Raw genomic sequence first — 112,216 nt, forward strand, 5'->3', positions numbered from 1 at the left:
GATCAGCCGCGCGGCGCGCGGGCGCAGGGGCGCGGCGGCGTTCGCGGCCTGCGGCGTGGCGGCGGCTTCGGGCGTGGGCCGCCGCGGCTGGACGCTGCGCTCCAGGGTCACGTCGATGGCGTCTTCGTCGTTGGACCGGTCCACGAACCGCGTCGCCAAGGGCCAGCCCAGGGCCGCCAGGATCACGGCGTGCAGCAGCAGCGACCCGGCCAGGACGGCGCCGTTTCGCATGCGGGTTTTGCGCGCCGTGGCGTGGGACCGGGATGGGGACCGGGAGGGGGGCAAGAACAAGCTCGACTGCGACAGGGCGGCCAGCCTCTCCACTGGACGTGGCGAAACGGTGACCGCCGAACCCTAGATGGGAGCCGCGGAGGCCTGTGCCAGTAGGGTTTGGCGCTAGTAGGGTTTGCGGATGTCGCCCTCCGGGGTCAGCGACCCCGTCGGCGCCTGCAGGAAGCAGGGTCCGGCCCGCAGGGCGTTGGGCGGGCCCTTGGGCGCCTTGTCGGCGTTGGGGCCGAACTTCACCGAGCAGCCGACGCGCGGGCCGTGGCCGGAATGCACGCTGCGTTCCTCGGAGAAGATCCCGTTCGCGCCCCGCGCCGTCAGCGGGACCATCGGGCCGGGATCGGCATAGGCCTGGGCGACGGCGTCGTAATAGGCCCGCTTGGCCGGATCGATGGGGGCGGGCAGGGACGGGGCCTTCTTGGCCAGGGCGCCGGCCTTCTCCTGGCACCGCGCCCGCTCCTCGGGGGTGAGCATGGTGTTGCGGACCCCGGCGCAGGCGAAGCCGCCCGCTCGCAGCGCCGCGCCCAGGTCGAAGTCCGGCTTGGCGGTCGACGGCGGTCCCGATGCGGCCGGGGCGGTCGCCAGAGGCAGGGGCTCGACCGGGGCGCGGCCCTGGTTCGCCGCCGGGCGAGGCGCCGGCGTCGCCGCGCCGGACCGTGTTCCCACCCGTGCCGGGCGGCGGTCGCGCTCCAGGGTCACGTCGATAGCGTCCTCGTCGTTGGAGCGGTCGGCGAACCGCACGGTCAGGGGCCAACCCAGGGCGGCCAGGATCGCCGCGTGCAGCAGCAGCGACCCGGCCACGACGGCGCCGTTTCTGGACCGGTTTGCGCCTGGCTTTGGCAAGGGGAACTCGAGGCTGACGGAATAGTCGAGCCTTTCGGTCGCGCATGGCGAAAGCGTGGCTGTGGCGCGGCGCCAGTAGGACCGTCGCTAGTAGGATCGGCGCGGATCGGGCTCGGCCGTCGACGCGGCGGCCATCGGCTGCAGGAAGCAGCGACCCCCGTCGGTGTCGGGGCCGAACCGGACCGCGCAGCCCACGCGCGGCCGGCGGCGGGCGCGGTCGTCGAAGGCGAACGGATTGCCCGCGCCTCGGGCCGACAGCGGCACCGGCGCGCGGCGCGGCGCCTGGCTGCGGGCGACGGCGTCGTAGTCGGCCCGCTCGGCCTCGGTCATCGGCGCGGGCAGGGACGGGGCGCCGCCCGCCGAAGCGCCCAGTTTCTCGCGGCACAGCTCGCGCTCGGCCGACGACAGCAGGCGCTCGCGTCCGCCCAGGCACGCCAGGCCGCTGGCGCGCAGCACCCCGGCCAGGGCTCCCACGCGGGGCGGCGGAGGCGCGATCTCGTCCGCAGGGGCGGCCATGGGGACAGGGGCGACGGCGGGCGCGGTCTCGACGCGCGGGATCGAGGGCGCGATCCAGGTCCGGACGGTGGGAGGGGCGAACCGAGACGGCGACGGCCCGACCGCGCGCGGCAAGGAGATCGCGACAGGGGCGTCGGCTTCTTCCGACGTGTCGCGCGCGGGCAGCCGGACCTCGGCGGAGCTCGTGAACGGGCGCGAGGGCAGGGAGATCGTGATCGGCCGCGCCAGGGTCAACAGGGTCGCCCCGGCCAGCCCCAGCCCCCCGGCCAGCGCCAGACCCCAATGATCGCGAAGGGATTTCGACGAATCCAAGAGGCGACCCCGTTCCGAAGCGGATAGCCTAGGATCGCCCCTGCAGGTGACGCGAGCGTGACCGTTAGGCGACTGTTAACCGACGCAAAATGCCCGGATTGACGGAAGGGGCGTTCAAGAGTAAAAACCGCGCTCTTTTCGAGGCGGACCCTGTCCGTCCTGATGAGCGCCCGTCCCATACCGACGGATAAGCCCGCCGGAACGCTACCCGCGTCCCGGCGAGTTTCGTGTTTATCAGGTCCCCTTTCTGGGGCCGAGACAAGCCGGAACAAAAACGACAAGGACCCCGAAGCGCCTCGGCCGACAGGCACACGCTTCCATCAGAGCAGAGACTTAATGCCTACCGTCAACCAGCTCATCCGCAAGCCGCGCTCTCCGAAGCCGGTCCGGAACAAGGTGCCCGCCCTGAAGGGCTGCCCCCAACGTCGCGGCGTTTGCACGCGCGTCTACACGACGACCCCGAAGAAGCCGAACTCGGCTCTGCGTAAGGTCGCCAAGGTCCGTCTGACCACCGGCATCGAAGCCGTTTGCTACATCCCGGGCGAAGGCCACAATCTGCAGGAGCACTCGGTGGTGCTCATCCGCGGCGGCCGCGTCAAGGACTTGCCCGGCGTCCGCTATCACATCCTGCGCGGCGTCCTCGACACCCAAGGTGTCAAGGATCGTAAGCAGCGTCGTTCGCTCTACGGCGCCAAGCGTCCGAAGTAAGGAAAAAGAAGAATGTCCCGTCGCCGTCGCGCCGAGAAGCGTCAAGTCCTGCCGGATCCCAAGTTTGGAGATCTGATCGTCACGAAGTTCATGAACTACGTGATGTATGAGGGCAAAAAAGCCGTCGCCGAAAACATCATCTATGGTGCTTTCGACATCCTGGAAGCCAAGCGCAAGGACCAAGGTCCGCTTGAAACCTTCCACTCCGCCCTGGACAACGTCGCCCCGGCGATCGAAGTCCGGTCGCGCCGCGTCGGCGGCGCCACCTATCAGGTGCCGGTCGAGGTCCGTCCGGACCGTCGTCGCGCCCTGGCCATCCGTTGGCTGGTGACCGCCGCCCGCAAGCGCGGCGAGAACACCATGACCGAAAAGCTGGCCGGCGAGCTGCTCGACGCTTCGAACAACCGCGGCACCGCGGTGAAGAAGCGCGAAGATACCCACAAGATGGCTGAAGCCAACCGGGCGTTCTCGCACTACCGCTGGTAACCTTTCTTACCAGCACTCTTTCAGGCGCGGGCGGTTTGAGATAAACCGCCCGCGCCGCACGTTTAAATGTCCCTGCCCCAGCTTGGGGTCGGGCTGTCACGCAGAGCTAGATCCATGGCCCGCCAGCATAAAATCGAAGACTACCGTAACTTCGGCATCATGGCGCACATCGACGCCGGAAAGACGACGACGACCGAGCGGATCCTGTATTACACGGGTAAGTCGCACAAGATCGGCGAAGTCCACGACGGCGCCGCGACCATGGACTGGATGGACCAGGAACAAGAGCGCGGCATCACGATCACGTCGGCCGCGACGACCGCTTTCTGGAAAGACAAGCGCCTCAACATCATCGACACCCCAGGCCACGTCGACTTCACCATCGAAGTCGAACGCAGCTTGCGCGTCCTCGACGGCGCCGTGACCGTTCTGGACGGCAACGCCGGTGTCGAGCCGCAGACCGAAACCGTCTGGCGCCAGGCCGACAAGTATCGCGTTCCGCGCATCGTGTTCGTCAACAAGATGGACAAGATCGGCGCCGACTTCGACAAGTCGGTCGAGTCGATCCGCGACCGCCTGGGCGCCAAGGCCGTGCCGATCCAATTCCCGATCGGTTCGGAAAGCGCCCTGAAGGGCCTGGTCGACCTGGTCCGCATGAAGGCCGTGGTCTGGGACAACGACGCCCTGGGCGCGAACTATCGCGACGAGGAAATCCCCGCCGACCTGCTGGACAAGGCCGTGGAAGCCCGCGCCTATCTGGTCGAGAACGCCGTCGAGCTGGATGACGACGCGATGGAAGCCTATCTGGGCGGCGAAGAGCCCTCGGAAGAAACCATCAAGAAGTGCATCCGCAAGGCCGTGCTGACCGGCGCCTTCTATCCGATCCTCTGCGGCTCGGCGTTCAAGAACAAGGGCGTGCAGCCCCTGCTCGACGCCGTCGTCGACTACCTGCCGTCGCCGGTGGACATCCCCGCGACCAAGGGCATCGACTTCAAGACCGAAGAAGAAGTCACCCGCAAGGCCTCGGACGAAGAGCCCCTGTCGGTTCTGGCGTTCAAGATCATGGACGACCCCTTCGTCGGCTCGCTGACCTTCTGCCGCATCTATTCGGGCAAGATGGAAACGGGCATGAGCCTGCTGAACTCGACGCGCGACAAGCGCGAGCGGGTCGGCCGCATGCTGCTCATGCACTCCAACAACCGCGAAGACATCAAGGAAGCCTATGCCGGCGACATCGTCGCCCTGGCCGGCCTGAAGGAAACCCGCACCGGTGACACCCTGTGCGATCCCCTGAAGTCGCCGGTGATCCTGGAGCGCATGGAATTCCCGGCCCCGGTCATCGAGATCGCCGTCGAGCCCAAGTCGAAGGCCGACCAGGAGAAGCTGGGCGTCGCCCTGCAGAAGCTGGCCGCCGAAGACCCGTCCTTCACCGTCTCGACCGACCACGAGTCGGGCCAGACGATCCTGAAGGGCATGGGCGAGCTGCACCTGGACATCAAGATCGACATCCTGAAGCGCACCTACAAGGTGGAAGCCAACATCGGCGCGCCGCAGGTGGCCTATCGCGAGTCCCTGGGTCGCAAGGCCGAGATCGACTACACCCACAAGAAGCAGACCGGTGGTACGGGCCAGTTCGCCCGCGTCATCATCACCTTCGAGCCGGGCGAGCCGGGTTCGGGCTTCGTGTTCGAGAACGCCATCGTCGGCGGCGCCGTGCCGAAGGAATACATCCCCGGCGTCCAGAAGGGCCTGGAATCGGTCAAGGACAACGGCCTGCTGGCCGGCTTCCCGCTGATCGACTTCAAGGCGACCCTGACGGACGGCAAGTACCACGACGTCGACTCGTCGGTCCTGGCCTTCGAAATCGCCTCGCGCGCCGCCTTCAAGGAACTGCGCGAGAAGGGCGCCCCGAAGCTGCTCGAGCCGATCATGGCCGTCGAGGTCGTGACCCCGGAAGAGTATCTGGGTTCGGTCATCGGCGACCTGAACGGTCGTCGTGGCATGATCCAGGGCCAGGACATGCGCGGCAACGCCACGGTGGTGAACGCCTTCGTGCCGCTGGCCAACATGTTCGGCTACGTGAACACCCTGCGCGGCATGTCTCAGGGCCGCGCCCAGTTCACCATGCAATACGACCACTACGAGCCGGTGCCGCAGCACGTCGCCGACGAAGTGATCAAGAAGTACGCGTAAGCTTTTTCCTTTCGGAAAAGCCTACCAGGGATTAGGACGGGCTCCTTCGGAGCTCGTCCGTCTACCACCCCAGAAGTCCAACCATTGAAGGCCCCCCTGGGGTCCTGGAGCTAAGAAAATGGCCAAGGAAAAGTTCGAACGTAATAAGCCGCACTGCAACATCGGCACGATCGGTCACGTTGACCACGGCAAGACGACGTTGACGGCCGCGATCACCATCATCCTGGCCAAGTCGGGTGGTGCGACGGCGAAGAACTACGCCGACATCGACGCCGCGCCGGAAGAAAAGGCCCGCGGCATCACGATCAACACCGCGCACGTGGAATACGAGACGGCCAACCGTCACTACGCCCACGTCGACTGCCCCGGCCACGCCGACTACGTGAAGAACATGATCACGGGCGCGGCCCAGATGGACGGCGCGATCCTGGTCGTGTCGGCCGCCGACGGCCCGATGCCCCAGACCCGCGAGCACATCCTGCTGGCCCGTCAGGTCGGCGTGCCGGCCCTGGTCGTCTACATGAACAAGGTCGACCTGGTCGACGACGCCGAGCTGCTCGAGCTGGTCGAGATGGAAGTGCGCGAACTGCTGAGCTCGTACGAGTTCCCGGGCGACGACATTCCGATCACCAAGGGTTCGGCCAAGGTGGCCATCGACGGCGGCGACCCGGTCATCGGCGAGCAGTCGATCCTGGAACTGATGACCACGGTCGACGCCTACATCCCGCAGCCGGCCCGTCCGGTCGACCAACCCTTCCTGATGCCGGTCGAAGACGTGTTCTCGATCTCGGGCCGCGGCACCGTGGTGACCGGCCGGATCGAAAAGGGCATCGTCAAGGTCGGCGAGGAAGTCGAGATCGTCGGCATCCGCGCCCCGCAGAAGACCACCTGCACCGGCGTTGAAATGTTCCGCAAGCTGCTGGACCAAGGTCAAGCCGGCGACAACGTGGGCGTGCTGCTGCGCGGCACCAAGCGCGAAGACGTCGAGCGCGGCCAAGTGCTGTGCAAGCCGGGTTCGATCACCCCGCACACCAAGTTCGCCGCCGAGGCTTACATCCTGACCAAGGAAGAAGGCGGTCGTCACACCCCGTTCTTCACCAACTATCGCCCGCAGTTCTACTTCCGCACCACGGACGTGACCGGGATCATCAAGCTGCGCGAAGGCGTGGAAATGATCATGCCGGGCGACAACGCCGAGCTGGACATCGAGCTGATCACCCCGATCGCCATGGACCAAGGCCTGCGCTTCGCCATCCGCGAAGGCGGCCGGACCGTCGGTTCGGGCGTCGTGTCCAAGATCATCGAGTAGTCGATCGATCCCAGCGACAGCTGACCTAGGCGAAGGCCCCGAGGGATACCTCGGGGCCTTTTGCTTTGGGGGCGCCCACTTGCCCCCACCTGACCGCTTCGCGGTCTGTCCGCCCCGTAGGGGGCGGAGGACGGAAGCTCGGCGCGCTTCTTCCCCCTATGGGGGAAGACGACCGCGAAGCGGTCCGTAGGGGGCAAGTGGCGCGGGAACTCTCGACAGGCTATCCTCCGACCCGAACCTCGGGGTGAGCTCTTGATCCGCAAACGCCATATGCTGCTGGCCCTGGCCGTCCTCGCGGCCGGTTGCCAGAAGACGCCGGACCCGCCGTCCAGCCTGACCCTGCCGCCCGGCCTGGGCGACCGGGTGCGGGTGCTGAGCGCCGACGCCATGGTCATCGACGGCCGCCACGTGCGCCTGGCCAACGCCTATGCGCCCCAGGGCGTGCCCGACGCCCGCTGCTGGGCGGAAGCCAGCGCGGCGCTGCAGGCGCTGGACGTGGTGCGCGGCAAGTTCAGGGACGCCCGCACGGTCACCGTCGGCCCGGCCACGGGCTTCGACGAGTTCCACCGCGAGCTGACCGTCGTCGAACTGGACGGCGTGGACCTGGGCCAGGAGCTCTACGAGCACGGCCTGGCGGCGCGGCGAACCGACGCCCCCAACGGCCGCTTCTCGTGGTGCGAGCCGCTCAGCGGCAAGGCGACCGGCGCCCCGGCGGTCAATTCCCTGCTGGACGGCGGCGTGTCCCGCTAGGACCCGCCGCCGCCGTTCCTAGCGTTCGACCGTCGAGGCCGTCGGCGTCACCGCCTCGCGCGGGGTGGTCCAGCGCGAGAGCTTGGGCGTCAGCCAGTGCTCGAAGTCGTCGACGATCTCGTAGACCACCGGCACCAGCACCAGCGACAGCACCGTCGAGGTGATCAGGCCGCCGATCACGGCCACGGCCATCGGTTGGCGGAATTCCGACCCCGTGCCCAGGCCCATGGCGGTGGGCAGCATGCCCGCCATCATGGCCAGGGTGGTCATGATGATCGGCCGGGCCCGCTCGTGACAGGCGTCCAGGATCGCGTCGCGCTGGCTCATGCCCGACCGCTCCTGCTCGATGGCGTATTCGACCAGCAGGATCGAGTTCTTGGCCGCCAGGCCCATCAGCATCAGGAAGCCGATCAGCGAGGGCAGCGACAGCGCCTGGCCCGAGACCAGCAGCGCCAGGAAGGCGCCGCCGATGGCCAGGGGCAGGGCCGACAGAATGGTGATCGGCTTGAAGAAGCTGCGGAACAGCAGCACCAGAACCCCGAACACCAGGCCGATGGCGGTCAGCAGGGCGATGGCGAAGCCGGTGAACAGCTCCACGAACGCCTCCTGGTCGCCGGCCGAGGCGGGACCGACGCCCGGCGGCAGGTTCTTCATGGTCGGCAGCGCGTTGATCTCGGCCATGGCCTGGCCCAGTTGGGCGCCGTGGTCGAGGTCGGCCTCGATGGTCACCTGCCGCTTGCGGGCGAAGCGGTCGATCTTGGCCGGACCGGCCTGGAACGACAGGTCGGCCACGGTGTCCAGGCGCGTCGTGCCGCCGCTGGCCGTGGGGATGCGCAGGGCGCCCAGGGCGTCGAGGTCGGCGCGGGTGTCGGCCGGCAGGCGCACGCGGATCGGGATCCGGCGCTCGCCCTCGGTCATCTTGGCGACGTTGGCGTCGATGTCGCCCACCGTGGCCACGCGGGCGATGGAGGCGATGTCGGCGGCGCTGACGCCCAGGCGGGCGGCCTCGTCGGGCTTGGGCCGGATCACGATCTCCGGACCGCTGGGCGGGCTGGAGGGACGCGGATCGGCCACGGTCTTCAGCCCCTGCATCTCGCGCTCGATCTTGGCGGCCGTGCGCTCCAGCAGGGGACCGTCGTCGGAGACCAGGATGTTGGAGACCTCCGACGTGCCCCAGTCGCCCAGCAGGTTCACCCGGGCGTCGGGGATGTCGTGCAGGCCGGCGCGGACATCCTGCTTCAGCTGCGTCACCGTCATGTCGCGCTTGGCGTTCAGCACGATGGTGACCGTCGCGTCGCGGACGTCGGCGCTGCTCTGGCCGTTGGGGCCGCCGGTGCCGGCGTTGGAGCCGACCTGGGCGAAGACGTGGGTCACCTCGGGCCGCTTGCGGAACATGGTGGTCACCGCCTGGATGGTACGGTCCATGTCGGCCGGCGTGGCACCGGGCGGGCCCTGAACCTTGATGTAGTAGAAGTTGGCGTTGTTGGCCGGCTGGAAGCCGGTGGGCAGCTGGGTGGCCAGGGCGATCGAGCCGGCGAAGATCAGGCCGCCGATGATGCAGCTGAGGATGCGGTGATCCAGCGACCAGTCCAGGGCGTTGCGATAGGCGCCCTTGAACTCGCGGCGCGGGTGGGGATGGCTGGCGGGCTTGAGAAAGTAGGCGGCCAGCAGCGGCGTCAGCAGGCGGGCGACCACCAGCGAGAACAGCACGGCCACGGCGACGGTCAGGCCGAATTCCTTGAAGAACTGGCCGGGCATGCCGGGCATGTAGGACACCGGCACGAACACCGCCACGATGGTGAAGGTGGTGGCCACGACCGCCAGGCCGATGGCGTCCGCCCCCTCCATCGCCGCCAGATAGGGTCTTTGACCCCGGGCGACGCGCTTTTCGATGTTCTCGATCTCGACCACGGCGTCGTCGACCAGGATGCCGATGACCAGAGTCAGGGCCAGCAGGGTCACCACGTTCAGCGAGAAGCCCATGATCGCCATGAAGGCGAAGGTGGGGATCAGCGACACGGGCATGGCGATGGCGGTGATCAGGGTGGCCCGCCATTCGCGCAGGAACAGGAACACCACCAGCGAGGCCAGCAGCATGCCTTCCAGCAGGGTGTGCTCGGTGGCCGCGAAGCTGGCGCGGGTCTCGTCCACGGTCGAGAAGATCTTCACGAACTGGATGCCCGGCTGCTTGGCCGTCAGCTCTTCGATGGCGCGCTTGACGTTGTCCTCGACGGCCACGTCGCTGGAGTCGCGGGTCTTCATCACCTGGAAGGCGACGACGGGCTTGCCGTCCAGGCGCGCGAAGCCGCGCTCCTCCTCCGAGCCCTGGCCGACCTGGGCCACGTCGGTCAGCTTCACATAGCGTCCGCCGCCGATCGGGATGGTGATGGCGCGCAGTTGCTCGACCGTGGTGGCCGCGCCCAGCACGCGCAGGGTCTGCTCGCGGCCGCCGATATTGGCCCGGCCGCCGGGGGCGTCGACGCTGAAGCTGGCCAGGGCCTGGTTCAGCTGCGGGGCGGTGACGCCGAACGAGGCCATGCGGTCGGGATCGATGATGACGTTGATCTCGCGGTCCACCCCGCCCACCCGGGCCACCTGGGCCACGCCCTTCTCGCCCTGCAGGGCGCGGGTGACGGTGTCGTCGATGTACCAAGACAGCTCGGGCGAGCTCATGCCCGGCGCCGAGACGGCGTAGGTGATGATCGGGGCGCTGGTGATCTCCAGTCGCTGGACGATGGGCTCGTCGACCTCCCGGGGCAGGATGGCCCGGGTCTGGTCGATCTTGGAGCGCACCTCGTCGGTGACCTTCTGCAGGTCCTCGCCGATGTTGAACTCGATGGTGGTGGTCGAGGCGCCCTGGACCACCGACGAGCGGATGGTCTTGACCCCGGCGATGCCGGCCACCGCGTCCTCGACGGGGCGGGTGACCTGGGTCTCCATCTCGCCGGGCGCGGCCCCGCTCTGGGTGACCGACACCACCACGGCCGGGAACTCGACATTGGGGAACTGCTTGACCGGCAGCACCATGTAGCAGCCGATGCCGGCCACGATCAGGGCGATGAACAGGATCGCGACGGGGATCGGGTTCTTGATCGCCCAGGCGGAGACGCGAAGCTCGGCCATCAGCGAGCGCCCTGCTGCGGGGCCGCCGGGCGGATCACGTCACCGTCGGTGACGAACGAGGCGCCGCCCAGGACCACGCGGGTTCCGGCCGGCGGACCCTGGACCAGCTGGGCCCAGCCGCCGCCCTTCTGGCCGATCTTCACGGCCACCTGGTGGGCGCGGTTGTTGCTGTCGACCGTCATCACCGACAGGCCGTCGGCCTCGTAGCGGATCGCCGATTCCGGCACGGCCACCACCGCCGCGCCCGAGGCGCCGAACACCGCGCGGCCGAAACCGCCGGGGCGCAGGTCGGGACGGACGGGCAGGCGCACGCGCACCTTGCCCAGGCGGGTTTCGCTGTCGACGCGCGGGCTGACCAGGCGCACCACGCCCGAGATCAGCTGGCCGCCGGGCAAGGACACCTGGGCCGACTGGCCGGGGCGCACGCCCGCCAGATCGGCTTCATTGACCTCGGCGTCCAGCTCGACCAGGCCGTCGCGGGCGATGGTGAACCACGGGGTGGTCCCGCCGCCGGCGATCTGGCCCGGCTGCACGCCGCGCTGCAGGACCCGGCCGCTGACCGGCGAAGTGATGGTCATGCGCGAGACGCGGGTGCGGATTTCCTTGAGGGCCGCTTCCTGGGCCTTGGCCTGATAGCGGCGGGTCTCGATCTGCTCCTGGCTGAGCACGCCCTGGCCGTCCAGGCCCGAGACGCGGGCCGCTTCGGCCTGGGCCTGGGCGGTGACGGCCGCCTGCTGGTCGACCTGGGCGCGCAGCAGGGTGTCGTCCAGCTGGACCAGCGGCTGGCCGGCGCGGACCCAGTCGCCCTCGTCGGCATAGAGGCGCGCGACGCGGTAGCCGGAAAGCTCCGAGCCGACGGCGGCCTCCTCGCGCGAGACCAGCAGGCCCGAGGCCTCGACCCCGCCGCCCAGGGGCCGGGTCTCGACGCTGCCGACGCTGACCGTGCGGGGGGCAGCGGTCTTGGTGTCGGCCTTGTCCTTCTTGTCGCCGCAGGCGGTCAGGCCCACCGATACGATCAGAAGCATGGCGGCGAGCGAGGTGCGGGTCGTCATGGGGGAGGGTCTCATTTCGAGGAAACTTGCGTCTTGGTGCGGTCCTGGCCGGACACGGCTTCGGGCGACCAGCCCCCGCCCAGGGCCTTGTAGGCCTGGACGGCGTGCTGGAGGGCCTGGGTCTTGGCGCCGGTCAGGGCCGTGCGGCTGGCGCGCCAGGCCGTCTCGGACTGCAGGGCGGTCGTCTGGTCGGTCAGGCCCAGGGTGTAGCCCTTGCGGCCGGCGGCGTAGGCGCGCTGGGCGCGGGCCTCGCCCTCGGTCAGCAGGGTCACGCGGCGGCGGTCGGCGGCCAGCTGGACCATGGCGTTCTCGGCCTCGCCATAGGCGGTCTGCACGGCCTTTTCGTAGGCCACGGCCGCCTGACGGGTGCGGGCGTTCTGGGCGTCGATCTCGGTCAGCAGATAGGGGATGTTCAGCACCGGGATCGAGATGTTGGCGCCCAGGGTCCAGCTGGAGCTGGTGGTCGAGGTCGTGCCGCTGGCGCCCGCGATCGGGAAGGCCGGAGACACGCTCTTGGACCAGCCCAGGCCCGGCGTCAGGTTCAGGGTCGGCAGCAGGGCCAGCTCGTTGATCTTCAGATTGCCGGCCGCCGAGGCCAGCTTGGCCTGGGCTTCGCGGATGTCGGGGCGGCGGGCCAGCAGGGCGTCGGGCAGGGTGGCGGGGATCTCCGGCGCGGCGTTCAGCGTGGCCTCGACCGGCAGGCTGGCCACCGGATCGATCCCGCGCCCGACCAGGATCAGCAGGCTGCGCTGGGCGGCCGTCAGTTGGGCCCGCAGGTTCTCGACCTGGGCCAGGCTCTGGGCCTCGTCGGCGGCGGCGCGGTCGGCTTCCGAGCCGGCGATCAGCCCGGCCTTGGCCTTCTTGGTCGAGAACTCGCGCAGCTCGCCGTTGATGCGGGCGGTCTCGCGGGCGTCTTCCAGCTGCACGGCCAGGCCGCGCGCGTCGAAATAGGACTGGGCGACGCTGGCGGCCAGGGCCGCGCGCGTGCCCTCGTAGTTGAAGCGGGCGGCGGCCAGGTCGTTGTCGACCACCTGGCGGGCGGCGCGGCGGCGGCCCCACAGGTCCAGTTCCCAGGAGACGTCGAAATTGGCGCCGTAGCTTTCGCTGTCGCCGCCCTGGGTGAAGCCGGCCGCGCCGCTGCTGTCCAGGATCTCGGTGTGGGTCCTGCTGGCGTTGCCGGTCAGGGGCGTCGACGGGATGTAGAGCTGGCGGACCTGGCCCTTGCGCAGGGCGCGGGCCTCGTCGAGCACGGCGGCGGCGCTGCGGGCGTCGGGGCTGCGCTCCAGGGCGGTCTCGATCAGCTGGGTCAGCTGCGGGTCGTTGAAGCTGGTCCACCAGCGGTCCAGCGTCGCCTGGGGCAGGGCGGCGCCGGCCGGGGCCTCGTAGGCGGAGGGCAGGCGCGTGTCCGGCGTCGGGCGGGGCGTGTGGACGCAGCCGGCCACGGCCAGTCCCGCCAGGCCCAAGGCCAGCAGGGAGGCTCCGGATCGGAATGGCCGAGGGCGCTCGCGCTCTCCGGTCATGATTTCACTCATCAACAAGCACCTGCAGTCGCGACCGAAGGGGGAGGACGGTCGCCGGTTTGTCAGTGTGGCCCGGGAGCCGACGGCGGGAGGTTGGCGACGCCGTGATAGACGTCGGCCACCTGGTCCAGAAAACGTTCGATGACCTGGCGGTCGGCCGGAGACAGACCGCCGAGGACGCGGTCCAGCCCTTCCAGCATCGGGGCCAGCTGCATGAAGGCGCGGTCGATCGACGCCTCCAGCGGCGCCACGCAGATCTTGCGCCGGTCATCGGCCTGGCGCTCGCGCGAGACGTGGCCGGCCCGCTCCAGGCGGTCGACGATCTGGGTGGCCGCGGCGGTCGTCACCTTCAGGTGCTCGGCCAACTGGCTGGGCGTCATCGGGCCGTCGCTGAGCAGTTGTTCAAGGGCGGCCATGTCGGTGACGTTCACGCCCAGGCTCTCGCCGATCCTGCGGCTGACCTGGCGGGTGAGCACGGAAATGGCCTTCAGGCGCTGACCGATGGGGTCGCGCGACACCGGCGAGGTTCGCCACGGGCCTGGTCCTGACTCGGGATCGTCCGTCATGGCGCGATCTATATTGTTAAGTGATTTAATAGTCAAAAGACTTAACGATAAGGTTGCAGGCCTGCCGGCGCGCGCCGCGCGATCGATCGTCTGGCCATTCATCGCCGTGTCCCCAAGGTCGGCGGTCGGGCGACTAACGCGGCCGACCGCCGTTCGTTCAATTGGGGGCGCGAGCGACGGGATGGAAGGGCGGGGCGTCGCATTGTCTTCCGTCCTCGCTTGGCGGCTTCACCCCTAATGACGAACGACGTCGCGGCGATGCGACATCGGCCGGCGACGATTTCGCAATGGCGGGCGTGCGCGGTCTTCGAAGGCTCGGCGTCGATGGCCGGTTGACGCCGCGTCAAAACATACCGCATCATCGAAACAGGTGTTCGACTCTTCGAGGTCGAGCGCTCGCCCGCGCGGAGAAGCGGGCATTTTACAAGCGTTTCAAAGTATCCGGCTCAAGGGGATCCTTCGGTTGTCGGCTTACGAACACGCATCTTAGGTTTTCGAAACGCGCCCTTGGCGCGGCGTGGCGCGATCTGTCGACCAAGGCCCCCGACGCCCAAAAGCCTGCGTTCAAAAAAGCAGCTCGGGAGGGAAGACAGTGAAGCAAGCGATGTTCCTGCGCGGGGCCTCGGCCCTGGCGCTCGTCTCGGCCATGGCGGCGGCGTCCGCCGTCCAGGCCCAGACCCGGCCTTCAGGCGACAACGGACCCACGGCGGTCGAGGAGATCATCGTCACCGGCTCGTTCATCCGAGGCACGCCCGAGGACGCCTCGCTGCCGGTCGACGTGATCGGGGTGGAGGACCTGCAGAAGCAGGGCTCGCCCTCGACGGTGGAGATGCTGAAAGCCCTGCCGGTCTCGAACGGCGTGCTGGGCGACACCAACCAGTTCGACAGCCGGGCCCAGGGCTCGGAAGGCTCGGGCTCGGTGAACCTGCGAGGCCTGGGCGCGCCGCGCACCCTGGTGCTGCTGAACGGCCGGCGCCTGGCCATCAACCCGCTGGGCGCGGCCGGGGCGGGCATCGTCGACACCAACATCATCCCCACCGCCGCCATCGGCCGGATCGAGGTGCTGAAGGACGGGGCCGCGGCGACCTATGGCTCTGACGCCATCGCCGGCGTCGTCAACTTCATCACCCGCAAGAACTTCAACGGGCTGGAGGCCGGCGCCGACTACCGGTTCATCGACGGCTCCAAGGGCGACTACGGCCTGAACGTCACCTACGGCAAGGTCTGGGACAACGCCAACCTCCTGGCCAGCATCGGCTGGCAGCACCGCTCCAAGCTGGGCGTGGCCGATCGCGACTGGGCCAACCAGCCCTATCTGAGCAACCCCGAGGCGGGCTGGTCGGCGGCGGGCAATCCCTCGACCTTCATCCCGGCGGCGGCCTCGACCACGGGCTTCCGCGATCCCAGCTGCTCCAGCCTGGGCGGCTATGCCGGGTTCAGCGGCCTGACGCCGGTCTGCTACTGGCACTACACGCCGTTCGACAATCTGGTCGAGAAGCAGGACGCCATCCAGCTGTACGGCGAGATCAACGCCGACCTGTCGGCCAAGACCAAGTTCCACATGGAGGCGCTCTACAGCCACACCGACGTGCCCGACTGGAACACCTCGCCGTCCTACGCCGCCCTGGCCGTGCCGACCGCCGAGGTCGCCCTCGCGCCCAGCCTGGTCGGCCGCTACTACGTGCCGGCCAACAACCCCGGCCTGATCGCCTTCATGGCCGCCAACCCCACCATCGTCACCACCAGCCTGGTGACCGGCGCTCAGACCACCGTGCCGTCGACCGTCCTGGCCGGCGGGGCGATTAACGCCGCCAACCGGCCCTACGGCCTGGGCGGCAACCCCGCCTTCGGCTACGGCCCCTCGATCGGGGCGCGGGCCTACGAGGCCTATCGGGTGTCGGGCGACCTGTCGGGCGAGTTCGACAACGGCATCGGCTGGGACCTGGCCCTGACCTATTCCCAGGAGATCGGGATCCGCACGGGCTACGACACCCTGGTCAACCGCTACCAGCTGGCTCTGCGGGGCCTGGGCGGTCCGCGCTGCGACACCGACGCGGCCACGCCCGGCGTCCAGGGCGTGCCCGGCCTCAACGGCTGCCTGTTCTATAACCCCTTCGCCAACGCCATCCCCAGCAACGCCATCACCGGCGAGCCCAATCCCGGCTATAACGCCGCCCTGGCCAACAGCGAGGAGGTGACGCGCTGGTTCTTCCAGAAGCTGACCACCAAGCAGGCCTCGCGCCTGTTCGTCGGCGAGGCGGTGCTGAACGGCAAGACCAACATCACCCTGCCGGGCGGCGACATCGCCTGGGCCGCCGGGGTGCAGTACCGCCGCACCTACTTCAAGGCCGAGTACAACGACATCTCCAACGCCCTGATCAATCCGTGCGTCAACACGCCGGACTACGGGGTGACCAACTGCACCGGCTCTGTCCGCAACGGGCCGTTCATGTTCCTGGGCGTCAACACGCCGGCCGACAAGCAGAGCGACATCATGGCCGGCTTCGCCGAGTTGTCGGTGCCGATCACCGAGGCCGTCCAGATGCAGCTGGCCGCCCGCTACGAGGACTATGGCGGAGCCACCGGCTCGACCTTCAACCCCAAGGCCGCGATCCGCTGGCAGGCCCTGCCGTGGCTGGCCTTCCGCGCCTCGGCCGGCTCGACCTTCCGGGGGCCGCCCGACCCGCAGCTGGTGACCTCGTCGGTCACCTCGCTGCAGAGCATCCTGGGCGTGTTCCGCGCCGTCGACATCTACGGCAATCCCGACCTCGCGCCGGAAAAGGCCGACGCCTACAACGCCGGGGTGCTGTTCAAGGCCGGCAACTTCCGGGGCAGCATCGACTACTTCCGCTTCGACTTCGACAAGCCGATCGTCGCCGAGCCGGTGGGCGGCATGGTCGCGGCCCTCTATCCGAACGGGGCGACCGGGGCCAACAACTGCGGCAATCCCACCTACGCGGCCCTGCAGGCGCGGTTCACCTTCACCACCAGCTGCAGCACGATCTCGTCGCTGGCGCGGCTGAAGACCTACTATGTGAACGGCCCGTCGATCCGCAATTCGGGCTTCGATTTCTCGGCCGACTATCGGTTCGAGGGCGTGCTGGGCGGCGACCTCACCATCGGCGGCAACGCCACCTACATCCAGGAATACAAGGTCGCGGCCCAGACTGTCGAAGGGATCGTGGTCACCCCGGCCTTCGACGCGGTGGGCCTGCTGAACTACCAGACCATCGCCGTGCCCATCCCGCAGTGGAAGGGCGACGCCTATGCCGAATGGACCGTGGGGCCGCACAACGTGCGCCTGACGGTGCACTATATCGACAGCTACACCGACCAGCGCACCGCGCCGTTCGCGGCCGGGGCCTACAAGGACTCCACCGGCGCGCCGGTGCAGGTCAGCGCCGGCAAGACGATCGGCAAGCAGGTGCTGACCGACCTGGCCTACCGCGTGTTCCTGCCCTGGGACGCCACCCTGACGGCGGCGGTCACCAACCTCTTCGACGAGGACCCGTCCTATGCGCGACTGGACCTTGGGTACGACCCGTTCACGGGGGATCCCCTGGGGCGGACGTACAAGGTGGGGGTGAAGAAGAAGTTCTAAGGGTTCTGGGGGCGAACACTTGCCCCCTACGGGCCTACGGCCCTCCTTCCCCCGTAGGGGGAAGAGGACTGCAACGCGCGTCCTCCGCCCCCTATGGGGGCGGACAGACCGCGAAGCGGTCAGGTGGGGGCAAGTGGGCGCCCACCGGCCTACTTCGAAAACAACCCCGTCAGCAGCGGCCGGGCGAACAGCCTGGCCGCGTCGTCGCGTTCCAGGCCCGGCAGCCAGGTGCCCAGCGAGGCGGCGGCGTTGAGCATGGAGTTGATCATGTGGGCGGCGATCATCGGGTCGACCGCCCGCACCGAGCCCTCGGCGATGCCGTCGGAGATGATCGCGGCGAAGCGCTCGGACCCGCGGCCGTAGCCTTGCGACATCTCGTGGCGCAGCTCGATCGGCAGGGCGCCCAGGGACGAAGCGCGCAGCAGCGGGCCGTGGTCCGACAGCTGGTAGGCCACCAGGGCCGCCGTCGCCGACGACAGCTGGGCCCAGCTGTCCACGCCCAGGGCGCGGGCGTCGGCCTGGGCCTTGCGGGTGACGGCGAAGGTGCGCTCGAAGCACTCCACCACCAGGGCGTCCTTGTCCTCGTGGTGGTGGTAGAACGAGCCCTTGGTGACGTTCAATTGGGCTGAGATGTCCTCGACCGAGGCCCCGCGATAGCCGCGCTGGTTGATCAGGCGGGTGGCGGCCACCAGGAAGGTCTCGCGCCACTCCTGGCCGTCGGGCGACGAAGGCGTGGGGTCGGGCAGGGCCAGCGGCTCCCAGCTCCTGCCCGCCGGGGCCAGGCCGTTGACCAGGATGTCGTACATCTTGTCGCGCACGCGGCCGTAGTCGTCGGTGTCGTAGCGGCGCAGCCACGAGCTGGACCAGAACACCTGCTCGAGCAGCAGGTGTGTGCGGGCGTTGCGGTCGATCTTCTCCAGATGGTCGAAGGCCTGGCCCTCGAAGAAGCGGCGCACCCGGCGGAAGAGATCGTTGAACGCGCCCTGGACCGAGCCGCGCAGGGGCTCCTTCAGGGCTCGCATCTCGGTGAAGCTGGTCAGGGGCGTCTCCTCGCCCAGCCGCACCCGGCGGTTCAGGTCGAGATAGAGATCCAGGAACTTCAACAGCTGGCTGGGCGCGTCGGGCGCCTTGCCGGCCTCGGTGACCAGGGCGTCGAACCGCTCCAGGCCGCGCATGAAGCAGGCGGCCGCCAGGTCGTCCTTCTTGCGGTAGTAGTAGGTGACGCTGGTGGTGATCAGCCCGACCTTGGCCGCCACGTCGGCCAGGGTCATGCCCTTGACGCCCTGGCGATTCAGGATGGCGGTGGCGGCGGCGAGGATCGCCTCCTTCTTCTTCGCGTACCGCTCGGTGGCGGGGCTCGCGATCCGGCCGTCGTCCATGTCTCGCCCCCAGTTACGCGGCCCACGCGCGGGTCTTTGGACCCGTTGGTCCAATTTAGGAAGCCCTGGTTTGGCGACAAGGCGCGCGACCAGCTTCGGCGCCGCTTTCGTGGGCGCGGAATCTTGCAGGCGTGTTGCAGGATAAAGGCGCGGACGCGACCGTTCGAACCGGCGTTACGTCGTCAGGCCTGCTTACGGGCCGGCTTCTGGGGCGGTTCGGCCAGGGCCGCGACGATCGCCTGGATCAGGGCGCTGGGCGACAGGGGCTTGGCCACCGCGCCGTTCATGCCCGCCGCCAGGTACGAGGCCTGCTGGTGGGCCAGGGCGTTGGCGGTCATGGCCAGGATCGGCGTGCGGGCCGCCTCGCCGCCCAGCTCGCGGATGCGCCGGGTGGCCTCGACGCCGTCCATGCCGGGCATCTGGATGTCCATCAGGATCAGGTCGAAGCCCGCGCCGCCGCGCTCGACGGCCTCCAGCCCCTGGGCGCCGTCGTCGGCGGTCTCGACGTCCGCCCCCATCGCCTGCAGCAGCCGGCCGGCGATCAGGCGGTTGGTGGCGTTGTCCTCGACGACCAGCACGCGCAGACCCGACAGCAGCGCCTCGTCCTCGGCCTCGTCGCCGGCCACGGCCTCGGCCGCCGGCGGGGCGGCGATCTCCAGCCAGAAGATCGAGCCGCCGCCCGGGCGCGGCCGGAAACCGACGTCGCCGCCCATCAGCGTGGCCAGCCGCCGGGTGATCGACAGGCCCAGCCCCGCCCCGCCGAAGCGGCGGGTGGTCGAGCCGTCGGCCTGGCTGAAGCGCTCGAACAGGCCGTCGGCGGCGGCCTGGTCGATGCCCACCCCGGTGTCCTCGATCTCGAAGCGCAGGCGCGGCGCGCCCGGATCGCCCGCCGCCGTCAGGCGCGCCTGGACCTCGCCCTCCAGGGTGAACTTCACGGCGTTGCCCAGGAGGTTGAACAGCCCCTGGCGCAGCCGCAGCGGGTCGGCCTCGATCCAGCCCAGGTCCGGATCGGCGGTGACCGTCAGGGCCAGGCCCTTCTGTCCGGCCTGGGGCCGCAGCAGGTCGGCGACGCTGCGCAGCAGGGCGGCCGGGTCGATCGGCTCGGGATCCAGCTCCAGCTTGCCGGCCTCGATCTTGGAGAAGTCGATGATGTCGTTGAGCAGCTCCGACAGCATGGCCCCGCAGCCCAGGGCCTCGGTCAGCAGGCGCCGGCCGTCGGCCGACAGCGTCTCGCGCTTGAGCAGGTGCATCACGCCCAGCACCCCGTTCATCGGGGTGCGGATCTCGTGGGACATGTTGGCCAGGAACTGGGCCTTGGCTTCGGCGGCGTCCAGGGCCGCGTCGCGGGCGGCGACCAGCTCGGTGACGTCCTGGCTGATGCCGATCACGTCCCAGGCCTTGGCGCTGGCCCCGCGCGCCCCGCGCCAGGCGGCCCGCATCCACACCCAGCTGTCGTGGGCCGGGTCCAGGTAGCGATAGGTCAGCAGGCTGTAGTCGCCGGTCGCCAGGGTGCGGCTGAAGGCGCCCCAGACCATCTCGCGATCCTCGGGATGGATCGAGGCGGTCATCTCCTCGACGGTCATGGTGCGCACCCCGCCCTGAGGCGCGGACGGGGTGGGGATGTCCTGCTCGAAGACGTAGATCCCCTTGCGCGGATCGAACCGCCAGACATAGACGCCGGCCGAGCTGCGCAGCAGCTCGTTGGCGCGCTCGGCCTGCTGGCGCTCGATGCGGCGGGCGCGGTCCTCGGTGAAGTCCTGGAAGACGATCAGCAGGGCCTCGCCGCCTCGCGTGCCGGGCAGCATCTTGGTCTGGGAGCGCACCCACAGCCAGCCGCCGCCCTTGCGGGCCAGACGGTGCTCGGACCGGGCCTCGCCCTCGGCGCGCAGGGTGACGCCGATGCCGCGGATGGTGTCGGTGTCGTGCAGGTGGAAGAAGTCGCGGATCGGCCGGCCCAGGGTCTCTTCCAGCGTCCAGCCGGTCAGGCGCAGCCAGGCGGGATTGACCCGCACGATGGCGTCGTCCTCCAGCACCACGAACATGTCGAGGCTGCTTTCGAAGAACCAGTCGGCGGCGGCCTGCTCGATGCCGGATCCCATGACGTCCCCCGGCGGTTCATGGGGCCCTTGTCGCGCAAGCGCTTGCCCATCCCCGCTCCCTAGTTTTCAATCGATATGCGCACGAGGGGGTAAAGGTAGGGTTGCGACGTACCGCCCCTTCGATCGTCGCGCGTGAAAACAGTAAGCCGCCTGCGTTAAGGACGGCCGCAGGAGGAACATCGTCTTGAGCACACCTGAAGCCGTGGGTCTGTCGTCCGACCGACTGAAGCGCATCGACGCCTTCCTGCAGGAGCACTATGTCGGCCCCGGAAAGCTGCCCTGCGCCTTGGTTCAGGTGTGGCGTCGCGGCCAATTGGCGCACACGACGATTCTGGGCTCGGCGGACAAGGAACGCGAGCTTCCGCTGAAGGCCGACAGCCTGTTCCGCATCTATTCGATGACCAAGCCGGTCACCTCGATCGCCTTCATGATGCTGGTCGAGGAGGGCAAGGTGGCGCTGGACGATCCGGTGCATCGCTACATCCCGGCGTGGAAAAATCTCGGCGTGTTCCAGGCGGGCGTGCAGGGCGCCTTCCAGACCAAGCCGGTCGACCAGCCGATGCGGATCATCGACCTGCTGCGCCATACCGCCGGTTTGACCTACGGCTTCCAGCAGCGCTCCAACGTCGACGCGGCCTATCGCAAGCTGAAGCTGGACGGGGTGGACAGCGAGGGCGGACTGCTCGACTTCGTCGGCGCCCTGGGCACCCTGCCGCTGGAGTTCTCGCCCGGCGAGGCCTGGAACTATTCGGTGGCCACCGACGTGCTGGGCTATCTGGTCCAGCTGATCTCGGGCCAGCCCTTCGACGTCTTCCTGAAGGAGCGGATCTTCGAGCCGCTGAAGATGGTCGACACCGGCTTCTTCGTGCCGGAGGACCAGCGCCACCGCTTCACCGCCTGCTACGCCCTGAACCCCAAGGGGCAGGTGGTGCTGCAGGACGACCCGGAGACCAGCGCCTATCTCTCCGATCCGGCGGTGAAGTCGGGCGGCGGCGGACTGGTCTCGACCGCCGACGACTACATGCGCTTCTGCCGGATGCTGCTGAACGGCGGCGAGCTGGACGGGGCGCGGATCGTCAGCCCCAAGACCATCAAGCTGATGGCCATGAACCACCTGCCCGGCGGCAAGGAGCTGACCGAGATGTCGCGCTCGCTGTTCAGCGAGGCGGTGTTCGAAGGCCTCGGCTTCGGCCTCGGCTTCGCCATGACCATAGACCAGGCGCGGACCAAGAACATCGGCTCGCTGGGCGAATACTTCTGGGGCGGCATGGCCTCGACCGCCTTCTGGGTCGACCCGGTCGAGGACCTGGCGGTGGTGTTCATGACCCAGCTGATCCCCTCGGCCGCCTATCCGATCCGGCGCGAGCTGCGGACCCTGGTCTATGCGGCGATGACGGAGAGCAACGGCTGACGACCGCAAGAAAGCGGCGCGGGAGAGGGCTCCCGCGCCGAGTGCGCTTCACCTAGTCGACACGCCGGAACGGCGCGCCGCGTGCGCGCGAGGCGGCGGCTTCGAAGACATGGAACGCGTGCAAGCAGCGTCCGGAAGCCCAATCCCCACGCGTACGCTCATGACAGTCGGAATCCGTAAACGGTGAAGCCTCGCGTCCTGGCGAGGATCCAGATCCTGGCGGCTTCCCCCCGCCCGCACGGATTGGCTCCGGCTGAAACTCTTGTTTCGAATTTCGAGTATGAATGCGGCGGCGTCAATGGCCGGGCGCCTAAATTCCCGGCGCCGTTACGGACCTCTGGACTTCGCCGCCGGGTCGTGCAGGGTTTGTGTCAAACAACCGTTCAAAAGAACGCAACCAAACCGAGGGTGGACACGCCATGGCCGCGATCAACAACGTCACCGATCTGACCGTCGAAGGCGACATCGGGATCGTCACGCTGGACTCGCCGCCGGTCAACGCCCTGGGGGCGGCCGTGCGCCAGGGGCTGAAGGACGCCTTCGAGGCGGCCATCGCCGACAGCGCCGTCCAGGCCATCGTGCTGATCTGCGCGGGCAAGACCTTCATCGCCGGCGCCGACATCTCCGAGTTCGGCAAGCCGATGGTCGGTCCCACCCTGCAGGAGGTGCAGGCGGTGATCGAGGGCTCGCCCAAGCCGGTGGTGGCGGCGATCCACGGCACGGTGCTGGGCGGCGGCCTGGAGGTGGCCCTGGTCGCCCACTACCGCGTGGCCGTGCCCTCGGCCAAGGCGGGCCTGCCGGAAGTGAACATCGGCCTCTTGCCCGGCGCCGGCGGCACTCAGCGTCTGCCGCGCGTGGTGGGTCCCGAAAAGGCCCTGGAGATGGTCACCACCGGCCAGCACATCCCGGCCAAGGCGGCGCTGGCCATGGGCCTGTTCGACAGCCTGGTCGACGAGGGCGCCCTGCGCGACGGGGCCGTCGCCTTCGCTCGCGTGGTGCTGGCCGAGGGCAAGCCCCTGACCCGCATTCGCGACCAGAACGACAAGGTCGAGGCCGCGCGCGGCAAGCCCGAGATCTTCAGCGAGTACCGCAAGGCCAACGCCCGCAAGTTCCGCGGCTTCAAGGCCCCGGAATACAACATCCAGTGCATCGAGGCGGCGGTGAACCTGCCGTTCGACGAGGGCATCGCGGTCGAGCGCAAGCTGTTCCTGGAACTGCTGACCGGCAGCCAGTCGGCCGCACAGCGCCATGTGTTCTTCGCCGAGCGCCAGGCCGCTAAGATCCCCGACGTGCCGGACGACACCGCCATCATCCCGGTCAAGAAGGTGGGCGTGATCGGCGCCGGCACCATGGGCGGCGGCATCTCGATGAACTTCCTCAACGCCGGCATCCCGGTCACCATCATCGAGGCCAAGCAGGAGAACCTGGATCGCGGCGTGGGCGTGATCCGCAAGAACTACGAGAACACCGCCAAGAAGGGCCGTCTCACCCAGGACGACGTCGAAAAGCGCATGGGCCTGCTGACGCCCTCCATGCACCTGGAGGACCTGGCCGACTGCGACCTGATCATCGAGGCCGTGTTCGAGCTGATGGAGATCAAGCAGGAAGTGTTCGGCAAGCTGGACAAGATCGCCAAGCCCGGCGCGATCCTGGCCTCCAACACCAGCTATCTCGACATCGACGTGATCGCGGCCTCGACCTCGCGCCCCGAGAGCGTGATCGGCCTGCACTTCTTCTCGCCGGCCAACGTCATGCGCCTCCTGGAAATCGTGCGCGGGGCCAAGACCGACAAGTCGGTGATCGCCACCTCCATGCAGATCGGCAAGAAGATCGGCAAGGTGGCGGTGCTGGTCGGCAACTGCCACGGCTTTGTCGGCAACCGCATGCTGGCCCAGCGCCAGCGCGAGGCCCAGAAGCTGATCCTGGAAGGCGCCATGCCCTGGGACGTCGACCGCGTGCTGTACGACTTCGGCCTGCCGATGGGGCCGTTCGCCATGAGCGACCTGGCCGGTCTCGACATCGGCTGGGACCCGGCCAAGACCTCCTCGTCCACCGTGCGCGAGGTGCTCTGCGAGATGGACCGCCGCGGCCAGAAGAACGGCAAGGGCTTCTACGACTACGACGAGAACCGCGTCGCCAAGCCGTCGAAGGAGGTCGAGCAGGTGATCCTCGACTTCGCCGAGAAGCGCCAGATCCAGCGCCGCGAGATCAGCGACCAGGAGATCCTGGAGCGGTGCCTCTATCCGATGGTCAACGAGGGGGCCAAGATCCTCGAAGAGGGCAAGGCCATCCGAGCTTCGGACATCGATACCGTCTGGATCAACGGCTACGGCTGGCCCGTCTATACCGGCGGCCCGATGTTCTGGGGCGAGCTGGAAGGCCTGCCCAAGATCCTGGCCAAGATGCAGGAGTTCCAGGCCAAGCTCGGCGACGACTTCAAGCCGTCGGCCCTGCTGGAGCGGCTGGTGGCCGAGGGCAAGGGGTTCAAGGACGCTTAGCGGCCTTCTCACTTACAATCGGCAGAAGATGTGAGGGAGGTCACTACATGGTTGCTATCTATGATGGACTTAAGTTCAACACGCCTTTGGAAGCTCAGTGGGCTGCATTTTTCGATCTCGCGCGGTGGGATTGGAAGGTAAATCCAGCATCCGTCGGCAATTGGTCGCCAGATTTTCGTGTGAAGTTTCCCTGCGGCCACTCGGAGTGCGGCGGATCGCACACTTTGTTGGTAGCTGTGCTGCCGGTGTCCAAAGTGGAAGATTTTGGAGCGCATCCCTCACTTTCCCATCGCTATGGGATTAGCGACGACGAAGTGCGCGCTCACGCAGCAGTAGATGCAGGCGCGGCATTTGGAACTTCACCCAAAGTATCGACATGGGAAATGTCACACGGCGCGGGCGGAGGCGTTGAGGCCGTCGATCGCTGGGTCGAAAATGCCCAAGCCTTGTGGGAACAGGCTGCGAGCCGGGTATCCAAAAGGTAGCAGCCTCCGACGCCAACGCCCAACTCCGTCCCTTCTCCAGATAGGCGAAGGGAGAAGAGGACGAAGCCTCATGACCTCCATCGCCGAAATGATCACCGCCGACTACGGCGTCATGGGCGACATCCTGCGCGAGCGGGCGGCCGAAAGCCCCGACCGTCCCGCCGTGATCATGGAAACCGGCGAGACGGTCACCTACGAAGAGTTCGACGCCCTGGTCGACCGCGTCGCCGCCGCCCTGCAGCGCGACGGCATCGCCCGCAACGAGGCCGTGGCCGTCTGCGCCCTGTCGTCGATCCCGTATGCGGCCCTGTTCCTGGGCGCCCTGCGAGCCGGCGTCGCCGTCGCGCCCTTGGCCCCGTCCTCCACGCCGGAAGCCATCGCCGGCATGGTCGCCGACTGCGGGGCGCGTCTGTTCTTCGTCGACGCCGGGGTCGCCGAGGCCCAGAAGCCCAGCCCCATCGCCGTGCGCCAGATCGCCCTGGACGGCTCGGACCACGGCGAGGCCTTCGACGCCTGGCTGGCCCCCGAAGGCGCCTGGCCCGCGCCGGTGACCATCACGGCCGACGACCCGTTCAACATCATCTATTCCAGCGGCACCACCGGCGCGCCCAAGGGCATCGTCCAGTCGCACGGCATGCGCTGGAAGCATGTGTTCCGGGGCGACGCGGTCGGCTACGGCCCCACCGCCGTCACCGTGCTGTCCACTCCGCTCTATTCCAACACCACGCTCGTCTGCTTCTTCCCCACCCTGGCGGGCGGCGGCACGGTGGTGCTGATGAAGAAGTTCGACGCGGGCCGCTATCTGGAGTTGGCCCAGGCCCACCGCATGACCCACACCATGCTGGTGCCGGTGCAGTACCGCCGCCTGATGGACCGGCCCGACTTCGGCGAGTTTGACCTGTCGTCCACTCACCTGAAGTTCTGCACCAGCGCCCCGTTCGGCGCCGAGCTGAAGCAGCAGGTCCTGGCCCGCTGGCCCGGCGGCCTGGTCGAATATTTCGGCATGACCGAGGGGGGCGGCACCTGCATCCTGATGGCCCACGAGCACCCGGACAAGCTGCACACGGTGGGCCAGCCCGCGCCCGGCCACGACATCCGCCTGATCGACGAGGACGGCGTTCAGGTGGGTCCCGGCGTGGTCGGCGAGATCGTCGGCCGCTCGGCCGGCATGATGAACGGCTATCACGGCCAGCCGGGCAAGACCGCCGAGGCGACCTGGACCTCGCCCGAGGGCTGGCGGTTCATTCGAACAGGGGATGTGGGCCGGTTCGACGAGGACGGCTTTCTCACCCTGATGGATCGCAAGAAGGACATGATCATCAGCGGCGGCTTCAACATCTATCCCAGCGACATCGAGGCCGAGATCGTCAAACACCCCGAGGTGGTCGAGGCGGCGGTGGTCGGGGTGCCGTCCGACGCCTGGGGCGAATCGCCCGTGGCCTTCGTGGCCGTTAAGGCCGATGCGCGAATTGACGCGGACGAGTTGAGAACGTGGGTCAATGCTCGCCTGGGCAAGACCCAGCGGCTGGTCGACCTCAAGCTCGTGGAATCCTTGCCCCGCAGCCATATCGGCAAGGTGCTGAAGCGCGAACTGCGCGACGGTTGGACAGCTTCTGCCTAGGGCGAAGATTCCGGACACATTTTTGCCGCGACGGCGCGCCGCATCGGGACCCCGCGAGTCACTCGATACGTTTGCTTAACCATAAAGGCGTTGTCGTGTGACAGCGCCGGATTGTTCGGAAGACGCGTCTGATGCAACCGCTCCCCAAGGCCGCCCTGTCGCCGGAAGACCGCAAGCAAGCCAAGGCCGCCGCCGCCCTGGCCGCCGCGGGCGTCCCGCTGGATTTCGCGGCCGTGGAGAAGGTGCTCCGACAAGGCCTGACCCCGGGCCTGGACGCCCGCCTCGCCGACCGTTTCGACCGTCCCACCGCCGTCCGCGCCGTCTCCACCCGGGTGGCCGCCCTGACCGCCGCCCTGACCGCTTCGGGCGTCCGCCGTGGCGGGGTCTGCATCGTTCCCGCCCTGGCCTCGGCCGCCACCCTCCAGGCCATCGCCGCCGCCGGCCTGCGGCCCTGGCTGGTGGATGTCGATCCCTACAGCTGGATGTTCGATCCGGCCCACCTGCGCGAGCGCCTGGGCGAAGCTCCCCCGCCCATCGAGGCCATCGTCCCCACCTGCGCCTTCGGCCGCGCGCCCGACATGAACGCCTGGGCCGCCTTCCACATCGAGACCGGCCTGCCCATCGTGGTCGACGCCACCGAGGGCTTCGACGTGGTCATGGACGCTCCGGTGCCCGTCGTCGTCGGCCTGCCGGGCGGGCGCGGCGTGTTCGTGGCCAGCCAGGACGCCGACTTCATCGCCCGTCTCGACGCGCCGGCATTCTCGGGCGATGGCGGGCTCGACGAGTGGTCCAACCAGCGCCTGCGCCTGGCCACCGCCGCCCAGCGCCTGCGCATGCTGCTGTTGGGCGCGCCCATCGGCTTCCAGCCGGGCTGGGGCATGAGCTGGGTGTCCGACGCCTGGGTCGTCAGCCTGTCGGAAGGCGTTGCCCCTGTCGTGGCCGAGAAGCTGGCCGAGCTGGGCTATGCGACCAATCCGGTGGGCCCGGGTGTCATGGTCCGCGACCTGACCCCGGTTGCGGATCGCCTGGCCAAGTCGGTGCTCAGCCTACCGTTCCACGCGGACCTGGGCATCGCCGAGCTGGACGAGCTGGCGGAAGCGGTGCGGAAGGCGCTGTCGTAACGCGCCGGGGACATGCCCTTGCGGCGTGTCCCCAGGTCCAGGCTCGGTGCTTGTTGTTGGGGACACGCCGCAAGGGCATGTCCCCGGCCCTGATAAAAGTCAGTGCGCTGCGGCGTAGGCTTCCACTTCAGCCACCCGCGCAGCCTTCTCCGCCTCGTCCAGGAACGACCCCGTGAAGCTGTTCTTGGCCAGGGTCACCAGTTCCTCCCGCGTCAGGCCCACGGCCTCCGCCGTCTGGACGTAGTTCTCCAGCAGATACCCCCCGAAATAGGCCGGGTCGTCGGAATTGACCGTGGCCTTCAGCCCCAGCTTCAGCATGCGCTTGAGCGGATGCTCCTTCAGGTCCGACACCCCGCACAGCTTCAGGTTCGACAGCGGGCACACGGTCAGGGTCGTGCCGTCCTGCACCAGCCGCGCGGTCAGGGCGTCGTCCTCCAGGGCGCGGTTGCCGTGGTCGATGCGGTCGACAGCGATCAGGTCGACCGCCTCCCAGACATAGGCCGGCGGGCCTTCCTCGCCGGCATGGGCTACGACCTTGAGGCCCAGGTCTCGGGCGGCTTGCAGCACGCGGGCGAACTTGGCCGGCGGGTGGCCGACCTCGGAGCTGTCCAGACCCACGCCCGCGATCTTCGAGAGATGCGGCTTGGCCTGCTCCAGGGTGGCGAAGGCCGAGGCCTCGTCCAGGTGGCGCAGGAAGCAGAGGATCAGCTTGGACGTCACGCCCAGCTCGCGCTCGGCCGCCTCCATGCCCTTGATCAGCCCGTCGACCACCGTCTCGAAGGCCACGCCCCGGTCGGTGTGGGTCTGGGGGTCGAAGAAGATCTCGGCATGGGTGCCGCCGTCGGCCGCCAGGCGGCGGAAATAGGCCAGGGCCAGGTCCTTGAAGTCGGCCTTGGTCAGCAGCACGCCCGCGCCTTGGTAATAGATGTCCAGGAAGTCCTGCAGGTTGGAGAAGGCGTAGGCGGCGCGGATCTCGTCCACGGTCTTGAACGGCAGGGTCACGCCGTTGCGCTCGGCCAGCTCGAACATCAGCTCGGGCTCGAGGCTGCCCTCGATGTGCATGTGCAGCTCGGCCTTGGGCAGGCCGCGGACGAAGGTTTCGAGGGCGGTGTCGGTCATGGGAAGGTTATGAGCGCTGAGGGCGGGGGGATTCAACAGGGATCGCGACGACGCGGCCGGGGACATGCACTCGTGCGTGTCCCCAAGTCTTGCATTGCGTCTGTTGGGGACACGCACAAGTGCATGTCCCCGGCCGATGTTCTAAGAACCGCCCGTGACCGCTGGACATCTCCCAATCCCCATCGAGGACCTCGGCCCCGACATCGGCTTCGCCGAGGCCCAGGCCTCGGCGCTGTACGGGCGCGACTATCGCAAGGCGCTGGCCAGCGACGACGGTTTCCAGCGGCTGGACGCGGTGGAGCGCCTGGCCGGCGCCCGCGCGGTGCTGTCGGCCCAGGAGGTGGCGGTGATGGACATGGCCGCCGGGCGCGGCCACGCCCTGGCCGAGATCGTGCGTCTCACCGGTCGCGAGCCGGCCTTCGTCGAGGCTCTGGTCCTGGACGCCTGCGCCAAGCTGGTGGCGCACTATGAAGCGGTGGGCGAGGCCGACGACGAGGTCGGCCCCGGGCCGCTGCGGCTGCCGGGACCTTTCCTCTAGGCTTAAGACATCGGCGGCGCGGGCGGGGGCGGTTCGGGCAGGGGGGTGAATTCCTGGTCGTCCAGGTCGGGCAGCTTCATGCGCTGCGCGCGCCAGTCGGCCTTGGCCTGCTCGATCCGCTCCTTGGACGAGGAGACGAAGTTCCACTCGATGAAGCGCGGCCCCACCGGCTCGCCGCCCAGCAGCATGACGGTGGAGGGCTCCAGGGCTTCGAAGGTGATGGTCTCGCCGGGCTTGAAGATCGCCATCTGGCCGACGTTCAGCACCTGGCCGGCGGCCTCGACCTTGCCCTTGGCCACATAGGCCGCGCGCTCGGGATATTCGGCGGGCAGGCCGGCCTTGGCGCCGGCGGCCATCTCCCAGTGCACATAGAACAGCGGCGAGTACACCGGCACCTTGGCTTCGACGCCGAACGCCTTGCCGGCCACCAGGGCGGCCTTCAGGCCGTTGGCCTCGTAGACCGGCATCTCGTCGCGGCTGTGGTGCGAGAAGCGCGGGGCGATCTCCTCCTGGCCGTCGGGCAGGGCCACCCAAGCCTGGATGCCGTGCATCGGGCCGCCGTATTCGCGCAGGGTCTCGAAGCGTTCGGAATGGGTGATGCCGCTGCCGGCGGTCATCCAGTTCACCTCGCCGGGGCGGATGACCAGGTTGGAGCCGACGCTGTCCTTGTGGGTGATCTCGCCCTCGAACAGATAGGTCAGGGTCGACAGGCCGATGTGCGGGTGGGGCCGCACGTCGACATTGCGCGGGAAGCCGGGTTCGAACTCCACCGGCCCCATGTGGTCGAAGAAGGTGAAGGGGCCCACCATGCGGCGGCTGTGGAAGGGCAGGACCCGCCCCACCTCGAACCCGCCGAGATCCTTGCGGCGCTGGTCGATGACGAGGTCGATCATGGGGGAGGCTCCGGAAGCTGAGCCCTTAGTGTGCAGAGGAGGGCGAGGGGATTCTAGAAGAAACTCGCTCTCATGGTCCTTCTCCCCTTGCGGGAGAAGGTGTCGGCCGGAGGCTGACGGATGAGGGGTCTCGCAAATGAAAACCGCCGCGACCGGCCTTTCGGCGGATCGCGGCGGCGACGACTTTCGACCCCTCATCCGACCGCTTCGCGGCCACCTTCTCCCGCAAGGGGAGAAGGACGCTTAGCCCAGCGGGCTGACGTACGGGCTCACCAGACCCAGCGGCACCGCCGTTGAGTTCTTGACGCCGCGGATGACGATCCGGCTCTCGATGTTGCTGACCAGGCCCAGCGACAGGAGCTTGTCGCGCAGGAACTCGTCGAAGGCGCGCATGTCGCGGGTGACGATGCGCAGCTCGTAGTCGGCCGCGCCGGTCACGGTGGCGCACTGCACCACCTCGGCCCACTTGCCCACGGCCTGCTCGAAGATCTCCAGGTTTTCCTTGGTCGGCAGCGACAGCTTGGCGGTGCAATAGACCTCGAAGCCCAGGCCCAGCTTTTCGCGGTCGAGGATGGTCACGCGGCGCTGGATGACGCCCGCGTCTTCCAGGCGTTTGATGCGCCGCCAGCACGGGCTGGACGACAGTCCGACTCGCTCGGCGATCTCGGCGACCGACAGTCCGGCGTCGTGTTGGATGAGATCGAGGATTTTGGCATCCACGGCGTCGAGCTGTTCGGACAAGAATTCCTCCCCCCAGAGGGTGATTGGCGCTTCGATCTTGCGCAAAGCGGCCCCGACTCGGGCACACCTTGGGCAAACAATTTCCGCGTTTCTATAAGATATTGCTGAGCGGGCGAGAAGACCCGGGAGGAATTTTTTTGCTATGCGGCACCTGGAAGTCACGCTCGACGACAAATATCTGCTCGAAAATGGCCGCGCCTTCATCACCGGCGTGCAGGCGCTGATCCGCGTCCTGCTCGATCGCAAGCGTCTGGACACCCTGGCCGGCCTCAATACGGCCGGCTTTCTCTCCGGCTATCGCGGTTCGCCTCTCGGGGGATTGGACCAGCAGGCCGCGCGCCTGAACAAGCTTCTCACCGCCCACGACGTGGTCTTCAAGGAAGGCCTGAACGAGGACCTGGCCGCCACCGCCGTGTGGGGCAGCCAGCAGGCCAACCTGTTCCCCGGCGCCACCCACGATGGCGTCTTCGGCATGTGGTACGGCAAGGCCCCGGGCGTGGACCGCACGGGCGATGTCTTCAAGCACGCCAATTTCGCCGGGACCTTCCCGACCGGCGGCGTGCTGGCGGTGGCCGGCGACGACCACGCCTGCAAGAGCTCGACTCTGCCTTCGCAATCGGAGTTCGCCTTCCAGGACTTCGAGATGCCGGTGCTGTCGCCGGCCGACGTGCAGGAGGTGCTGGACTACGGCCTGCTGGGCATTTCCATGTCGCGCTTCAGCGGCCTGTGGACGGGCATGATCGCCCTGGCCGACACCATGGACTCGGGCGTGACCATCGACGTCTCGCTGGACCGCCACAAGCTGGTCATTCCCGACTTCGCCTTCCCGCCCGGGGGCCTCGGCATCCGGCTGAAGGACCAGCCGATGGAGAAGGAGCGCCGCCTCCGTCTCCACAAGATCCCCGCCGCCCTGGCCTTCGCCCGAGCCAACGGCATCGACCGCGTGGTGCTGGGCGCCTCGCACGTGCGGGTGGGCAAGGCGCGCCTGGGCATCGTCTGCCAGGGCCAGGCCTACAAGGACGTGCTGGAGGCCTTCACCGCCATGGGCATGACCCTGGAGGAGGCCGCCGACCTGGGTGTCTCGATCTACAAGGTCGGCATGCCCTGGCCGCTGGAACCGCTGGGCATCCGCGCCTTCGCCGCCGGTCTCGAGACCCTGATGGTCATCGAGCACAAGCGCGGGCTGATCGAGCCCCAGGCGCGCGCCGCCCTCTACGATCTTCCCGCGCATGCGAGGCCTCGCATCATCGGCAAGCACGACGAGCAGGGCCATCCGCTGCTGTCGGAGCTGGGCTCGCTGTCGGTGGCCGAAATCGCCCTGGCCATCTACGACCGCCTGCCGCAAGGCCCGCACATGGAGCGGGCCCAGGCCTATCTGAACCGCGTCTCGGCCGCCGGCGTCGCCGCCGTCAGCCTGGCCGCCGACCAGGCCCGCAAGCCGTTCTTCTGCTCGGGCTGCCCGCACAACACCTCGACCAAGCTGCCGGAAGGCTCGCGCGCCCTGGCCGGCATCGGCTGTCACTACATGGCCGGCTTCAACGACCCGATGACCGACCTCAACACCCACATGGGCGGCGAAGGCCTGACCTGGGTGGGCGCCGCGCCGTTCACGACCGAAAAGCACGTCTTCCAGAACCTGGGCGACGGCACCTACAACCACTCCGGCTCGCTGGCGATCCGCGCCGCCGTCGCGGCCGGGGCCAACATCACCTACAAGCTGCTGTTCAACGACGCCGTCGCCATGACCGGCGGCCAGCGCGCCGAGAGCGGCTTCACCCCCGCCCAGATAACCCGCCAGCTGGCGTCGGAAGGCGTGGCCAAGACGGTGATCGTGGTCGACGAGCTGGAGCGCTATCAGGGCGTCACCGATCTGGCCCCCGGCGTCGAGGTCTTCCCGCGTTCGGAGCTGATGAGCGTGCAGAAGATGCTGCGCGACACGGCCGGCACGACGGTGCTGCTCTACGACCAGACCTGCGCCACCGAAAAGCGCCGCCGCCGCAAGCGCGGCACCATGGCCAAGGCGACCAAGCGCGTCTTCATCAACCCGCTGGTCTGCGAGGGCTGCGGCGACTGCTCGATCAAGTCCAACTGCGTGTCGGTGGAGCCGCTGAACACCGAGTTCGGCCGCAAGCGCAAGATCAACCAGTCGTCCTGTAACCAGGACTACAGCTGCGTCGATGGCTTCTGCCCGTCGTTCATCACCCTGGAAGGGGCGGAGAGCACGAAGGCCAAGAAGGCCCCGGCGCTGACGGCGGACTCGACGCCCCTGCCGGTGTTCGACGACTTCCACGGCGTGCGGAAGATCATCTTCACAGGCGTGGGCGGCACCGGCGTGACGACCGTGGCCTCGATCCTGGCCATGGCCGCCCACGTGGACGGCCGCGCCGGCAGCGTGGTCGACATGACGGGCCTGGCCCAGAAGGGCGGCTCGGTGTTCAGCCACGTCAAGATCGGCGAGACCGAGGAGACGGTGGTCGGCGGCCGCGTGCCCGCCGCCAGCGCCGACGTGCTGATCGCCTGCGACATGCTGGTGGCCGCCTCCCCCGAAGGCCTGTCGCTCTACGCCAAGGACCGCACCGCCGCCTTCGGCAACAGCGACTTCGCCCCCACCGCCGACTTCGTCACCAGCCGCGACATCCGCTTCGACAGCGGGGCCATGTCGCGGCGGATCAAGGGCGCGACCAAGTCGTTCGACGCCTGTCCGGCCCAGCACCTGGCCGAGACCCAGTTCGGCGACGCCATCTTCGCCAACATGATCATGGTGGGCTTCGCCTGGCAGCGCGGGGTGATCCCGGTCTCCAGCCGCGCCATCTACCGCGCCATCAAGCTGAACGGCGTCGACTACGAGTCCAACCTGGCCGCCTTCGAGCTGGGCCGGAAGGTGGCGCACGATCCGGCCTCGATGGGGCCGCGCGACGCCGATGTGCCGACGCCGGAGACGATGTCGCTGGACGAGCTGATCGCCAAGCGCACCGCCGATCTCGTCGCCTACCAGAACCAGGCCTATGCCGACCGCTACGCCGCCAAGGTGGCCAAGGTCCGCGCTTCGGAAGTGGCGGCCGGCGGCGAGGAAAAGGGCCTGCCCCTGACCCGCGCGGCGGCGGTGAACCTCTACAAGCTGATGGCCTACAAGGACGAGTACGAGGTGGCCCGTCTGTATACGGACGGTCGTTTCGCGGCCGAGCTGGCCGGGACCTTCAAGGGCGGCAAGGCCAAGGTCTGGCTGGCCCCGCCGATCATCGGCGCCAAGGACAAGGACGGCCGGCCGCGCAAGATGGCCTTCGGCGGCTGGATGCTGGACGTGGCCTTCCCGCTGATGGCCCGGATGAAGAGCCTGCGCGGCGGTCCGCTGGACGTGTTTGGCGGCACCGAGGAGCGCAAGATGGAGCGCGGCCTGATCGCCGACTACGAGGTCACGCTGGACCGCCTGGCCGGCGGCCTGACCGCCGAGCGCCTGCCGTTGGCGGCCCGCATCGCCTCGGTCCCGCAGGACATCCGCGGCTATGGCCACGTCAAGGACGCGGCGGTGGTCAAGGCTCGCGCGGAAGCGGCGACCCTGTGGAGCCAGTGGGAGGGGTAGCTCCCTTCCTTCTCCCCTTGCGGGAGAAGGTGGCCCCGGCGAAAGCCGGGGTCGGATGAGGGGTTGAAAGTCGGTTCAGCCGCGAGCGTTGGCCAAGCCTGTGCGACCCCTCATCCGTCGACCTTCGGCCGACACCTTCTCCCGCAAGGGGAGAAGGGTCTTTCTCTTAAACCCCGTTCGCCTTGGCGATCGCGGCCAGCACCTTGGCGCTGGGCTTGGGGGTGCGTTTGAAGGTCTTCCGGTCCACCTCGCACAGGCCGTAGTGCTTGGAATAGCCGAAGATCCACTCGAAATTGTCCAGCAGCGACCAGTGGACATAGCCCAGCACCGGTACGCCGGCGGCCATGACCTTCTTCAGCTCGGCCAGGGAGTCGGGGATGAACTTGGCGCGGACGGCGTCGTCCTTGATGCCCACGCCGTGCTCGGTGATCATCACCGGAATCCCCGTGGCCTCGTGGACATAGCGCACGGCGCCGGCCAGGGACGGGGCATAGACCTCCACCCCCATCTCGTTGATCGTCGCGCCGGGCGGCGGGGGCAGGGCCTCGGTGGCGGTGTATTGCGAGCGGGCGTAGTTCTGCACGCCCACGAAGTCGTCGCCCTTGATGGCCTCCAGCCAGGCCCCGTAGTACTGCGCCCGCTTCTGGTCGCGCAGGGCGGGATCGCCCAGGGCCTGGTCGTCGGTGACGGTCAGGCTGACGCCCACCGGCAGGTCGCCGCGCACGGCCTTGATCGCCGCGCGGCCGGCCTTGTGGGCGGCCAGCAGGGTCTTCTCGGTCAGCGGGATGTCGGCGGCCTGAGGGATCATCCCATTGCGGAAGTTGGTCGAGCCGCTGGCGCGGCCGGCGGCGGCGTTCATCTGCTCGACCAGGGCGATGGCCGGCGGGGGCAGGGCCGCGCCGATCACGGCGATCATGTTGGGCTCGTTCAGGGTGACGGCGTAGGCCATGCCGGCGGCCAGGCGCTGGGCGGCCTTGTCGCAATAGCGGGCGAAGAGCTCGACCGCCTTGGGGCTGGTCCAGCCGCCCTGGGCGGCGAACCAGCGCGGGACCGAGAAGTGCGAGAAGGTGACCATCGGTGCGATGCCGCGCGCGTGGCAGCCGTCGATGATGCGGGCGTAGTGGTCGAGCATGGCCTCGGAGAACTGGCCCGGCTCGGGCTCGATCCGCGCCCATTCCAGCGAGAAGCGGTAGGTGTTGAGGTTCAGGCTCTTGACCAGGTCGAGGTCGGCCGCCCACAGCTCGAAGCTGTTGCAGGCGTCGCCCGACGGCTGCTGGAAGAGGCTGGGCTGGATCTGCTCCAGCAGCCAGATGTCGCTGCCGACATTGTTGCCCTCGACCTGGTGGCCGGCCGTGGCCGCGCCCCAGCGGAAGCCGGCGGGGAACTTCGTCTGCGCGGCGGCCTGGGCGCCGGTGGCCGACAGGGCCACGGCCGCGCCCGAGGCGGCCAGCAGGGTGCGACGATCGATATCCATGGTGTTCCTCCGTTTTTCGGGGCGGTCGCTTGCCGCCTGTCGTCGTTGTCGTGGTTGTTAGGGCGGCGGCGGGCGCAGCAGCTTGTCGGCCAGCCGCTCCCAGGCCTCGACCAGGTCGAACGCCCGGTCGTCGCGCAGCCATTGCAGCTCCAGCCCGTCGAGGCCGGCCAGCACCTGGCGGGCCAGGCTTTCGGGATCGTCGCCGAACACCGCCAGCAGCCGGGCGAACATCTCCCGCGCGGCCGCGTCGCGCCGGCGGAAATAGGCGTGGGCCGGGTGGTCGGGGGCGATCGCCTCGACCCGCAGCATGGCGTAGAGCCGGATGAACTCGGGCTTGTCGGCGTTGCGCTGGACCAGCATCCGCAGGATGCGGCGCACGGCCTGGGGCGTCGTCGGATCCTGGCCGGCCTCGTCGCCCAGGGCGGCGGCGATGGCGACCTCGTCCTGGCGGTCGCGCTCGTCCAGCACGGCCATCAGCAGGGCGGCCTTCGAGCCGAAGTGGTGCAGCAGGCCGGCGTCGGTCATGCCGCAGCGCACCGCCAGGTCCTTGATGCTGAAGGCGCGGAAGCCCTTGTCGCCGATGATCTCGACCGCCTGGGCCAGGATGCGCGCCTGGCGGTCGTCCTTGCTCATGCGGATGTGGCTGCGGGTCATGGCCGGCTCGAAACTTCTTACCTAGTGATCGCTAGGTAAGAGTCCGAAGGGCGTCAAGCGACGCGCCGGAGCGGCGGCGACACATCGCGGAGACGATGGAGGGCGCGAGGCCTACTTCTGGACCGTGCCGTCGGTGCGGTCGGGCTTGATCCCGGTGGCGCGGATGTTGGTCACCGACTGCAGGATGCCGAACCAGAACGGCGAGCCCAGCGACACCGCCAGGCCGGTGATCGCCAGCCCAAGCAGGGTCAGCAGGAACTTGCCGGTCATGCTCCAGCCGTCGCGAAGGGGGGTCTGGCAAACGTTGGCGGGACGGCCGCTGGGCGGCATCGAGGCCAGGGGCACGTGGACCAGCGAGCAGATGGCGTCCTGGCTCCAGCCGATCGGCATGGGCAGGGCCTGGGAGATGTCGACGGGTTTCTCTTCCCCGGGCGCGCATTCGGCGGGCGCGCCCTCGCCCTCGGCCGCGGCGACGGGCCTCGAGGCGGCGGCGCTGGCGCCTTGCAGGCCGTCGGGGTTCTGGGCCGTCACCGAGGCCTGGGCCACCAGCCCGGCCCGAGCCACCGGATCGCGCCACAGGTTGTCGATCAGCTGCAGCGAATTGACGTTGAAGGCCACGGCCACCGCGAAGCCGGCCCAGAAGGTCAGGCGATGGATCCAGCGCTTGTAGGCCCCGCTGGTGCGGTCCATGGCGCTGTCGAACCAGGTGGCGACGTTTTTCTGGAACACGTCGACCTTGCCCTCGGCGTCGTCGATCATCGGCAGCAGGGCGTTCTTGAGGGCCTCGTTGTTCTGGATGCCGGCGACGGCGGTCTTCAGCTGGGTGAAGCTGAGATGGGCCTGGTCGGACGGCTTCAGCGTCTCGGTCAGGGCCACGGCGAAGGTCTTGCCGGGAATGTAGGACGGGGCGTTCTTCAGCAGGGAGCCGCGCTTGGTGCAGTGGTCCTCGGCGGTGTTGTGCGACTTCAGGGCCCCGATCAGAGGGTGGTTCCAGACCGCGCACATCTCGGGCGACCACTCGCCGGTCTTGCGCTCTGTGCCGTCGCCGCCCAGCAGGCTCTGCACCCGGCCCAGCAGGTATTCGCTGCGCTTGTTGAGGAAGGCCGAGACGTATTCGTTCAGGGCGGTGACGAACAGGCTGACCAGCAGATAGACGAAGATCAGTCCGATCGCGACGTCGAGCGCGGCGCCGAAATTCATGATGCCCTTCCCTGGAGCGCCGGTTCCCCGGCCGACGCGACCTCAACCTTGTCGGGCAAGGTTTCACAGCTCGCCAAAAAGGGCAACGAAGGTCGGTGGGCGCGGGCGGGATCGGCGGCTGGCTTGGTCGCGGAGGCGTGCTAGGTTGGGGCATGACCAAGCCCCCAGCGCCTGTCACGGTGACGCTTTCGCCCGAAGACGCCTTCGATCTCGGCGAGCGGGTGGCGCGCGGCGAGTTCTCGTCGCTGGACGAGGCGGTCGCCGCCGAACTGGCCGAGCTGAACTATCGCCGGGCCGCCGAGATCATGGGCGGCGGCGACCAGCTGGAGGCCTTGCTGGCCAGGTTGGAAGCCGACAACGACACCACGACGGATGTCGAAGCCGAGGGCTTCTTCGCCGAGTTGCGCGAGAGCCTGAGACAGCGCCTGGACGCATCGCGCGGGTGAAGCGGCGGTTGGTGGGTTTCCGATGAGCCAGGAGTTCGATTTCGACGCCGTCGTCGTGGGCGCGGGCGCCGTGGGGCTGGCCTGCGGCTACGCCCTATCCCAGCGGGGCCTGATCGTCGCCGTGCTGGAGGCGCAGGGGCACATCGGCCAGGGCGTGTCGTCGCGCAATTCCGAGGTGATCCACGGCGGGCTCTATTATCCGACCGGCTCGCTTAAGGCGAAGTTCTGCGTCGAGGGCCGGCGGCGGCTGTATGCATTCCTCGACAAGCACCACGTCGACTACAAGAAGTGCGGCAAGCTGGTGGTGGCCACCAGCGAAGCCGAAATCCCGCAGCTGGAGGCGATCTTCCAGCAGGCCCTGGCCAACGACGTCGAGGGCATGGAGCACTTGACCGGCGCCCAGGCCCGGGCCCTGGAGCCGGGGCTCAACGCCCACACCGCCCTGCTGTCGCCCGAGAGCGGCGTCTTCGCCAGCCACGACTACATGCTGGCCCTGCAGGGCGAGATCGAAGCGGCCGGCGGGGCGGTGGTGGTCAACACCCCGTTCGAGGGCGCCACGCCCCTGGCCGGCGGCGGCTTCACCGTGCGGATCGGCGGGGCCGAGGCGGCCAGCCTTTCGTGCCGCCTGCTGGTCACCGCGCCGGGCCTGTCGTCCCAGGACGTGGCGGCGACCATCGAGGGCTTTCCGGCCGACCAGATTCCGGCGGCCCACTACGGCAAGGGCGTCTATTTCCGCCTGGCGGCCAAGGCGCCGTTCCAGCGGCTGATCTATCCGCCGCCGATCCACGGGGCCCTGGGCACCCACTACCGCAACGACCTGGGCGGCCAGGCGGTGTTCGGACCCGACCTGGAATATGTGCCGGCCCCGGACTATTCGGTCGATCCGTCCAAGGCCGCCGCCTTCGCCGCCTATATCCGCAAGTTCTGGCCCGACGTGCCCGAAGACCTGCTGGTGCCCGACTATGCCGGTGTGCGGCCCAAGCTCCATGGCCCCGGCGAGCCCCAGCCCGACTTCCAACTGCGGGGCGTCGACACCCATGGCCTGGAAGGGCTGATGGCCCTGTTCGGCATCGAGAGCCCGGGCCTGACCAGCTCGCTGGCCATCGGCGAAGAGGTCGCCCGGCGGCTGACCGAATAGGGCCTGCCACCAACTTCGCCTTCGCGCGTTGCAATCTTGGCTTTTCAGGAGGGCGCGATGCTGGACGATTTCATTGACCGATTGATTGCCCGGCTGATGACCGGCGCGGGGCTGATCATGGCGGCGGCCATCGCCGCGGTGGCCTCGGCCATGGCGGTGTTCGCCTTCCTGGCCCAGTGGGTCGGCTCGGCCTGGGCCTACGCCATCGTCGCGGTGACGGCGGCCCTGGTGGTGACGGTCTGGGCGCTGCTGCAGAAGCGGCACATCGCCCGCACCCGCCAGCCGCCGCTGGACGAGCGCGTCCTGGCGATGATGCAGGCCCATCCGACCGCGTCGTTCATGGCGGGCATGGCGGCGGCGACGTTGCTGAAGGGCAAGCCTTCGCTGGCGGCGTCGTTGTGGGAGGCTCGGAAGGGGAAGCCGAAATAGGCGTTAGATCCTCCCCCTCTGGGGGAGGTGTCGCGGAGCGACGGAGGGGGATTACTGAGCCGGCGGAGGACCCCCTCCGGCCCTCTGGGCCACCTCCCCCAAAGGGGGAGGATTTGCCCGTCGCTATTTGGGCGAAACCCGCAACACCCGCCCGTCATCCTCGTCCGTCACCAGGTACAGCGCCCCGTCCGGACCCACCTTCACGTCGCGGATGCGGAAGCCGAGCTCGCTCAGCAGCCGCTCCTCGCCCACGACCTTGTCGTCCTTCAGCGTCAGGCGCACGAGGTAGCCCTTCAGCCCGCCCACGAACAGGCTGCCCTTCCAGGCCGGGAACAGGGCCGCGTCGTAGAAGGTCAGTCCCGACGGCGCGATCACCGGGTCCCAGTAATAGACCGGTTGCTCCATGCCCTCGTGCTGGGTGATGCCGTCGCCGATGGGCTTGCCGGAATATTCCTCGCCATAGGTGATGGTCGGCCAGCCGTAGTCCTTGCCGGCCTGGGGATGGTTGACCTCGTCGCCGCCCTTGGCGCCGTGCTCGACGGTCCACAGCTTGCCGGTCCAGGGATTGATCGTCGCGCCCTGCAGGTTGCGGTGGCCCTTGGACCAGATCTCCGGCTTGGCCTGCGGGTTGCCGACGTAAGGATTGTCGGCCGGGATCGAGCCGTCGGGGCGGATGCGGATGACCTTGCCCAGGGCCGCGTCCAGCTTCTGGGCCTGCATGCGGCCCTCCAGGATCGAGCGCTCGCCGGTGGTGATGTAGAGCGACCCGTCGCGGGCGAAGGCCAGGCGGCCGCCGAAGTGCAGGGCCGAGTCCAAGGCCGGCAGCTGCCGCCAGATCACCTGGACGTTCTCCAGCCGGGGCGCGGCCCCCGGAACCAGCTTGCCGCGCGCCGCCGTCGTGCCGTTGCCGCCGCCCTCGCGCGCCTCGGCATAGGTCCAGTAGATCAGGCCGTTCTTGGCGTAGTCGGGGTCCAGGGCCACGTCCAGCAGGCCGCCCTGGCCCTCGGCATAGACCGGCGGCAACCCCGTGACGGCGGGCGACAGCTTGCCGTCCTTGCCCAGGATGCGCAGGCGGCCGGCGCGCTCGGTGACCAGCTTGGAACCGTCCGGCAGGAACGCCAGGCTCCAGGGATGGTCCAGGCCCGTGGCCAGGGTCTCGACCTGATAGGCCACGCCCAGCTTCTCCTCGGGCGCGCGGGTCTGCTCGGGGAAGGCCGGCTTCTGGTCGGGGGCGTTGGGCGCGGCGGTCTGGACCGGCGGATTGGGCACGGCCTGGGCCATTTCGGCGGGGCCGCACGCCGACAGGACCAGCGCGGCGAGGGCGAGGGGGCGAAGACGCATGGGGACTGTCCGGTTCGATGGGGGTGGCGCCAACGTTGTCATCCCGACGCCGCCTTGTCATCCCGAAGCGGCGCATGACGAGGCGTTGACACCCGTCCCGCCCGCGACGAAGGTCCGCCCTCGCTGAAGACGGAGCCCGCCTTGACCGCCATCCTGCACGCCATGCTGGGCAAGGGCCTGGGCGGACTGGAGCAGGTGTTCCTCGACTACCAGCCGATCCTGGAGGCCTATGTCGCCCGGGGCGGCGGCGTGGCGGTGGGCGCGGTGCGGGCGGGCGGCAAGGTGGCGGTCCAGCAAGCTAGCCGCACGCCGCCCCTGACCACCCTGCCGGCCTATACCGACTGGGACCCGATCTCGCTGGGCGCGGCGCGGCGATTGGTGCGCGAGGTCGCGCCCGACCTGATCTTCAGCCACGGCCAGCGCCCGGCCCGCCTGATGGCCAAGGTCGCGCCGAAGGACACCACCCTGGCGATCTGCGTGCACAAGCCGGTGTTCGACGTGGAGACCACCCGCACCCACTATGTCTGCGTCGGCCGCCATCTGGCCGACCTGGCCGTCGAGCGCGGCGTGCCGCCCGAACGCGTCCACTTCGTGCCCAACGCGGTCAAGCCGCCGGCCGTGCTGGCGACGCCGTTCAAGGACGGGGTCTGCTCCCCGCGCATCGTCGCCGCCGGCCGCCTGCACCCCAAGAAGGGCTTCGACGTGCTGATCGCCGCCCTGGCGCTACTGCGCGACCAGGGACAAGGCTTCGACTGCGAGATCGCCGGCGAGGGCGATGAGCGCGCCAAGCTGGAAGGCCTGATCGCCCAGCACGGCCTGGAAGGCCGCGTGCGGCTGGTGGGCTGGCGCTCGGACGTCGCCGCCTTCCTGGCCACGGGCGACGTCTTCGCCTTTCCGTCGTACCAGGAGGGTTTTCCGCTGGTGCTGCTGGAGGCCATGGCCGTCGGACTGCCCGCCGCGTCCAGCGCGATTCCCGGGCCGGTGGAGATGATCGCCGACGGCGTCGACGGCGCCCTGGTCCCGCCCGGCGACCCCGCCGCCCTCGCCAAAGCCCTGGCCGGCCTGATCGCCGCCCCGGAAAAGGCCGTGGCCCTGGGCCTGGCCGCCCGCGCCAAGGTGCTGGAAGACTACGGTCCGGCCAGCCTGCAGCGGCGTCTGGACGCGGTGCTCGATCTGATGCTCGCACGGGCTTGAAGCGGCCCCCGCTTTGCGCTTATAAGCCCGCCTCCGCTTCGTGCGGCTGGGTAGCTCAGATGGTTAGAGCGGTGGATTCATAACCCACAGGTCGGCGGTTCGATCCCGCCCCCAGCCACCACTTCACCCAACCCAAAGTTCTCAGGCTGTTCGGGTTGGAGCGATGATCCGCGATGTTGGAGCTTCAATTCTTCCGATAACTTGATACGGGCCTGCGTTTTTCGCCAGGCATGTGCAGGTCTGCGCGCACAGGAAAACTGGCGTTGTTATAGCTGTGAAGGTGTGGCGGCAGGGGAGCGATCCCAAATTCCTTGCCGAACTCCTCCGGCGTCATGATGCGCGTGTTCAATGATTTGAACGGTTCGTGATCCTTCCATCGCTCAACTGATCGTCGCAGTTTGAAATCCATCGTGAGAAAACAGAACATCTCATGTGTTTCGGCCGTCCTGATGTGCCAAGCGTCGAGACTTTGTTTCTGCCCAAGGCGCTTTACCAAGGCCTTGAACAGAGGGTCGTCGGAAGAGTTCACTCGTTGAAGTTGTTGCTCCTCGTGTGAGGGGCCCTTGAAGATTGAAGGAGCCATGACGAAACCGCCGTAGAGCCTATCGATGCAGTCGAGCTTCACGTCGCCGAAGATACTGTAGTCCGAAAAGCCATAGCCAGTGAACCGTCCACTTGGTTGCCGATAGGTCTCGTGTTGGAGTTCGGCGGATGTACACATCTTAAGATGTCCGCTTTTGGCGAGGTCGGCGATGCCCGAGAGATAGGTGACGTTGCGATAGAGTTCGGAATCATTTTCCGCCGAATAGACCGGCACTCGGGCAGCATACCCTGTATCGATCTCATGTGGTCCCCACATCTTGGATCCGGTCGAAATCCATGCGGTCTCGTGAGTAATAGCATTCCCCAAGACCGTGTTATCGACCAAAATTTTTAGCGGATTTTCAGTTGATAAATGCTGACGCGCTTGAAGTGTTGAAGCTCGAACGAGCCACCACACTATCTTCGGCGCGTACTTGAACCGTAAGTGTTCCGGGAGATTTCGAAGTCGGTTGAAGAAACGACGCATCTGCTTTCCGGGGTGCCGGTCTCCTTGGGCGTGATCAAATTTCCGACATTAGATTTGGTAATTTTATGCTGGCATCGGAAATTAAATCGATGCCGATTTAAATTTGTCTATCGAATATTCCATAAAAGCTGATTTGCTGCGGCCAAAAGTGGTTGGGAGTTTTCCGCGACGACGCATAGCGCTTCTTTCAAAGCAATCTTCAGTATGCCGATCTCGTCGCACGGGTAAAGCTGGCTGGGCGGCGGCATGGTGTGAAATGGTGACGCTTCGACTTAGGGGCGGTCTTGGTTCTCAGAGATTTCACTGTCACCAAGGGGGTTCAAAACCGATACGCCACCGACAGGATAAACCTGTCCCCGCTGTCCGCGTGTCCGAACTCCCCCTGCACGTCCACGCGCCGCCCGACCTCGGCGTTGAGGCCGAAGACCAGGGCGTGGTCGTCGGTGTTCCTCACGCGAGCGTCGTAGCGGACGGCCAGGGCGTCGCCGTCGGGGAAGGCGTCGGGGAGGCTGGTGGAGCCGCGCACCTCGGTGTCCAGGTGGAAGTAGTTGACGCCCATATAGGGCTCCAGGGCGATGCGGTCGTCCAGGCTCAGGCGCGGGCCGGCGCGCAGGCCGAGGTTCGTGGACTTGATGTCGGAGCGGTCCTTGTCGGCGATGCTGATCGTCCGCGCGCCCGTCACGCTGACGAACCAATGCGGCGAGCCGTAGACCAGGGTCGCGCCCAGGGTGGTGGTGGTGTTGTCCAGGGCCGAGGTGAAGTGCAGGTGCTTGATCCCGCACGGGGCGGCCGGGCGGCAGATCGGCGGCGGCAAGAGGGCGTCGGCGTCGATGGCCACGTCGATGGCCAGGTCTCCCTCCACCTTTCCCAGGCTGGCGAAGAGGTTGAGGAACGGCAGCACCCAGACGTCGGCCTTGATCTGCACGCTGCGGGTGGCGCCGACATTGTCGAAGGTGACGGGGGCCACGGCGATCAGCGTGGCGTCCGCTGGCGGGGCCTGGCCCTTGCCCAGGCGCACCGACAGGTGGTCGCCGATTACCCCCTCCTGGTCGCTGACCACCACCACGCCGATCCCGTAGGGCAGGGGAAGGGGCGCGTCGCGCGCCCGGGCGGCGTCGGCCCAGAGCGGGAACATCTGTCGGGAGGGCGGGGCGGCGGCTTCTTGGGCCAGGACCGGGCCAGCCAGTGGCGTGGCCAGGACGAGCCCCAGCGCCAGGCGGCGGGCGAGGGCCCTCAGGGGGCGCGGAGGCGGCAACGGACGCACGCGCCATTGAAGGCGGCTTTCGGCGCGTCCTTGAATCCGGCCGATTCAGGAGGCCCGACGCGGATTCACCGTAGACGAAGGTCCGCCCCCGCGCGGACCCCGATACGGGCGCGCGTCAGTCCTCGAAATATCGCTTGGTGCGCCGACCCCGGCGGCCGACGCGGCGCATGCGCCGGTTCAGATGCGGCTCGACACTGGGCCAGGCCAGCATGCCCAGCAGAAAGACGACGAAGAAAACGCTGACGAACTGAATCACACGAACGGCTCCTGGCTTGCGAGCGCCCCCTCCCCATTGCCGTTTTGTCTTTATAGTTTTGTGTCGGCGTTCCGACCGTCGGAGAACGCCTGGGCTAAAATAGGGCTCCTTCACCATAAGCGATATCGTCTCAGGCGAATTTTTCGCATCCGATGTCGGATTGCGGGGTTCCTCGGCGTCCTTGCTCCGACGAGGCGCCCGATCCCATGCTCTATGCCATTCTTTGCTACAGTCTGGAGGACGTGGTCGGCGCCTGGACCCCGGAGCAGGACGCCGCCGTGATGGCCCGACTCGGGGTCGTGGAGCGGGATCTGGCGGAGGACGGCCGGCTGGGAGCCGTGGCCCGCCTGCTGCCGACGACCGCCGCCGTCACCCTGCGCAAGGGCCGGGAAGCCGTCGTCATCGACGGTCCGTTCGCCGAGACCAAGGAGCAACTGCTGGGGTTCTATGTGGTCGAGTGCGAGGGGCTGGAGGCGGCGATCGCGGTGGCGCGCGAGCTGGCCGTGGCCAATCCCGACCGCGGCGCCTATGAAATCCGCCCCGTCGACGTCTATCGTCCCGGCCAGCTGGCGCCGGGGATTGCCGGGCGAAGCGTCGCGAGGGTGCGGGCATGAACCAGATCGCCGACATGGACGCCGCCTGGATCGACGCGGCCCTCACCGCCGCCCGGCCCCAGGCGGTGGCGGCCCTGCTGCGCTATTTCCGCGACCTGGACACCGCCGAGGAGGCCTTCCAGGACGCCTGCCTGCGGGCCTTGAAAGCTTGGCCCAAGAACGGTCCGCCGCGCGATCCCACCGCCTGGCTGATCCTGGTGGGCCGCAACGCGGCGCTCGACGGGGTGCGCAAGCAGAGCAAGTCGGCTCCCCTGCCGCCCGAGGACCTGATCTCGGACCTGGAGGACGCCGAAGCCGCCCTGGTCGACCGGCTGGACGGCGAGCACTATCGCGACGACGTGCTGCGGCTGCTGTTCATCTGCTGCCATCCCGACCTGCCCGTCACCCAGCAGGTGGCCGTGGCCTTGCGGATCGTCTCGGGCCTGTCGGTGCGCCAGATCGCCCGCGCCTTCCTGGTCAGCGAGGCGGCGATGGAGCAGCGGATCACCCGCGCCAAGGCCCGGATCGGGGCCGGCGACACGCCCTTCGGCGCGCCGGACGCGCAGGAGCGGGCGCGGCGGCTGAACGCCGTGGCGGCCATGGTCTATCTGGTCTTCAACGAGGGCTATTCGGCCGGCGGGGCGGAGGCGGCGACGCGGGGCGCGCTGTGCGACGAGGCCATCCGCCTGTCGCGCCTGTTGCTGCGACTGTTCCAGGGCGAGCCGGAGGTGATGGGGCTGACGGCGCTGCTCCTGCTGCAGCACGCCCGCGCCCCGGCCCGGTTCGACGCCGACGGGGCGGTGGTGCTGCTGGAGGACCAGGACCGGTCCCTGTGGAACGGCCGGCTGATCGCCGAGGGCCTGGCCCTGATCGACAAGGCCGTGCGCCATCGCCGGCCGGGGCCCTATCTGGTCCAGGCCGCCATCGCCGCCGAGCACGGCCGGGCCGCGCGCGCCGACGAGACGAACTGGACGCGGATCGACCTGCTGTATGGCGACCTGGAGCAGTTGGCGCCGTCGCCGGTGGTCAGCCTCAACCGCGCCGTGGCGGTGTCCAAGACCGCCGGGCCGGAGGCGGCTCTGGCGATGATCGAGCCGCTGGCGGGCAAGCTGTCGGGCTACTTCTACTTCTTCGGCCTGAAGGGCGGGCTGCTGTTCCAGCTGGGACGGCGGGACGAGGCGCGCACCGCCTTCGACCAGGCCATCGCCCTGGCCAACACCCCGGCCGAAGCCGCCCACATCCGCCTGCATCTGGACCGGCTGATGCGGGAAGGCGCGGGCGGGTAGGGCCGCCACCCCATGCCCGTCATCCTCGGACTTGTTCCGAGGACCCGTGTTTCAGCCGAGAAGAAGGACGATCCAGGGAGCGGTGAGGTCGCGACCTCTCCCCAACCCACAAACCAGCGGACAGAGGGATCCTCGGAACAAGTCCGAGGATGACGATGAGAAAAGAGTTCGATCTTTTCTCAGGGCCATTGTCGGATCGCCGACCCCTGGCCCGTCCTAGCGACAACACCATCAAGGGAGACCGCCATGACCGACGCCCAACAGCAGATGCCGCCCCTGCCGCCCGTGTCCGGCGGCATCGCGCCCTATCTGAACCCGAGCAACGCCACCCAGGCCGCCGACTTCTACATCAAGGCCTTCGGGGCCGAAGACCTCTACCGCCTGCCGCCCGACGAACAGGGCCGGACCATGCACATCCACCTGAAGATCAACGGCAATTCGCTGATGCTGTGCGACGCCTATCCCGAGCACGGCCATGCGCTGGAAAAGCCCGGCGCGGTGACCCTGCACCTGCAGGTCGACGACGTGGACAAATGGTTCGAGCGCGCGGTGGCCGCCGGCTGCGAGGTGCTGCTGCCGGTGCAGCTGATGTTCTGGGGCGACCGCTACGGCCAGTTGAAGGACCCGTACGGCTTCTCGTGGTCGATCGCCACCACGCCGAAGGCCTGATCGCATGCTCAAGATCGTCGCCATCGTCCTGGTGGTCGCCGTCGTCGCCGTGCTCGGCTACGCGGCGACCCGGCCCAATACCTTCCGCGTCACCCGCTCGACCGTGATCAAGGCCCCGCCGGAGAAGATCTACGCCCTGATCGAGGACTTCCACGCCTGGCGGTCCTGGTCGCCCTACGAGGCGCTGAATCCGGACATGAGCCGCACCTACGGCGGTCCGGCCAAGGGACTGGGAGCCCACTACGCCTGGTCGGGGAACGGCAAGGCGGGGGCGGGGCGCATGGAGATCGTCGAGGCCCAGGCCCCGGCGCGGATCGGCATCGCCCTGGACTTCACCAAGCCGTTCGAGGCCCATCACAAGGCCGGCTTCGTCCTGACGCCCGAAGGCGACGCCACCCGCGTGACCTGGTCCATGGAAGGCGCCTCGCCCTTCATGTTCAAGGTGATGAGCCTGGTGCTGAACATGGACAAGATGATCGGCAAGGACTTCGAGACCGGCCTGGCCAGCCTGAAGGCCCAGGCGGAAGGGTAGGGCCGCCGCGCCTACCCCTCCGTCAGGATCAGCACCATCACCCCGTCCGCCGCCCCGTCGCGCAGGACGGGGGCCAGGGACAGCTCGACCACCCGCTCGTCGCCGGCCTTGACCAGCAGGCAGACGCTCATGCGGCTGGCCGGCCCGCCCTGCAGCACCTTTTCCAGGGCCTGGGTCAGGGGGCGGCGGTCGGAGGGGCGGACGATGTCGGTCAGCCGGCAGTCCAAGAGCTCGGCGGCGGTGAAGCCCGCCAGGCGCAGGAAGTCGTCGTCCATCTCGACCAGCACGCCGCGGATGTTCAGGCGGGCCACCGCCAGCTGGGGCAGGGCGGCCGTGGCCGCCCGCATGGCGCGGGCGTGGCGCAGGCGATTGCGCAGGTTGTGCTCTTCGGTGCGGTTGACGAACAGGGCCGCGACCCCGCCCGGATAGGGGAACACCCGCACACCGTAGCAGCGCCCGGGCTGGACCGTGGAATCGGCCTCGAACTCCACCGCCTCGCCCGTGCGCAGCACCCGCCGCATCTGCTCGGCGATCACCGCCTGGGTGGGCAGGGGGAACAGCTCGCTCCAGTTGGCCCCGACCAGCTGGTTGGCGCTGCGGGCGGTCAGGGCCTCGAACACCGGATTGACCTTGGTCACGCGCAAGGTGGGATCCAAGGCGATGAAGGCCTCGCTCGTGTGTTCGAGAAGCGCCTCGCGGCAGGTCTCGGCGGTCTGGTCCTGGACCGGGGCGCCGGTCTCGGGCCCCTCGCTCCAGTTGGCGTAGCGCTCGGCCGACAGCAGCACCACCCGGGGACGGCCGTGGTGGGTGATCATGACCGGGCCGGTCAGGGCGATGTCCTGCCACTGGCCGAAATTGCGACTGACTTCACCGGCCGTGACATGGGCGGTGGGCGGTGGGTTCCTCATAGGGCCTCTCCGTAAAATACGGAAAATCCGGGTTCTCCGAGTTGTCCACGATTGCGCCCCACCCCGGCGCCACCTGACCTTGTGAAACTACCAGCGCGTTGGTTGAGCGGCAATGAACGGCGCCACCTGCGGAGCGAGACAGTCGGTCGCCTTAAAATCCGTAAAATACGGATTTTCCGGATAAACTCCGTCGCATCCAAGGGTGAGCGATCTTGACCGTGCAACTTCCGCGTCGGGATCGCAGTCATGGCAAGTGTTCGGAACATATCTCGCAAGGCGAGCCGCCGGGACCTTCTCCGCTTCGGCCGTGACCGGTCGGGCGCGGCGGCGCTCGAGTTCGCCTTCCTGGCCCCGGTCCTGATCTTCGTGATGATGGGGATCACCAGCTACGGCGGCTATTTCTGGATGTCGCATTCGGTCCAGCAGCTGGCCAACGACGCGGCGCGGGCGGCCATTCCCGGCCTGAACGCCGCCGAGCGCGCCAGCCTGGCCCAGGCCGCCGTCACGGCCGGGGCCGGCGACTACGCCCAGCTGACGGCCAGCAAGGTCAAGACCCAGGTCGTCGACGCCAACGGCCGGCTGACGGTGAAGGTCACCTACAACGCCGCCGACTCCTTCGCCTATGCGATCCACGGCCTGACCCCCATGCCGTCGGACCAGATCCAGCGCCAGGCCTCCGTGCAACTGGGGGGCTACTGAGGGTTCCATGCGTAGCTTCAGTGGCGTGAGGGCGTCGGGCCCACGTACGCTTTTTCCCGCTTTTGGCCGCGACCGGCGCGGCGCGATCTCGGTGATCACCGGGCTATCGATGACCCTGGTGCTGGCCATGGCCGCCCTGGGCGTCGACACCGGCTCGGTGTTCCTGCAGAGCCGCCGCCTGCAAGGCGTGGCGGATCTGGCCGCCATGCAGGCCGCCAACGACATCGGCCGCGCCCAGGCCGCCGCCGACGCGACGGTGGCGGCCAACGCCACGGGCTGGCGCAAGCCGCTGAAGACCACCGTCACCCTGGGCCGCTACGACAACGAGTCGGCCACCCCCGTCTCCAAGCGGTTCCAGCCGGCCAGCGTCGATCCCGACGCGGTGCGGGTGACGCTGGACGGCGAGGCCGATCTCTTCTTCGGCGCGGCCCTGCTGGGGCGTCAGACCTTCCCGATCCGCCGCCAGGCCACGGCCGAGCGGGCGGACCTGGCCAGCTTCTCCATCGGCTCGCGCCTGCTCAGCCTGCAGGGCGGCATCGCCAACGCCCTGCTCAGCGGCCTGACCGGCAGCCAGGTCAACCTGTCGGTGATGGACTACAACGCCCTGATCGCCTCTGACGTCTCGCTGCTGGACTATCTGGACGCGGTGGCCCTGCGCCTGAACCTGAAGGCGGCGACCTATGACGACATCCTCAAGGCCAACCTGACCACGGGCCAGGCCCTGCAGGCCCTGGCCGACGCCCTGGCCAAGGCCGGCGACAGCCAGGCCGCGGCGGCGACCCGCAGCATCGCCCTGTCGGCCGGCAACGGGACCAAGGCCCATCTGGACGCCCTGGTCTCGCTGGGTCCCTATGGCGACCAGGACCACGTGTCCGGCGGTTCGCGGGCCAAGGTGGCGGTCGACGCCATGGATCTGGCCCGGGCCATCCTCCAGGCCGGCCAGGGCGACCGGCAGATCAAGCTGGACCTGGGCGCCAGCGTGCCGGGCCTGGCCGACACCGACGTCTGGCTGGCCATCGGCGAACCGATGAACGACGCGCCCTACATGACCGTCACCCAGGACAAGTCGGTGATCGTGCGCACGGCCCAGACCCGGCTCTATGTCGACACCAGGCTGCTGGGCTCGGGCCTGCTGGGCGGCCTGGCCCAGATCCGCCTGCCGGTGCTGGTCGAGCTGGCCTCGGGCGAGGCGCGGCTCAAGGCCATCGACTGCGGGAAGAAGACCACCACCCTGGAGGTCAAGCCCAGCGTCGGCTCGCTGAAGATCGGCGACATCGACATCGACGACCTGGACGCCTTCAAGCAGCCCCTGGCAGTGGACCGGGTCGATATCGTCAAGTCGCCGCTGTTCAAGGTGTCGGGCAAGTCCGACGTCTCGATCGGGGGGCTGTCGTGGCAGTCGGTGTCGTTCAGCGAGGCCGACGTGAAGGCCCGCACGATCAAGACGGTCAAGACCAACGACACCCTGACGGCGACCCTGACCACCCTGCTGACGGATCTGGACCTGGACGTCGATTTCCTCAACGCCATCCATCTGGGCCTGGGCGACACGGCGATCCTGGCGGCGCTGAAGCCGATCCTGATGGCCGCGGCGATCCCGCTGGACGGGGTGATCAATTCCCTGACCGACCTTCTGGGCCTGGGCGTCGGCGAGGCCGACGTGCGGGTCAACGGCCTGCGCTGCGGCGTGGCGGCCCTGGTGGCCTGATGTTTTCATTGGTGGAGTAAGACGATGAGCGCCCTCGACTGGCCCGGCCTGGAATCGCTGGAGTTCGACGCCCCGCAGCGGGCGTTCGGACGCAAGGGCGACGCGCCGGCCCAGCTGTCCGACAACGCCCTGCTGCACGCGCCGCCGCCGGTCCTGGACGTGCGCGCCCGGGTGCACGCCCTCTGCGCGCTCTACAGCCACGCCCGCACGCCGGCCAAGCGCCTGGCCGTGCTGGAGCAGCTGGAGGACATGACGCTGGAAACCGCCCACCTGCTGGCCGTCGACCTGCTGCGCAACGGCTGGCGGCCGGACTAGGGGATCGGCATCCAGCCGCTTTTAATGTCGTCATTCCCGCCCTTGTGGCGGGAACCCCTGGTTCAGCTTGCAAGTGAAGCGCCTTGGCGCGCCAGCGCGCCACCCTCCCGCACCTGCGGCGGATAGAGGGGTTCCCGCCACAAGGGCGGGAATGACGGTGAAATTGAGAGATCCGGATCAAGCCCCCTCAGCAGTCCAGGAACTTCACCTCCGACGCCGAATGGCGCAGGTCGCTGGGCGAGAACAGGCTGGACAGGCCCAGCAGGGCCGGGCGACCGGGCATGACGAACACCGGCACCTCGGCCAGATAGGCGCTCATCCGGCCCTTGGCGCGATAGCGGCGGACGAAGGCCTCGCGGTCCAGCAGGTCGCCGATCGCCTCCAGCAGCGGACTGTTGAGGAACACCCCGCCCCGCGCCGCGAACAGCAGGGCCATGTCGCCGGAAAAGCCGCCCAGCAGGCCGCTGAAGATCGAAATGGCCTCGCGCGCCTGGGCGTCGCCGGCCCGCGCGCGCTCTATGATAACGTTGTCATTTTCGGACACGCAAATAGGGTCCCCGTCGTTCACCAGCGCGCAATGGATGTCGCTCAGGCCCTCCTTGGACAGCAGGCGCTCGGCGGCGGTGTCGCCGTGGCGGGCGCGGACGGCCGAGAAGATCGTCGCCTCGCGGGCCTCGACCGGGCAGAAGTCCATGTGGCCGCCCTCGCTGGGCACGGACAGCCAGCCGTCGCCGCGCAGCGGGGCCAGGCCCGCCACGCCCAGGCCGATGTCGGGGCCCAGCACCGCGATGGCGCCGTTGCGGGCGGCCTTGCCGGGGTGGATCACGCCCAGCTCCGCCTCGGCCACCTTGGGCGCGCCCATGGCGCAGGCGGTGAAGTCGTTGACCAGATAGACCCGGGGCGTGCGCAGCACGCTGCGCAGCCAGGCCTGGGAGACGCTCATGCCGGTGCTGGTCAGCACCACCGCGCCGTCGATCTCGGGACCGGCCGCGCAGACTGCCGCCCCGACCAGCTCTCCGGGTCCCAGCTCGGCCAGCATCGACCGCAGGCCCGCCTCCAGCTCCAGAGAGGAGGCGCAGGGCAGGACGCGGTGCTCGCCGGGACAGTCGCCGGGGCGCGCCAGGGCGACGATCAGCTCGCGCCCGGTCACATCGGCCAACAGCGCCACGCCGTGGGTCATCGGATCGTCCCTTTGTTTCCTCGAAGGCCGATCTTCGCCGGCCTGCCGTCATCATAGCGGCAAGCGGGTTACCGGTGAAATAACCGCGTTCCGCCAGACGCTCCTGGGCCGAACGGCCCGCTCAGGAAGGGATTTGCGTGGACAACCCCGCGGGGCGGCATGGTCATCTGTAAATAAACCCTTCCGCTGCACCCCCGATTAACGTCGCCGCGCGTTGGTAAGGCTATGTCGAAGTTTGGCTCCGGCGGGATCGCCGACCGGCGAGCCGGTCCCCGCGTACCGATGCAACATGCCGGCAAGGTGCTGTGCGGCGCCTTCGCGTGGGACTGCGTGATCCGGGACCAGTCCGCGACGGGCCTGCGCATCCAGATGTTGTCGGGCGCCGCGCCGCCAGGCAGCATCCAGGTGGTCGACCTGGTCACCGGCTTCGCCCACGACGTGAAAGTGGCCTGGCAGAAGGAGCGCGAGTTGGGCCTGAAGCTGGTGAGCAGCCACGACCTGCGGGGCCTGGCGCCGGCCTCGCTCCAGACCGCCAAGCGCATGTGGCAGGCCAGCCAGGGACGGCTGCAGGTGGGGTGACGATCCCTCTCCCCTTGCGGGAGAGGGGGCCCCACGAAGTGGGGTCGGGTGAGGGGTCTTTCAGACCTTTCCGGACAGGGCTATCGACCCCTCATCCGACCTGCTTCGCAGGCCACCTTCTCCCGCAAGGGGAGAAGGAAGAGGCCTGCTCCCTAAGACAGCCGGTCCCGGAACTCGCTGTAGTCGAACTGGCGCACCAGGTTCAGCGCGTCGCTGTCGCTGTTCCACAGGGCGATAGAGGGCAGGGGCACGCCGTTGAAGGTGTTGGTCTTGACCATCGAATAGTGCGCCTGGTCCAGGAAGGCGATGCGCGTTCCCGGCGTCGGGACGGCGGCGAAGCCGTAGTCGCCGATGATGTCGCCGGCCAGGCACGAGGGGCCGCCCAGCCGCATCGAGACGCCGTCTTCAGCCTCGTTCAACATCGCGGGCCGGTAGGGCGCCTCGATGACGTCGGGCATGTGGCAGGTGGCCGAGATGTCGGTGATGGCCACGTGCAGGCCGTTGTCGAAGGTGTCGAGGATCTCGCCCACCAGGATGCCGGCGTCCAGCGCGATGGCCTCGCCCGGCTCGATATAGACCTGCACGCCGTGGCGCTGACGGATGTCGGAGAGCAGTCCCACCAGGCCGTCGATATCGTAGTCGGCGCGGGTGACGTGGTGACCGCCGCCCAGGTTCAGCCACTTCAGCTTGGGCAGCAGGCCTTCAAGCTTCGGCTCCAGCGAGGCCCAGATGCGCTGCAGCGGCTCGAAACCCTGTTCGCACAGGGCGTGGACGTGCAGGCCGTCGACGCCTTCCAGATGCTCGGGCTTCAGCTGCGAGACCGGAAAGCCCAGGCGCGAGCCCAACTGGCAGGGGTCGTACTTGGCGACCTCGGCCTCGCTGTGCTCGGGGTTGAGGCGCAGGCCGATGTCGAACGTCTCGCCGGCCGCCCGCGCCGCTTCGATCACGTCGGCGAACCGGGCGATCTGGGCGGGCGCGTTGAAGATCACCGTGTCCGACAGCTTGAGGATCTCGGGCAGGTCCTCGCGCTTGTAGGCCGGCGAATAGGTGGTCAGATGGCCGTGATAGTGCTCGCGGGCCAGCCGTGCTTCCCACAGGCCCGAGGCGCACGTGCCGTCCAGGTGCTTGCCGACCAGGTCGCCCAGCGACCACATCGAGAAGGCCTTCAGCGCCAGCAGCACCTTGGCGCCGGCCCGCCGGCCGACGTCCGCCAGGGTGGCGAGGTTTCGCGTCACCGCGACCTCGTCCACCACGAAGCAGGGCGAGGGGACGCGGTTCAGGTCGAACCGCGCGAAGGCTCCGGGATCGCCGGCCTGGGTCTGCATGGCCATGGGCGGTCAGAAGTCCAGCGGGGCGTCCAGGTCCTGGATCTTCCAGGGCAGGCCGTGCTTGTTCAGCATGTCCATGAACGGATCGGGATCCAGCTGCTCCATGTTGAACACGCCCGCGCCCTTCCACTGGCCGGTCAGCATCAGGGCCGCGCCGATCATGGCCGGGACGCCCGTGGTGTAGCTGACCGCCTGGTTGTTGGTCTCGGCGTAGGCTTCCTCGTGGTCGCACACGTTATTGATGTAGACCGTGCGCGCCTTGCCGTCCTTTTCGCCGGTGGCGATGGTGCCGATGTTGGTCTTGCCCTTGGTGAGCGGACCCAGCGAGGCCGGCTCGGGCAGCAGGGCCTTCAGGAACTCGATCGGGATGATCTCGCGGCCCTGGAACGTCATCGGCTCGATCGACAGCATGCCGATGTTGCCCAGCACGTCCAGGTGCTTGAGGTAGCTGTCGCCGAAGGTCATCCAGAAGCGGATGCGCTTGATCTCCGGGTAGAACTTGGCCAGCGACTCCAGCTCCTCATGGTACATGAGGTACATGTTCTTCGGGCCGACCTGGTCGAAGTCGAAGACCTGCTTGTGGCTCAGCGCCGGGCCCTCGACCCACTGGCCGTTCTCCCAGTGCCGCGACGGGGCGGTCACTTCGCGCAGGTTGATCTCGGGATTGAAGTTGGTGGCGAACGGCAGGCCGGTATCGCCGCCGTTGCAGTCCAGGATGTCGAGCGTCTCGATCGAATCCAGCAGGTGCTTCTTGGTGTAGGTGGCGAACACCGAGGTCACGCCCGGGTCGAAGCCGCTGCCTAGCAGCGCCATCAGGCCGGCGTCCTTGAAGCGGTCCTGATAGGCCCACTGCCACTTGTATTCGAACTTGGCCTCGTCGCGCGGCTCGTAGTTGGCGGTGTCGAGGTAGTTCACGCCGGCGGCCAGGCAGGCGTCCATGATCGCCAGGTCCTGGTAGGGCAGGGCGAGGTTCACCACCAGGGCCGGCTTGACGGCCTGGATCAGGGCGGTGGTGGCGGCCACGTCGTCGGCGTCGATCGCCGCGGTCTCGACGGTCACGCCGGTCTTCGCCTTCACCGAGGCGGCCACCGCGTCGCACTTGGACTTGGTGCGGCTGGCCAGGGTGATGTGCGAGAAGATGTCCGTGTTCATCGCCATCTTGTGGACGGCGACCGAACCGACGCCGCCCGCGCCGATAACCAAAACCCTGCTCATCTTGGCCTCTCCTGACGCCTTCTAACGTGTGGCAGCGCGGCTGCCGGAATGGGGGGCGGGGGTCATATCACAAGGACGCTCGGCTCGCGAACCACCCACGACCATCGGATGGGGTGCTTTCAAGCAGTCGTTTGCCGCCGCGTCTACCTCGGCGGGGTCATATCGACCCCGGATCGCCTCGGAGACGGGTACGGAACGCGCCAGACCCGGAGTCGGACCGGGTCCCAAAACGCGATCGGGCCCCGGCGGGGAGGCGCCGGAGCCCGAACAGGCAGGTCTAATGCGTCGCCGGGGTTTAGGCGGCGGCGGTCTCGGCGCGGGCGGCTTCTTCAGCCATGGCGCGGACCAGGTCCAGGACCTGACGGCGCACGCGGCCGCGGCCGATCTTCGGGAACACCTCGGCCAGCTCCAGGCCTTCCGGGGTGGTCAGGAATTCCTGCACGATGCGCTCGGCCTGTTGACCGACTTCGTCGCCGTCCGAACCGTCCATCGGGTCGGCCAGGCCGTCGAAGAAGAACGACACCGGCACTTGCAGGGTCTTGGCGATCTCATAGAGCTTGGAGGCGCTCACGCGGTTGGCGCCGCGTTCGTACTTCTGGACCTGTTGGAAGGTCAGGCCCAGCGAATCGGCCAGTTGTTCCTGGCTGACGCCCAGAAGCTTGCGACGCATGCGGACGCGGCCGCCGACGTGCAGATCGACGGGATTCGGGCGCCGGCCCTCGGTTTCTTCGCTCAAGTTTCGCCTCCAAAGGTTGTCCGATCACCATGACATGTCCGTCCCGTTGATGAAACGGCAGAGGTCAAGGCGCGGCGTTAGGTCGCTGAGGTTTAGCTTATTAACCCCAAGCTTGCGCCGACGCACGGAGCTACACGCTCAGATCGAGGCGATTTCCAGGCAAAATTGTTTCGCTACCGCTTCACGACCCTAGGCGTTGAGCTGATCGGTGGGCGGACGGACGTCGCGGTCGGCCCAAATCCGCCGCGCCTGCAGGGTGGTGTCGTTGAGCCGATACAGGGTTTCGGCCGCCAGGGCCTCGTCCCGCGCCGAGCCCGGATCGAACTGCGGGATCTGGGCGCGCACCACCTGCCGTTGCACGGCGGCCAGGCCGCCGAACGCCCGCAGGTCCAGCTCGTCGACGTGATAGCCGACCGGGCCGTCGATGCCGATCGACTCGCGCACCCGCTCCAGCAACTCGTGCGACAGGGCGATCTCCGAACCGGCCACCACGCCGTATTCGTAGGGACGCGGAAGGCCCACCAGCCGGGTGTCGATCGGCGAGTTCATGATGCCGGGGTACAGCGACATGTCGATCATGCCCACGAAGCGCTCGATCCCGTTGACCAGGGCCAGCTCCATGGCCGCCGCCCACACCTCGAACACCCGGGCGCCGCGGCCGGGGCCCTTCTTGTCGCGATAGGCCTTGGTGGTGAACAGGCGCGTGGCCTCCCAGACCTCGGGCCCCTTCTTGGGCGCCTCGCCGGGGGCGATCAGGTGCGGGAACTTGTCGGCCAGCATGCAGCGCTCTTCGGTGGGGTGCAGGCGCAGGCCCACCTCCAGCTGCATCTTCTCGTCGAAGCCCAGCAGGTAGATGGCCTGGGGGCCGTCGAAGTCGTCGATCTCGCCGCCCTCCAGGACCACCAGATCGACCCAGCCGTTCTTCTCGACGCACTGCTCGCGTCGCTGTTCGTGCATGGCCCACAGCTGCGGACCGTAGAGGTGGCGGTTCTGCGACGTGACGACGTGGATCATGGTCCATTGCCCGTGAGTGGCCGCGAACGGCCGTGTTGGAATGGACGGCATTAGGTGACAGATCTTTCGCGCGACGCGATAGGCCAAACGGCCTATCACCGCGCCAGAGTTGAGCGTGCAAAGCTTGCCTCGCCCCGCCTTCGGGCGGAACATCGGGCCATGACCCTGCATGATCGGCCGACCCTGAGCGAAGGCGAGCGCTACCGCAGCTTCGCGGCCTTCTACCCGTTCTATCTGACCGAGCACGTCAATCCGGTCAGCCGGCGGCTGCACGTGGTGGGCACGACCCTGGTGATCGCCGCCCTGGTCTGCGGCTTTGTGGTCGACTGGCGTTTCTTCCTGGCCGCGCCGGTGGTCGGCTACGGCTTCGCCTGGGTGGGCCACTTCGTGTTCGAGAAGAACCGCCCGGCCACGTTCAAGTATCCGCTGTGGAGCCTGATGGGCGATTTCCGGCTGTGGTTCGAGGTGGTGACGGGCAAGCGCCGGTTCTGACGGAACCGGGCGTTCGCTCTTGCGATATTGCGTTGCAGCAAGACCGGGTTCATGATCGCCGGTAAGCAAGAACGATAAGCGGGAAGCGCAGGATGTCAGCCAAGCCGTTCCAGCACGCCCCCGACGCGCCGTGGATCTTCCGCACCTATGCGGGGCATTCCACGGCCGAGAAGTCCAACGCGCTCTATCGGGCCAATCTCGCCAAGGGCCAGACGGGCCTGTCGGTGGCCTTCGACCTGCCCACCCAGACCGGCTACGACGCCGACCACGTGCTGGCGCGCGGCGAGGTGGGCAAGGTCGGCGTGCCCATCGCCCATCTGGGCGACATGCGCACCCTGTTCGACGCCATCCCGCTGGACCAATCCAACACCTCCATGACCATCAACGCCCCGGCCGCTTGGCTGCTGGCGATGTATGTGGCCCTGGCCGACGAGCAGGGGGCTGACCGCAAGCTCTTGCAGGGCACCACCCAGAACGACCTGATCAAGGAGTACCTCTCCCGGGGCACCTACATCTTCCCGCCGGGGCCGAGCCTGCGGCTGATCGGCGACATGATCGCCTGGTGCTATCGCGAGGTTCCTAAGTGGAACCCGATGAACGTCTGCAGCTACCACCTGCAGGAGGCCGGGGCGACGCCGGAGCAGGAGCTGGCCTTCGCCCTGGCCACGGCCATCAGCGTGCTCGACACCGTCAAGGCCGGTGGCCAGGTGCCCGAGGAAGACTTCGAGATCGTCGCCTCGCGGATCAGTTTCTTCGTCAACGCCGGCGTGCGGTTCGTCACCGAGCTGTGCAAGATGCGGTCGTTCACGCGGCTGTGGGACCAGATCCTGCTGGAGCGCTATGGCGTGCAGGACAAGAAGGCCCGGCGGTTCCGCTACGGCGTGCAGGTCAACAGCCTGGGCCTGACCGAGCAGCAGCCCGAGAACAACGTCTACCGCATCCTGATCGAGGCCCTGGCCGTCACGCTCAGCAAGGACGCCCGCTGCCGGGCGCTGCAACTGCCGGCCTGGAACGAGGCCCTGGGCCTGCCGCGTCCGTTCGACCAGCAGTGGTCGCTGCGCCTGCAGCAGGTGCTGGCCTACGAGACCGATCTCCTGGAATACGAGGACCTGTTCGACGGCAGTCACGTGGTCGAGGCCAAGGTCGCCGAGCTGTCGAAGGGGGCGCTGGAGCAGCTGGCCCTGATCGACGAGATGGGCGGGGCCACAGACGCCATCGACTACATGAAGAAGGAGCTGGTCGCCTCCAACGCCGCGCGGGTGCGCTCGGTCGAGACCGGCGACCTGACCGTGGTGGGCGTCAACCGCTGGACCGACAGCGAGGCCTCGCCGCTCGCTGCGGGCGGCAAGGCCATCGAGACCGTCGATCCCCTGCTGGAGGCCGGCGTCGTCGAGCGGCTGAAGGCCTGGCGCGCCGCCCGCGATCCCGTCGCCGCCGAAGCTGCCCTGGCCGACCTAAAGGCCGCTGCGGCCGATGGCCGAAATATCATGGAACCCTCGATTACCGCCGCCAAGGCCGGCATCACCACCGGCGAGTGGGCAGGGGCTCTGCGCGAGGTGTTCGGCGAGTATCGCGGCCCCACGGGCGTGGCCGTCGTCGTCTCCACCGGCGAGGCCGAGGACGTCGAAGCGGTCAAGAAGGAGGTCGAGCGCGTCTCGGAAGTGCTGGGCCGCACGCTCACCTATCTGGTCGGCAAGCCGGGCCTGGACGGCCACTCCAACGGCGCCGAGCAGATCGCTACCCGCGCCCGCGCGGTCGGCATGGAAGTGATCTACGACGGCATCCGCTCGACCCCGGAAGAGATTGTCCGCCGCGCCAAGGAAGGCCGCGTCCACGTGGTGGGGCTGTCGATCCTGTCGGGCTCGCACCTGGACCTGGTGCAGGAGGTGGTTCGCCTGATGCGCGCCGAGGGCCTGGAGCACATCCCGGTGGTGGCCGGCGGCATCATCCCCGAGGCCGACGCCCTGATCCTCAAGCAGATGGGCGTGGCGCGGATCTACACCCCCAAGGATTTCAAGATCACGCAGATCATGGGCGACGTTGTGCGGCTGGTGGAAGAGGCGGCGCTGGCGGAGCGCCAAGAAGGCGTCCGCGAGCTTCGAGGCCAACTAGCGTGGGAAGGCGACAACGGGCGCTGAGAACTCCCCTGGGCTACACGCTAGCGCCGCTAAGCTCTTTGAGGCGAGCCTCAATGTGCTCGCTTAGCTGATAGATATGCGTCAGTTCCGGCAGCAGATGGCGTTGCTCGTCCTTTCCAACGAAGGTGCCCAGGTATTTCGTGGTGATGCCGTTGAAGTGCATGCGGGCGATGGTCTTGCGATTGTTGTCGTCGAGTAGGATCGCGCAATACGACTTCGCGTCGCGGATGATCACCCGCTTTGGATCGACGAATTTCGACGCGATGGCCTGGATGATGTGAAAACCGGAGATTTCCTCGGGCGTGGTGATGACGCCGTCTTCATCCGGCTCTTCTTCCGAACCGTCGGGCTCCAAGGTTGCGGGATTGGAGGCGTTCAGCGCCGACGAGAGGCGCTCGTTGACGAGCTCGCGAATGATCGTCGAGATCGACGATGCGATCATCTTGGTGAAGCTGTCCTTGACCGCCGGCGTGAGCCGCCCTTCGTGAACACGGCTTGCGAGCATCCTCACCAACTCTTCCGAGGGTTCTGCGAACTCCTTCTCGATTTCCTTGCGGAGAAGGGACTGGAGTTTGAGGTTGCCTGCTTCCTGAACGATCTTTTCGATGTCGAATGTCGCCTTCGCGAATTTCTCTAGCGTCTTGATGTCCGTCGCCTTCACGCTATCCAGGCTGAATGTGAAGAACGGCTTGTCGTCCATTTTGTTGGGACGTTCGACGTCCGAATAGAATTGGTAGACGACGCCGTTCGTCAGAACGGCCAATCGCGCGTCAGTGACGCTGAAATAACGAAATAATTGGCCGGCGTGATTGATGTTGAGTTCGACCGTCGAAGGCTTGCACTCGATCAGGATCGACACCTTGCCTTCGCCGCAGATGGCGTAGTCGACTTTCTCGCCCTTCTTGGTTCCGACGTCAGCGGTGAATTCGGGCACCACCTCGCTTGGATTGAAGACGTCGTAGCCAAGAGATTGAAGGAACGGCATGACAAGCGCGGTCTTCGCCGCCTCTTCCGTCAGAAGCACTTCGCGGTGTTCCAGCGCGCGCTTTTGGAGTTCCAAGATACGTGTCGCAAGATCCATGGAACGGTCCCCCCTGTTTATGGCTAAGCTAACTAAGACTCAGGGTGCACTCAGATGCAACCTCAGGCGCGAGTTGAGGGTGCGGGGACCAGCATAGGAAGTGGCCTTGGATGGCTGTGGTTTCCCCGGTAACGCGAGAGCGAGCCGTCGCCAACCGTCAGGAAGGCAGCGGAAAGCCGTTGGGGGAAACAGTCCTTTGGTTTCGCCCCGAGGGTTCGCCCGGGTTCTGTGATATGTTTGCTTCATGACCCTCGACGAAGCCCTCGCCAAGCTGCGCGCGGCCAAGCCGCTTCTGGACCGCTACGGCGTCCAGCGCGTCGGCGTGTTCGGCTCGACGGCGCGGGGGGAGGCCGGACCCGATAGCGACGTGGACGTGTTGGTGGAGTTCAAGCCCGCCACCCTACCGGGTTTTGGCTTCTTCCGGCTGGAGCGGGACCTTGCGGTGCTGTTCGGGCGGCCGGTCGATTTGGTGACGCCAGATGCTCTGCACGACCTGATCCAGGAGCGCGTCTTGGGTGAGGCGGTCTTTGCGTGATCCGGCCGACAGCCTGTATCTGTCGCGGATGCTCGACGCGATAGGTCGCATTCGGGTTTACACGCGAAGCATGGACCAGGCGGCGTTCCTGGCCGATCCCAGGACTTGCGACGCGGTCGCCATGAACTTGCTGGCCATCGGCGAGAACGCATCGAAGATTTCGCCGGAGGTTCGCGCCTTGGCGCCGGAAGCCGACTGGCGGGACGCGATCAATCTTCGCCACCGCATCGCCCATGGCTATGACGATCTCAGCTTTTCGATCCTGTGGTCGATCGTCGTGGTCGAACTCGATCCGCTGGCGGCGGCGGTCGAGCGCGTCATCGCCCTGACTGCCTAGTCACGACCCAGCCGCCAAGCCGCCGCCAGACCCACCAGCGCCAGGGGCAGGAAGGCGTAGAACAGCAGCAGGCCATTCGCCAGGCCGTTGGCCGGCTCGACCCCGTGGGCGAAGCCGAGGGCGTTGGCCAGGGCGCCGGCCGCGGCCGCGCCCGTGGCGCCGCCGATCAGCTGGGTGGTGGGGACGGCGGCCGAGGCCAGGGGCTGTTCCTCCAGCGGCGCGCCGCCGATCACCCGCTTGGCCAGGAACGCCCAGCAGATGCCGAAGCCGCTGCCCAGCACCACCATCGACAGCGTGATCCCGACCAGGCCGCCCAGCACCATCTCGTAGGCGCCCCAGGCGACGCCGGCCACGATGACCACGGCGCCGACGCGGATCGCCAGCCCCTCGTGCCGGGGCTTCAGTCCCGCCACCACGAACGAGAAGGCCGTCCAGCCCGCCGCGATGCCGCCGATCACATAGCCGCTCAGCAGGGGTTGGGCCCCGTGCAGGGTCTGGATGAAGGTGGGGCCGTAGACCGAGAAGCCCACCGTCGCCGCCTCGCAGAAGAAGATCACCGCCAGGCCCAGACCCGTGGCCGTGGCCAGGTCGCCGGCGGCGCGGGGCAGCAGGCGCTCGGGCGTGCGGGCGTTGACCAGCAGCATGGCCGCCATGGCCGCTGCGCCCAGCACCGCGCACGCGGCGGCCGCGAGCTGGCCGGGCACGACGCCCGCGGCCGCGATCAGGGTCACGCCCACGGTCAGCAGGGCCAGCTGGCGTCCGGGGATGCGGCCCGCCGCGGGTCCCTTGGGCGCGCCCGGCACCATGACCAGCACGGCGCCCACGAAGATCACGGCCTGGACCACGAAGAACCAGAACGCCCCGCGCCAGAAGCCGGCCTCGGCGAAGAGGCCCCCGCACAGCGGGCCCAGCAGGGTGGCCGCGCCCCAAACCCCGGCGATGGCGCCGTAGACGCGCGGCCACAGGCGTTCGGGGAACATGGCGGTGATGGCCACGTAGCACAGCGAGACGATGGCCCCCGCGCCCAGGCCCTGCACCAGGCGGCCGACCACGAACACCAGGAAGTCCGGCGCCGCCGCGCCCATGGCGCAGCCGACGGCGTAGACCACCCCGGCGAGGGCGGTGGCGCGGCGCAGGCCGAAACGGATCGACAGCTTGCCCGCGCAGGCCCCGGCCAGGATCGAGCCCAGCAGGAAGGCGGCGATCGACCAGCCGAAATACTGCCAGCCGCCGATCTCCTGGGCGACGCTGGGCATGATCGTCACGGTCACCAGGGTGTCGGCCGCGTTCAGCCAGACGCCCAGGCACAGCAGAGCGAAGCGCGGGGCCATTTCAGCGTTCAGCAGGCCGCGCCAGGTGTCGGTGGACGGGGTCATGATCTCTCCAGGGACGGCGTAGATGCCCCTTCGCGCCGGCCAAGCCAAGCCCAAGGGCGGACCTTGCGGGTGAACTTCGCCGCCGCGTCGCCGTTGGGTGAGGCGTGAGACTGGCCATCCCCGAACCTTCTCCCCAAGCCCGGTCGTTGGCCGGCGCGGTCGGCTTCCTGCTGGACCTGGCGCTGGCGGGCCTGCTGCTGTTCGCCCTGGTCGACCGCATCGCGCCGCCGCAGGACCTGCCGTGGAAGCCGTTCTCGCTGGACCAGCCCATGGGCCTGGCCACCGCCGGCAAGTTGTCGAGGATCGGCGCCGATCCGGCCGCCTGCCGCGCCGCCCTGCGCCAGGGCGGGGTGCGGTTCGTGGAAGGCGAGGACCGCGAACGGGGCTTCTGCTCGACGCGCAACACTCTGCGCCCGGCCGGCGACCTGGCGCCCGCCGCCCCGGTCATGACCTGCCCCCTGGCCCTGGGCTACGCCCTCTGGGACCGCCAGGTGCTCAAGCCCGCCGCGCGGGAGATCATGGCCAGCCGCCTGACCCGCGTGGACCACTACGGGACCTATGCCTGCCGCACGATCTACGGCCGCCCGGGCGAACGGCCCAGCGCCCACGCCACGGCGGACGCCCTGGACGTCGCCGGCTTCCGCTTCGCCGACGGCCGCCGGGTCACGGTGGCGGCCGACTACCGCGCCGACAGCGACCAGGGCCGGTTCGTCCGCGAGGCGAGGGCCGGGGCCTGTCGGGTGTTCGGAACCGTTCTGGGGCCGGACTATAACGCCGCCCACCGCGACCACCTGCATCTGGAAGGCAGCGGCTACAGGCTTTGCCGCTAGGGCGCGATTGCGATTGTGTCGGTCGTCATGGTCATGCTTGGGTGCAACCGTTAACCTTTTTCAGGCGCTCCCCCGCCCATGGCCTACCGAGTCCCGCGCCATCCGCGCGTCCATGAAAGCACGCGTCATCAGAACCGCCTGGCGGGGCTGACGGCGTTGGTCCTGCTGTGGATCCTGGTGCTGATCATGGCCCTGGTGGCCGAGCGCAGCATCGGTCGCCAGCATCTGCCGTGGAAGTCGCTGAGCGTGGTCGATCCGGTGGGCATGGCCACGCGGATCAAGGCGGCGCGGGCGGGCAAGGACCCGGCCACCTGCCGGGCGATCCTGCGCAAGGCGGGCCTCAGCTACGTGGACCTGCCCGAAAAGACCGACGGCGGCTTCTGCGTCGTGCGCGACGCCCTGCTGATCGATGGCGGCATGGCGCCCCTGTCGCCGACCGATGCGCCGATGGCCTGCAAGGAAGCCCTGGCCCTGTCGATCTGGGAGCGCCAGGTCGTCCAGCCCGCCGCCGACGAACTGCTGGGCCAGGGCGTGGTCAGCCTGGAGCACTACGGCACCTATTCGTGCCGGCGGCAGTACGGCAAGACCGAAGGCCCGGTCAGCGAGCACGCCAGCGCCGACGCCATCGACCTGGCCGGCTTCAAGCTGGCCGACGGTCAGACGATCTACGTGTCGCGCGACTGGAACGATCCCGGCCCCAAGGGCCAGTTCCTGCGCCGCGTGCGCGACGGCGCCTGCCGGGTGTTCATCACCACGCTCAGCCCCGACTTCAACGTCGAGCACCGCGACCACTTCCACCTGGACATGAACGGCTGGAACAAGTGCGCGTGATCGGGGAGCGCGCGCCGCGCGCTTCCCGATCCGTCATCCTCGGACTTGTTCCGAGGACCCCGATGTCCGCCGAGGTGTCGTGTGGAATGAAGCTGCAGTCTCACCGCTCCAAGGATCAGCCTTCTTCTCGGCCGAGACAGGGGTCCTCGGAACAAGTCCGAGGATGACGGACGTGGAAGCAGCTCACATCGTCCGCGCCACCTCGGCCATCTGGTCGGCGACGATGCCCCAGCCTTCGTGGAAGCCCATCTGCTCGTGGGTCTGGCGGTCCTCGACCGTCCAGTGACGGGCGGTGGCGGTGTAGCGGGTCGTGCCGTCGCCCAGGTCTTCGAACTCGACGATCGCGACCATGAACGGCTTGCCCGCCGGGACCCAGGCCGAGGTGAAGGCGTCGGTGAAGACCAGGCGCTTGTTCGGGACGACCTCGAGATAGATGCCCGGGTTGGGGACCTCCTCGCCGTTCGGGCCCTTCATGACGACCAGGCTGGAGCCGCCGGCGCGGATGTCCATCTCGGCGTGGGAGACGGTCCAGGGCTTGGGGCAGAACCACTCGCCCATGCGCTCGGGCGTCGTCCAGCACTTGTAGAGCTTCTCGGCGGGCACATCGATGATGCGGGTCAGCACCAGTTCGCGGTCGGCGATGGGGGAAGGGGCGACGGCGTCCATGGCGGTTCTCCGGAAGGTTTGGCGTTGTTGTGCCCGAAGGACGGGCGGCCCGTCTCGGTCCCGACACGGCCGGCGAGAAATTTTGTCCGTGCTTGACCCGCCCGCCGCGCCGGGGTCAATGTGCGGTCAATTCAAACAAGCGTTTTGAAACACATCAGGGAGCCGCCGCCATGACCAGCCTGTTCGACCTTTCCGGCAAGGTGGCCATTATCACCGGCAGTTCGCGCGGTATCGGCAAGGCCATCGCCGAGCACATGGCGCGGCAGGGTGCCAAGGTGGTGATCTCCTCGCGCAAGGCCGGCCCCTGCGACGAGGTCGCCGCCGAGATCAACGCGGCCCACGGCGAGGGCACGGCCATCGCGGTCCCGGCCAACATCGCCTCCAAGGAGGATCTGCAGCGCCTGGTGGACGAGACCAGGAAGGCGTTCGGCAAGGTCGACATCTGCGTCTGCAACGCCGCCTCCAACCCTTATTACGGGCCGCTGGAGGGCATTGCCGACGAGCAGTTCCGCAAGATCCTGGACAACAACATCATCAGCAATCACTGGCTGATCTCGATGGTCGCCCCGGAGATGCGGGCGCGGAAGGACGGGGCCATCGTCATCGTCAGCTCGATCGGCGGCCTGCGCGGCAGCACCACGATCGGGGCCTACAACGTCTCCAAGGCCGCCGACTTCCAACTGGCCCGCAACCTGGCCCACGAGTTCGGACCCGACAACGTGCGGGTCAACTGCATCGCGCCGGGCCTGATCAAGACCGATTTCGCCAAGGCCCTGTGGGACGATCCGGCCACCCTGGAGCGGGCCACCAAGGGAGTGCCGCTGCGCCGCATCGGCGAGCCCGACGAGATCGCCGGGGCGGCCGTCTACCTGGCCTCCAAGGCCGGCAGCTTCATGACCGGACAAGCCCTGGTGGTGGACGGCGGAGCCACCATCTGACCGTCATCGAACCGTCGCCTTCCCGACGGGAAAAGGGTCGATTTTTCCCGTAGAGGCGATATGTCGCGGCCGAACGTCGCGCGGCGGCGATCTTAACTTTGAATACAGGCCCTTTTCGTACCTTGCCCCGGTTCAAGGGAAACCCGGGCTTGCGGCGCTTCGTACTGATCCTCGCGGCGATCGCGACCTGTCTGGCCGGCGCCGCCGGACCGGCGTTCGCGCGCTCGCCGCAATCGGCCAAGCTGGACGCCCTCTATCGCGAGATCAGCCGCGACGACCTGCAGCCCCCGGCGCGCGAGAACGACGACATCGAGCGGGTCGGCCGCCGCGCCCTCAAGCAGCACGGCGAGAAGCGTCTCTTCGGCCTGTGGTCGGTGCTCTACGCCTACAAGAGCAACCAGGTGCAGCCCCAGTTCGACGACTGGGCCGCCCGCGTGCGGCGCCTGGCCAAGGACGAGAACGACGCCGAGCTGCTGAACCTGGTCGACCTGCTGCAGACCGCCTATCGCCACGAGTCCGGCGGTTTCCGCACCTTCAACGACGCCGACTGGGTGCGGTATCTGGACCGCTCGGGCCCCAACATCCGGATGATGGGCGCCATCGAGCGCATCCGCACCCTGGGCCGCTCGGGACACTGGGCCGACGCCTCGCGCCTGGCGGCCGACGTCACCGGCCAGATGGAGCGCAAGGGCGAGATCGCCCGGCCGCTGCTGGCCGAGGCCCACCAGGTGCACTCCTACACCCTGTCCTACATCGGCGATAAGGAAGGCGCGCTGGACCACATGAGCCAGGCCGCGCGCCTGGATGAGGGCCACGCCTTCTACATGCGCAAGGTCGAGCGCATCTACGACATCGCCTACACCGCCGCCGAGGTGGGTGAGCTGGACGCCGCCGAGCACTTCGCCGGCGTGCACCATCACATGACCCAGATGGCCGGCGATCCGGACCTGAAGACTTGGGATCGCTATCTGTGCGCCCGCATCGCCAACGAGCGGCACGCCCCGGCGCGTATCCTGCGCTGCCTGGACGACGGGGCCTTCGAGATCGACCAGCCGACCAACCGCCTGACGGGTCTCAGCCTGCGCCTGCGGGCCCAGGCGCGGGGCGAGCTGGGCGACGCGGCCGGCGCCAAGACCGACCTGGCCGTGCTGCGCGCCATCCCGCTGGAGACCCTGGAGCCCGACCCGCAGGCCGAGCTCCTGATCAGCGCCTATATCGCCCTGGCCGAGCATCGCGGCGAGGAGGCCTTCCGCCTGCTGGACCAATGGCGCCGGCAGGATCACGCCAAGACGCAAGCGGCCCTGTCGCGCAACGGCGCCCAGATGGCCTCGGCCCTGGAGACCGAGCTGCGGACCAAGCGCGACGAGAGCCGCCGCCTGACCGCCGAGGTCGAGCTGAACCGCCGTTTGGCCCACGCCTCGATCATCATCGCCATGCTGCTGGGCGTGCTGGTGGTGGGCGGGGTGGGCTGGGGCGTCTATCTGCGCCGCGCCTCCGAACGCCTGAAGGAGGCGCGCGGCCGGGCCGAGACGGCCAACGACGCCAAGTCGGCCTTCCTGGCGGTGATGAGCCACGAACTGCGTACGCCGCTGAACGGCATGCTGGGCATGGCCCAGGCCCTGCGCACCGAGGCCCTGGACCCCCGCCAGCGCGAGCAGGTCGAACTGATGATCGACAGCGGCGACACCCTGCTGGTGCTGCTCAACGACATCCTGGACCTGTCGAAGATCGAGGCCGGCAAGCTGGAGATCGCCCCCACCGCCGGCGACCTGCTGGGCGTCTGCGTGCGCCTGGTCGGCGGCTATCAGCCCACGGCGCGCGAGAAGGACGTCGAGCTGACGTTCAGCCTGGCGGGCGAGCCGCCGCCGACCCTGATGTTCGACGCCGTGCGCGTGCGCCAATGCCTGGCCAACCTGCTGTCCAACGCCCTGAAGTTCACCGCCTCGGGCAAGGTCGAGGCGGCCCTGGCCTGGGCGCCCGACGCGGCCAGCGGCCGCACAGCGGTGACCGTGACCGTCTCCGACACGGGCATCGGCATGAGCCCGGCCACCCTCTCCAAGCTGTTCGGCGCCTTCACCCAGGCCGACGCCTCGACCACCCGCAATTTCGGCGGCACCGGCCTGGGCCTGAACATCACCCGGCGCCTGGCCCAGCTGATGGACGGCGACATCCTGGTCGACAGCCGCGAGGGCCAGGGCTCGACCTTCACCCTGACCTTCCTGGCCGACGTGGCCACCGGCGCGGCCGCCGAGGCGGGGGTTCAAGCCTTCGCGGCGAACGAGGACGAGCCGCTGCTGTCGCCCCTGCACGGCCGCCGCCTGCTGGTGGTCGACGACCATCCGGTGAACCGCCGGGTCATCAAGCTGTTCCTGGCCCCGTTCGACTGCGACATCGTCGAGGTGGAGAACGGGCTCGAGGCCCTGGAGGCGCTGGAGACCGAGCCGTTCGACCTGGTGCTGATGGACGTCAACATGCCGGTGATGGACGGACTGGAGGCCACCCGCCGCCTGCGCCGCGATCCGCGCTGGACCGACCTGCCGGTGATCGCCCTGACCGCCGACGTCATGCGCACCCAGATCGACACCTGCCTGGAAGCGGGCATGGACGCCCATATCGCCAAGCCCATCGACCTGCGCGACCTGGTGTCGGTGATGGTCCAGGTGCTGGACCGCCGCGGCGCGGCCCAGGCGGCCGCCGAGACCGTCTCGGCCTAGGCCAGGGCCAGGCGCGTGGGGCGACGCGCCAGCCACAACTCGACCAGGATCAGGTTCGGGATCCAGGCCAGGAACGAGGCGGCCAGGTAGGCGTCCTTGTGCGACACGCCCAGCATCGGCAGCACGACGATATAGATCCGCAGGGTGACCGCCGCGAAGGTCATGGCGAACGAGCGCAGCATCCAGGCCCGGTGCTCGTCGAAGCGACGCGCCACGGCCAGGCGCCAGCCCTGGATGTTGGCCGTGATCCAGCAGACGGCGAGGCCGGCGAAGCCGACCGTCGCGACGGGACCGGCCGTCGAGCCGAAGGCCATGACCAGGCCGCCCGCGCCGCCGGCCAGGCAGCCGATCACATAGACCCGCCCCAGCGCCCGGTGCAGGCCGGGCGTGCGCCGCCGCATCCAGGGCAGGAACTGGACCGGCCCCACAAGCAGGGCCGTGGCCGCCCCGGCCACGTGCACGTCCAGCCAGGGGCGGGCGAACAGGTTGGCCAGGATGTTGGGCGCCAGCAGGCCCAGTCGCGGCAGGTAGCGATAGGAAAACAGCGCCACCGCGGCGCTCAGCAGGGCGCACAGGGTCCAGGCGGTCCAGGTCAAGGCTCGGGTCATTCGGATCTCCAGGGTTTGGCGGAGATTGCGGCGCTCGCCGACCGGCGCTAGGCGAGGTTGCGCGAGCGGCGCCGATCATGCGCCAACGGCGCCGGACCAGGACGGGAGCGATTTTCGAGTGACGACGGCGGCCGATCTGAAGGCGACCTTGCAGAGGGGCGGCGCCGACCTGGCGCTGCTGCTGGCCATGGGCCTGTTCCTGGGCGCGGTCGGGCCCTACGGCACCGACAGCCTGCCGACCTCCAAAATCTACGTCTATTGGATGCTGTGCATCGTCGGCGGCGGGCTGATCGGCATCGCCCTGGACGAGACCGTCGGACGACGCATGGGCGCGCTCTGGAGCCGGCTGGCGGTCGACAGCCTGCTGATGACCCCGCCGACCACCCTGCTGGTGATGGCCACGGGGCGGCTGGTGGCCGGCGATGTCCTGACCTGGCATCGCTATGTCTTTCTGCTGTGGCAGGTGCTGCTGATCTGCGTTCCGGTGATGGCCATCCGGGCTCTGGTCTGGCGGCGGCCGCCGGCGGTGGTGCGGACCCGGGTGGTGATCGCCCCGCCGCTGCCCGAGGCCGAGGCGGCCTTCCGCCGGCGGCTGTCGGCCAAGCGGCGCGGGGCGCGGCTGATCGCGGTGGAGGCCGACGACCACTATCTGCGCGTCCACACCGACGCCGGGACCGAGATGATCACCCTGAGCCTGGCCGCCGCCCTGGACGAGCTGGCCGGGGCGCACGGCTACCGCACCCATCGCTCGTGGTGGGTGGCGGCCGAGGCCATCGAGGGCGTGCGCTGGCGGCGCGGCGGCGGCGAACTGCGCCTGGCCGGCGGTCTGGTGGCTCCGGTCAGCCGCACCCACGCACCGACCCTGAAGGCGGCGGGCTGGCGCTAGGCCGGCAGCTCGGCCTTGTCGGTGATGCCGAACAGGGCCCGCATCTGGTGGCGCTGATCCAGGAGGTCGGCCAGGGTGTACTTGTCCAGCACGCCGATGAAGGCCGCCGTCGCCTCGTTGAGCACGCGGGGCAGGGTGCAGGCCGGCGCGATCACGCAGGTGCTGCAGTCGACCAGCTGGAAGCCTTCCTCGGTCTGGCGCACCACCTGTCCGATCACGATCTGGTCGGCGGGACGGGCCAGGGCGATGCCGCCGCCGCGCCCGCGCACGGTGCGCACGAAGCCGGCCTTGCCGAGGTCCTGCACCACCTTCATCAGGTGGTTCTGCGAGATGTCGTAGAGCCGGGCGATGTCGCCGATCGAGGCCAGGCCGTCGTCCCGCGCCGCCAGGTGCAGCAGCACCCGCATGGCGTAGTCGGTGTAGCGGGTCAGGCGCAATTCGAACTCCACACGCGGCCCCTAAGGGCCAATACGTAAAACCAATATTCTTGTTGCATGTTTTGGTGCGTCCTTATACATGCATTTTTGACGCATCAATTAGGCATTCCCGCCATGGACGCCCACAACGCCGCCGAGATCGAAGCCGCCCTGCCGGCCCTGCTGGATCGCTTTTACGCGCGGGTCCGCGCCGACGCCGAGCTGGGTCCGGTGTTCGACGACGCCGTCGGGGACTGGGGCCATCACCTGGCCACCCTGGCCGACTTCTGGTCGTCGGTGATGCTGACCACCGGCCGCTACAAAGGCCATCCGATGCAGGTCCACCTGGCCCATCGCGACCGGATCCGGCCCGAGATGTTCGGCCGCTGGCTGGCGCTGTGGAACGAGACGACCGACGAGATGGTCTCGCCGCAGGTGGCCGCCGCCATGCAGGCCAAGGCCGCCCGCATCGCCCAGAGCCTGGACCTGGCCCTCCACTACCGCCTGCCGGAAGCCGGCTAGCGAACCGAAACAACCAAAACCGACACGGAGAGAGACAATGGCGGCTGCGCTCAGCGCGGACACGATCGCGCGCGTCAAGGCCACGGTTCCGGCCCTGGCCGAACACGGCGTGGCGATCACCCGGGCGATGTACGCCCGGCTGTTCCAGGACGACCACATCAAGGCGCTGTTCAACCACGCCAACCAGGGCAGCGGCGCCCAGCCGGCAGCCCTGGCCGGAGCGGTGCTGGCCTATGCCCGGAACATCGACAACCTGGCCCCGCTGCTGCCGGCGGTCGAGCGCATCGCCCAGAAGCATGTCGGCTATCACATCCTGCCCGAGCACTATCCGTTCGTGGCCACGGCCCTTCTCGGCGCCATCAAGGAGGTGCTAGGCGACGCCGCCACCGACGAGGTCCTGGCCGCCTGGGGCGAGGCCTACTGGTTCCTGGCCGACCTCCTCCAGGGCCGCGAGGCGGCGATCCGCGACGAGATCGAGGCCGTCGACGGCGGCTGGACCGGCTGGCGCGAGTTCGTCGTCGCCGAGAAGGTCCGCGAGAGCGCGGTGATCACCTCGTTCGTGCTGCGTCCCAGGGACGGCGGGGCGGTGATCCCGCACAAGCCTGGCCAGTACCTGACCTTCCGCTTCGACCTGCCCGGCGCGGCGGGGACCAGCGAGAAACGCAACTACTCGATCTCGGCCGCGCCGAACGCGGAGACCTACCGCATCAGTGTCAAGCGCGAGGACCTGGGCGCGGCGTCGCGCTATCTGCACGACCAGGTCGGCGTGGGCGACGTGCTGTCGGCCACCCCGCCGGCCGGCGACTTCTTCCTGGAAGGGCAGCCGGCCCGTCCGGTGGTGCTGCTGAGCGGGGGCGTGGGCCTGACGCCGATGGTCAGCATGGTCGAGCACATCGCCAAGGCCCATCCGGAACTGGAAGCCCACTTCGTGCACGGCGCGCTCAACAGCGACGTCCACGCCCTGGACGGCCACGTGCGGGCCCTGGCCAAGGACCACGGCGGCGTCTCGGTGACCACCTTCTACAGCGATCCGCTGGCCGGCGACCGCGCGGGCGAGAGCCACGACGTCGACGGCTTCATCACCGTCGAGTGGCTGAAGGCCAACACCCCGTTCGCCCAGGCCGACTTCTACCTGTGCGGCCCCAAGCCGTTCCTGCGGGCCTTCGTCAGCGGACTGATCGCGGCGGGCGTGCCGGCCGGCCAGGTGCACTACGAGTTCTTCGGCCCCGCCGACGAAGCTCTGGCGGCGTAACCGCGCCGCGCGACGGACCGTCCGGCGGCGTCGGACGGGCCGCCTTTTCCGAACACGCCGGGCCGCCGAGCCGCGCGGCCAATCAAGGAGAAGGACCATGGATTTCATCACCGACACCCGCCAGGCCGACGTCCCGTTCGACCTGCAGGCCTGGCTGGACCACACCCGCCCCGACGCCGTCGTCGTGGAAGAGCGCGCGCCGGCCATGCCCGAAAGCGCCGCGCCCGACCTGCCCGTGGGCGTGGGCCTGCTGCTGGTCGCCGCCTACGGCGCGATTCTCGGCGCCTTCCTGCTGGCCTTCGCCGGCGACGCCGAGGTGGGCCTGGTGATCGGCGTCTGCGCCGTCTACCTGGCGGTCTATCTGGGCGTGCCGGCGGTGCTGCTGCGCATGGAGCCCAAGACCCTGTTTCGCCCGGACATGGCGACCTTCTTCGAGAAGGGTCTCGACACCCTGACCGGCCACGTCACCGCCAAGGCGGCTCTGGCCCAGATGCTGACCATCCCGGCCGCCCTGACCCTCGCGGCGGCGGGCATCGGGGTGATCGCGCGGCTGAGCCTCTAGGATCCTCCGCCCTAAGGGGAGGGCCGTGGTATCTAGACGCCATGAGCGACGCGCCTTCCCCTGACACTCCGGCCTCGAACGGCTGGGACGACTCCGCCGAGGCCTGGATCGCCGACATGGGCGAGCACGGCGACTACGGCCGCCGCCATGTGCTCGACCCGGTGATCCGCGCACGGCTGGGCGAGCGCGGTTTCCGCCGGGCGCTCGACGTCGGCTGCGGGGAGGGGCGGCTGTGCCGGATGCTGTCCGGCTTCGGCGTCGAGACCACGGGGCTGGACCCGACCTCGGCCCTGCTGGACCAGGCCCGGCGGCTGCATCCGGAGGAGGCCTATGTCGAGGGCGTCGCCGAAAGCCTGCCCTTCGCCGACGCCGGTTTCGACCTGGTCGTCAGCTGCCTCAGCCTGATCGACATCCCCGACTTCGAGGCCGCCATCGCCGAGATGGCCCGCGTCCTGGCGCCGGGCGGGACCCTGTTCGTGGCCAACCTGACCAGCTTCACGACCGCCCGCGTCGAGGCGCCGATGCTGGAGCGCTGGGTCAGCAGTCCGGGCGTGCGGATCGCGCGCTATCTGGAGCCGAGATCCAGCTGGGAATCCTGGCGCGGCATCAAGATCGTCAACTGGCATCGGCCGCTGTCGGCCTACATGGCCGCCTTCCTGGGCGCGGGCCTGCGCCTGACCCATTTCGACGAGCCCTCGCCGGTGGGCGGCGACCCGGCCAAGGCCGAACGCTATCGCGACGCGCCCTGGTACGTGGTGATGGAGTGGGAGAAGGCGGGGTAGGGGACGCTGGACGCCCCCTCCGTCACGATGCGTATTCGCATCGCGCTACCTCCCCCGTTTCACGGGTGAGGAGGAAGCCGCGCCGATCTTCTCCTCCCCTGCGTAGCGGGGGAGGTGGCGGGCGAAGCCCGACGGAGGGGGCGTCCTAGCCGCCCCGCGCCGCCGCCAGCCGCCTAACCGCCTCGTCCAGCGTCTCGTCCGCCTTGGCGAAGCAGAGCCGCAGGATGTGGCGCACCGGGTCCTCCGCGTAGAAGGCCGAGACCGGGATGCTGGCCACGCCGTGGTCGCGCACGGCGCGCAGGGCGAAGGTGCGGTCGTCCTCGTCGATCCCTGCGGCCTTCAGATCGACATTGAGGAAATAGGTCCCGCCGCTGTCGAGCACCACGAACCCGGCCTCCCGCAGCCCCGCCGCCAGCCGGTCGCGCGAGCGCTGCAGGCCGGCGGGCATGGTCTGGAACCAGTCGCCCGGCTGCTCCAGGCCGAAGGCCACGGCCTCCTGCAGGTTGGGCGGGGTGGTGAAGGTCAGGAACTGGTGGGCGCCGGCCAGGGCCTTGGTCAGGGCGGGGGCGGCGCACAGGAAGCCGACCTTCCAGCCGGTCATGCCGAACATCTTTCCCGCCGAGCCGATCTTCACCGTCCGCTCGCGCATGCCGCGATAGCCGATCAGCGGCCGGTGCTCGCGGCCGTCGAAGACCACGGCCTCCCACACCTCGTCGCAGACGGCGACGGCGTCGTGCCGGACGCAGAACTCGGCCAGCAGGGCCAGGTCCTCGTCGGGCGTCACCACCCCGGCCGGATTGAGCGGGGTGTTCAGCACCACCATCCGCGTCCGCTCGCTGAACGCGGCCTCCAGCATGGCGCGGTCGAACCGCCAGTGCGGCGGCGCCAGGCGCACCAGTTTCGGCACGCCGCCGGCCCGCTTCACCATCGGCAGATAGGCGTCGTAGAGCGGCTGGAACAGCACCACCTCGTCGCCGGGCGAGATCAGGGAAAGGAACGCCGCCGCCAAGGCCTCGGTGGCGCCGGAGGTGACGACGACCTCGGTCTCCCAGTCCAGGTCCAGGCCCTGGGTGCGGTTGTAGTGCGCCGCCACCGCTGCTCGCAAAGCGGGCAGGCCGCGCATCGGCGGATACTGGTTCGTGCCGCCGATCAGCGCCTCGCCGGCCTTTTGCCGCAAGGCCAGTGGGCCCGGATCGTCCGGGAAGCCCTGGCCCAGATTGATCGCCCCGGTCTGGCGCGCCAGGCCGCTCATCTCCTCGAAGACGGTGGTGGGCAGGTCGGCATAGACGGGGTGAACCATGGCGGGCGTCTCCTCTGGTCCTTGCCTAGCATTGGTCTGCGCGATTTGTTCAAGTCTCGAAGGGGCGTGCGTCCTAGACTCGCGCCCGACACGGAACCAATCCCCACGGTGGAGCTTCACCTGAGGTGACCGACAGCGCCGTTCCCGCACCGCCGCCTTCGCCGCCTTGGACCTGGGCGCACGGGCTGTCGTACGGCGCGGTGTCGATGCTGCTGGGCCTGACGCAAGGGCTGGGCGCCAATCTGATCAACAACAATCTGCCCTGGATCCAAGGCTCGCTGGGCGCCTACACCAACGAGTCGGCCTGGCTGTCGATCGCCTACACCGCCGCCAACGCCACCATCGGCCTGCTGGCCGTGAAGTTCCGCTTCCAGTACGGGCTGAGGCTGTTCGCCGACATCGGGCTGGGCCTGTTCATCGTGGTGGGCCTGGCGCACCTGCTCAGCAACGATCTGCGCTCGGCCATCGCCGTGCGGGCGGCGGCGGGCATGGCGGCCTCGGCCCTGTCGACCCTGACCCTGCTCTACATGGTCGAGGCCGCTCCGCCCGACCGGAAGATCGCCGGCATCGCCCTGGGCGTGGGCTGGGCGCAGCTGGCCCTGCCGCTGTCGCGACTGGTCTCGTCCAACCTCCTGGACACCGGCCAGTGGCACGGCCTGTACCTCGCCGAGATCGGGCTCAGCATCGTCTGCCTGTCGGCGGTGAACCTCTTGCGCCTGCCGCCGATCCCGCGCGTGCCGATGTTCGAATGGCGCGACTTCCTGACCTTCGCCCTGTTCGCTCCCGGCATCGCCCTGCTATGCGTGGTGCTGGGCCAGGGGCGGTTCGTGTGGTGGTTCGATACGGCCTGGATCGGCTGGTGCCTGGCCGCCGCCATCGTGCTGCTGGCCGCCTCGGCCCTGGTGGAGCTGCATCGCAAGAAGCCGCTGATCCACCTGCGCTGGCTGACCAGCGCCGACCTCCTGCGCCTGCTGGTGATCATTCTGCTGTTCCGCATCGTGCTCAGCGAGCAGGGCGTGGGGGCGTTCGGCCTGCTCCAGACCCTGGGCATGAACAACGACCAGATGGCGGGGCTGTCGTGGGTGATGTTCTGGGCCACCCTGGCCGGCATGGTCATCGTGGCCTTCACGATCAATCCCCAGCACGTCAGCACCCCGGCCCTGATCGCCCTGTTGATGGTGGCCCTCGCCGCGTGGCTGGACAGCCGCTCGACCAGCCTGACCCGGCCCGAGCAGATGTATCTGAGCCAGGGCATGATGGCCTTCGCCGGGGCCCTGTTCCTGCCCGCCGCCCTGCTGGCCGGCTTCCCGCGCGCCCTGAAGATGGGGCAGGAATACATCGTCAGCTTCATCGTGCTGTTCTCGACCGGACAGGTGGTGGGCGCCCTGGGCGGCTCGGCCCTGCTGGGCACGCTGATGACGGTCCGCGAGCGGGTCCATTCCGACGCCATCGTCGCCCGGCTGAGCCTGACCGATCCGCAGGTGGCCCTGCGGGTGAAACAGCTGTCGGGCTCCTATGCCGGGGTGCTGACCGACCCGGCCCTGCGCACCGGCGAGGGCGCGGCCCTGCTGGCCCAGCAGGCTACCCGCGAGGCCACGGTGCTGGCCTATGACGACGTCTTCGCCACGGTGGCCGTCATGGCCGTGGTCGTCTTCTTCTACCTGTTGTTCCTGCGTGTCCGGTCCGACCTGCGTCTGCGGCGCGCGGCCCGGCTGACGCCCGTGGAGGCCGCCTGATGTCCGACCCGCAAGCTGCCCCTCCGCCCGCGCCGCCGCCGAAGCGTCTGTGGTCGCGCGCGGCGATCCCCGTGATCATCGCCGGGATCGGCGGGGTGCTGCTGGTGCTCTACGCCTGGCGGTTGCCGCCGTTCACCGGTACGGTGCAAAGCACCGAGAACGCCTATGTGCGCGGCTACGTCACCCTGTTGGCCCCCAAGGTCGACGGCTATGTGACGGCGGTGGCGGTCAAGGACTTCCAGGTCGTGAAGGCGAGTCAGACGCTGGTCCAGATCGACGACCGGATCTATCGCCAGAAACTGGCCCAGGCCCAGGCGTCGGTGCAGGCGGCCCAGGCCGCGCTGGACGCCAATCTCCAGGCCCAGACCTCCAACGCCGCCCAGATCCGCCTGGCCGAAGCCCAATCGGCCAGCAGCCAGGCGGCCCTGGCCAAGACCCAGGTCGACATCCGGCGGGCCGAGCCGCTGCTGGACAAGGGCTGGCTGGCCCCCAGCCAGCGCGACGTGCTGCAGGTGGCCCAGCGCCAGGCGGCCGCCGGCGTCGCCCAGTCCAAGGCCAATATCGACATCGCCCACCAGACCCTGGCCACGACGAAGGTCAATCGCGAGGGGTTGGAGGCGACCCTGGCCAACGCCCAGGCCGCCGTCGAGCTGGCCCGCATCGACCTGGCCAACACCACCATCAAGGCGCCCGAGGACGGGGCGGTGGGCGAGGTGGGGGTGAAGCTCGGCCAATACGTCGCCGTCGGGACCCAGCTGATGGGCGTGGTGCCGCGCCAGACCTGGGTGACGGCCAATTTCAAGGAAACCCAGACGGCCCATATCCGCGTGGGTCAGCCGGCGGTGGTCCAGGTCGACGCCCTGGGCGGGCTGAAACTGCGCGGCCGCGTCGAGCGCCTGGGTCCGGCCACCGGCTCGGAGTTCGCGGTGATCAAGCCCGACAACGCCACGGGCAACTTCACCAAGGTGGTTCAGCGCCTGCCCGTCCGCATCGCGCTCGACCCCGGTCAGGACGGGGTGGCGAGGCTGCGTCCGGGGATGAGCGTGATCGCGCGGGTGGATACGGCGCAGCGTTAGGCGGCTTGGACGCCCCCTCCGTCGGCTTCGCCGCCACCTCCCCCGTTGCACGGGGGAGGAGAGGATCGGCGCGGCTTCCTCCTCACCCGTGAAACGGGGGAGGTGGCGCGATGCGAATACGCATCGTGACGGAGGGGGCGTTCAGAGCCGCAACCATTCCCGGCCTCCAGGCATTCCAGCAGCGAATCTAGGCTGTCAGGGATTTGAAGACATGAACGGTGTGGGCTTCATCGGCGCGATCATCATCGGCATCTTCGCCGGCTGGATCGCCGAACAGATCATGGGCCGCAACCACGGCCTGATCATGAACTTGATCGTCGGCCTGGTGGGCGCCCTGATCGGCGCGTTCCTGGCCAGCATGCTGGGCATCCACTTCTTCGGCTGGGTCGGCAGCCTGATCATCTCGACCATCGGCGCCATCGTGCTGCTGTGGATCGTGGGCCTGTTCAGCGGCCGTCGCCGGATCTGAGGCGTTCCCTTGTCCTTCTCCCCTTGCGGGAGAAGGTGTCGGTCGAAGACCGACGGATGAGGGGTCTCTCAAGAGCAAAAGCCGCGACCGGCCTTTCGGCTTGTCGCGGCTTTTGATGTTTATCGACCCCTCACCCGACCTCGCTCCGCGAGGCCACCCTCTCCCGCAAGGGGAGAGGGGTAGCGTTTAGTTAGCCGCCGCCGCGCTGTCGCCGGCCTCCGCGACCGCCACCCGGCGCATCTGCTGGGCGGTGTTCTCCAGCAGGAAGCCCGGGATGTCGGCGATGGGCATGGGGCGGCCGAACAGGTAGCCCTGGAAGTGGTCGCAGCGCATGTCCTCCAGGACGCGGGCCTGCTCCGGCGTCTCCACCCCCTCGGCGGTGACTTCCAGGTTCAGGGTGCGGCCCAGCAAGGTGATGGTGCGCAGGATGTCGGCGATGGCGGGGTTGCCCGACATCTCGGCCACGAAGGTGCGGTCGATCTTGATCTTGTCGAACGGGAACCGCCACAGATAGGCCAGGCTGGAATAGCCGGTGCCGAAATCGTCCATGGCGATGCGCACGCCCAGGTCCTTCAGGGCCTGGAGCTGCTCCAGCGTGCCGGCCGTGTCGCTCAGCAGCAGGCCCTCGGTGATCTCCAGCTCCAGGCGCGAGGGATGCAGGCCGGAGGCCTTCAGCGCCGCGCGCACCTGGTCGACCAGATCGCCCGTGGCGAACTGGTTGGGCGACAGGTTCACCGCCACCTTCAGGGGATCGGGCCACGAGGCGGCCTGGCGGCAGGCCTCGTGCAGCACCCACTCGCCGATCCGGCAGATCAGGCCCCACTGCTCGGCGCACTCGATGAACTCGTCGGGACCCACCACGCCGCGACGCGGATGCTGCCAGCGCAGCAGGGCCTCGAAGCCGGTGGTCTCGTGGGCCTTGGCGCCGATCAGCGGCTGGAAGAACAGCTTCAGCTCGTCGTTCTTCAGGGCCGCGCGCAGGTCGATCTCCAGAGCCCGGCGCTCCTGGGCCCAGACGTCCATGGTGGCCTCGAAGAAGCGATAGGCCCCGCGCCCGTCGCCCTTGGCGCGGTAGAGGGCCAAGTCGGCGTTCTTCAGCAGGGTGTCGGCGTCGTCGGCGTCGGCCGGGGCCACGGCGATGCCGACGCTGGCGCCGATGGACACGTGGTGGTCGTTCAGCTCGTAGGGCAGGGACAGCACGTCGACGATGGCTTGAGCCAGGGCGCCCAGAGCGGCCGGCGCCAGGTCGTCGCGCACCACCACGGCGAACTCGTCGCCGCCCAGGCGGGTGACCACGCCCTTGTCGCCGACGCAGCCGCGCAGGCGGCGGGCGGCTTCCACCAGTAGGGCGTCGCCGATCGGGTGGCCCAGGCTGTCGTTGACGCCCTTGAAGTGGTCCAGGTCCAGGCACAGCACCGCGCAGCCGGCCGTGGCGCCGTCGGCGGTCCAGGCGCCGCTCAGGGCCTGCAGGAACGACAGGCGGTTGGGCAGGCCGGTCAGCACGTCGTAGTGGGCCAGGCGACTGATGCGCTCCTGGTCCTTGCGGGCCTGGGTGACGTCGGCGCCCACGCCGCGGAAGCCGGTGAAGGCGCCGTCCAGGTCGTGGGTCGGCTTGGCGGTCAGCGACCACCAGCGGATCTCCTCGCCCACCAGCACCGACATCACCACGTCGCGGAAGGCCTTCTGGTCGGCCAGCAGGCCCGACAGGCTGGCGGCCAGGCCCTGCGGGACCTCGGCCAGCTCGCCGCCCAGGGTGGCGACGTTGCGGCCCAGCAGGGTCTCGCGCGGGCGGCCGGCGGCCTCGGCCATGCGTTCGGAGACATAGGTCAGGGCGCCGGAGGCGTCGACCTCCCACAGCCAGTCGCTGGCGCCTTCCTCGAAGTCGCTGAGCAGCAGGCTGACGACCTGCTTCTGCCGCTCCAGCTCCTCGCCGGCCACCAGGCGCTCGACGAACACCCGGGCGTGCGACAGGCACGACAGGCCCACGATCAGGTAGCAGAAGATCAGAAGCCCGGCCAAGGCCAGCAGGATCGGCTGGTGGCTGGTCAGCAGCACGCACAGCGAGCCCACCACCAGCGGCGTCGTATAGGCCTGAGAAGCCAGGGGCAGGGTCAGGAGGGCGAAGCTGCCGGTGCCGATCATCCCCGCCGTCAGGGCGACGATCAGCATGCTCATCTCGGTGTCGGCGCCGCGCAGGGCCAGGATGGGCAGCAGGCCCCAGAGGCAGCCCAGGATTCCCGCCTGCAGCGCCACGCGCCGCACGCCCCGGGCCGAGACGGTGTTCTTGCCGCTCTTGCGGCGACGGGCCGAGAACCAGCCGCGCAGGCCCACGATGGCGTAGGAGATCACGACGCCGGCCCAGATCAGCAGCGCCAGGCGGTGCGGACCGCGCAGGCCGGCCAGGCACACCAGCTGGGCGTTGACGATGTTGGCGATCATCATCACCGGCGTCAGGCGCTGGATGCTGGAGAGTTGCTCGAAGCGGACGCGGCCGGCCATCGGCTCGGCCACGGGCTGGGGCAGTTTCGACATAAGGCGCGATCGGAGAAGGGCCAGTCCGCGCGGAAGCGCTGTGTTGACCGTGTCCGTTTCCACGTCGTCGTCCTGCCCTTTGATCAGGATGTCCGACATCCTCCGCGCGCAACCTAACGTCGGTTTCTGAAGCGGCGGTTAACCTTAGCTGCGGCGATTGGCCTCTTGAGGGGATGCGCGCGAGGGGCACGAAAAAGCCCGCCGTCTCCGGGGAGACGGCGGGCTCTTGAAATCGTCAGTCCCCGGAAAACCGGGAGACGACTATTCTTCCTTGGCGCGACGCTTGCGGAACGACGGGTTCAGGACCTGCTTGCGCAGACGGATGTTCTTCGGCGTCACTTCCACCAGCTCGTCTTCCTCGATGTAGGCGATGGCCTGTTCGAGGGTCATGCGGCGCGGCGGGGTCAGGCGGATCGACTCGTCCTTGCCCGAGGCGCGGACGTTGGTCAGTTGCTTGGCCTTCATCGGGTTGACGTCGAGGTCGTCCTGACGGGCGTTCTCGCCGATGATCATGCCCAGATAGGTCTTCTCGCCGGCGCCGACGAACATCACGCCACGCTCTTCCAGGTTCCACAGCGCGTAGGCGGCCGTTTCACCGTCGGAGTTGGAGATCAGCACGCCCTTGCGCTGCTGGTCGATCGCGCCCTTGTAGGGCTCGTAGTGGCTGAACACGCGGTTCAGCACGCCCGAACCGCGCGTGTCGGTCAGGAACTCGCCCTGATAGCCGATCAGCGAGCGCGAGGGGGCGGTCAGCTGGATGCGGGTCTTGCCGGCGCCCGACGGACCCATGTCCTTCAGCTCGGCCTTACGCAGCGACAGCTTCTCGATGACGATGCCCGAGAACTCGTCGTCGACGTCGATCATGACGTCTTCCATCGGCTCCAGGCGCTTGCCGGTTTCCGGGTCGGTCTGGAACACCACGCGCGGACGGCTGATCGACACTTCGAAGCCTTCGCGGCGCATGTTCTCGATCAGAACGCCCAGCTGCAGTTCGCCGCGACCGGCGACTTCGTAGGCGTCGCCCTCGGTCGATTCGGTGACCTTGATGGCCACGTTCGATTCGGCTTCCTTCAGCAGGCGGTCGCGGATCACGCGGCTCTGCACCTTGTCGCCTTCGCGGCCGGCCAGCGGGCTGTCGTTGACCGAGACGGTCATCGAGATGGTCGGCGGGTCGATCGGCTGGGCGGGCAGGGCCTCGGTCAGCTCCAGGGCGCACAGGGTGTCGGCCACGGTGGCCTTGGACATGCCGGCGATGGCGACGATGTCACCGGCCTCGGCGCCCTCGTCGATCGGCGAGCGCTTCAGGCCGCGGAAGGCCAGGACCTTGGTGATGCGGCCGCGCTCGATTTCCTTGCCGTCGCGGTCCAGGGCCTTGATGGCCATGCCGGGAACGGCCTTGCCGCTCTCGATGCGGCCGGTCAGCAGGCGGCCCAGGAACGGGTCCGACTCGATCAGCACGTTCAGGATCTGGAACGGCTCGTTCTTCTTCTCGATCTGCTTGGGCTCGGGCACGTGGCGCACGATCAGGTCGAACAGCGGGGCCAGGTTGTCGTTGGGCTGGTTCAGGTCCAGCGTGGCCCAGCCGGCGCGGCCCGACGCGTAGATGTGCGGGAAGTCCAGCTGCTCGTCCGTGGCGCCGATGGCGGCGAACAGGTCGAAGGCGGCGTTGTGCACGCGGTCTGGATCGGCGTGGGCGCGGTCGACCTTATTGATGCAGAGGATCGGGCGCAGGCCCATCTTCAGCGCCTTGGTCAGCACGAACTTGGTCTGCGGCATGACGCCTTCCTCGGCGTCGACCAGCAGGACGCAGCCGTCCACCATGCCCAGGATGCGCTCGACTTCGCCGCCGAAGTCGGCGTGGCCGGGGGTGTCGATGATGTTGATGCGGGTCTCGCCCGCTTCACCGTTCCACAGGACGCTGGTGCACTTGGCCAGAATCGTAATGCCGCGCTCGCGCTCCTGGTCGTTGGAGTCCATGGCGCGCTCGGTGGTGGCCTCGTTGGCGCGGAAGACGCCGGACTGGGCCAGGAGCTGGTCGACGAGGGTGGTCTTGCCATGATCGACGTGCGCGATGATGGCGATGTTTCGCATGGACATGGAGAAGGCGAACTTTCGGGGAGGAAAAGATGGGGTTTGACGCTCGCGCGTCAGGCGCGCGGCTTTTACGCGACTGCGCGACGTTTATCCACCCCTACCGCTACGCGATCGATTGGACCGGAAACCGGTGTCACTCTGAAACCCCTTAAATTCATAGGGTTTGAGAAAGTTGCGGGTGGACGTCGTTTCTTTGGCAACTAATTGTGCAGTGCAGCATTAAGGCCAAATCCGGCCAAGCTTGAGGAACGCCGTTCTTCATCCCCTGTGTTTCAAGGGGTTTTACCGGTAACACTGCGACAATCCGTCATGCCGATCGTGGGGGCGATATCGAAGATTTCGCTTGATGCGTTTCGCACCGCACCCTATAAGCAACCTGTGAGGCGGCGCTGCCGCCTCTGCCCTTCCTGGGCGTTTCCTCCCTAATGAACTGCCCGGCTTTCGAGCCGGGCTTTTTTTTGGCCTGTGGTCCAACCACAGCGCCGTCATCCTCGGACTTGTTCCGAAGACCCCTGTTTCAGGGGGCGACGATGGGGACACACACTCGCGGCGAGGCGCGGGCGAGGGTGGCTGGAATTCGGGGGCGAGTGTGTGTCCCCGCCTTGATCCGCCGCGCTTAGAGCAACCCCGCCCAGTCCGTCGCCGCCATTTCCCGGGTCACCGACTCGATGTCGGCCTTCAGCCGCGCCAGGCCCTCGGTGGGCTCCCGCGTCGTCTCGTTCATATAGAGCGCGCGGTTGATCTCGACCTGGATGGCGTGGGTGCGCCGCAGGGGGCGGCCGTAGTGTTCGGTGGTGTAGCCGCCGGCATAGGGGGCGTTACGGGCGACGCGGTAGCCCAGGCCTTCCAGCGCCTTTTCCATCAGCGCGGTCAGCTTGGGCCCGCAGGCCGCGCCGAAGCGGTCGCCCAGCACGATGTCGCACGGCCCGCCGCCGCGCGCCCGGTGGCCGCGCGCCGCCGCCGCCGGCATCGAGTGCCAGTCGACCAGGATCGCCAGGCCGTGGGCGTTGCGAGCCTGGGCCAGCAGGCGGTCCAAGGCGTCGTGATAGGGCCGGTGGGCGCCTTCGATGCGGACCTTGGCCTCGGCCAGGGTCAGCTTGCGGGCGTAGATCGGCCGACCCTCGCCGGCCAGGCGCGCGATCGCCCCCAGCCCCGCCGCCACCCGGGCCGTGCGGCCTTGGGCGAAGTCGGGCAGGGGATCCTCGAACATCGCCGGGTCCAGCTCCCAGGCGTCGCGGTTCAGGTCGATATAGGCCCGGGCCAGACGCGCGCGGATCGTGCTGGCGCCCAGGGCCGGGGCCCCGGCGATCAGCTCGTCGACGAAGGCGTCTTCCGAGCCGCGCAGTTCCTGGGCGGTCAGCCGCGCGGCGGCCATCATCTCGGGCGGATACAGCTGTCCCGAATGGGGCGAGGCGAACACCAGGGGCGTGGGCGGCGGCTGGTCATGCTCCGCCGCGCGCGTCACCTCGAAGGCCGGCGAGAAGCCTTGCCCCGCCGTCGCCGGCGTTTCCGAAGCGATCGGCTCCCATGCGGTCATGGACTTATTGTCGCGGTCGCGAGGTTCCGGGTCAAACGCCAACCACCTGCGGTATAAAGGAGCGGCGAGGGCGAGGGGGCTTTAGCTGTGGACAGCGCGGGCCCGGTTCACCCGCGATTTACCGTCCGCGCCTAGAATCCGACTTTCCAATTCCGCTCATCGCCTGGAAACTGACCGCATGGCCCGCATCCTCCTCGCCGAAGACGATGACTCCCTCCGCGGTTTCCTCGCCCGCGCCCTCGAGCGCGCCGGCTTCGAAGTCACCGCCTGCGCCGACGGCGAAGAGGCCGTCCAGCACCTGGACCACCCCTGGGACCTGCTGCTGACCGACATCGTCATGCCCGGCATGGACGGCATCGAAGTGGCCCGTCAGGCCGCCGCCCGCGATCCTTCCCTGCGCATCATGTTCATCACCGGCTTCGCCGCCGTGGCCCTGTCGGCCCAGGACCGCGCTCCGGCCGGCGCCAAGGTGCTGTCCAAGCCCGTCCACCTGCGCGACCTCGTCTCCGAGGTCGAGAAGATGATGGCCGCGTAAAAAGTTCCGGGGCCCGCCGAAAGGCGGGTTGCGCGACGGCAAAGCCGCCGCTATACCCCCACACCTTCCCGCCCGGGACGCTTCTTTGGAAGCGCTTCCAGGCCGCTTTGGCGGACGCGTAGCTCAGCGGGAGAGCACTACGTTGACATCGTAGGGGTCACAGGTTCAATCCCTGTCGCGTCCACCATTCCTTGCCTCTGACAATCGAATACGACCCAGCCGCCGCACGGCCATGCCGCGCGGGGCCGAAGTCGTGTTGCGTCCTGGCCGTCAGGACAGCAGGTCGCCGCCGCTCTGGTGAAGCTGGGCCGCCATGAAATTCAGCAGGGTCACCTGGTCGCCGTTCGAGAAGCTGACCAGGGTGTCGGCGCCGACCTGGGTCGTGGTCCAGGTGATGCTGGCGGCGATATAGGCCGAAACGTCCAGGGCGTCCGCCTCGAGGCCGAAGTCGGTGATGACATCCGCCCCCGCTCCGGGGCCCATGACGAAGCGGTCGGCGCCGTTGCTGCCGGTCAGGCGGTCGTTCCCGCCCGCGCCGTTCAGGATGTTGTTGGCCTCGTTGCCGATGATGATGTTGTCCTGGGCGTTGCCCGTCCCCGAGATTCCCCGCTCGCCGCGCACCAGGACCAGCTGCTCGATATTGTCGCCCAGGGTGATGTTGACGGCGTAGCTGGCCACGGAGTCGAAGCCCTCGCCCGCCAGTTCGACCACCACGGTCCCGCCGCCATAGACGTTGTAGCTGTCGTTGCCCTGGCCGCCGACCATCGCGCCGCCGGTGGCCCGCAGCGTCAGGTTGTCGTCGCCGTCGTACCCGAACAGGATCGTGCCGGACCCCGTGCCCTGGATCCGATTGCCCGCCGCGTTGCCGGCGGCGGTCGAGCCGTCGACCACCATGTTCAGGAACTCGACGTTGTCGGGCATGACGTAGCTGGTGGCGTAGCAGGTGATCCAGTCGTCGCCTTCGCCCGGGTTCTCGATGATGACATCGCCCGTTTCTTCGACGGTGTACCAGTCGTCGCCCTGGCCGCCGATCATCCAGTCGTCGCCGCCTTCGCCGTCCAGGATGTTGAAGCCGTCGGTTCCGACCAGGATGTTGGCTTGGTCGCTGCCGTATCCGTAGATAGCGCTCCCCAACAGGATCAATTGTTCAAAGTTGTCGCTGAGGCGGAAGGTGTCATAGGCGGCGACGGTGTCGAACCCTTCGCCGGGCAGTTCGATGAGGGTTTGACCGAAGCTGGCCCAATAGGCGTCGTTGCCTGTCCCGCCGACCAGGACGCCTCGGCCGACCAGCACGTCGTCGCCGCCCATGCCGTAGAGCGCGACCGCCGAACCATCGCCGCTGATCTGGTTGGCCAGGTCGTTGCCGGTCCCGGTGACCGCGCCGATCAGATAGAGGTTCTCGACATTGGCCGGCAGGACGAAGTCGGCCGAGGCGGCCACCGTGTCCAGGCCCTCGCCGGCCAGCTCGATCACCAGGTCGCCGGTCGCGTCCACCCAGTAGGCGTCGTCGCCGAGACCGCCTTCCGTGCGGTCGATCCCGTGGCCGCCGTCCAGCACGTCGTCGCCGGCCAGGCCCTTCAGGAGGTCGTCGCCGTCCTGGCCCAGGATCAGGTCGTCGTCCGCGCCGCCCGTCAGGGTGTCGGGACCGGGCGTTCCGACCAGGGTCACCCCCGGCGCCCGCAGCACGCCGCCGCCGTCATTGCGATAATAGGCCATCGGTTCCTCCCGGGGTCCGCCTGTGGGCGCGGGAAGGGCATCACGATCTCTCTAGGTGGTACAGGCCCGGCGTCTTATCGGCAGGGCGCGGGCCGGCCGTCGAAGGGCTCGACGCGGTCGAAGCGCAGGCCCTTGATCCTGAACCCCGGATCGGGGCCGTCCAGGAACTGGAAGAAGAACTCGACGTCGGCTTCCCGCGCCAGCTCGAAGTTCCAGACCTCGGCGAAGAAGGGCAGGTACCTGGCCTTGCCGATATAGTGCATGACGACGTCGCCGTTGACCTTCACCCCGCAGGTCAGCACGCCCTCGGTCTCGGCCGCGAACGACACCTCGCCCAGATAGCGCCCCGGGGCCATGCGGCGGACGGGGGTCGAGAAGATCAGACCCTCCGGCACGAAGGCGTCGGCCGCCAGGTCGAATAGCGGCGCGCGGACCAGCCGGGCATAGGGCGTGGTCGCCAGCTGCTCGGGCGTGGCGAACAGCACGTCGGTCACCGCCATCGCCGGGTCCAGCCCGACCTCGGGATCGACCGGCCGGTAAGACCCCAGGTCGATGGCCAGATAGCCGTGGCCGGCCAGGAAGGTCAGGCAGCGCTTGTCCTTGGGCGACTGTTCCAGGATCAGGATCGGGTGGTGCTCGGCGATGGTGCGCTCGAAGCCCAGCAGGGCGTCGGGCTCGGCGCCCTCGATGTCCATCTTGACCACGCGCGGGACCAGGCCCGTGTCGCGCACATAGTCGTCCAGGGCCAGGGTCTCGACCTCAATCGAGCGGTCGGTCTTGTTGACCACGCTGTCGGCGACCTGGTTGTCGCTGAGATAGAGGGTGATGGCCTCGTTGGAGGCGCTGTAGATGGCGCGGTTGTAAATCTGGGTGTTGCCGCAGCCGCTCTTCACGAGCCGGTTCTGGGCGAACTGGGCGATGGTCGGGTTGGCCTCGAAGGCGCAGACCACGCCGCGCGGCCCCACCCGGCGCGACATCGCCACGCTGACATAGCCGAAATTGGCGCCCACATCGAAGACCACGTCGCCGGGGCGGCACAGGTCGTCCACCGCCAGCCGCACGCGCGGCTCGATCAGGTTGGGCAGCAGCCAGACGGAAGGTTCGTTCGTCCACTGATATTGGGCGTTGAAATGGCCGACGACCCGCGCCGTCACGCCGGTGGCGATCCGCTCCTGGGCGAAGCTGGCCAGCTTGCGCACGGGAGGGACCTTCAGCAGGCCATCGACGAGCTTGGCGGCCAAGCTTCGGCCGGTCTGGTTCGCCTGGGACAAGGGGTCTGCTCCGAATCGAAAAGAGGTCCGAGCGGCGCGCGCCGGGGGGCCAGTTTTCAAATCAATGCCCGAGGGCGGCAATCCCTTTCTTCCCTTGTCAGGGCGCGGAGTTCCGGGGCGCGCCGGCCGCGACATGTCGATCTTCCGACGGAAATGGCCGAACTGTGGCGAAAGCGCCACAGCCGATTTTCCTTCCAGCGCGTTTGTCGTCGTGAAGGCCGCTCCAAGTCCCGGTCTTCACGGCATTCACCTAGAGGGTACTGATCATGAGAATCCGGTTGCTGGCTGGTGTTGCGACGCTTGCGCTGTGCGCCGCGTCGGGCGCCTCCGCCCAAAGCGCGTTGAGCGGATGGTACGTCGCCGGCGACGTCGGCTACCATTGGCCCGATGACGTCAAAGGCACGTCCTCCGTCAACGCCACGGACGGCCAACCCATCAAATGGACGTTCTCGGGCGAGGACGACTGGGCGGGCTTCGCGCGCATCGGCTACAAGTTCAGCCCCAGCTGGCGGGTCGAAGCCGAGTACGGCTATCGCTCCGGCGACCTGAACGCCGTCCGCGGTTCGGACGCCCGTCCGCAGCCGATCGGCCTGTGCACGCCCGGCGTCGAGCGCACCACCGCCTCGCCGGCCTGCGGCGAGCTGGACGGTTCGCTGAAGGCCACCACCCTGATGGCCAACGTCATCTTCGACTTCATGCCGGAGTCCAGCTGGCGTCCGTTCATCGGCGCCGGTATCGGCACCGCCTGGGTCCACAACAAGGTCTATGGTCAGCTGAGCGGCGTGCCGGCCGGCACCGCCCGCTTCCAGAACACCAATTTCGACGACGTCGATCAGGCCCTGGCCTATCAGGGCATCCTGGGCCTGGCCTGGGACTTCGCCCCGAACTGGTCGCTGGACCTGACCGGCCGCTACCTGGCCACCGACGACCTGCAATGGGGTTCGACGACCGCCAACGCCGGTCCGGCCGGCCTGCCGGTCTATGACGTCGGCACCTTCGAAGGCAAGTACAAGGACACCTCGGTGACCCTGGGTATCCGCTACACCTTCGGTTCGCCGCCGCCCCCGCCGCCTCCGCCCCCGCCGCCGCCTCCGCCGCCCCCGCCGCCGGAGCCCCCGCCGCCCCCGCCGCCGCCGCCTCCGGCCGCGACGTACGAGGCCAAGGAGTTCGTGGTCTACTTCCCGTTCGATCAGTACGTGCTGACGCCGGAAGCCCAGGCCGTGATCAGCCAGGCGGCTGACTACGCCAAGGGCGGCAACGCCACGAAGATCACCGTGGTGGGCCACACCGACACCTCGGGTTCGCCCAAGTACAACGCCAAGCTCTCCGAACGCCGGGCCAAGGCCGTGGCCGACGGTCTGGTCGGCGCGGGCGTCCCGGCCACCACCCTGGCGGTGGACTGGAAGGGTGAAAGCGAACCCGCGGTCGCCACCGGCGACGGCGTGAAGGAACCGCTGAACCGCCGTTCGACGATCTCGATCAACTTCTAAGATCGAGCTTCGAGACGAAAAGAGAGGGCTCGGCCGCAAGGCCGGGCCCTTTTCTCTATGCCCCCCCCACAAAGAAAAGACGCCCCCGACGGGGTCGGGAGCGTCATCGGCCGGAGCCCTCTAGAGGGCGCGAGGGTCCGGCGGGGCCGACATTCTGGGGGCATCGGCTCGTGGGAGCGCCGCTAGGCTCGCATCAGGGCCTCTGGCCGGCGGGCAGGGCGGCGATCTCTTCGGGCGTCAGGCGTCGCAGGCCGGTCACCGGGCAGCGCAAGGGCGCCAGGCCCGTGGCCACGATCACCGTCAGGTCGATGGGCTTGCACACGTCGTCGCCCATGCCGGTGACGAACGACAGGGCGGTGTTGCCGGTCCGGGCGGGCTTGAGGCATTGGCCGGCCAGGGTGATCTCGAAGACCGCCCCGCCCTCGACCCGCGCATAGACGTACTTGTCGTCCTTCGTCGCCCAGTTGACGATGCGCGAGACAGATAAGCACTGCTGGGCGGGCTTGGCGCTGTCGGGGGCGGCCTGGGCCGGGGCGGTAGGGGCGAACCCGAGAAGCGCGGTCGCGGCCAGGGCCGCCGCGAGGAACATTCGGCTCATAGTCTCCTCCAGTTCCCCGATCCGCCTCGACTATAGCGCGACGGGCGCGTCGCGCGACGAAAATCGGTCCGGCCGGACCAAGGCGGACAAGGGTTTGGGCAGGGGCGAGGGCAGGTCCAGGATCCGCGCCGTCAGGTGCTCGGCCAGCAGCGGCGCCAGGCAGAAGCCGCGCCCGCCCAGGCCCCCCAGAACGTAGAGGCCGGCGGGGGCGTCGGGGACCGGTCCGGCCAGGGGCAGGTGGTCGGCGGTGGTGGCGCGGACGGACGCGCGGCCTTGCAGCGGCGCCTCGGCCAGACGGGCGGCCAGCACCGGCAGGCCCTTGGCCAGGCTCGCCAGGTTGCGGCGGTCGTCGGCCTCGCGGGCGTCGGTCTCGACCGTATCGCGGTCGTGGGTGGCGCCGAACAGCACCCCCTCGCGCGTGGGCACGGCGTAGCCGCCGAAGGCGGCGGGGGCGGGGGCGGGATGGTCGGTCCAGCTGGCCTGGCCGCGCACCGGGCGGATCGGGGCGGCGGGCCAAAGCCGGGCCTGCTCGGCCCCGCCGGCCAGCACCACCGCGTCGACCTGAGCCAGCAGGCGGTCGTCGGGATCGTAGAGGCGCCAGACGCCGTCCGCTTCCACCAGGCGCTCGACCCGCAGGGCCTGGGCCTCGCCGCGCCAGGCGGCGAGCACCCGGGCCGGCTCGACCACCAGGGCCTGCGCCATCGACAGGGCCTCTTCGGCGGGCTCGCCCAGCCGCGCGGCGACGTCGGCGGCGTCCAGCAGGGTTATGGTCCCCGGATCGAACAGGTCCTGGCCGGCGACGGCCGCGTGGCGCTCGCCGTCGCGCGGGGCGACCGCCAGCTTCAGCACGCCGCGCGCGATGATGGCTTCGGGCAGGCCGGCATAGAGGGCGACGGCGCGGGCGAAGGCCTGGGCGGGCAGGGCCGCTCGCGGGCCGCCGCCGGCGTCCAGGGCCGGGGTGACCAGGGCGGCCGGATTGCCCGAGGCGGGGGCGCGGTCCTCGTCGAAGACCGTCACCTTCAGCCCCTCGGCCCGGGCGGCGCGGGCCATGGCAGCGCCGCCGATCCCGCCGCCGATCACCGCCAGGCGGCGCGGACGAACGGGCGCGGGCGGGGCGCCGGGCATGACCGCCTCCAGCCGCTCCTTCTTGCGGCCGAAGCCGGGGCGCTTGTCCACCTGGAAGCCGGCGGCGGCCAGGCCCCGTCGCACCGCCCCGGCCACGGTGAAGGTGGCGGCCCGCGCGCCGGGCGCGCTGCGGGCGGCGACCAGGGCCATGATCTCCTCGCGCCACATGGCCGGGTTCAGGGCTGGCGAGAAGCCGTCCAGGAACCAGGCGTCGGCCGCCCCGTCCCAAGTCTCCAGGGCCTGCTCGACCTCCATCACCGCCAGGTCGAAGGTCGCGTCGAAGCCGGGCAGGTCGATGCGGTGGAAGCCGCGCGCGGCGCCGGGCCAGTGGTCCAGCAGCACCTGGGCCGCTTCGCCCAGCTCAGGCCAGACCGCCAGGGCTCGGGCGGCCTCGTCGCGGGTGATCGGGTGGGCCTCGATGGAGAAGATGTGGAGGCGCTGGCCCGGCGCACGCTCCCGCCTCCACAGGTCTAGCAGGGCGGCGATGTTCAGCCCCGTGCCGAAGCCCAGCTCGCCGACCGTGAAGTGGTCGCGGCCGGCCCAGGCGGCGGGCAGGTCGCAGCCGGCCAGAAACACCGCCCGGGTCTCGGCCAGGCCGTCGGCGCTGGAGAAATAGACGTCGCCGTACAGCGCCGACTGCGGCAGGCCGTCTTCGCGCCAGACCAGGGGAGAGGTGTCGGGGTCGTTCATCGGCCGCTTATAGGGCCGGGGACCGCCCAAGAAGAAGGGCCGCCCTCGCGGACGGCCCTTCGAAAGATCGCGAAACGATCCCGGCTTAGTGGGCCGGAGCGGTCTCGGTCTTGGCCGGCGCGGCGGCCGGAGCTTCGGCGGCCGTGGTGGCGTCGGCGCCGGCCGGAGCGGCGGCGGCGTCGGCGGCGGCCTTGTTGGCGTCGGCGGCGGCGCCGGCGGCGGTCGCGGCGGCGTCCTGGGCCGAGCTGGCCGAGGCGGCGGCCTCGGCGGCCTTGGAGGCCGAGGCGTCGGCCGACTCTTCGGCCTTCTTGCCGCAGGCGGCGAGCGACAGGGCCGAGACGGCCATGCCGGCGATCAGGATCGAGCGGAGAACCTTGGTGGTCATGGGGGCTTCCCTTGCGACTGCTTTTTCTGGCGGCGCGGCCGGGGGCCGCGACACGAGGTCACAGAACATCAGTTCCATGGCAGGCGCAAGACAAGTCTTCACGGGGCCGTGATTACCCCGTGAACGTTACGCTATCAGGCGTCGTTGGGGATCTGCTGCAGGGCCTCTTCCAGCTCCAGGAAGCTGGGCTGGGCTTCGCTGGGCACGTTGCCGCGGCCGATTTCCACCGAGATCTGCGCGGCGTTGCCGTGCAGGTGGGCGACCAGGACGGCCTGGATGATCTTGTAGAACGCGCCTTCCTCGTCGACCACGGCGGTCAGGCGGGTGGCGAACGGGGCGACCAGGCCATAGGCCAGGAACACGCCCAGGAAGGTGCCGACCAGGGCGCCGCCGATCATCGCGCCCAGCACGGCCGGCGGTTCGGTGATCGAGCCCATGGTCTTGATGACGCCCAGCACGGCGGCGACGATGCCCAGCGCCGGAAGGGCGTCGGCCAGGGCCTGCAGGGCGTGGGCGGGGGCCAGGCCCTCGTGGTGGTGCTTTTCGAGCTGCTTCTCCATCGCGTCCTCGACCTGGTGGGGATCCTCCAGGTTCATGGTCATCATCCGCAGGGTGTCGCAGATGAAGTCGACGGCGAAGTGGTCGTGGGTGATCTTCGGGTATCGCTGGAAGATCGAGCTGTCGTTGGGCTTTTCGATGTGGCTTTCCAGGGCGATCACGCCCTTGGACTTCATGGTCTTGGTCAGCAGGAACAGCAGCGACAGCAGGTCGCGATAGTCGCTGCTCTTCCACTTGGGACCCTTGAAGATCTTGCCGAAGCCGCCGGCCGTGGCCTTGATCACCGTCATCGAGTTGGAGATCAGGAACGAGGCGATGCCCGCGCCCAGAATACACATCAGCTCGTGCGGGGCGGCCTCGATGATCACGTCCATCTTGCCGCCCGACATGATGAAGCTGCCGAACACGAGGCCGAACAGCAGGACGATGCCGATGATCTGGAACATGACGAAGAGAGCCCCGGGAAACTTGCGCCAGGATCATCGCCGTTAATGCTTAATCCAAGGTGAGCGGGGTTTTCCCGGCGTGTTGCGCCTTTCGCCGCAGCCGCCTAACAAGCGTTTGACGCCACCTAATTGAGCCGGGTTAACCGGCGGCGTCGCCTGGAGGGAACGCATGACCGCAGCCAGTCCGGACGTCTCGCTCGACGAACGCCAGAGGGGCCGCGCCTTCGCCATCCTGTTCGCGGTGCTGCTGTCCAGCGCCGCCGGCAACACCGCCCTGCAGACCGTCCTGCCCGCCATCGGCCGCCAGGTGGGCATTCCCGACGTGCTGATCAGCTCGATCTTCTCGCTATCGGCCCTTTTGTGGGGCGTGATGTCGCCGGTCTGGGCGCGGATGTCTGACAAGCGCGGCCGCAAGCCGATGGTGGTGCTGGGCATGGCCGGTTTCGCCGTGTCGATGCTGGGCTTCGGCTTCTTCATCTTCCTGGGGCTGAAGGGGCTGATGGTTCCGCTGGCGGTGTTCGCCGGGGCGGCCCTGTCGCGGGCGATCTTCGGCCTGGTGGGCAGCGCTTCCAACCCCGCCGCCCAGGCCTATGTGGCCGACCGCACGGCGCCGGCCGACCGCACCAACGCCCTGGCCACCATGGCCTCGGCCAGCGGGCTGGGCACCATCCTGGGGCCGGCCGTGGCGCCGTTCCTCGTCTTCCCGCTGCTGACCCTGTCGGGGCCGATGTTCAGCTTCGCCCTGATCGCCGGGGTGGTGCTGGTGCTGGTGATGCGCGGCCTGCCCGAGGCGCCGGACGAGATCCCCGACCGCGCGGACGCCGGCGCCGGAAAGCCTAAGGCCCGGGTGCGCTGGAACGACCGCCGCATCCTGCCCTTCATTCTCTACGGCTTCCTTTTGGCCAGCGCCCAGACGGTGAACCAGCAGACCCTGGGCTTCATGGTCATCGACAAGCTGAACATCAGCCCGGCCAAGGCCGCGGCCTTCGCGGGCGTGGCGATGATGGCCGGGGCGGTGGCCAGCCTGCTGGCGCAATGGGGGCTGATCCGCATGCTGCGGCTGGTCCCGCGCCAGCTGCTGTGGCTGGGCGCGGGGTGCGCCGCCCTGGGCAACCTGATCGTCGCCTTCTCGCCCGACTACCACACCCTGGTGGTGGCCTTCGCCCTATGCAGCCTGGGCTACGGCTTCGCCCGGCCCGGCTTCACGGCCGGCGCCTCGCTGTCGGTGGGGCACGAGGAGCAGGGGGCGGTGGCCGGGGCGATCAGCGCCATCAACGGCGCCTCGGTGATCATCGCCCCGGTGCTGGGGGTGGCGCTCTACAAATGGGCCCATCCCTCGCCCTACCTGCTGAACGTGGCGATCCTGGCGGGGCTGGTGGCCTACGCCCTGCTCGACCCGATCATGCGCCGGGTGGGCGACGCGACCGCCCCCCGCGAGGCCCGCGACGAGGCCCAGGTGGTGGACGCCAGCTCCATCGACGCGACGGGGCCGCATTGAGAAGGGCTGAAGTGAAGCTCCTCCCCCTTATTTTCGTCATTCCCGCCCTTGTGGCGGGAACCCCTCTGTCCGCCGCAGGTGCAGGGGTGTGGCGCGCTGGCGCGCCAAGGCAACGCACTTGCGAACTGAACCAGGGGTTCCCGCCACAAGGGCGGGAATGACGGCCGAGATTTTGGATTTTAGCTAGGCGCCCCCGCCGGCATCTTCAGGCTCAGCGGCACGGTCAGGCCCAGCCAGAACGAATCCCCCTCCATCCGGTTGGTGGCGTCGAACTCGGTGAAGGCCCGGGCCCGCAGGGTGGCGGGCATGTGGCCGATCTTGAAATTGTAGGCCGCCGTGGCGCCCACGCCCGTGACCTCGCCCTGGAACGGTCCCAGCTTGGCCCCCGGCCCCCGGTCGCCGCTGACCTGCTTGAAGTAATAGCCCTGCAGGCCCGCCGACCATTTGGGCGAGAAGGTCTTCTCGACCGAGGCCTCCAGGTGCATCTCGGTCCCGGTCTTGTAGTCGGTGTGGGTGTTCTCGCCGTTGAAGGTCAGGCCACCCTTGCCGCTGACGTCCCAGCCGCTCTTGGCGTCGTGCCACGAGACCGCGAAGGACGAGTCCAGCGCCCAGCGGTGGAAGGCGAGGTTGGCCAGCTCGTCCTTGCGGTAGTCGCCCACCGGGATGTTGACCAGGGTCGAGACCTGATAGTGCACGTCGCCCTTGGCCCAGCCCAACATGGCCGTGACGACCGGGTCGCCGATGACGGTGGCCGAGTCGCTGATCGACCGGCCGACCTGGCCGCCGCGGGGGCCGCTGATAAACGCGTTGGCGTCGATGTCGACATTGCCCACCGGCACGAGGGCGCCGAAGGCCACGGTCACGCCGTTCAGGTCGGTGGTGGGCACCCACAGCACCGTGGGGAAGTCGGCCAGGATCTTGGCGTCCAGGCCGGCCACCACATTGCCGCCGACGGTGAACTGCTTCCCGGCGCTGGCGCTGCCCTTGTAGTAATAGACCTCGTTGTCGAAATAGACGCCCTTCAGGGGCGGCATGACCGCATTGCCCGGTCCTCCCGAGCCCAGCAGATAGAGGCTGGCCCCGCCCTCGGATGCCTGAGCCTGGTGGGCGCCGGCCGCCAGGGCGACGACGAGGCCCACTGTTCCCAGAAGGCGGCGGGAGAATCGATGGTTCATGGCCCCAGTCTCCGTGGCGGTTCGCCGTGGAGAGTGGCCGGGGCCGCCTGGGGCCACCATCGGGCGAACCGCCTAGACGCCCCTGGGGCGCGACGGCAGTCCGCCTCCGGGGAAAGGCCCTAGCTGATCCCCGCCTGGGCCTTCAGCCGCGCCACCATGTCGGACGACAGGTAGCCGTCGGCGGGCAGCTTGCGGTCGGTCTGCCAGGCGCGCAGGGCCTTGCGGGTGCCCGCGCCGATCACGCCGTCGGCCGGGCCGGGATCGAAGCCCAGGCGCGCCAGGGCGATCTGGGCCGCCATGCGGTCGGCGAGGCTCAGCGGCGTCTCCACCGGCCAACTGGCCACCAGCGGCCCGCCCCCAGCGAAGCGGTCGGCCAGCAGGCCGATGCCCAGGGCGTAGGAGGTGGAGTTGTTGTAGGTGCGGATGGCGAAGTGGTTGGGCAGGGCCAGGAAGGCCGGGCCCGACCAACCGGCCGGCAGGATCAGTCCGGCGGGCGAGGCGGCGTCGGCCGCCGTCCAGGGCAGGCCGTCGGCGCGGCGCACGCCCTTGGCTTCCCACCACGACGGGATTTCGCGCGGACCCTCGGCCAGGCCGTAGTCGAAGCCGGCGGGCAGGATCACTTCCTTGGCCCAGCCCACGCCGGGCCTCCAATTGCCCTTCTTCAGCAGGTTGGCGGCCGAGGCCAGGCTGTCGGCGTCGCTGCCCCAGATGTCGCGGCGGCCGTCGCCGTCCCAGTCGACGGCGGTCGACAGATAGTTGGACGGCAGGAACTGGGTCTGGCCCATGGCGCCGGCCCACGAGCCCTTCAACTGCTCGCGGCTGTCCTCGCCCGAGGCGATGATCTTGAGCGCGGCGATCAGCTCGCCCTCGGCCCAATTGCGGCGGCGGCCGTCGGCGGCCAGGCTGGCCATCGAGCGCACCACGTCGAAATTGCCCTGGATCTTGCCGAAGGCCGATTCCATGGCCCAGACGGCCAGCAGGATGTCGCGCGGCACGCCGTACTTCTGCTCGATGCCCGGCAGGAAGGTCAGGCTGTCGCGCTTGGCGCGGCCCACGGCCACGCGGTCGTCGCTGATCACGCCCTTGATATAGTCGCCGACCGGCTTGGAGAACTCCGGCTGGCGGCCATCCAGCGAGATCACCTTGGGGTCGGGCGTGACGCCGTTCAGTTCGCGGTCCAGCAGCTGCTGGGTCAGGCCCGCGGCCAGGGCCTTCTGCTTGAAGGCGGCCAGCCAGCTGTCGAAGCCCACCGCCTGGCCCGAGGCGCCGGGATCGGCGCTGGGCGCGGCCGGGGCGGGCGGCGGCGTGGTGGGCGGCTTGGGCGGACTCACCGACGGCGCCAGGGGCGCGTTGGTCGAGGTGTCGGCGCAACCGGCCAGCAGCAGAACGAGGAAAACGCGTCTATCCATGAGGGCAGGCTACCGGTGTTTGACTGCGGGCATCAATCACAAGGGCGACAGACCGGTTAAGTTCCGGCCGCATTGTCGCATCGCGTGGCGGGCGAGATTGAAAGATTCGCGCCCTGGGGGAGTTCTGTCTACGGGCCGGTCTCGCGGCCGGGTCTTCCTGGAGGCGGACATGAAGACGGTGTCGAAGGTCGCATTGGCCTCGGTTCTGGGGGCCTCGGTTCTGAGCGCCCTGGCGCCGGCGGCGCGGGCCAGCCTGACGGTGACGCCGGGCCTGACGGTGGCCAACCGCTGCGGCGACGGCGTGATCGTGACGGTGCGCTACAAGAGCAGCTCCGGCGCCTGGGTGAACAACCCGCCCGTGGGAATCAACGCCCGCGACACCCGCGAGCGCCTGGTGTCGACCAGCAATTCCATCATCTACTATTACGCCGAGAGCATGAGCGAGACGCGCAAGACCCGCTGGCAGGGCGACCACAGCGTCACGATCGGCGGCAAGGTCTACGCCATGCGGCAGAAGCAGCTGAAGTACGACGCCGACAAGAACCGCTACGTGCTGAGCCTGAGCTGCAACTGACGGCGACGCATTGACTCCGGCGAGCGTCCTGCTTATACGCACGCCCTCCGAGACACCCCGGATGTTCCGGCCGCTCTATCGCGCGCCCGAACCTCTCCGCTGAAGTATAGAGACGGTCATGAAGGTTCGTAGCTCGCTGAAGTCGCTGAAGGGTCGCCACCGCGACTGCAAGCTGGTCCGCCGCAAGGGCGTGATCTATGTGATCAACAAGACCGATCCGCGCTTCAAGGCCAAGCAAGGCTGATGACGCCTGCACGACGCCCCAGGGCTCTGCTCTGGGATGTCGGCAACGTCATCGTGCGCTGGAACCCGCGCACGCTCTACGCGAAGATCTTCAAGGAACCGGCCGATCTCGACCGGTTCCTTTCGCATGTCGGGACTCTGGGTTGGCACGCGGCGACGGACCGCGGCGTGACCTTCGCCGACAACATCGCGACCCTGTCCGCCCAGCACCCTCATCACGCCGAGCACATCGCCGCCTGGTGGGACCGCTGGCCCGAGATGTTCTCCGGAACGATTCCCGAAACCGAATCCGTCATCGAGGATCTGGCCGCGCGCGACGTGCCGCAGTTCGGCCTGACCAACATGTCCAGCGAGAGCTGGCCGGGCGTGAAGGCCATGAGCCCGGCCTTCCGCCATTTCCGCGACACCATCGTCTCGGCCGAGGAGGGCGTCATCAAGCCCGACCCGCGCATCTACGAGATCGTGCTGGCGCGCACGGGGCTCAAGCCCATCGAGCTGCTGTTCGTCGACGACAGCGCCGCCAACATCGCCGCCGCCGACGCTATGGGCTTCCACACCCACCACTTCACCGACCCGGCGGCGCTGCGGCCGGCCATCGAGAAGCTGGGCCTGCTCTGATCCCGCTGCGGGCGAGGGGTTGAAGAACACCGCCGCCGCGACCAGTTGAGCGGGCACGCCAACCTCGGAGCCTTCCCATGCACATCGGTTTCATCGGCCTGGGCGCCATGGGCAAGGCCATGGTCGAGCACCTGCTGGAGAAGGGCCACGCCGTGACGGTGTGGAACCGCTCGCAGGCGCCGGTGGACGAGGTCGTGGCCCTGGGCGCGACGGCGGCGGCCACTATCGAGGATGCGCTGCAGGGCGACGTCGCCCTGTCGATCCTGGCCCACGACCAGGCGATCCGCGACGCGCTGCTGGACGCCCTGCCGCGCGCCCGGCCGGGCCTGGTCCACGCCAACCTCGCCACCATCTCCACCGCCTTCGCCCGCGAGCTGGCCGAGGTCCATGCGGGCCTGGGGCTGGGCTATGTGGCCGCCCCGGTGTTCGGCCGTCCGCCCGTGGCCCGGACCGGGGCGCTGAACGTGCTGGCGGCCGGGGCGCCCGAGGCGGTGGCCACGGCCCTGCCGGCGCTGGAGGCCCTGGCCGCCAAGGTCTGGCCGCTGGGCGAGGACCCGGTCCGCGCCAACGCCGTCAAGATCGCCGGCAATCTGATGATCGTCTCGGCCGTCGAGGCCATGGGCGAGGCCGCCGCCCTGGGCGCGGCCCACGGCGTGCCGGCCGCCGACCTGCTGGACGTGCTGACGAACACGATCTTCGCCGCCCCGGTCTACAAGACCTACGGGGCCATGATCGCCGAGGGACGCTACCACCCGCCCGGCTTCACCGCCGACCTGGCGCTCAAGGACGTGCGCCTGGCCCAGGCGGCTGGCGACGAGAAGGGCCTGGCCCTGCCGCTGGCAGATCTGGTCGAGAGCGGCCTGGAGGCCCTGCTGGCCGGCGAGGGCGAGATCCCCGACCTGGCCGCCCTGGCCGAAGTGTCGCGCGGACGTGTGGAAGGGCGCTAAAGCAAAAAAGAAGGGGGAATCAGCCTTCCACTCCCGGCCCGTTGCCACTAGGTTCCGCGCCTCCCGTTTCCGGACTTTCGCGAGAAGACTTCCATGGCCGACGACGCCGTTCCGCACGCCGACGTGCTCAACTCCACCGCCCAGGGCCAGCTGAAGAGCATCATCGACCGGGTCGAGCGCCTGGAGGTCGAGAAGGCCGAGATCATGGAGCAGATCAAGGAAGTCTACCTCGAAGCCAAGGGCAACGGCTTCGACGTCAAGGTGCTCAAGAAGGTGGTCCGCCTGCGCAAGACCGACCGCGCCAAGCGCCAGGAAGAGGACGCGATCCTGGACCTGTATCTGTCGGCCATCGGCGAGATCTAGGTTTTTCCGCGTGCGTCCGGGCGACGACGCCCGCTAGTCTGCCCGGATGCGCGCCAAGAAGCCGCCAGACCCCCGCGCTCAAGCCCGCAAGGCGGCCCTCAACGCGCTGAAGCGCGCCCGCCGTACGGCCGACAAGGCCGGGGTGGAGCTGTCGGAGTGGGAGGGCGAGTTCCTGGGCTCGGTCGCCCAGCGCATCGAGACCTACGGCCGGGCCTTCGGCGATCCCGAAAAGGGCGCCGCCGGCCAGGCCATGTCGATCAACCAGACCATCAAGCTCAAGGAAATCGCCGCCAAGGCCAAGGGTGAGCGAAAGCCCATGAGTCGCGGCAAGGGCTTCGCCCGCCGGGCGCCCGCCCGCGCGGCGTCCGACGACGACGAATAGGCCGGTTACAGCCAAGTTTTCGCCTGGGGTGAAACCCTGAAAACCGCGCCGGGAAAGGCCCGAGCGGGCGAATTTGGTCCCCGTTTCTCACCAAACAATGGCGTTCGGATAACGGCGTTAGGTTTTCGGTAAGAAAACGGGCGGACAGTTGCGCATCGCATAAAGCATTGCTTTTAATCGATTTTATCGCCCCGGAGCGCTGTAGAAAACGGCTGCCGCGGGCGCCGCGAAAGCGTGACCGCGGGGGGAAGTCTCACGCCGGATGGGACAGCCGGGAATGGCGACCACGATCTATGACTACCTTCTGCGGCGGAAGGCCGACCTGGAGGTGCGGATGCTGGAGGCCCAGCGACGGGCCCAGGCGCCGTTCGAGGACGAGCTGCGGGCGCTGAGCCTGGCCCTGAGCGCCATCGAGCGCGGCGGCCTGGCCGAGGGCGAGCTGGCCAGCTTCGCGCCCTCGCCCCCGTCGCGGCGCGGCCGCAAGGGGCGCTCGGCCCGCGAGATGATCCTGCTGGTGCTGGGCAAGGACGACGCGGCCATCGCCGCCTCAGAAATCTCGCGCAAGCTGACGCGACGGTGGGGCCGCGCCATTCCGCTGGCGGCGGTGATGCTTGAGCTGCAGGGGCTGGAACAGGAAGGCCGCGTGCGCCGCGCCGACGCCGGCTGGGTCCGGATCGACGAGCCGGAGCAGGCGGCGGTCGCGCCGCTGGCGGCCAGCGCCTGAGGGACAAGAATTTCAGCTGTCATCCCGGGCGAAGACCCGGGACCGACGCGTGAACTCAGAGCTTCGGGTCGGTCCCGGATCGGCGCGCTTCGCGCTTGTCCGGGATGACAATCTTTTGTGGGGCGGAAGACCGAGGCCCGTTACGACGCTTCCTTGAAGTCCACGTCGATGCCCTGCTCGCGGACCTTGCGGTAGAGGGTCGAGCGGCCGATGCCCAGGCGGCGGGCCACTTCCGACATGTGGCCGGCATAGACCTCGATGGCGTGCTGGATCAGGTCGCGCTCGATCTCTTCCAGCGTGCGCAGGTGGCCGCGGTCGTCGAGGATGCGGACCGGCGAGTCCGGGGCGGGCGTGCGGGCCATGGCGGCATGGGCCGCCTGCAGGGCCGCCGACAGGTCCGGCTGGGGCGGCGCGATCGTCACCGCTTCCGGCGGCGGGGCCATGACGCCCGAGATGGCCGGGAAGTCGTAGGGCTGGAGGTACGGCGCGTCGGCCAGGATGATGGCGCGATAGACCGCGTTCTCCAGCTGGCGCACGTTGCCGGGCCAGTCGAAGCCGCTGAGGATCTGCAGGGTCTCCGGCGCGGCGCCGACCACCCGCTTGCCCTCTTCGACGTTGAAGCGGCGCACGAAGGCCTCGACCAGGGCCGGGATGTCCTCGCGGCGTTCGCGCAGGGACGGGGCCTCGATGGGGAAGACGTTCAGGCGGTAGTAGAGGTCCTCGCGGAACCGGCCCTGCTGCACGGCGTGGGCCACGTCGCGGTTGGTGGCCGAGACGATGCGCACGTCCACCTTGATCGAGCGTTTGGAACCGATCGGGTCGATCTCGCCCTCCTGCAGGGCGCGCAGCAGTTTCACCTGCATGTCCAGCGGCAGTTCGCCCACCTCGTCCAGGAACAGGGTGCCGCCGTCGGCCTCCTTGAACTTGCCCAGGTGCTTGTCGGTGGCGCCGGTGAAGCTGCCCTTCTCGTGGCCGAACAGGATAGACTCCACGAGGTTTTCCGGGATGGCGCCGCAGTTGACGGCCACGAACGGCTTGCCGGCGCGGTCGGAACCGCCATGCACGGCGCGGGCGATCAGCTCCTTGCCGACCCCGCTCTCGCCGGTGATCAAAATAGGAATAGAGCTTTTGGCCGCGCGCTCGCCCATGCGCTTGACCAGGGTCATGGCGGGCGAGGTTCCGATCAGGTCGGCGAAGGTGGTGCGGTTGCCGGCGCGCTTGGTCAGGCGGTCGACCTCGCCCTTCAGGTCGCCCATGGACAGGGCGTTGCGGATCGAGACGGTGATCCGCTCGGGGCTGGCCGGCTTGATGAAGAAGTCGGTGGCGCCGGCCTGCATGGCCTTGACCACGGTGTCGACGCCGCCGCTGGCGGTGAGCACGATGACGGGCTGGGCGAAGCCGCGCGCGCGCATTTCCTTCAGGGCGTCCTGGCCCGACAGGCCCGGCATGACCAGGTCCAGCAGGACCACGTCGACCGGCGCGCCGCTGGCCAGATGCGCCATGGCCGCGTCGCCGTTCTCGGCGTGCGAGACCGCGAAGCCTTCGCGCTCCAGCACGGCCTGGATCAGCCGACGTTGAGTCGGATCGTCGTCGACGACGAGAACCGTCTTGGTCATTTGCAGACACCCGTTGAACCGGCCGCGTCCGACATGGGACAGGGCTCTTGTTGGTTCAGAGTGATACAGCCCTTGGGTAAAGACCGGGTTTCGGAGACGTGAGTCAGGGGTTAACCGTCGCGCTTAACGCGGGTTGACGATTGGGGGCGAGGAAGCCGCGAGAAGGCGTGTGACCACGATTTAACTTGGCGGTTTTCGGGGATCGCCTCAAGGACGCTCCACGGAGTGGGGGTGTTCGACATGAAGCTGAAATCGATCGCGGGGGCCTTGGCGCTCGCCCTGTGCGCGGCTGCCGCCCACGCCCAAACCGTTGCGCCGCTTTCGTTCTCGGACCAGCTGGCGCAGGCGGGATCGCCGCTGACGGTCCGGCCGGAGGGCTTCTCGGGTCCGGGCGCCGCGATCCTGTCGGAGGCTATCGGCGACAGCCGGTACGTTCTCATCGGCGAGAGCCATCATTCGCGCGAAATCCCCGCCTTCACCACGAACGTCTGCCGATTGATGGCGCCCGGCGGCCTGACGGCCATGGTCGTCGAGACCGGGCCGGAGGCCGCCGGGGCGGTCAACGCGCGGCTGAGAGCGCCGGACCGGGAACAGAAGATTTCCGACTTCATGCGCGCCCACCCCGACGCCATGGCCTTCCTCAACGGCCGCGACGAGGGGCGGACGGCCGCCGATTGCGCGGGCGTCGCCGGGCTGGATTTCAAGCTGTGGGGGCTGGACCAGGAGTTCTTCGGCGTGAGCGGCTATCTGTTCGAACAGATGCTGGCGGCCGGTCCAGGCCCGCTCGCCCGCGCTCAGATCGAAGCGCTGGCCCAGCAGGAGCGGACGGCGACGCAGGCCGCGCTCGCCTCAGGTTCACCCTTCGACCTGTTCCTGTTCAAGACCACCGATGCGGCGCTGGATCAGGCGGGAACAGCCATCGACCAGGACGGCGGCGACCGGGCCAAGGCGCTGTTCGCCGCCTTGCGCGAAACACGCGCCATCTATCTGGCCTCCAAGTCCCGCAGCGGCGATCCGAACGGGCGCAGGGCGCGGCTGATGAAGCGGACGCTGGCGGCCCATTTCGCCGAGGCGCCGCAGGCGCGCCTGCTGATGAAGTTCGGCGCCTACCATCTCTACAAGGGCTACAATCCGCTGGGCCAGCGCGACGTGGGCAATTTCGTCGCCGAGCATGCCGACGGAGCGGGCGTGAAGTCCCTCCATATCGTCGTCACCGGCGCGAAAGGCGCGCTGGGCGGATACAACGGGGTCGGCCGTCAGGTGGCCGCGCACAGCTTCGATGCGACCGCGGGCAAGGACAGCGACTGGTCCAAGGATGTGACGCTGGCCCGCCCGTCGGGCACGCCGCCGGGCGACTGGTTCCTGGTGGATCTGCGCCGTTTGCGCGGCGCCGATCTGGAGGCCTTCACGCCTGAATGGCGCGCGCTCGTCCGCGGCTACGACCTGGCCATCGTGGCGCCGGAACTGTCCGCATCTACCGTGCTGGGGGTTCACGACGCCCCCTAGGCGCTCATAGCCAGAAGGCGAACCTACCCCGCCCCCCGACCCGTCGGCACGCGGCGGACCTCGCCGCCGCTCTGGCTGATCAGGCGGGCGTCGATGCGGGTCTCGCCTTCGCGGCCCACGTGGCAGACGCCGGCGAAGCGGCTCTTGCGGCCCGACTTCTTCTCGACGGTCGTGGCTTCGAACTTCACGTCCATGGGCCCGGAGGGCGGGGCGCCGGCCGTGTCCATGCGGGTGACCTCGATGCCGTTCAGCGGGCCGATGTGGAACTTTTCCTTCAGCCGCTGGGTGCAGCTGTTGAAGACCACGACGCTGCGGATCGTCTGGCCCAGCCACCCCATCTGGGGTTTCTCCTCGGCCATGGCCGAGGGCGAGGCGACAAGACCCAGGACAAGGGCGAGGGCGGCGGCGGACTTGAACATCGATATCCCCTGATCGATCGGCGATATCGTAGAGGGCGTCGGCCCCGCGCGCCTTTTAATTCGCCGTAATGGAGCGGGGCTGGACGGACGCGCGGGCGACCGCATGGCGCGAACTGTTCGCGAGCCATCCCAGGCGCGACCTTTCCGTGCGAGCCCAAACGACCTAGCCTCGCCGTCCAGTGGCGTGGAGGGGATCATGTTCGTGGGGCATTATGCGGCCGCCCTGGCCGCCAAGGCGGCGCAGCCCAAGGGGCCGCTGTGGGTCTATGTGGCGGGCGCCCAGCTGGTCGACATCGCCTGGGGCGTGCTGGTGCTGACGGGGGTGGAGACGCTGAGCTTCGACCGCGACCTGCCGGGCAGTCCGCTGGTGCTGTCGCACATGCCCTACACCCACAGCCTGCCGGCGGCGGTGTCGTGGTCGCTCGCCGCCGGACTGGTCGCGGCCTTCGTCCTGAAGCTGCCCAAGGCGGTGGCGGTCGCCGCCGGCCTGGTGACGCTGTCGCACTGGGGGCTGGACTTCCTGGTCCATCGCCCGGACCTGCCTTTGTGGTTCGGCGGACCCAAGGTGGGGCTGGGCTGGTGGAACCGTCCGGTGCCCGAGCAGGCGCTGGAGATGGGGCTGGTGGCGCTGGCGGCCTGCGCCTGGGGCTGGCGGCGGGGACTGGAGGGCCGGGGCGGCCTGGGCGCTCCGCTGTTCATGGCGCTGCTCCTGGCGATGCAGCTGGTCAACATCCTGGCCCCGCCCACCGGCGCGCCGTCGCAGATGGCCGTCGCCGCTCTGTCGGGCTTCCTGCTGGCGGTGCTGTTCGCCTGGGTGATGGACCAGGGCGAGCGCCAAGCGGGCTGAGGGGGGCGGGCTGAACGCCGAAACCCCAAGGCGACGATTGCGTGTGTCTTTCGACGGGGCCATATCGCTGGGCATGAACGCGCCCTTCAAGACCGACGCCCTGCCCGAGTGGAATCTCGCCGACCTCTATACGGGTCGCGACGATCCCCGGATCGAGACCGACCTGGCCGCCGCCAAGGCCGCCAACGACGAGCTGGCCAGCCTGGAGGGCCTGTTCCTCCAGGCTCGCGGCGAGCCCGACCGCCTGGGCATCCTGCTGGATCGCGGGATCAAGCTCTACGAGGAAGCGGTCAACGGCCTGTGGGGCGTGGGCGCCTATGCGGGCCTGGCCGCCTCGACCGCTCGCGACGATCCGGCCTGGGCCAAGTTCGAGGCCGACCTGCGCGCCCGCTCGTCCCAGATCGCCGCCGAGAGCCTGTTCTTCTCGCTGGAGCTGAACCAGCTGGAGGACGGCGAGCTGGACGCTGCGCTCAAGGCCCATCCCCCCGTTCAGCGCTGGACGCCGTGGCTGCGCCGCCTGCGCCTGTCGCGTCCGCACGAGCTGACGCCGGACCTGGAGCGCTACATCGTCGACCGGAGTCCCGCCGTGGCCAACTGGGTGCGGCTCTATGACGAGACCCTGGCCAAGCTGACGGCGAGCGTGGGCAAGGAAACCCTGACCCTGCCCGAGGCGCTGAACCGCCTTTCGGACCCTGACGGCAAGCGCCGCAAGGCCGCCGCCGACGGCCTGGCCAAGGCCTTGGGCGAGCGCGCCTCGACCCAAGGCCTGGTGATGAACACCCTGGCCTTCGAAAAGCAGGTCGAGGACCGCTGGCGGCGGTTCGACAATCCCGCCCAGTCGCGGCACCTGGCCAACGAGGTCGACGCCGACGCGGTCGACGCCCTGGAGCAGGCGGTGGTCGAGGCCTATCCGCGCCTGTCGCACCGCTACTATGCGCTGAAGGCCAAGGTCATGGGCCGCAAGACCCTGGACTACTGGGACCGCAACGCGCCCCTGACCGCCGCCGCGCCCAAGAGCTACGACTGGGCCGAGGCGCAGGGCATCGTGCTGGACAGCTTCCAGACCCTTGCCCCCAAGTTCGCCGACACGGCCCAGACCTTCTTCGACAAGCCCTGGATCGACGCGCGGCCCCGGGCCGGCAAGCAGTCGGGCGCCTATTCGCATCCGGTGACGGCCGACCGCCATCCGTACGTCTTCATGAACTACATGGGCGAGCGGCGCGACGTGCTGACCCTGGCGCACGAGCTGGGCCACGCCGTGCACCAGACCCTGTGCGCGCCGCTGGGCACCCTGCTGGCCGACACGCCCCTGACCCTGGCCGAGACCGCCTCGATCTTCGGCGAGGGCCTGGTGTTCGACCGCCTGCTGGCGGAAGCGACGCCCAAGGATCGGATGGGTCTCCTCGCGGGCAAGATCGAGGACGGCCTCAACACCGTGGTCCGCCAGATCGCCTTCCACCGCTTCGAGCGGCGATTCCATGCGGCGCGCCTGGACGGCGAGCTGTCGCCCGATCAGATCGGCAAGCTGTGGCTGGACGTGATGGGCGAGAGCCTGGGCCCGGCCGTGGTGCTGAACGAGGGCTACGAGCACTACTGGGCCTATGTCAGCCACTTCGTGCACGCGCCGTTCTACGTCTACGCCTACGCGTTCGGGGATCTCCTGGTGCGCGGCCTGATGGAGAAGCGCCGCGAGGACCCGGCCGGCTTCGCGCCCCTCTACGAGGACCTGCTGGCCGCCGGCGGGACCCGGACCTATGTCGAGGCGCTCAAGCCCTTCGGCCTGAACCCGCGCGAGAAGGCGTTCTGGGCGGCGGGGTGTGCTCAGCTGGAGCGGCTGGTGGACGAGTTCGAGGCGTTGGTGTGAGGGGCAGGAACCCCGTCCTTCTCCCCTTGCGGGAGAAGGTGGTCTCCGAAGGAGGTCGGATGAGGGGTCGCACCGGCGGTTACGCCGCATGCGCGCCCAGCCGTCCGACGTCTATCGACCCCTCATCCGTCGGCTTCGCCGACACCTTCTCCCGCAAGGGGAGAAGGGAAGGCAAAAATGGCTGACGATCCTCGCGACCCCGAACGCGACCGCCTGACCGGCCGCCTCTCCCGCTTCGCCAAGGTCGGCGCGGGCCTCTCCGGCGCCGCCGTGTCCTACGGCGCCAACAGCCTGCTGCGCTCGGACGACGCCAACGCCCGCAACGCCAAGGCGCTGAAGGCCGCGCTCGGCGGGCTGAAGGGCCCGCTGATGAAGGCGGCGCAGATGTTCGCCACTGTGCCCGACCTCCTGCCGCCCGAGTTCGCCACCGAGCTGGCCGAGCTCCAGACCAACGCCCCGGCCATGGGCTGGCCGTTCGTGCGTCGCCGCATGGCCGCCGAGCTCGGCCCCGACTGGCAGGGCAGGTTCCAGAGCTTCGAGCACGAGGCCGCCGCCGCCGCGTCGCTGGGTCAGGTGCACCGCGCCGTCGCCCCCGACGGCCGCGCCCTGGCCGTGAAGCTGCAATATCCGGACATGCAGAGCGCCGTCGAAAGCGACCTTGGCCAGCTGCGCGCCCTGGTGGGCCTGTTCAAGCGCATGGACGGCTCCATCGACCCCTCGGAGATGATCGTCGAGGTCGGCGACCGCCTGCGCGAGGAGCTGGACTACGAGCGCGAGGCGAAACTGATGGCCGTCTATGGCGGCTTCTTTGCCGGGCGCGGCGACATCCAGGTGCCCCAGCCCGTGCCGTCGCTGTCGACCCGGCGCCTGCTCAGCATGACCTGGATGGACGGCCAAGGATTGCTTGCTTTCAAAGAGGCGCCCCAGGACACACGCGACCGCATCGCCGCCCTGCTGTTCGAGGCCTGGTGGACCCCGATGACCCACCTGGGGATCATCCACGGCGACCCGCACCTGGGCAATTACACCTTCGGCGGAGAGGGCGCGGCGCACCTGAACCTGCTGGACTTCGGCTGCATCCGCATCTTCCCGCCCAAGTTCGTGGGCGGGGTGGTGCGGCTCTATCGGGCGCTGTCGAACGACGACCGGGTCGAGCAGGTGGAGGCCTATCGCAGCTGGGGATTCTCCAACCTCACCGACGAGCTGGTCGACGTGCTGAACGTCTGGGCCCGCTTCATCTACGGCCCGCTGCTGGACGACCGCGAGCGCACCGTGGCCGACGACGTGCCGCCGGGCGAATACGGCCGCCGCGAGGCCTTCAAGGTGCGCCAGGCGCTGAAGTCGGTGGGCGGCGTGACGATCCCCCGCGAGTTCGTGTTCATGGACCGCGCCGCCATCGGCCTGGGCGCGGCCTTCCTGCACCTGGGCGCGCGCCATAACTGGAAGGCGCTGTTCGAACGCTCGCTGGAGGGTTTCTCGGAAGAGGGGCTGGCGAAGCGGCAGGCGGCGGTGTTGAGCGCGGCGGGGGTGGTTTAAATCCGCTCATCCCGGCGAATGCCGGGACCCAGATCATAAGGCGGAGCGGCGCCTGGAATCCTAGATGCTCAGGCTGAACCTGGGTCCCGGCATTCGCCGGGATGAGCGGAAGAAAAAATGACGGCCAAGACCCTCAAGCGCCTCCACCCCGCCCAGCGCGACGACATCGGCGATCTGGTCACCCGGCGGCCGCTGCCCGGGGCGGCGATCCCGCAGCTGGATCCGTTCCTGTTTCTCAACCACCACGGTCCGCAGGTCTATCCGGCGAACAATCGCGGCCTGCCGTTCGGGCCGCATCCGCATCGCGGCTTCGAGACGGTGACCTTCATCCTCGACGGCGAGCTGTCGCACCTGGACAGCGGCGGCCACGAGAGCGTCATTGGGCCGGGCGGGGTGCAGTGGATGACGGCCGGCAGCGGCCTGGTCCATGCCGAGCTGTCGCCGGCGTCGTTCAAGCGCAGCGGTGGGCCGCTGGAGATCCTGCAGCTGTGGGTCAACCTGCCGAGCCGGCTGAAGATGACGACGCCGAACTATCTGGGCCTGCAAGGGGTCGAGATCCCCAAGGTCGAGGCGGGAGAGGCGACGCTGGAAGTGATCTCCGGCGCGGTCGACGGCATGACCGGGCCGTTCCCGTCGCTGATCGGCATCGAGATGAGCGTCGTGCGCTTGGCGCCGGGCGGGGCGGTGAACCTGCCGGTGGCGAAGGGGAGGGCGGTGTTCCTCTACGTGGTCTCCGGCGGGATCGTCGTGGCCGGTCAGGCGGCCGCGAAGTGGAACCTGGTCGAGCTGAACGACGACGGCGACGCGGTGGCGTTCGACAGTCCGGAGGGCGCGGTGGTCCTGCTGGGCCACGCCGAGCCGCTCGGCGAACCGGTCTTCGCCCACGGGCCGTTCGTGATGAACACCCGCGAGGAGATCATCCAGGCCATCGAGGACTACAACGCGGGGAAGTTCGGGAACGTGCCGGGCTAGCGGCCGGGACGCCCCCTCCGTCGGGCTACGCCCGCCACCTCCCCCGTTTTACGGGGGAGGAGAGGATCAGCGCGGCCGTCCTCCTCACCCGTGAAACGGGGGAGGTGGCGCGTCGCGCAGCGACGTGGCGGAGGGGGCGTCCAACCACCCTTGCCAGCGTTCAAACGCTCGTTAGACTTTCCCCATGTCCGACGATCTCACAGACGCCCAGGCCGCCGCCATTCCCGAGGGCTACAGCCAGCTGAACTGGTCGCGCGGTTTCGGGCGGCAGATCGGGCCGCTGTACGAGCAGCGCACCGGGCCGGGCCAGGCGGTGATGGGGTTCCGGGTCGAGGAGCACCACGTCAACGGCCTGGGCAATTGCCACGGCGGCATGCTGATGAGCTTCGCCGACATGGCCTGGGGGCGGATCATCTCGCTGCAGAAGTCCTACAGCTGGGTCACGGTGCGGCTGACCTGCGATTTCCTGTCGGGGGCCCAGCTGGGCGATTTCGTCGAGGGGCGCGGCGAGCTGATTTCCGAGGAGGATCTGGTCTTCACCGTGCGCGGCCGCATCTGGGCCGGCGAGCGGACCCTGATGACCGGCACGGGCGTCTTCAAGGCCCTGTCGCCCCGCGCCCCGCGCCCGGGCGAAGCGGCCTACACGGAAAAGGCCTGAGCCATGGCCGACGACCGTCCCGCCCGCGTCTCCCTGCTGAGCCCGTTCCAGGGCGCCAAGCCGCCGGCCCCGGCCTGGTTCGACGCCGCCCTGGCCGATGCGCCCCAGCGATCGCGCATCCCGGTGCAGGGGGCGCAGATCGAGCTTCTGACCTGGGGCGAGGTGGGCAAGCCCGGCCTCCTCTTCCTGCACGGCAACGGCGCCCATGCCGACTGGTGGAGCTTCATCGCCCCGTTCTTCGCCCAGGATTGGCGCGTGGCGGCCATCTCGTGGTCGGGCATGGGCGGGTCGGACTGGCGCGAGCACTATTCGGCCGAGGTGTTCGCGGCCGAAATCTTCGCGGCGGTGGAAGCGGCGGGGCTGGA

The 112,216-nt window shown here is 68.7% G+C and carries 100 protein-coding genes, 2 tRNA genes and 2 pseudogenes (1 of these 104 cut by a window edge); 60 read left to right on the plus strand and 44 right to left on the minus strand.

Going from position 1 to position 112,216, the window contains the following annotated elements; translation table 11 throughout:
• The 3 genes and pseudogenes from AC07OA_RS21340 to AC07OA_RS21350 form a co-directional block, all read right to left on the minus strand.
• A pseudogene (locus AC07OA_RS21340) lies at positions 1 to 231 on the minus strand (hypothetical protein); the annotation flags it as partial.
• Positions 232 to 396: 165 nt separating this feature from the next.
• The gene (locus AC07OA_RS21345; RefSeq protein WP_494665839.1) at positions 397 to 1,086 is read right to left on the minus strand and encodes a hypothetical protein; all 690 of its coding nucleotides are present in this window, start codon (positions 1,084 to 1,086) and stop codon (positions 397 to 399) included.
• A 129-nt stretch (positions 1,087 to 1,215) separates the two neighbouring features.
• Positions 1,216 to 1,956, minus strand: a complete 741-nt coding sequence (locus tag AC07OA_RS21350) for a hypothetical protein (protein ID WP_494665840.1) — start codon at positions 1,954 to 1,956, stop codon at positions 1,216 to 1,218.
• Between the two features lie 336 nt (positions 1,957 to 2,292).
• Here AC07OA_RS21350 and rpsL point away from each other — a divergent pair, with 336 nt between their 5' ends.
• The 5 genes from rpsL to AC07OA_RS21375 all read left to right on the plus strand — a co-directional run bounded on the left by rpsL (position 2,293) and on the right by AC07OA_RS21375 (position 7,402).
• Entirely contained in the window at positions 2,293 to 2,664 is a 372-nt protein-coding gene (rpsL, locus tag AC07OA_RS21355) for a 30S ribosomal protein S12 (RefSeq protein ID WP_058350131.1), read from the plus strand.
• Positions 2,665 to 2,676: 12 nt separating this feature from the next.
• Entirely contained in the window at positions 2,677 to 3,150 is a 474-nt protein-coding gene (gene rpsG / locus AC07OA_RS21360) for a 30S ribosomal protein S7 (protein WP_058350130.1), read from the plus strand.
• A 114-nt stretch (positions 3,151 to 3,264) separates the two neighbouring features.
• A complete protein-coding gene (fusA, locus tag AC07OA_RS21365) occupies positions 3,265 to 5,343 on the plus strand; it encodes an elongation factor G (RefSeq protein ID WP_494665841.1) in 2,079 nt (692 codons plus the stop codon).
• A gap of 118 nt (positions 5,344 to 5,461) precedes the next feature.
• On the plus strand, positions 5,462 to 6,652 hold the full coding sequence (gene tuf, locus AC07OA_RS21370) for an elongation factor Tu (RefSeq protein ID WP_494664800.1): 1,191 nt from the start codon (positions 5,462 to 5,464) through the stop codon (positions 6,650 to 6,652).
• Between the two features lie 252 nt (positions 6,653 to 6,904).
• Complete coding sequence (locus AC07OA_RS21375) at positions 6,905 to 7,402, plus strand: thermonuclease family protein (RefSeq protein ID WP_494665842.1); 498 nt, start codon at positions 6,905 to 6,907, stop codon at positions 7,400 to 7,402.
• A gap of 18 nt (positions 7,403 to 7,420) precedes the next feature.
• Here the strand turns inward: AC07OA_RS21375 and AC07OA_RS21380 are convergent, their stop codons facing one another.
• From AC07OA_RS21380 to AC07OA_RS21395, 4 genes are all read right to left on the minus strand, one after another.
• Positions 7,421 to 10,525, minus strand: a complete 3,105-nt coding sequence (locus AC07OA_RS21380; RefSeq protein ID WP_494665843.1) for an efflux RND transporter permease subunit — start codon at positions 10,523 to 10,525, stop codon at positions 7,421 to 7,423.
• The gene (locus tag AC07OA_RS21385; RefSeq protein ID WP_494665844.1) at positions 10,525 to 11,592 is read right to left on the minus strand and encodes an efflux RND transporter periplasmic adaptor subunit; all 1,068 of its coding nucleotides are present in this window, start codon (positions 11,590 to 11,592) and stop codon (positions 10,525 to 10,527) included. Before AC07OA_RS21385 ends, AC07OA_RS21380 begins: the two co-directional genes overlap by 1 nt.
• Positions 11,589 to 13,097, minus strand: coding sequence for an efflux transporter outer membrane subunit (locus AC07OA_RS21390; protein WP_494665845.1), 1,509 nt, complete (start codon positions 13,095 to 13,097; stop codon positions 11,589 to 11,591). Before AC07OA_RS21390 ends, AC07OA_RS21385 begins: the two co-directional genes overlap by 4 nt.
• A 62-nt stretch (positions 13,098 to 13,159) precedes the next feature.
• Positions 13,160 to 13,663, minus strand: coding sequence for a MarR family winged helix-turn-helix transcriptional regulator (locus AC07OA_RS21395; RefSeq protein WP_494665846.1), 504 nt, complete (start codon positions 13,661 to 13,663; stop codon positions 13,160 to 13,162).
• Between the two features lie 592 nt (positions 13,664 to 14,255).
• Here AC07OA_RS21395 and AC07OA_RS21400 point away from each other — a divergent pair.
• Complete coding sequence (locus tag AC07OA_RS21400) at positions 14,256 to 17,264, plus strand: TonB-dependent receptor domain-containing protein (RefSeq protein WP_494665847.1); 3,009 nt, start codon at positions 14,256 to 14,258, stop codon at positions 17,262 to 17,264.
• Positions 17,265 to 17,413: 149 nt separating this feature from the next.
• Here AC07OA_RS21400 and AC07OA_RS21405 read toward each other — a convergent pair whose 3' ends face one another.
• Together AC07OA_RS21405 and AC07OA_RS21410 are read right to left on the minus strand one after the other, a co-directional pair.
• Complete coding sequence (locus tag AC07OA_RS21405) at positions 17,414 to 18,643, minus strand: TetR/AcrR family transcriptional regulator (RefSeq protein WP_494665848.1); 1,230 nt, start codon at positions 18,641 to 18,643, stop codon at positions 17,414 to 17,416.
• Positions 18,644 to 18,825: 182 nt separating this feature from the next.
• Entirely contained in the window at positions 18,826 to 20,742 is a 1,917-nt protein-coding gene (locus AC07OA_RS21410; RefSeq protein ID WP_494665849.1) for an ATP-binding protein, read from the minus strand.
• 184 nt (positions 20,743 to 20,926) lie between these two features.
• Here AC07OA_RS21410 and AC07OA_RS21415 point away from each other — a divergent pair, with 184 nt between their 5' ends.
• The 5 genes from AC07OA_RS21415 to AC07OA_RS21435 all read left to right on the plus strand — a co-directional run bounded on the left by AC07OA_RS21415 (position 20,927) and on the right by AC07OA_RS21435 (position 27,878).
• On the plus strand, positions 20,927 to 22,153 hold the full coding sequence (locus AC07OA_RS21415; protein ID WP_494665850.1) for a serine hydrolase domain-containing protein: 1,227 nt from the start codon (positions 20,927 to 20,929) through the stop codon (positions 22,151 to 22,153).
• Positions 22,154 to 22,572: 419 nt separating this feature from the next.
• On the plus strand, positions 22,573 to 24,651 hold the full coding sequence (locus tag AC07OA_RS21420; RefSeq protein WP_494665851.1) for a 3-hydroxyacyl-CoA dehydrogenase NAD-binding domain-containing protein: 2,079 nt from the start codon (positions 22,573 to 22,575) through the stop codon (positions 24,649 to 24,651).
• Between the two features lie 47 nt (positions 24,652 to 24,698).
• The gene (locus tag AC07OA_RS21425) at positions 24,699 to 25,136 is read left to right on the plus strand and encodes a hypothetical protein (RefSeq protein ID WP_494665852.1); all 438 of its coding nucleotides are present in this window, start codon (positions 24,699 to 24,701) and stop codon (positions 25,134 to 25,136) included.
• Positions 25,137 to 25,206: 70 nt separating this feature from the next.
• Positions 25,207 to 26,757, plus strand: a complete 1,551-nt coding sequence (locus AC07OA_RS21430) for a class I adenylate-forming enzyme family protein (RefSeq protein ID WP_494665853.1) — start codon at positions 25,207 to 25,209, stop codon at positions 26,755 to 26,757.
• 131 nt (positions 26,758 to 26,888) lie between these two features.
• Positions 26,889 to 27,878 (plus strand): DegT/DnrJ/EryC1/StrS family aminotransferase, encoded by a 990-nt coding sequence (locus tag AC07OA_RS21435; RefSeq protein ID WP_494665854.1) that lies wholly within the window; start codon positions 26,889 to 26,891, stop codon positions 27,876 to 27,878.
• Between the two features lie 99 nt (positions 27,879 to 27,977).
• Here the strand turns inward: AC07OA_RS21435 and AC07OA_RS21440 are convergent, their stop codons facing one another.
• A complete protein-coding gene (locus AC07OA_RS21440; protein WP_494665855.1) occupies positions 27,978 to 28,997 on the minus strand; it encodes an adenosine deaminase in 1,020 nt (339 codons plus the stop codon).
• A gap of 154 nt (positions 28,998 to 29,151) precedes the next feature.
• On the opposite strand from AC07OA_RS21440, the gene AC07OA_RS21445 reads away from it, so the two are divergent.
• The gene (locus AC07OA_RS21445; protein ID WP_494665856.1) at positions 29,152 to 29,535 is read left to right on the plus strand and encodes a hypothetical protein; all 384 of its coding nucleotides are present in this window, start codon (positions 29,152 to 29,154) and stop codon (positions 29,533 to 29,535) included.
• Between the two features lie 2 nt (positions 29,536 to 29,537).
• Here AC07OA_RS21445 and AC07OA_RS21450 read toward each other — a convergent pair whose 3' ends face one another.
• Both AC07OA_RS21450 and AC07OA_RS21455 read right to left on the minus strand, forming a co-directional pair.
• Complete coding sequence (locus AC07OA_RS21450; RefSeq protein ID WP_494665857.1) at positions 29,538 to 30,428, minus strand: pirin family protein; 891 nt, start codon at positions 30,426 to 30,428, stop codon at positions 29,538 to 29,540.
• A gap of 243 nt (positions 30,429 to 30,671) precedes the next feature.
• Complete coding sequence (locus AC07OA_RS21455; protein ID WP_494665858.1) at positions 30,672 to 31,169, minus strand: Lrp/AsnC family transcriptional regulator; 498 nt, start codon at positions 31,167 to 31,169, stop codon at positions 30,672 to 30,674.
• A gap of 142 nt (positions 31,170 to 31,311) precedes the next feature.
• On the opposite strand from AC07OA_RS21455, the gene AC07OA_RS21460 reads away from it, so the two are divergent.
• Entirely contained in the window at positions 31,312 to 34,749 is a 3,438-nt protein-coding gene (locus tag AC07OA_RS21460) for an indolepyruvate ferredoxin oxidoreductase family protein (protein ID WP_494665859.1), read from the plus strand.
• Positions 34,750 to 34,915: 166 nt separating this feature from the next.
• On the opposite strand, the gene AC07OA_RS21465 is transcribed toward AC07OA_RS21460, so the two are convergent.
• The 3 genes from AC07OA_RS21465 to AC07OA_RS21475 all read right to left on the minus strand — a co-directional run bounded on the left by AC07OA_RS21465 (position 34,916) and on the right by AC07OA_RS21475 (position 38,077).
• Positions 34,916 to 36,223: a glycoside hydrolase family 1 protein gene (locus AC07OA_RS21465; RefSeq protein ID WP_494665860.1), complete on the minus strand. Its 1,308-nt coding sequence runs from the start codon at positions 36,221 to 36,223 to the stop codon at positions 34,916 to 34,918.
• A 57-nt stretch (positions 36,224 to 36,280) separates the two neighbouring features.
• Positions 36,281 to 36,877 (minus strand): TetR/AcrR family transcriptional regulator, encoded by a 597-nt coding sequence (locus AC07OA_RS21470; RefSeq protein ID WP_494665861.1) that lies wholly within the window; start codon positions 36,875 to 36,877, stop codon positions 36,281 to 36,283.
• A 111-nt stretch (positions 36,878 to 36,988) separates the two neighbouring features.
• On the minus strand, positions 36,989 to 38,077 hold the full coding sequence (locus tag AC07OA_RS21475) for a hypothetical protein (protein WP_494665862.1): 1,089 nt from the start codon (positions 38,075 to 38,077) through the stop codon (positions 36,989 to 36,991).
• A 152-nt stretch (positions 38,078 to 38,229) separates the two neighbouring features.
• Here AC07OA_RS21475 and AC07OA_RS21480 point away from each other — a divergent pair, with 152 nt between their 5' ends.
• The 3 genes from AC07OA_RS21480 to AC07OA_RS21490 are packed head-to-tail and all read left to right on the plus strand — an operon-like array spanning position 38,230 to position 40,090.
• A complete protein-coding gene (locus AC07OA_RS21480; protein ID WP_494665863.1) occupies positions 38,230 to 38,523 on the plus strand; it encodes a hypothetical protein in 294 nt (97 codons plus the stop codon).
• A 22-nt stretch (positions 38,524 to 38,545) separates the two neighbouring features.
• Entirely contained in the window at positions 38,546 to 39,661 is a 1,116-nt protein-coding gene (locus AC07OA_RS21485) for an NAD(P)/FAD-dependent oxidoreductase (protein WP_494665864.1), read from the plus strand.
• Positions 39,662 to 39,718: 57 nt separating this feature from the next.
• On the plus strand, positions 39,719 to 40,090 hold the full coding sequence (locus tag AC07OA_RS21490) for a hypothetical protein (RefSeq protein WP_494665865.1): 372 nt from the start codon (positions 39,719 to 39,721) through the stop codon (positions 40,088 to 40,090).
• Between the two features lie 123 nt (positions 40,091 to 40,213).
• Here AC07OA_RS21490 and AC07OA_RS21495 read toward each other — a convergent pair whose 3' ends face one another.
• Entirely contained in the window at positions 40,214 to 41,431 is a 1,218-nt protein-coding gene (locus AC07OA_RS21495) for a PQQ-dependent sugar dehydrogenase (protein ID WP_494665866.1), read from the minus strand.
• A gap of 141 nt (positions 41,432 to 41,572) precedes the next feature.
• On the opposite strand from AC07OA_RS21495, the gene AC07OA_RS21500 reads away from it, so the two are divergent.
• Together AC07OA_RS21500 and AC07OA_RS21505 are read left to right on the plus strand one after the other, a co-directional pair.
• Positions 41,573 to 42,625 (plus strand): glycosyltransferase, encoded by a 1,053-nt coding sequence (locus tag AC07OA_RS21500; protein ID WP_494665867.1) that lies wholly within the window; start codon positions 41,573 to 41,575, stop codon positions 42,623 to 42,625.
• Between the two features lie 44 nt (positions 42,626 to 42,669).
• A tRNA-Met gene (locus AC07OA_RS21505) sits at positions 42,670 to 42,746 on the plus strand.
• Between the two features lie 63 nt (positions 42,747 to 42,809).
• Here the strand turns inward: AC07OA_RS21505 and AC07OA_RS21510 are convergent.
• From AC07OA_RS21510 to AC07OA_RS21520, 3 genes are all read right to left on the minus strand, one after another.
• The gene (locus tag AC07OA_RS21510) at positions 42,810 to 43,694 is read right to left on the minus strand and encodes a hypothetical protein (protein WP_494665868.1); all 885 of its coding nucleotides are present in this window, start codon (positions 43,692 to 43,694) and stop codon (positions 42,810 to 42,812) included.
• Positions 43,695 to 44,013: 319 nt separating this feature from the next.
• The gene (locus tag AC07OA_RS21515) at positions 44,014 to 44,829 is read right to left on the minus strand and encodes a putative outer membrane beta-barrel protein (protein ID WP_494665869.1); all 816 of its coding nucleotides are present in this window, start codon (positions 44,827 to 44,829) and stop codon (positions 44,014 to 44,016) included.
• A 244-nt stretch (positions 44,830 to 45,073) separates the two neighbouring features.
• Entirely contained in the window at positions 45,074 to 45,214 is a 141-nt protein-coding gene (locus AC07OA_RS21520) for a hypothetical protein (protein ID WP_494665870.1), read from the minus strand.
• Positions 45,215 to 45,420: 206 nt separating this feature from the next.
• Between AC07OA_RS21520 and AC07OA_RS21525 the strand changes: the two genes are divergently transcribed.
• The 4 genes from AC07OA_RS21525 to AC07OA_RS21540 all read left to right on the plus strand — a co-directional run bounded on the left by AC07OA_RS21525 (position 45,421) and on the right by AC07OA_RS21540 (position 48,294).
• Positions 45,421 to 45,828, plus strand: coding sequence for a YciI family protein (locus AC07OA_RS21525; protein ID WP_494665871.1), 408 nt, complete (start codon positions 45,421 to 45,423; stop codon positions 45,826 to 45,828).
• The gene (locus AC07OA_RS21530) at positions 45,825 to 47,093 is read left to right on the plus strand and encodes an RNA polymerase sigma factor (RefSeq protein ID WP_494665872.1); all 1,269 of its coding nucleotides are present in this window, start codon (positions 45,825 to 45,827) and stop codon (positions 47,091 to 47,093) included. Before AC07OA_RS21525 ends, AC07OA_RS21530 begins: the two co-directional genes overlap by 4 nt.
• A 246-nt stretch (positions 47,094 to 47,339) precedes the next feature.
• Complete coding sequence (locus AC07OA_RS21535; protein WP_494665873.1) at positions 47,340 to 47,762, plus strand: VOC family protein; 423 nt, start codon at positions 47,340 to 47,342, stop codon at positions 47,760 to 47,762.
• 4 nt (positions 47,763 to 47,766) lie between these two features.
• Positions 47,767 to 48,294, plus strand: a complete 528-nt coding sequence (locus tag AC07OA_RS21540; RefSeq protein ID WP_494665874.1) for an SRPBCC family protein — start codon at positions 47,767 to 47,769, stop codon at positions 48,292 to 48,294.
• Between the two features lie 11 nt (positions 48,295 to 48,305).
• Here the strand turns inward: AC07OA_RS21540 and AC07OA_RS21545 are convergent, their stop codons facing one another.
• The gene (locus AC07OA_RS21545) at positions 48,306 to 49,202 is read right to left on the minus strand and encodes a type II toxin-antitoxin system prevent-host-death family antitoxin (protein WP_494665875.1); all 897 of its coding nucleotides are present in this window, start codon (positions 49,200 to 49,202) and stop codon (positions 48,306 to 48,308) included.
• 246 nt (positions 49,203 to 49,448) lie between these two features.
• Between AC07OA_RS21545 and AC07OA_RS21550 the strand changes: the two genes are divergently transcribed.
• Genes AC07OA_RS21550 through AC07OA_RS21560 form a run of 3 tightly spaced genes read left to right on the plus strand, consistent with a single transcriptional unit; the run spans position 49,449 to position 51,924 of the window.
• Complete coding sequence (locus tag AC07OA_RS21550; RefSeq protein WP_494665876.1) at positions 49,449 to 49,901, plus strand: TadE/TadG family type IV pilus assembly protein; 453 nt, start codon at positions 49,449 to 49,451, stop codon at positions 49,899 to 49,901.
• A 7-nt stretch (positions 49,902 to 49,908) separates the two neighbouring features.
• Positions 49,909 to 51,609 (plus strand): TadG family pilus assembly protein, encoded by a 1,701-nt coding sequence (locus tag AC07OA_RS21555; protein ID WP_494665877.1) that lies wholly within the window; start codon positions 49,909 to 49,911, stop codon positions 51,607 to 51,609.
• Positions 51,610 to 51,633: 24 nt separating this feature from the next.
• Positions 51,634 to 51,924, plus strand: a complete 291-nt coding sequence (locus AC07OA_RS21560) for a hypothetical protein (RefSeq protein WP_494665878.1) — start codon at positions 51,634 to 51,636, stop codon at positions 51,922 to 51,924.
• A 187-nt stretch (positions 51,925 to 52,111) separates the two neighbouring features.
• Here the strand turns inward: AC07OA_RS21560 and AC07OA_RS21565 are convergent, their stop codons facing one another.
• Positions 52,112 to 53,104 (minus strand): glucokinase, encoded by a 993-nt coding sequence (locus AC07OA_RS21565; RefSeq protein WP_494665879.1) that lies wholly within the window; start codon positions 53,102 to 53,104, stop codon positions 52,112 to 52,114.
• 225 nt (positions 53,105 to 53,329) lie between these two features.
• Here AC07OA_RS21565 and AC07OA_RS21570 point away from each other — a divergent pair, with 225 nt between their 5' ends.
• Positions 53,330 to 53,683: a PilZ domain-containing protein gene (locus AC07OA_RS21570; protein ID WP_494665880.1), complete on the plus strand. Its 354-nt coding sequence runs from the start codon at positions 53,330 to 53,332 to the stop codon at positions 53,681 to 53,683.
• Positions 53,684 to 53,835: 152 nt separating this feature from the next.
• Here the strand turns inward: AC07OA_RS21570 and AC07OA_RS21575 are convergent, their stop codons facing one another.
• From AC07OA_RS21575 to AC07OA_RS21590, 4 genes are all read right to left on the minus strand, one after another.
• The gene (locus tag AC07OA_RS21575; RefSeq protein ID WP_494665881.1) at positions 53,836 to 55,014 is read right to left on the minus strand and encodes a carboxynorspermidine decarboxylase; all 1,179 of its coding nucleotides are present in this window, start codon (positions 55,012 to 55,014) and stop codon (positions 53,836 to 53,838) included.
• A gap of 6 nt (positions 55,015 to 55,020) precedes the next feature.
• On the minus strand, positions 55,021 to 56,226 hold the full coding sequence (locus AC07OA_RS21580; protein ID WP_494665882.1) for a saccharopine dehydrogenase family protein: 1,206 nt from the start codon (positions 56,224 to 56,226) through the stop codon (positions 55,021 to 55,023).
• Positions 56,227 to 56,521: 295 nt separating this feature from the next.
• On the minus strand, positions 56,522 to 56,962 hold the full coding sequence (locus tag AC07OA_RS21585; protein ID WP_494665883.1) for a helix-turn-helix domain-containing protein: 441 nt from the start codon (positions 56,960 to 56,962) through the stop codon (positions 56,522 to 56,524).
• Between the two features lie 189 nt (positions 56,963 to 57,151).
• On the minus strand, positions 57,152 to 57,976 hold the full coding sequence (locus AC07OA_RS21590) for an acyl-homoserine-lactone synthase (RefSeq protein WP_494665884.1): 825 nt from the start codon (positions 57,974 to 57,976) through the stop codon (positions 57,152 to 57,154).
• Between the two features lie 159 nt (positions 57,977 to 58,135).
• On the opposite strand from AC07OA_RS21590, the gene AC07OA_RS21595 reads away from it, so the two are divergent.
• A complete protein-coding gene (locus AC07OA_RS21595; protein WP_494665885.1) occupies positions 58,136 to 58,468 on the plus strand; it encodes an Mpo1-like protein in 333 nt (110 codons plus the stop codon).
• A 92-nt stretch (positions 58,469 to 58,560) separates the two neighbouring features.
• Positions 58,561 to 60,543 (plus strand): annotated as a pseudogene (locus tag AC07OA_RS21600) (protein meaA); the annotation flags it as partial.
• Positions 60,544 to 60,619: 76 nt separating this feature from the next.
• On the opposite strand, the gene AC07OA_RS21605 reads toward AC07OA_RS21600, so the two are convergent.
• Positions 60,620 to 61,687, minus strand: a complete 1,068-nt coding sequence (locus AC07OA_RS21605) for a type I restriction endonuclease (protein WP_494665886.1) — start codon at positions 61,685 to 61,687, stop codon at positions 60,620 to 60,622.
• Between the two features lie 244 nt (positions 61,688 to 61,931).
• Here AC07OA_RS21605 and AC07OA_RS21610 point away from each other — a divergent pair, with 244 nt between their 5' ends.
• Both AC07OA_RS21610 and AC07OA_RS21615 read left to right on the plus strand, forming a co-directional pair.
• Positions 61,932 to 62,222: a nucleotidyltransferase family protein gene (locus AC07OA_RS21610; protein WP_494665887.1), complete on the plus strand. Its 291-nt coding sequence runs from the start codon at positions 61,932 to 61,934 to the stop codon at positions 62,220 to 62,222.
• Entirely contained in the window at positions 62,215 to 62,559 is a 345-nt protein-coding gene (locus AC07OA_RS21615) for a HepT-like ribonuclease domain-containing protein (protein ID WP_494665888.1), read from the plus strand. The genes AC07OA_RS21610 and AC07OA_RS21615 overlap by 8 nt, the downstream gene beginning before the upstream one ends.
• Here AC07OA_RS21615 and AC07OA_RS21620 read toward each other — a convergent pair.
• Entirely contained in the window at positions 62,556 to 63,935 is a 1,380-nt protein-coding gene (locus AC07OA_RS21620) for an MFS transporter (RefSeq protein WP_494665889.1), read from the minus strand. The genes AC07OA_RS21615 and AC07OA_RS21620 overlap by 4 nt on opposite strands.
• A 104-nt stretch (positions 63,936 to 64,039) precedes the next feature.
• On the opposite strand from AC07OA_RS21620, the gene AC07OA_RS21625 reads away from it, so the two are divergent.
• Both AC07OA_RS21625 and AC07OA_RS21630 read left to right on the plus strand, forming a co-directional pair.
• A complete protein-coding gene (locus AC07OA_RS21625) occupies positions 64,040 to 64,765 on the plus strand; it encodes an extensin-like domain-containing protein (protein ID WP_494665890.1) in 726 nt (241 codons plus the stop codon).
• A 78-nt stretch (positions 64,766 to 64,843) separates the two neighbouring features.
• On the plus strand, positions 64,844 to 65,596 hold the full coding sequence (locus tag AC07OA_RS21630) for an extensin-like domain-containing protein (protein WP_494665891.1): 753 nt from the start codon (positions 64,844 to 64,846) through the stop codon (positions 65,594 to 65,596).
• 183 nt (positions 65,597 to 65,779) lie between these two features.
• Here the strand turns inward: AC07OA_RS21630 and AC07OA_RS21635 are convergent, their stop codons facing one another.
• The gene (locus tag AC07OA_RS21635) at positions 65,780 to 66,262 is read right to left on the minus strand and encodes an SRPBCC family protein (protein WP_494665892.1); all 483 of its coding nucleotides are present in this window, start codon (positions 66,260 to 66,262) and stop codon (positions 65,780 to 65,782) included.
• 170 nt (positions 66,263 to 66,432) lie between these two features.
• Here AC07OA_RS21635 and AC07OA_RS21640 point away from each other — a divergent pair, with 170 nt between their 5' ends.
• Positions 66,433 to 67,200 carry an SDR family NAD(P)-dependent oxidoreductase gene (locus tag AC07OA_RS21640; RefSeq protein ID WP_494665893.1) on the plus strand — a complete coding sequence of 256 codons (768 nt, stop codon included), beginning with the start codon at positions 66,433 to 66,435 and terminating at the stop codon, positions 67,198 to 67,200.
• Positions 67,201 to 67,349: 149 nt separating this feature from the next.
• Positions 67,350 to 69,914 (plus strand): response regulator, encoded by a 2,565-nt coding sequence (locus tag AC07OA_RS21645; RefSeq protein ID WP_494665894.1) that lies wholly within the window; start codon positions 67,350 to 67,352, stop codon positions 69,912 to 69,914.
• Here the strand turns inward: AC07OA_RS21645 and AC07OA_RS21650 are convergent.
• Complete coding sequence (locus AC07OA_RS21650) at positions 69,911 to 70,522, minus strand: DUF2306 domain-containing protein (RefSeq protein WP_494665895.1); 612 nt, start codon at positions 70,520 to 70,522, stop codon at positions 69,911 to 69,913. The two genes, AC07OA_RS21645 and AC07OA_RS21650, sit on opposite strands and share 4 nt — an antisense overlap.
• A gap of 118 nt (positions 70,523 to 70,640) precedes the next feature.
• Between AC07OA_RS21650 and AC07OA_RS21655 the strand changes: the two genes are divergently transcribed.
• The gene (locus tag AC07OA_RS21655) at positions 70,641 to 71,408 is read left to right on the plus strand and encodes a LytTR family DNA-binding domain-containing protein (RefSeq protein WP_494665896.1); all 768 of its coding nucleotides are present in this window, start codon (positions 70,641 to 70,643) and stop codon (positions 71,406 to 71,408) included.
• Here the strand turns inward: AC07OA_RS21655 and AC07OA_RS21660 are convergent.
• Positions 71,405 to 71,857: an Rrf2 family transcriptional regulator gene (locus AC07OA_RS21660; RefSeq protein WP_494665897.1), complete on the minus strand. Its 453-nt coding sequence runs from the start codon at positions 71,855 to 71,857 to the stop codon at positions 71,405 to 71,407. The two genes, AC07OA_RS21655 and AC07OA_RS21660, sit on opposite strands and share 4 nt — an antisense overlap.
• A gap of 102 nt (positions 71,858 to 71,959) precedes the next feature.
• Between AC07OA_RS21660 and AC07OA_RS21665 the strand changes: the two genes are divergently transcribed.
• From AC07OA_RS21665 to AC07OA_RS21680, 4 genes are all read left to right on the plus strand, one after another.
• The gene (locus tag AC07OA_RS21665) at positions 71,960 to 72,346 is read left to right on the plus strand and encodes a group III truncated hemoglobin (RefSeq protein ID WP_494665898.1); all 387 of its coding nucleotides are present in this window, start codon (positions 71,960 to 71,962) and stop codon (positions 72,344 to 72,346) included.
• A 37-nt stretch (positions 72,347 to 72,383) separates the two neighbouring features.
• Positions 72,384 to 73,598, plus strand: coding sequence for an NO-inducible flavohemoprotein (gene hmpA / locus AC07OA_RS21670; protein ID WP_494665899.1), 1,215 nt, complete (start codon positions 72,384 to 72,386; stop codon positions 73,596 to 73,598).
• Positions 73,599 to 73,695: 97 nt separating this feature from the next.
• Complete coding sequence (locus tag AC07OA_RS21675; protein ID WP_494665900.1) at positions 73,696 to 74,160, plus strand: hypothetical protein; 465 nt, start codon at positions 73,696 to 73,698, stop codon at positions 74,158 to 74,160.
• A gap of 41 nt (positions 74,161 to 74,201) precedes the next feature.
• Positions 74,202 to 74,942 carry a class I SAM-dependent methyltransferase gene (locus AC07OA_RS21680; protein ID WP_494665901.1) on the plus strand — a complete coding sequence of 247 codons (741 nt, stop codon included), beginning with the start codon at positions 74,202 to 74,204 and terminating at the stop codon, positions 74,940 to 74,942.
• A 145-nt stretch (positions 74,943 to 75,087) separates the two neighbouring features.
• Here AC07OA_RS21680 and AC07OA_RS21685 read toward each other — a convergent pair whose 3' ends face one another.
• Positions 75,088 to 76,242, minus strand: a complete 1,155-nt coding sequence (locus tag AC07OA_RS21685; protein WP_494665902.1) for an aminotransferase — start codon at positions 76,240 to 76,242, stop codon at positions 75,088 to 75,090.
• 125 nt (positions 76,243 to 76,367) lie between these two features.
• On the opposite strand from AC07OA_RS21685, the gene AC07OA_RS21690 reads away from it, so the two are divergent.
• From AC07OA_RS21690 to AC07OA_RS21700, 3 genes are all read left to right on the plus strand, one after another.
• Positions 76,368 to 77,978, plus strand: a complete 1,611-nt coding sequence (locus AC07OA_RS21690; RefSeq protein ID WP_494665903.1) for an efflux MFS transporter permease — start codon at positions 76,368 to 76,370, stop codon at positions 77,976 to 77,978.
• Positions 77,978 to 79,054 carry an HlyD family secretion protein gene (locus AC07OA_RS21695; protein ID WP_494665904.1) on the plus strand — a complete coding sequence of 359 codons (1,077 nt, stop codon included), beginning with the start codon at positions 77,978 to 77,980 and terminating at the stop codon, positions 79,052 to 79,054. Before AC07OA_RS21690 ends, AC07OA_RS21695 begins: the two co-directional genes overlap by 1 nt.
• 211 nt (positions 79,055 to 79,265) lie before the next feature.
• Positions 79,266 to 79,523, plus strand: coding sequence for a GlsB/YeaQ/YmgE family stress response membrane protein (locus AC07OA_RS21700; protein WP_494665905.1), 258 nt, complete (start codon positions 79,266 to 79,268; stop codon positions 79,521 to 79,523).
• 186 nt (positions 79,524 to 79,709) lie between these two features.
• Here the strand turns inward: AC07OA_RS21700 and AC07OA_RS21705 are convergent, their stop codons facing one another.
• From AC07OA_RS21705 to AC07OA_RS21715, 3 genes are all read right to left on the minus strand, one after another.
• Positions 79,710 to 82,055: a putative bifunctional diguanylate cyclase/phosphodiesterase gene (locus AC07OA_RS21705; protein WP_494665906.1), complete on the minus strand. Its 2,346-nt coding sequence runs from the start codon at positions 82,053 to 82,055 to the stop codon at positions 79,710 to 79,712.
• 261 nt (positions 82,056 to 82,316) lie between these two features.
• The gene (gene typA, locus AC07OA_RS21710; RefSeq protein WP_494665907.1) at positions 82,317 to 84,152 is read right to left on the minus strand and encodes a translational GTPase TypA; all 1,836 of its coding nucleotides are present in this window, start codon (positions 84,150 to 84,152) and stop codon (positions 82,317 to 82,319) included.
• A gap of 613 nt (positions 84,153 to 84,765) precedes the next feature.
• On the minus strand, positions 84,766 to 85,686 hold the full coding sequence (locus AC07OA_RS21715) for an N-formylglutamate amidohydrolase (RefSeq protein ID WP_494665908.1): 921 nt from the start codon (positions 85,684 to 85,686) through the stop codon (positions 84,766 to 84,768).
• 178 nt (positions 85,687 to 85,864) lie between these two features.
• Here AC07OA_RS21715 and cpdR point away from each other — a divergent pair, with 178 nt between their 5' ends.
• Both cpdR and AC07OA_RS21725 read left to right on the plus strand, forming a co-directional pair.
• Positions 85,865 to 86,221: a cell cycle two-component system response regulator CpdR gene (gene cpdR, locus AC07OA_RS21720; RefSeq protein WP_494665909.1), complete on the plus strand. Its 357-nt coding sequence runs from the start codon at positions 85,865 to 85,867 to the stop codon at positions 86,219 to 86,221.
• 112 nt (positions 86,222 to 86,333) lie between these two features.
• Positions 86,334 to 86,408 (plus strand) — tRNA-Val (locus AC07OA_RS21725).
• Positions 86,409 to 86,491: 83 nt separating this feature from the next.
• On the opposite strand, the gene AC07OA_RS21730 is transcribed toward AC07OA_RS21725, so the two are convergent.
• Both AC07OA_RS21730 and AC07OA_RS21735 read right to left on the minus strand, forming a co-directional pair.
• Positions 86,492 to 87,937: a calcium-binding protein gene (locus AC07OA_RS21730; protein ID WP_494665910.1), complete on the minus strand. Its 1,446-nt coding sequence runs from the start codon at positions 87,935 to 87,937 to the stop codon at positions 86,492 to 86,494.
• Between the two features lie 74 nt (positions 87,938 to 88,011).
• Entirely contained in the window at positions 88,012 to 89,208 is a 1,197-nt protein-coding gene (locus AC07OA_RS21735) for an FkbM family methyltransferase (RefSeq protein ID WP_494665911.1), read from the minus strand.
• Between the two features lie 266 nt (positions 89,209 to 89,474).
• Between AC07OA_RS21735 and AC07OA_RS21740 the strand changes: the two genes are divergently transcribed.
• Positions 89,475 to 90,698 (plus strand): OmpA family protein, encoded by a 1,224-nt coding sequence (locus tag AC07OA_RS21740; protein ID WP_494665912.1) that lies wholly within the window; start codon positions 89,475 to 89,477, stop codon positions 90,696 to 90,698.
• Between the two features lie 193 nt (positions 90,699 to 90,891).
• On the opposite strand, the gene AC07OA_RS21745 is transcribed toward AC07OA_RS21740, so the two are convergent.
• From AC07OA_RS21745 to motA, 4 genes are all read right to left on the minus strand, one after another.
• Complete coding sequence (locus tag AC07OA_RS21745; RefSeq protein ID WP_494665913.1) at positions 90,892 to 91,296, minus strand: DUF6491 family protein; 405 nt, start codon at positions 91,294 to 91,296, stop codon at positions 90,892 to 90,894.
• A gap of 30 nt (positions 91,297 to 91,326) precedes the next feature.
• Positions 91,327 to 93,111, minus strand: coding sequence for a bifunctional tRNA (5-methylaminomethyl-2-thiouridine)(34)-methyltransferase MnmC2/FAD-dependent 5-carboxymethylaminomethyl-2-thiouridine(34) oxidoreductase MnmC1 (gene mnmC / locus AC07OA_RS21750; protein WP_494665914.1), 1,785 nt, complete (start codon positions 93,109 to 93,111; stop codon positions 91,327 to 91,329).
• Between the two features lie 85 nt (positions 93,112 to 93,196).
• On the minus strand, positions 93,197 to 93,496 hold the full coding sequence (locus AC07OA_RS21755; RefSeq protein WP_494665915.1) for a hypothetical protein: 300 nt from the start codon (positions 93,494 to 93,496) through the stop codon (positions 93,197 to 93,199).
• A gap of 134 nt (positions 93,497 to 93,630) precedes the next feature.
• Positions 93,631 to 94,500, minus strand: coding sequence for a flagellar motor stator protein MotA (gene motA, locus AC07OA_RS21760; RefSeq protein ID WP_494665916.1), 870 nt, complete (start codon positions 94,498 to 94,500; stop codon positions 93,631 to 93,633).
• Between the two features lie 169 nt (positions 94,501 to 94,669).
• Here motA and AC07OA_RS21765 point away from each other — a divergent pair, with 169 nt between their 5' ends.
• Positions 94,670 to 95,998, plus strand: coding sequence for an MFS transporter (locus AC07OA_RS21765; RefSeq protein WP_494665917.1), 1,329 nt, complete (start codon positions 94,670 to 94,672; stop codon positions 95,996 to 95,998).
• Between the two features lie 179 nt (positions 95,999 to 96,177).
• Here AC07OA_RS21765 and AC07OA_RS21770 read toward each other — a convergent pair whose 3' ends face one another.
• Positions 96,178 to 97,173, minus strand: coding sequence for a SphA family protein (locus tag AC07OA_RS21770; protein ID WP_494665918.1), 996 nt, complete (start codon positions 97,171 to 97,173; stop codon positions 96,178 to 96,180).
• A gap of 119 nt (positions 97,174 to 97,292) precedes the next feature.
• Positions 97,293 to 98,582: a lytic murein transglycosylase gene (locus AC07OA_RS21775; protein WP_494665919.1), complete on the minus strand. Its 1,290-nt coding sequence runs from the start codon at positions 98,580 to 98,582 to the stop codon at positions 97,293 to 97,295.
• A gap of 169 nt (positions 98,583 to 98,751) precedes the next feature.
• Here AC07OA_RS21775 and AC07OA_RS21780 point away from each other — a divergent pair, with 169 nt between their 5' ends.
• The 7 genes from AC07OA_RS21780 to AC07OA_RS21810 all read left to right on the plus strand — a co-directional run bounded on the left by AC07OA_RS21780 (position 98,752) and on the right by AC07OA_RS21810 (position 102,433).
• Entirely contained in the window at positions 98,752 to 99,156 is a 405-nt protein-coding gene (locus AC07OA_RS21780) for a hypothetical protein (RefSeq protein WP_494665920.1), read from the plus strand.
• Between the two features lie 118 nt (positions 99,157 to 99,274).
• Positions 99,275 to 99,400 (plus strand): type B 50S ribosomal protein L36, encoded by a 126-nt coding sequence (gene ykgO / locus AC07OA_RS21785; protein WP_494665921.1) that lies wholly within the window; start codon positions 99,275 to 99,277, stop codon positions 99,398 to 99,400.
• The gene (locus tag AC07OA_RS21790; protein ID WP_494665922.1) at positions 99,400 to 100,017 is read left to right on the plus strand and encodes an HAD-IA family hydrolase; all 618 of its coding nucleotides are present in this window, start codon (positions 99,400 to 99,402) and stop codon (positions 100,015 to 100,017) included. Before ykgO ends, AC07OA_RS21790 begins: the two co-directional genes overlap by 1 nt.
• A gap of 77 nt (positions 100,018 to 100,094) precedes the next feature.
• The gene (locus AC07OA_RS21795) at positions 100,095 to 100,964 is read left to right on the plus strand and encodes an NAD(P)-dependent oxidoreductase (protein WP_494665923.1); all 870 of its coding nucleotides are present in this window, start codon (positions 100,095 to 100,097) and stop codon (positions 100,962 to 100,964) included.
• Between the two features lie 93 nt (positions 100,965 to 101,057).
• On the plus strand, positions 101,058 to 101,327 hold the full coding sequence (gene gapR, locus AC07OA_RS21800; RefSeq protein WP_494665924.1) for a nucleoid-associated protein GapR: 270 nt from the start codon (positions 101,058 to 101,060) through the stop codon (positions 101,325 to 101,327).
• Positions 101,328 to 101,373: 46 nt separating this feature from the next.
• Complete coding sequence (locus AC07OA_RS21805) at positions 101,374 to 101,709, plus strand: hypothetical protein (protein WP_494665925.1); 336 nt, start codon at positions 101,374 to 101,376, stop codon at positions 101,707 to 101,709.
• 277 nt (positions 101,710 to 101,986) lie between these two features.
• Positions 101,987 to 102,433: a winged-helix domain-containing protein gene (locus tag AC07OA_RS21810; RefSeq protein ID WP_494665926.1), complete on the plus strand. Its 447-nt coding sequence runs from the start codon at positions 101,987 to 101,989 to the stop codon at positions 102,431 to 102,433.
• A 140-nt stretch (positions 102,434 to 102,573) separates the two neighbouring features.
• Here AC07OA_RS21810 and AC07OA_RS21815 read toward each other — a convergent pair whose 3' ends face one another.
• Entirely contained in the window at positions 102,574 to 104,049 is a 1,476-nt protein-coding gene (locus tag AC07OA_RS21815) for a sigma-54-dependent transcriptional regulator (protein WP_494665927.1), read from the minus strand.
• A 231-nt stretch (positions 104,050 to 104,280) separates the two neighbouring features.
• On the opposite strand from AC07OA_RS21815, the gene AC07OA_RS21820 reads away from it, so the two are divergent.
• Positions 104,281 to 105,555 carry a TraB/GumN family protein gene (locus AC07OA_RS21820; protein ID WP_494665928.1) on the plus strand — a complete coding sequence of 425 codons (1,275 nt, stop codon included), beginning with the start codon at positions 104,281 to 104,283 and terminating at the stop codon, positions 105,553 to 105,555.
• 23 nt (positions 105,556 to 105,578) lie between these two features.
• Here the strand turns inward: AC07OA_RS21820 and AC07OA_RS21825 are convergent, their stop codons facing one another.
• Positions 105,579 to 105,974, minus strand: coding sequence for a hypothetical protein (locus AC07OA_RS21825; RefSeq protein WP_494665929.1), 396 nt, complete (start codon positions 105,972 to 105,974; stop codon positions 105,579 to 105,581).
• A 196-nt stretch (positions 105,975 to 106,170) separates the two neighbouring features.
• Here AC07OA_RS21825 and AC07OA_RS21830 point away from each other — a divergent pair, with 196 nt between their 5' ends.
• The 6 genes from AC07OA_RS21830 to AC07OA_RS21855 form a co-directional block, all read left to right on the plus strand.
• Positions 106,171 to 106,821 (plus strand): hypothetical protein, encoded by a 651-nt coding sequence (locus tag AC07OA_RS21830; protein WP_494665930.1) that lies wholly within the window; start codon positions 106,171 to 106,173, stop codon positions 106,819 to 106,821.
• A gap of 73 nt (positions 106,822 to 106,894) precedes the next feature.
• The gene (locus tag AC07OA_RS21835; RefSeq protein ID WP_494665931.1) at positions 106,895 to 108,685 is read left to right on the plus strand and encodes a M3 family oligoendopeptidase; all 1,791 of its coding nucleotides are present in this window, start codon (positions 106,895 to 106,897) and stop codon (positions 108,683 to 108,685) included.
• Positions 108,686 to 108,862: 177 nt separating this feature from the next.
• Positions 108,863 to 110,221, plus strand: a complete 1,359-nt coding sequence (locus tag AC07OA_RS21840) for an ABC1 kinase family protein (RefSeq protein WP_494665932.1) — start codon at positions 108,863 to 108,865, stop codon at positions 110,219 to 110,221.
• A gap of 117 nt (positions 110,222 to 110,338) precedes the next feature.
• On the plus strand, positions 110,339 to 111,193 hold the full coding sequence (locus AC07OA_RS21845; protein WP_494665933.1) for a pirin family protein: 855 nt from the start codon (positions 110,339 to 110,341) through the stop codon (positions 111,191 to 111,193).
• 184 nt (positions 111,194 to 111,377) lie between these two features.
• Positions 111,378 to 111,851 (plus strand): PaaI family thioesterase, encoded by a 474-nt coding sequence (locus AC07OA_RS21850; protein ID WP_494665934.1) that lies wholly within the window; start codon positions 111,378 to 111,380, stop codon positions 111,849 to 111,851.
• 3 nt (positions 111,852 to 111,854) lie between these two features.
• Positions 111,855 to 112,216 carry the 5' end (the start) of an alpha/beta fold hydrolase gene (locus tag AC07OA_RS21855; RefSeq protein WP_494665935.1) on the plus strand. The gene runs 559 nt beyond the window's last position, so only the first 362 of its 921 coding nucleotides appear in the window; the start codon lies at positions 111,855 to 111,857; its stop codon lies off the right edge, out of view.

The sequence above is a fragment of the Caulobacter sp. GW821-FHT09B08 genome (genome assembly GCF_059418225.1).

Coding starts and splice junctions, on each gene's coding strand:
- rpsL (WP_058350131.1), top strand. CDS start 2,293: ATGCCTACCGTCAACCAGCTCATCCGCAAGCCGCGCTCTCCGAAGCCG.
- rpsG (WP_058350130.1), top strand. CDS start 2,677: ATGTCCCGTCGCCGTCGCGCCGAGAAGCGTCAAGTCCTGCCGGATCCC.
- fusA (WP_494665841.1), top strand. CDS start 3,265: ATGGCCCGCCAGCATAAAATCGAAGACTACCGTAACTTCGGCATCATG.
- tuf (WP_494664800.1), top strand. CDS start 5,462: ATGGCCAAGGAAAAGTTCGAACGTAATAAGCCGCACTGCAACATCGGC.
- AC07OA_RS21380 (WP_494665843.1), bottom strand. CDS start 10,525: ATGGCCGAGCTTCGCGTCTCCGCCTGGGCGATCAAGAACCCGATCCCC.
- AC07OA_RS21385 (WP_494665844.1), bottom strand. CDS start 11,592: ATGAGACCCTCCCCCATGACGACCCGCACCTCGCTCGCCGCCATGCTT.
- AC07OA_RS21390 (WP_494665845.1), bottom strand. CDS start 13,097: ATGACCGGAGAGCGCGAGCGCCCTCGGCCATTCCGATCCGGAGCCTCC.
- AC07OA_RS21395 (WP_494665846.1), bottom strand. CDS start 13,663: ATGACGGACGATCCCGAGTCAGGACCAGGCCCGTGGCGAACCTCGCCG.
- AC07OA_RS21405 (WP_494665848.1), bottom strand. CDS start 18,643: ATGGACGACGGCCGGATCGCGAGCCCCGCCACCGAGCGGTACGCGAAG.
- AC07OA_RS21410 (WP_494665849.1), bottom strand. CDS start 20,742: ATGGGATCCGGCATCGAGCAGGCCGCCGCCGACTGGTTCTTCGAAAGC.
- AC07OA_RS21420 (WP_494665851.1), top strand. CDS start 22,573: ATGGCCGCGATCAACAACGTCACCGATCTGACCGTCGAAGGCGACATC.
- AC07OA_RS21425 (WP_494665852.1), top strand. CDS start 24,699: ATGGTTGCTATCTATGATGGACTTAAGTTCAACACGCCTTTGGAAGCT.
- AC07OA_RS21430 (WP_494665853.1), top strand. CDS start 25,207: ATGACCTCCATCGCCGAAATGATCACCGCCGACTACGGCGTCATGGGC.
- AC07OA_RS21435 (WP_494665854.1), top strand. CDS start 26,889: ATGCAACCGCTCCCCAAGGCCGCCCTGTCGCCGGAAGACCGCAAGCAA.
- AC07OA_RS21440 (WP_494665855.1), bottom strand. CDS start 28,997: ATGACCGACACCGCCCTCGAAACCTTCGTCCGCGGCCTGCCCAAGGCC.
- AC07OA_RS21450 (WP_494665857.1), bottom strand. CDS start 30,428: ATGATCGACCTCGTCATCGACCAGCGCCGCAAGGATCTCGGCGGGTTC.
- AC07OA_RS21460 (WP_494665859.1), top strand. CDS start 31,312: ATGCGGCACCTGGAAGTCACGCTCGACGACAAATATCTGCTCGAAAAT.
- AC07OA_RS21465 (WP_494665860.1), bottom strand. CDS start 36,223: ATGGATATCGATCGTCGCACCCTGCTGGCCGCCTCGGGCGCGGCCGTG.
- AC07OA_RS21470 (WP_494665861.1), bottom strand. CDS start 36,877: ATGACCCGCAGCCACATCCGCATGAGCAAGGACGACCGCCAGGCGCGC.
- AC07OA_RS21475 (WP_494665862.1), bottom strand. CDS start 38,077: ATGAATTTCGGCGCCGCGCTCGACGTCGCGATCGGACTGATCTTCGTC.
- AC07OA_RS21480 (WP_494665863.1), top strand. CDS start 38,230: ATGACCAAGCCCCCAGCGCCTGTCACGGTGACGCTTTCGCCCGAAGAC.
- AC07OA_RS21485 (WP_494665864.1), top strand. CDS start 38,546: ATGAGCCAGGAGTTCGATTTCGACGCCGTCGTCGTGGGCGCGGGCGCC.
- AC07OA_RS21490 (WP_494665865.1), top strand. CDS start 39,719: ATGCTGGACGATTTCATTGACCGATTGATTGCCCGGCTGATGACCGGC.
- AC07OA_RS21495 (WP_494665866.1), bottom strand. CDS start 41,431: ATGCGTCTTCGCCCCCTCGCCCTCGCCGCGCTGGTCCTGTCGGCGTGC.
- AC07OA_RS21510 (WP_494665868.1), bottom strand. CDS start 43,694: ATGCGTCGTTTCTTCAACCGACTTCGAAATCTCCCGGAACACTTACGG.
- AC07OA_RS21515 (WP_494665869.1), bottom strand. CDS start 44,829: ATGTTCCCGCTCTGGGCCGACGCCGCCCGGGCGCGCGACGCGCCCCTT.
- AC07OA_RS21525 (WP_494665871.1), top strand. CDS start 45,421: ATGCTCTATGCCATTCTTTGCTACAGTCTGGAGGACGTGGTCGGCGCC.
- AC07OA_RS21530 (WP_494665872.1), top strand. CDS start 45,825: ATGAACCAGATCGCCGACATGGACGCCGCCTGGATCGACGCGGCCCTC.
- AC07OA_RS21535 (WP_494665873.1), top strand. CDS start 47,340: ATGACCGACGCCCAACAGCAGATGCCGCCCCTGCCGCCCGTGTCCGGC.
- AC07OA_RS21540 (WP_494665874.1), top strand. CDS start 47,767: ATGCTCAAGATCGTCGCCATCGTCCTGGTGGTCGCCGTCGTCGCCGTG.
- AC07OA_RS21545 (WP_494665875.1), bottom strand. CDS start 49,202: ATGAGGAACCCACCGCCCACCGCCCATGTCACGGCCGGTGAAGTCAGT.
- AC07OA_RS21550 (WP_494665876.1), top strand. CDS start 49,449: ATGGCAAGTGTTCGGAACATATCTCGCAAGGCGAGCCGCCGGGACCTT.
- AC07OA_RS21555 (WP_494665877.1), top strand. CDS start 49,909: ATGCGTAGCTTCAGTGGCGTGAGGGCGTCGGGCCCACGTACGCTTTTT.
- AC07OA_RS21560 (WP_494665878.1), top strand. CDS start 51,634: ATGAGCGCCCTCGACTGGCCCGGCCTGGAATCGCTGGAGTTCGACGCC.
- AC07OA_RS21565 (WP_494665879.1), bottom strand. CDS start 53,104: ATGACCCACGGCGTGGCGCTGTTGGCCGATGTGACCGGGCGCGAGCTG.
- AC07OA_RS21570 (WP_494665880.1), top strand. CDS start 53,330: ATGTCGAAGTTTGGCTCCGGCGGGATCGCCGACCGGCGAGCCGGTCCC.
- AC07OA_RS21575 (WP_494665881.1), bottom strand. CDS start 55,014: ATGGCCATGCAGACCCAGGCCGGCGATCCCGGAGCCTTCGCGCGGTTC.
- AC07OA_RS21580 (WP_494665882.1), bottom strand. CDS start 56,226: ATGAGCAGGGTTTTGGTTATCGGCGCGGGCGGCGTCGGTTCGGTCGCC.
- AC07OA_RS21590 (WP_494665884.1), bottom strand. CDS start 57,976: ATGATCCACGTCGTCACGTCGCAGAACCGCCACCTCTACGGTCCGCAG.
- AC07OA_RS21595 (WP_494665885.1), top strand. CDS start 58,136: ATGACCCTGCATGATCGGCCGACCCTGAGCGAAGGCGAGCGCTACCGC.
- AC07OA_RS21605 (WP_494665886.1), bottom strand. CDS start 61,687: ATGGATCTTGCGACACGTATCTTGGAACTCCAAAAGCGCGCGCTGGAA.
- AC07OA_RS21610 (WP_494665887.1), top strand. CDS start 61,932: ATGACCCTCGACGAAGCCCTCGCCAAGCTGCGCGCGGCCAAGCCGCTT.
- AC07OA_RS21620 (WP_494665889.1), bottom strand. CDS start 63,935: ATGACCCCGTCCACCGACACCTGGCGCGGCCTGCTGAACGCTGAAATG.
- AC07OA_RS21630 (WP_494665891.1), top strand. CDS start 64,844: ATGGCCTACCGAGTCCCGCGCCATCCGCGCGTCCATGAAAGCACGCGT.
- AC07OA_RS21635 (WP_494665892.1), bottom strand. CDS start 66,262: ATGGACGCCGTCGCCCCTTCCCCCATCGCCGACCGCGAACTGGTGCTG.
- AC07OA_RS21640 (WP_494665893.1), top strand. CDS start 66,433: ATGACCAGCCTGTTCGACCTTTCCGGCAAGGTGGCCATTATCACCGGC.
- AC07OA_RS21650 (WP_494665895.1), bottom strand. CDS start 70,522: ATGACCCGAGCCTTGACCTGGACCGCCTGGACCCTGTGCGCCCTGCTG.
- AC07OA_RS21665 (WP_494665898.1), top strand. CDS start 71,960: ATGGACGCCCACAACGCCGCCGAGATCGAAGCCGCCCTGCCGGCCCTG.
- hmpA (WP_494665899.1), top strand. CDS start 72,384: ATGGCGGCTGCGCTCAGCGCGGACACGATCGCGCGCGTCAAGGCCACG.
- AC07OA_RS21675 (WP_494665900.1), top strand. CDS start 73,696: ATGGATTTCATCACCGACACCCGCCAGGCCGACGTCCCGTTCGACCTG.
- AC07OA_RS21680 (WP_494665901.1), top strand. CDS start 74,202: ATGAGCGACGCGCCTTCCCCTGACACTCCGGCCTCGAACGGCTGGGAC.
- AC07OA_RS21685 (WP_494665902.1), bottom strand. CDS start 76,242: ATGGTTCACCCCGTCTATGCCGACCTGCCCACCACCGTCTTCGAGGAG.
- AC07OA_RS21695 (WP_494665904.1), top strand. CDS start 77,978: ATGTCCGACCCGCAAGCTGCCCCTCCGCCCGCGCCGCCGCCGAAGCGT.
- AC07OA_RS21700 (WP_494665905.1), top strand. CDS start 79,266: ATGAACGGTGTGGGCTTCATCGGCGCGATCATCATCGGCATCTTCGCC.
- AC07OA_RS21705 (WP_494665906.1), bottom strand. CDS start 82,055: ATGTCGAAACTGCCCCAGCCCGTGGCCGAGCCGATGGCCGGCCGCGTC.
- typA (WP_494665907.1), bottom strand. CDS start 84,152: ATGTCCATGCGAAACATCGCCATCATCGCGCACGTCGATCATGGCAAG.
- AC07OA_RS21715 (WP_494665908.1), bottom strand. CDS start 85,686: ATGACCGCATGGGAGCCGATCGCTTCGGAAACGCCGGCGACGGCGGGG.
- cpdR (WP_494665909.1), top strand. CDS start 85,865: ATGGCCCGCATCCTCCTCGCCGAAGACGATGACTCCCTCCGCGGTTTC.
- AC07OA_RS21730 (WP_494665910.1), bottom strand. CDS start 87,937: ATGGCCTATTATCGCAATGACGGCGGCGGCGTGCTGCGGGCGCCGGGG.
- AC07OA_RS21740 (WP_494665912.1), top strand. CDS start 89,475: ATGAGAATCCGGTTGCTGGCTGGTGTTGCGACGCTTGCGCTGTGCGCC.
- AC07OA_RS21745 (WP_494665913.1), bottom strand. CDS start 91,296: ATGAGCCGAATGTTCCTCGCGGCGGCCCTGGCCGCGACCGCGCTTCTC.
- mnmC (WP_494665914.1), bottom strand. CDS start 93,111: ATGAACGACCCCGACACCTCTCCCCTGGTCTGGCGCGAAGACGGCCTG.
- AC07OA_RS21755 (WP_494665915.1), bottom strand. CDS start 93,496: ATGACCACCAAGGTTCTCCGCTCGATCCTGATCGCCGGCATGGCCGTC.
- motA (WP_494665916.1), bottom strand. CDS start 94,500: ATGTTCCAGATCATCGGCATCGTCCTGCTGTTCGGCCTCGTGTTCGGC.
- AC07OA_RS21765 (WP_494665917.1), top strand. CDS start 94,670: ATGACCGCAGCCAGTCCGGACGTCTCGCTCGACGAACGCCAGAGGGGC.
- AC07OA_RS21770 (WP_494665918.1), bottom strand. CDS start 97,173: ATGAACCATCGATTCTCCCGCCGCCTTCTGGGAACAGTGGGCCTCGTC.
- AC07OA_RS21775 (WP_494665919.1), bottom strand. CDS start 98,582: ATGGATAGACGCGTTTTCCTCGTTCTGCTGCTGGCCGGTTGCGCCGAC.
- AC07OA_RS21780 (WP_494665920.1), top strand. CDS start 98,752: ATGAAGACGGTGTCGAAGGTCGCATTGGCCTCGGTTCTGGGGGCCTCG.
- ykgO (WP_494665921.1), top strand. CDS start 99,275: ATGAAGGTTCGTAGCTCGCTGAAGTCGCTGAAGGGTCGCCACCGCGAC.
- AC07OA_RS21790 (WP_494665922.1), top strand. CDS start 99,400: ATGACGCCTGCACGACGCCCCAGGGCTCTGCTCTGGGATGTCGGCAAC.
- AC07OA_RS21795 (WP_494665923.1), top strand. CDS start 100,095: ATGCACATCGGTTTCATCGGCCTGGGCGCCATGGGCAAGGCCATGGTC.
- gapR (WP_494665924.1), top strand. CDS start 101,058: ATGGCCGACGACGCCGTTCCGCACGCCGACGTGCTCAACTCCACCGCC.
- AC07OA_RS21805 (WP_494665925.1), top strand. CDS start 101,374: ATGCGCGCCAAGAAGCCGCCAGACCCCCGCGCTCAAGCCCGCAAGGCG.
- AC07OA_RS21810 (WP_494665926.1), top strand. CDS start 101,987: ATGGCGACCACGATCTATGACTACCTTCTGCGGCGGAAGGCCGACCTG.
- AC07OA_RS21815 (WP_494665927.1), bottom strand. CDS start 104,049: ATGACCAAGACGGTTCTCGTCGTCGACGACGATCCGACTCAACGTCGG.
- AC07OA_RS21825 (WP_494665929.1), bottom strand. CDS start 105,974: ATGTTCAAGTCCGCCGCCGCCCTCGCCCTTGTCCTGGGTCTTGTCGCC.
- AC07OA_RS21830 (WP_494665930.1), top strand. CDS start 106,171: ATGTTCGTGGGGCATTATGCGGCCGCCCTGGCCGCCAAGGCGGCGCAG.
- AC07OA_RS21835 (WP_494665931.1), top strand. CDS start 106,895: ATGAACGCGCCCTTCAAGACCGACGCCCTGCCCGAGTGGAATCTCGCC.
- AC07OA_RS21840 (WP_494665932.1), top strand. CDS start 108,863: ATGGCTGACGATCCTCGCGACCCCGAACGCGACCGCCTGACCGGCCGC.
- AC07OA_RS21845 (WP_494665933.1), top strand. CDS start 110,339: ATGACGGCCAAGACCCTCAAGCGCCTCCACCCCGCCCAGCGCGACGAC.
- AC07OA_RS21850 (WP_494665934.1), top strand. CDS start 111,378: ATGTCCGACGATCTCACAGACGCCCAGGCCGCCGCCATTCCCGAGGGC.